Origin of the sequence: Polaribacter ponticola (genome assembly GCF_026191475.2) — a bacterium.
Taxonomy (GTDB): domain Bacteria; phylum Bacteroidota; class Bacteroidia; order Flavobacteriales; family Flavobacteriaceae; genus Polaribacter; species Polaribacter ponticola.
Window position 1 is genome coordinate 812,501 of record NZ_JAOSLC020000002.1, and the last position, 93,697, is coordinate 906,197.

At 28.3% G+C, this 93,697-nt stretch carries 100 protein-coding genes, 1 rRNA gene and 5 pseudogenes (1 of these 106 only partly in view); 79 read left to right on the forward strand and 27 right to left on the reverse strand.

Features of this window, described 5'->3' with window-relative positions; translation table 11 throughout:
• The 3 genes from N5A56_RS04185 to N5A56_RS04195 all read right to left on the reverse strand — a co-directional run.
• Positions 1-1,190, reverse strand: a 16S ribosomal RNA gene (locus N5A56_RS04185); it reaches 328 nt to the left of the window's first position.
• Positions 1,191-1,853: 663 nt separating this feature from the next.
• Positions 1,854-2,627, reverse strand: a complete 774-nt coding sequence (locus tag N5A56_RS04190) for an alpha/beta fold hydrolase (RefSeq protein WP_265726248.1) — start codon at positions 2,625-2,627, stop codon at positions 1,854-1,856.
• Positions 2,628-2,681: 54 nt separating this feature from the next.
• A complete protein-coding gene (locus N5A56_RS04195) occupies positions 2,682-3,395 on the reverse strand; it encodes a pyridoxine 5'-phosphate synthase (protein ID WP_265726247.1) in 714 nt (237 codons plus the stop codon).
• A gap of 60 nt (positions 3,396-3,455) precedes the next feature.
• On the opposite strand from N5A56_RS04195, the gene N5A56_RS04200 reads away from it, so the two are divergent.
• The 9 genes from N5A56_RS04200 (at position 3,456) to murI (ending at position 11,460) form a co-directional block, all read left to right on the forward strand.
• Positions 3,456-4,115, forward strand: coding sequence for a CBS domain-containing protein (locus N5A56_RS04200; RefSeq protein WP_265726246.1), 660 nt, complete (start codon positions 3,456-3,458; stop codon positions 4,113-4,115).
• Positions 4,116-4,183: 68 nt separating this feature from the next.
• A complete protein-coding gene (locus N5A56_RS04205) occupies positions 4,184-5,083 on the forward strand; it encodes an NAD kinase (RefSeq protein WP_265726245.1) in 900 nt (299 codons plus the stop codon).
• Positions 5,084-5,189: 106 nt separating this feature from the next.
• On the forward strand, positions 5,190-5,882 hold the full coding sequence (porG, locus tag N5A56_RS04210; protein ID WP_265726244.1) for a type IX secretion system protein PorG: 693 nt from the start codon (positions 5,190-5,192) through the stop codon (positions 5,880-5,882).
• A gap of 3 nt (positions 5,883-5,885) precedes the next feature.
• Complete coding sequence (locus N5A56_RS04215) at positions 5,886-6,629, forward strand: isoprenyl transferase (RefSeq protein ID WP_274270198.1); 744 nt, start codon at positions 5,886-5,888, stop codon at positions 6,627-6,629.
• A gap of 7 nt (positions 6,630-6,636) precedes the next feature.
• Positions 6,637-9,141: an outer membrane protein assembly factor BamA gene (bamA, locus tag N5A56_RS04220; RefSeq protein WP_265726243.1), complete on the forward strand. Its 2,505-nt coding sequence runs from the start codon at positions 6,637-6,639 to the stop codon at positions 9,139-9,141.
• 65 nt (positions 9,142-9,206) lie between these two features.
• Complete coding sequence (locus N5A56_RS04225) at positions 9,207-9,791, forward strand: OmpH/Skp family outer membrane protein (RefSeq protein WP_265726242.1); 585 nt, start codon at positions 9,207-9,209, stop codon at positions 9,789-9,791.
• Positions 9,785-10,024, forward strand: a complete 240-nt coding sequence (locus tag N5A56_RS04230; RefSeq protein WP_265726241.1) for a hypothetical protein — start codon at positions 9,785-9,787, stop codon at positions 10,022-10,024. Before N5A56_RS04225 ends, N5A56_RS04230 begins: the two co-directional genes overlap by 7 nt.
• 12 nt (positions 10,025-10,036) lie before the next feature.
• Positions 10,037-10,570: an OmpH/Skp family outer membrane protein gene (locus tag N5A56_RS04235; protein ID WP_265726240.1), complete on the forward strand. Its 534-nt coding sequence runs from the start codon at positions 10,037-10,039 to the stop codon at positions 10,568-10,570.
• 71 nt (positions 10,571-10,641) lie between these two features.
• Complete coding sequence (gene murI, locus N5A56_RS04240) at positions 10,642-11,460, forward strand: glutamate racemase (protein WP_265726239.1); 819 nt, start codon at positions 10,642-10,644, stop codon at positions 11,458-11,460.
• On the opposite strand, the gene N5A56_RS04245 is transcribed toward murI, so the two are convergent.
• The 12 genes and pseudogenes from N5A56_RS04245 to N5A56_RS04300 all read right to left on the reverse strand — a co-directional run.
• Entirely contained in the window at positions 11,435-12,418 is a 984-nt protein-coding gene (locus N5A56_RS04245) for a PorP/SprF family type IX secretion system membrane protein (RefSeq protein WP_265726238.1), read from the reverse strand. The two genes, murI and N5A56_RS04245, sit on opposite strands and share 26 nt — an antisense overlap.
• A 237-nt stretch (positions 12,419-12,655) precedes the next feature.
• The gene (locus N5A56_RS04250; RefSeq protein WP_265726237.1) at positions 12,656-13,759 is read right to left on the reverse strand and encodes an MraY family glycosyltransferase; all 1,104 of its coding nucleotides are present in this window, start codon (positions 13,757-13,759) and stop codon (positions 12,656-12,658) included.
• Positions 13,760-14,086: 327 nt separating this feature from the next.
• A pseudogene (locus tag N5A56_RS04255) lies at positions 14,087-14,790 on the reverse strand (sulfite exporter TauE/SafE family protein).
• On the reverse strand, positions 14,790-15,236 hold the full coding sequence (locus N5A56_RS04260) for a FixH family protein (RefSeq protein WP_265726236.1): 447 nt from the start codon (positions 15,234-15,236) through the stop codon (positions 14,790-14,792). Before N5A56_RS04260 ends, N5A56_RS04255 begins: the two are co-directional and overlap by 1 nt.
• A gap of 11 nt (positions 15,237-15,247) precedes the next feature.
• Positions 15,248-16,669 carry a cytochrome c oxidase accessory protein CcoG gene (ccoG, locus tag N5A56_RS04265; RefSeq protein ID WP_274270199.1) on the reverse strand — a complete coding sequence of 474 codons (1,422 nt, stop codon included), beginning with the start codon at positions 16,667-16,669 and terminating at the stop codon, positions 15,248-15,250.
• A gap of 28 nt (positions 16,670-16,697) precedes the next feature.
• Entirely contained in the window at positions 16,698-17,552 is an 855-nt protein-coding gene (locus tag N5A56_RS04270; RefSeq protein ID WP_265726235.1) for a cbb3-type cytochrome c oxidase N-terminal domain-containing protein, read from the reverse strand.
• A 12-nt stretch (positions 17,553-17,564) separates the two neighbouring features.
• Positions 17,565-17,732 carry a CcoQ/FixQ family Cbb3-type cytochrome c oxidase assembly chaperone gene (locus N5A56_RS04275; RefSeq protein ID WP_265726234.1) on the reverse strand — a complete coding sequence of 56 codons (168 nt, stop codon included), beginning with the start codon at positions 17,730-17,732 and terminating at the stop codon, positions 17,565-17,567.
• 4 nt (positions 17,733-17,736) lie between these two features.
• The gene (gene ccoN / locus N5A56_RS04280) at positions 17,737-19,932 is read right to left on the reverse strand and encodes a cytochrome-c oxidase, cbb3-type subunit I (RefSeq protein ID WP_265726233.1); all 2,196 of its coding nucleotides are present in this window, start codon (positions 19,930-19,932) and stop codon (positions 17,737-17,739) included.
• Between the two features lie 18 nt (positions 19,933-19,950).
• Positions 19,951-20,118 (reverse strand): cbb3-type cytochrome oxidase assembly protein CcoS, encoded by a 168-nt coding sequence (gene ccoS / locus N5A56_RS04285; protein ID WP_265726232.1) that lies wholly within the window; start codon positions 20,116-20,118, stop codon positions 19,951-19,953.
• Positions 20,119-20,329: 211 nt separating this feature from the next.
• Positions 20,330-22,003: an LVIVD repeat-containing protein gene (locus N5A56_RS04290; RefSeq protein WP_265726231.1), complete on the reverse strand. Its 1,674-nt coding sequence runs from the start codon at positions 22,001-22,003 to the stop codon at positions 20,330-20,332.
• A 700-nt stretch (positions 22,004-22,703) separates the two neighbouring features.
• Positions 22,704-24,067: pseudogene (hemN, locus tag N5A56_RS04295) on the reverse strand (oxygen-independent coproporphyrinogen III oxidase).
• 9 nt (positions 24,068-24,076) lie between these two features.
• Positions 24,077-26,439: pseudogene (locus N5A56_RS04300) on the reverse strand (heavy metal translocating P-type ATPase); the annotation flags it as partial.
• Between the two features lie 103 nt (positions 26,440-26,542).
• Between N5A56_RS04300 and N5A56_RS04305 the strand changes: the two are divergent.
• Positions 26,543-27,229: a Crp/Fnr family transcriptional regulator gene (locus N5A56_RS04305; RefSeq protein WP_265726230.1), complete on the forward strand. Its 687-nt coding sequence runs from the start codon at positions 26,543-26,545 to the stop codon at positions 27,227-27,229.
• Here the strand turns inward: N5A56_RS04305 and N5A56_RS04310 are convergent.
• The 3 genes from N5A56_RS04310 to N5A56_RS04320 form a co-directional block, all read right to left on the reverse strand.
• Positions 27,226-27,933, reverse strand: a complete 708-nt coding sequence (locus tag N5A56_RS04310; protein ID WP_265726229.1) for a LytR/AlgR family response regulator transcription factor — start codon at positions 27,931-27,933, stop codon at positions 27,226-27,228. The genes N5A56_RS04305 and N5A56_RS04310 overlap by 4 nt on opposite strands.
• On the reverse strand, positions 27,930-28,616 hold the full coding sequence (locus N5A56_RS04315; RefSeq protein WP_274270200.1) for a sensor histidine kinase: 687 nt from the start codon (positions 28,614-28,616) through the stop codon (positions 27,930-27,932). Before N5A56_RS04315 ends, N5A56_RS04310 begins: the two co-directional genes overlap by 4 nt.
• Positions 28,617-28,717: 101 nt before the next feature.
• Positions 28,718-29,053: a hypothetical protein gene (locus tag N5A56_RS04320; protein WP_274270201.1), complete on the reverse strand. Its 336-nt coding sequence runs from the start codon at positions 29,051-29,053 to the stop codon at positions 28,718-28,720.
• 327 nt (positions 29,054-29,380) lie between these two features.
• Here N5A56_RS04320 and N5A56_RS04325 point away from each other — a divergent pair, with 327 nt between their 5' ends.
• From N5A56_RS04325 to N5A56_RS04350, 6 genes are all read left to right on the forward strand, one after another.
• Positions 29,381-30,301, forward strand: coding sequence for a S41 family peptidase (locus tag N5A56_RS04325; protein WP_274270202.1), 921 nt, complete (start codon positions 29,381-29,383; stop codon positions 30,299-30,301).
• A 68-nt stretch (positions 30,302-30,369) separates the two neighbouring features.
• Entirely contained in the window at positions 30,370-30,492 is a 123-nt protein-coding gene (locus N5A56_RS04330) for a hypothetical protein (RefSeq protein ID WP_274270203.1), read from the forward strand.
• A gap of 1 nt (position 30,493) precedes the next feature.
• On the forward strand, positions 30,494-31,537 hold the full coding sequence (locus tag N5A56_RS04335; RefSeq protein ID WP_265726225.1) for a WD40 repeat domain-containing protein: 1,044 nt from the start codon (positions 30,494-30,496) through the stop codon (positions 31,535-31,537).
• A gap of 164 nt (positions 31,538-31,701) precedes the next feature.
• Positions 31,702-32,895, forward strand: coding sequence for an alpha/beta hydrolase (locus N5A56_RS04340; protein ID WP_274270204.1), 1,194 nt, complete (start codon positions 31,702-31,704; stop codon positions 32,893-32,895).
• An 82-nt stretch (positions 32,896-32,977) separates the two neighbouring features.
• Complete coding sequence (locus N5A56_RS04345; RefSeq protein ID WP_274270205.1) at positions 32,978-34,108, forward strand: alpha/beta hydrolase-fold protein; 1,131 nt, start codon at positions 32,978-32,980, stop codon at positions 34,106-34,108.
• A 114-nt stretch (positions 34,109-34,222) separates the two neighbouring features.
• Positions 34,223-35,239, forward strand: coding sequence for an alpha/beta hydrolase (locus N5A56_RS04350; RefSeq protein ID WP_274270232.1), 1,017 nt, complete (start codon positions 34,223-34,225; stop codon positions 35,237-35,239).
• Positions 35,240-35,265: 26 nt separating this feature from the next.
• Here N5A56_RS04350 and N5A56_RS04355 read toward each other — a convergent pair whose 3' ends face one another.
• The 3 genes from N5A56_RS04355 to N5A56_RS04365 all read right to left on the reverse strand — a co-directional run bounded on the left by N5A56_RS04355 (position 35,266) and on the right by N5A56_RS04365 (position 37,089).
• Positions 35,266-35,970, reverse strand: a complete 705-nt coding sequence (locus tag N5A56_RS04355; RefSeq protein ID WP_265726222.1) for a LytR/AlgR family response regulator transcription factor — start codon at positions 35,968-35,970, stop codon at positions 35,266-35,268.
• Positions 35,963-36,523 (reverse strand): sensor histidine kinase, encoded by a 561-nt coding sequence (locus tag N5A56_RS04360; protein ID WP_265726221.1) that lies wholly within the window; start codon positions 36,521-36,523, stop codon positions 35,963-35,965. The genes N5A56_RS04355 and N5A56_RS04360 overlap by 8 nt, the downstream gene beginning before the upstream one ends.
• Before the next feature lie 197 nt (positions 36,524-36,720).
• Complete coding sequence (locus tag N5A56_RS04365) at positions 36,721-37,089, reverse strand: hypothetical protein (RefSeq protein WP_274270206.1); 369 nt, start codon at positions 37,087-37,089, stop codon at positions 36,721-36,723.
• A 209-nt stretch (positions 37,090-37,298) separates the two neighbouring features.
• On the opposite strand from N5A56_RS04365, the gene N5A56_RS04370 reads away from it, so the two are divergent.
• The 14 genes and pseudogenes from N5A56_RS04370 to N5A56_RS04430 all read left to right on the forward strand — a co-directional run bounded on the left by N5A56_RS04370 (position 37,299) and on the right by N5A56_RS04430 (position 53,109).
• Positions 37,299-38,975: a serine hydrolase domain-containing protein gene (locus N5A56_RS04370; RefSeq protein WP_265726219.1), complete on the forward strand. Its 1,677-nt coding sequence runs from the start codon at positions 37,299-37,301 to the stop codon at positions 38,973-38,975.
• A 268-nt stretch (positions 38,976-39,243) separates the two neighbouring features.
• Complete coding sequence (locus N5A56_RS04375; RefSeq protein WP_265726218.1) at positions 39,244-40,131, forward strand: ABC transporter ATP-binding protein; 888 nt, start codon at positions 39,244-39,246, stop codon at positions 40,129-40,131.
• 3 nt (positions 40,132-40,134) lie between these two features.
• Positions 40,135-43,701, forward strand: coding sequence for an ABC transporter permease/M1 family aminopeptidase (locus N5A56_RS04380; RefSeq protein ID WP_274270207.1), 3,567 nt, complete (start codon positions 40,135-40,137; stop codon positions 43,699-43,701).
• A 278-nt stretch (positions 43,702-43,979) separates the two neighbouring features.
• A pseudogene (locus N5A56_RS04385) lies at positions 43,980-44,875 on the forward strand (alpha/beta hydrolase fold domain-containing protein).
• A 171-nt stretch (positions 44,876-45,046) separates the two neighbouring features.
• Complete coding sequence (locus N5A56_RS17805) at positions 45,047-45,208, forward strand: avidin-fold protein (RefSeq protein ID WP_476445305.1); 162 nt, start codon at positions 45,047-45,049, stop codon at positions 45,206-45,208.
• A 13-nt stretch (positions 45,209-45,221) separates the two neighbouring features.
• Positions 45,222-45,983: a type I methionyl aminopeptidase gene (gene map / locus N5A56_RS04390; protein WP_265726213.1), complete on the forward strand. Its 762-nt coding sequence runs from the start codon at positions 45,222-45,224 to the stop codon at positions 45,981-45,983.
• A gap of 3 nt (positions 45,984-45,986) precedes the next feature.
• Positions 45,987-46,793 carry a class D beta-lactamase gene (blaOXA, locus tag N5A56_RS04395; RefSeq protein WP_265726212.1) on the forward strand — a complete coding sequence of 269 codons (807 nt, stop codon included), beginning with the start codon at positions 45,987-45,989 and terminating at the stop codon, positions 46,791-46,793.
• 7 nt (positions 46,794-46,800) lie between these two features.
• On the forward strand, positions 46,801-47,424 hold the full coding sequence (locus tag N5A56_RS04400) for a CatB-related O-acetyltransferase (protein ID WP_265726211.1): 624 nt from the start codon (positions 46,801-46,803) through the stop codon (positions 47,422-47,424).
• Positions 47,424-48,479 carry a S41 family peptidase gene (locus tag N5A56_RS04405; RefSeq protein WP_265726210.1) on the forward strand — a complete coding sequence of 352 codons (1,056 nt, stop codon included), beginning with the start codon at positions 47,424-47,426 and terminating at the stop codon, positions 48,477-48,479. The genes N5A56_RS04400 and N5A56_RS04405 overlap by 1 nt, the downstream gene beginning before the upstream one ends.
• A 717-nt stretch (positions 48,480-49,196) precedes the next feature.
• A complete protein-coding gene (locus N5A56_RS04410) occupies positions 49,197-49,877 on the forward strand; it encodes a hypothetical protein (RefSeq protein ID WP_274270208.1) in 681 nt (226 codons plus the stop codon).
• Between the two features lie 456 nt (positions 49,878-50,333).
• Entirely contained in the window at positions 50,334-50,822 is a 489-nt protein-coding gene (locus N5A56_RS04415; protein WP_265726208.1) for an alpha/beta hydrolase, read from the forward strand.
• 32 nt (positions 50,823-50,854) lie between these two features.
• Positions 50,855-51,208 (forward strand): alpha/beta hydrolase, encoded by a 354-nt coding sequence (locus N5A56_RS04420; protein ID WP_265726207.1) that lies wholly within the window; start codon positions 50,855-50,857, stop codon positions 51,206-51,208.
• Between the two features lie 426 nt (positions 51,209-51,634).
• Positions 51,635-52,387, forward strand: a complete 753-nt coding sequence (locus N5A56_RS04425; RefSeq protein ID WP_274270209.1) for a sensor histidine kinase — start codon at positions 51,635-51,637, stop codon at positions 52,385-52,387.
• A 5-nt stretch (positions 52,388-52,392) separates the two neighbouring features.
• The gene (locus tag N5A56_RS04430) at positions 52,393-53,109 is read left to right on the forward strand and encodes a LytR/AlgR family response regulator transcription factor (protein WP_265726205.1); all 717 of its coding nucleotides are present in this window, start codon (positions 52,393-52,395) and stop codon (positions 53,107-53,109) included.
• A 122-nt stretch (positions 53,110-53,231) separates the two neighbouring features.
• Here the strand turns inward: N5A56_RS04430 and N5A56_RS04435 are convergent, their stop codons facing one another.
• Entirely contained in the window at positions 53,232-54,323 is a 1,092-nt protein-coding gene (locus tag N5A56_RS04435; RefSeq protein WP_274270210.1) for a serine hydrolase domain-containing protein, read from the reverse strand.
• A 223-nt stretch (positions 54,324-54,546) separates the two neighbouring features.
• Here N5A56_RS04435 and N5A56_RS17355 point away from each other — a divergent pair, with 223 nt between their 5' ends.
• The 31 genes and pseudogenes from N5A56_RS17355 (at position 54,547) to N5A56_RS04585 (ending at position 81,655) form a co-directional block, all read left to right on the forward strand.
• Positions 54,547-57,645, forward strand: a complete 3,099-nt coding sequence (locus N5A56_RS17355; RefSeq protein WP_337994748.1) for an ATP-binding cassette domain-containing protein — start codon at positions 54,547-54,549, stop codon at positions 57,643-57,645.
• Between the two features lie 92 nt (positions 57,646-57,737).
• On the forward strand, positions 57,738-58,511 hold the full coding sequence (locus N5A56_RS04445; protein ID WP_274270211.1) for a M1 family aminopeptidase: 774 nt from the start codon (positions 57,738-57,740) through the stop codon (positions 58,509-58,511).
• Positions 58,512-58,585: 74 nt separating this feature from the next.
• On the forward strand, positions 58,586-58,996 hold the full coding sequence (locus N5A56_RS04450) for a hypothetical protein (RefSeq protein ID WP_274270212.1): 411 nt from the start codon (positions 58,586-58,588) through the stop codon (positions 58,994-58,996).
• An 18-nt stretch (positions 58,997-59,014) separates the two neighbouring features.
• Positions 59,015-59,998 carry a sensor histidine kinase gene (locus N5A56_RS04455; RefSeq protein ID WP_265726201.1) on the forward strand — a complete coding sequence of 328 codons (984 nt, stop codon included), beginning with the start codon at positions 59,015-59,017 and terminating at the stop codon, positions 59,996-59,998.
• Positions 59,995-60,693, forward strand: a complete 699-nt coding sequence (locus N5A56_RS04460) for a LytR/AlgR family response regulator transcription factor (protein ID WP_265726200.1) — start codon at positions 59,995-59,997, stop codon at positions 60,691-60,693. The genes N5A56_RS04455 and N5A56_RS04460 overlap by 4 nt, the downstream gene beginning before the upstream one ends.
• Positions 60,694-61,015: 322 nt before the next feature.
• Positions 61,016-61,870 carry an alpha/beta hydrolase gene (locus N5A56_RS04465; protein ID WP_265726199.1) on the forward strand — a complete coding sequence of 285 codons (855 nt, stop codon included), beginning with the start codon at positions 61,016-61,018 and terminating at the stop codon, positions 61,868-61,870.
• Positions 61,871-61,875: 5 nt separating this feature from the next.
• Positions 61,876-62,805 (forward strand): polysaccharide deacetylase family protein, encoded by a 930-nt coding sequence (locus N5A56_RS04470; RefSeq protein WP_265726198.1) that lies wholly within the window; start codon positions 61,876-61,878, stop codon positions 62,803-62,805.
• Between the two features lie 18 nt (positions 62,806-62,823).
• On the forward strand, positions 62,824-63,294 hold the full coding sequence (locus N5A56_RS04475) for a DinB family protein (RefSeq protein ID WP_265726197.1): 471 nt from the start codon (positions 62,824-62,826) through the stop codon (positions 63,292-63,294).
• A gap of 71 nt (positions 63,295-63,365) precedes the next feature.
• Positions 63,366-63,605 (forward strand): annotated as a pseudogene (locus N5A56_RS17690) (toxin-antitoxin system YwqK family antitoxin); the annotation flags it as partial.
• 15 nt (positions 63,606-63,620) lie between these two features.
• Positions 63,621-64,169: a nuclear transport factor 2 family protein gene (locus tag N5A56_RS04480; RefSeq protein WP_274270213.1), complete on the forward strand. Its 549-nt coding sequence runs from the start codon at positions 63,621-63,623 to the stop codon at positions 64,167-64,169.
• Positions 64,170-64,200: 31 nt separating this feature from the next.
• On the forward strand, positions 64,201-64,524 hold the full coding sequence (locus N5A56_RS04485) for a hypothetical protein (protein ID WP_265726195.1): 324 nt from the start codon (positions 64,201-64,203) through the stop codon (positions 64,522-64,524).
• A gap of 9 nt (positions 64,525-64,533) precedes the next feature.
• The gene (locus N5A56_RS04490; RefSeq protein ID WP_265726194.1) at positions 64,534-65,439 is read left to right on the forward strand and encodes a hypothetical protein; all 906 of its coding nucleotides are present in this window, start codon (positions 64,534-64,536) and stop codon (positions 65,437-65,439) included.
• Positions 65,440-65,447: 8 nt separating this feature from the next.
• Positions 65,448-66,275, forward strand: a complete 828-nt coding sequence (locus tag N5A56_RS04495; RefSeq protein WP_265726193.1) for a leucine-rich repeat domain-containing protein — start codon at positions 65,448-65,450, stop codon at positions 66,273-66,275.
• Between the two features lie 141 nt (positions 66,276-66,416).
• Entirely contained in the window at positions 66,417-67,505 is a 1,089-nt protein-coding gene (locus N5A56_RS04500; protein WP_265726192.1) for a sensor histidine kinase, read from the forward strand.
• The gene (locus N5A56_RS04505) at positions 67,492-68,214 is read left to right on the forward strand and encodes a LytR/AlgR family response regulator transcription factor (protein WP_265726191.1); all 723 of its coding nucleotides are present in this window, start codon (positions 67,492-67,494) and stop codon (positions 68,212-68,214) included. Before N5A56_RS04500 ends, N5A56_RS04505 begins: the two co-directional genes overlap by 14 nt.
• 10 nt (positions 68,215-68,224) lie before the next feature.
• A complete protein-coding gene (locus N5A56_RS04510; RefSeq protein WP_265726190.1) occupies positions 68,225-68,704 on the forward strand; it encodes an alpha/beta hydrolase in 480 nt (159 codons plus the stop codon).
• 77 nt (positions 68,705-68,781) lie between these two features.
• Positions 68,782-69,402: a tetratricopeptide repeat protein gene (locus N5A56_RS04515; RefSeq protein WP_265726189.1), complete on the forward strand. Its 621-nt coding sequence runs from the start codon at positions 68,782-68,784 to the stop codon at positions 69,400-69,402.
• Positions 69,403-69,551: 149 nt separating this feature from the next.
• Complete coding sequence (locus tag N5A56_RS04520; protein ID WP_265726188.1) at positions 69,552-70,172, forward strand: hypothetical protein; 621 nt, start codon at positions 69,552-69,554, stop codon at positions 70,170-70,172.
• Positions 70,173-70,205: 33 nt separating this feature from the next.
• Entirely contained in the window at positions 70,206-70,436 is a 231-nt protein-coding gene (locus N5A56_RS04525; protein ID WP_265726187.1) for a hypothetical protein, read from the forward strand.
• A 272-nt stretch (positions 70,437-70,708) separates the two neighbouring features.
• Positions 70,709-72,427 (forward strand): CocE/NonD family hydrolase, encoded by a 1,719-nt coding sequence (locus tag N5A56_RS04530; RefSeq protein WP_265726186.1) that lies wholly within the window; start codon positions 70,709-70,711, stop codon positions 72,425-72,427.
• A 56-nt stretch (positions 72,428-72,483) separates the two neighbouring features.
• Positions 72,484-73,029, forward strand: a complete 546-nt coding sequence (locus N5A56_RS04535; RefSeq protein WP_265726185.1) for a GrpB family protein — start codon at positions 72,484-72,486, stop codon at positions 73,027-73,029.
• 24 nt (positions 73,030-73,053) lie between these two features.
• Positions 73,054-73,872 carry a CPBP family intramembrane glutamic endopeptidase gene (locus N5A56_RS04540; protein ID WP_265726184.1) on the forward strand — a complete coding sequence of 273 codons (819 nt, stop codon included), beginning with the start codon at positions 73,054-73,056 and terminating at the stop codon, positions 73,870-73,872.
• A gap of 178 nt (positions 73,873-74,050) precedes the next feature.
• Positions 74,051-74,452 (forward strand): hypothetical protein, encoded by a 402-nt coding sequence (locus tag N5A56_RS04545; protein ID WP_265726183.1) that lies wholly within the window; start codon positions 74,051-74,053, stop codon positions 74,450-74,452.
• Between the two features lie 94 nt (positions 74,453-74,546).
• Positions 74,547-75,500: a hypothetical protein gene (locus N5A56_RS04550; RefSeq protein WP_476445304.1), complete on the forward strand. Its 954-nt coding sequence runs from the start codon at positions 74,547-74,549 to the stop codon at positions 75,498-75,500.
• Between the two features lie 315 nt (positions 75,501-75,815).
• A complete protein-coding gene (locus N5A56_RS04555; RefSeq protein WP_265726182.1) occupies positions 75,816-76,625 on the forward strand; it encodes a hypothetical protein in 810 nt (269 codons plus the stop codon).
• Between the two features lie 154 nt (positions 76,626-76,779).
• Positions 76,780-77,670, forward strand: coding sequence for a leucine-rich repeat domain-containing protein (locus N5A56_RS04560; RefSeq protein ID WP_265726181.1), 891 nt, complete (start codon positions 76,780-76,782; stop codon positions 77,668-77,670).
• Positions 77,671-77,688: 18 nt separating this feature from the next.
• Positions 77,689-78,003: an NAD(P)H-binding protein gene (locus tag N5A56_RS04565; RefSeq protein ID WP_274270214.1), complete on the forward strand. Its 315-nt coding sequence runs from the start codon at positions 77,689-77,691 to the stop codon at positions 78,001-78,003.
• A gap of 35 nt (positions 78,004-78,038) precedes the next feature.
• Positions 78,039-78,416: an NAD(P)H-binding protein gene (locus N5A56_RS04570; protein ID WP_274270215.1), complete on the forward strand. Its 378-nt coding sequence runs from the start codon at positions 78,039-78,041 to the stop codon at positions 78,414-78,416.
• Positions 78,417-78,604: 188 nt separating this feature from the next.
• Complete coding sequence (locus tag N5A56_RS04575) at positions 78,605-79,864, forward strand: amidohydrolase family protein (RefSeq protein WP_274270216.1); 1,260 nt, start codon at positions 78,605-78,607, stop codon at positions 79,862-79,864.
• Positions 79,865-80,127: 263 nt separating this feature from the next.
• Positions 80,128-80,763: a hypothetical protein gene (locus N5A56_RS04580; protein WP_265726178.1), complete on the forward strand. Its 636-nt coding sequence runs from the start codon at positions 80,128-80,130 to the stop codon at positions 80,761-80,763.
• A 40-nt stretch (positions 80,764-80,803) separates the two neighbouring features.
• Positions 80,804-81,655, forward strand: a complete 852-nt coding sequence (locus N5A56_RS04585; protein ID WP_265726177.1) for an alpha/beta fold hydrolase — start codon at positions 80,804-80,806, stop codon at positions 81,653-81,655.
• A 176-nt stretch (positions 81,656-81,831) separates the two neighbouring features.
• On the opposite strand, the gene N5A56_RS04590 is transcribed toward N5A56_RS04585, so the two are convergent.
• The 5 genes from N5A56_RS04590 to N5A56_RS04610 are packed head-to-tail and all read right to left on the reverse strand — an operon-like array spanning position 81,832 to position 83,191.
• The gene (locus N5A56_RS04590) at positions 81,832-81,969 is read right to left on the reverse strand and encodes a hypothetical protein (RefSeq protein WP_265726176.1); all 138 of its coding nucleotides are present in this window, start codon (positions 81,967-81,969) and stop codon (positions 81,832-81,834) included.
• On the reverse strand, positions 81,969-82,418 hold the full coding sequence (locus N5A56_RS04595; RefSeq protein WP_265726175.1) for a BRCT domain-containing protein: 450 nt from the start codon (positions 82,416-82,418) through the stop codon (positions 81,969-81,971). Before N5A56_RS04595 ends, N5A56_RS04590 begins: the two co-directional genes overlap by 1 nt.
• A 4-nt stretch (positions 82,419-82,422) precedes the next feature.
• Positions 82,423-82,788 carry a hypothetical protein gene (locus N5A56_RS04600; protein WP_265726174.1) on the reverse strand — a complete coding sequence of 122 codons (366 nt, stop codon included), beginning with the start codon at positions 82,786-82,788 and terminating at the stop codon, positions 82,423-82,425.
• Positions 82,789-82,802: 14 nt separating this feature from the next.
• A complete protein-coding gene (locus tag N5A56_RS04605; RefSeq protein ID WP_265726173.1) occupies positions 82,803-82,949 on the reverse strand; it encodes a hypothetical protein in 147 nt (48 codons plus the stop codon).
• The gene (locus N5A56_RS04610) at positions 82,949-83,191 is read right to left on the reverse strand and encodes a hypothetical protein (protein ID WP_265726172.1); all 243 of its coding nucleotides are present in this window, start codon (positions 83,189-83,191) and stop codon (positions 82,949-82,951) included. The genes N5A56_RS04605 and N5A56_RS04610 overlap by 1 nt, the downstream gene beginning before the upstream one ends.
• 95 nt (positions 83,192-83,286) lie before the next feature.
• Between N5A56_RS04610 and N5A56_RS04615 the strand changes: the two genes are divergently transcribed.
• The 18 genes from N5A56_RS04615 to N5A56_RS04700 all read left to right on the forward strand — a co-directional run.
• Positions 83,287-83,499 (forward strand): hypothetical protein, encoded by a 213-nt coding sequence (locus tag N5A56_RS04615; RefSeq protein WP_265726948.1) that lies wholly within the window; start codon positions 83,287-83,289, stop codon positions 83,497-83,499.
• Between the two features lie 260 nt (positions 83,500-83,759).
• On the forward strand, positions 83,760-84,350 hold the full coding sequence (locus N5A56_RS04620; RefSeq protein WP_265726170.1) for a helix-turn-helix transcriptional regulator: 591 nt from the start codon (positions 83,760-83,762) through the stop codon (positions 84,348-84,350).
• A 5-nt stretch (positions 84,351-84,355) separates the two neighbouring features.
• Positions 84,356-84,736: a hypothetical protein gene (locus N5A56_RS04625; protein ID WP_265726169.1), complete on the forward strand. Its 381-nt coding sequence runs from the start codon at positions 84,356-84,358 to the stop codon at positions 84,734-84,736.
• Positions 84,723-84,953 carry a hypothetical protein gene (locus N5A56_RS04630; RefSeq protein ID WP_265726168.1) on the forward strand — a complete coding sequence of 77 codons (231 nt, stop codon included), beginning with the start codon at positions 84,723-84,725 and terminating at the stop codon, positions 84,951-84,953. The genes N5A56_RS04625 and N5A56_RS04630 overlap by 14 nt, the downstream gene beginning before the upstream one ends.
• Positions 84,946-85,167 (forward strand): hypothetical protein, encoded by a 222-nt coding sequence (locus N5A56_RS04635; protein WP_265726167.1) that lies wholly within the window; start codon positions 84,946-84,948, stop codon positions 85,165-85,167. The genes N5A56_RS04630 and N5A56_RS04635 overlap by 8 nt, the downstream gene beginning before the upstream one ends.
• Before the next feature lie 181 nt (positions 85,168-85,348).
• Positions 85,349-87,019: a DNA primase gene (gene dnaG, locus N5A56_RS04640; protein WP_274270217.1), complete on the forward strand. Its 1,671-nt coding sequence runs from the start codon at positions 85,349-85,351 to the stop codon at positions 87,017-87,019.
• Positions 86,928-88,934: a hypothetical protein gene (locus N5A56_RS04645; protein WP_274270218.1), complete on the forward strand. Its 2,007-nt coding sequence runs from the start codon at positions 86,928-86,930 to the stop codon at positions 88,932-88,934. The genes dnaG and N5A56_RS04645 overlap by 92 nt, the downstream gene beginning before the upstream one ends.
• A 12-nt stretch (positions 88,935-88,946) precedes the next feature.
• The gene (locus N5A56_RS04650; protein ID WP_265726164.1) at positions 88,947-89,225 is read left to right on the forward strand and encodes a hypothetical protein; all 279 of its coding nucleotides are present in this window, start codon (positions 88,947-88,949) and stop codon (positions 89,223-89,225) included.
• 153 nt (positions 89,226-89,378) lie between these two features.
• Complete coding sequence (locus N5A56_RS04655) at positions 89,379-89,558, forward strand: hypothetical protein (protein ID WP_265726944.1); 180 nt, start codon at positions 89,379-89,381, stop codon at positions 89,556-89,558.
• A 140-nt stretch (positions 89,559-89,698) separates the two neighbouring features.
• On the forward strand, positions 89,699-89,878 hold the full coding sequence (locus tag N5A56_RS04660) for a hypothetical protein (RefSeq protein WP_265726944.1): 180 nt from the start codon (positions 89,699-89,701) through the stop codon (positions 89,876-89,878).
• 69 nt (positions 89,879-89,947) lie between these two features.
• Positions 89,948-90,190, forward strand: a complete 243-nt coding sequence (locus N5A56_RS04665; protein ID WP_265726942.1) for a hypothetical protein — start codon at positions 89,948-89,950, stop codon at positions 90,188-90,190.
• A 135-nt stretch (positions 90,191-90,325) separates the two neighbouring features.
• Positions 90,326-90,646: a hypothetical protein gene (locus N5A56_RS04670; protein WP_265726941.1), complete on the forward strand. Its 321-nt coding sequence runs from the start codon at positions 90,326-90,328 to the stop codon at positions 90,644-90,646.
• 184 nt (positions 90,647-90,830) lie between these two features.
• Positions 90,831-91,067, forward strand: a complete 237-nt coding sequence (locus tag N5A56_RS04675) for a hypothetical protein (RefSeq protein ID WP_265726940.1) — start codon at positions 90,831-90,833, stop codon at positions 91,065-91,067.
• A 119-nt stretch (positions 91,068-91,186) separates the two neighbouring features.
• Positions 91,187-91,420 carry a hypothetical protein gene (locus tag N5A56_RS04680; RefSeq protein ID WP_265726161.1) on the forward strand — a complete coding sequence of 78 codons (234 nt, stop codon included), beginning with the start codon at positions 91,187-91,189 and terminating at the stop codon, positions 91,418-91,420.
• A 291-nt stretch (positions 91,421-91,711) separates the two neighbouring features.
• Positions 91,712-92,068, forward strand: a complete 357-nt coding sequence (locus N5A56_RS04685; RefSeq protein ID WP_265726985.1) for a YopX family protein — start codon at positions 91,712-91,714, stop codon at positions 92,066-92,068.
• Positions 92,069-92,154: 86 nt separating this feature from the next.
• Complete coding sequence (locus N5A56_RS04690; protein WP_274270112.1) at positions 92,155-92,352, forward strand: hypothetical protein; 198 nt, start codon at positions 92,155-92,157, stop codon at positions 92,350-92,352.
• Between the two features lie 540 nt (positions 92,353-92,892).
• Positions 92,893-93,285, forward strand: coding sequence for a hypothetical protein (locus tag N5A56_RS04695; RefSeq protein WP_265726983.1), 393 nt, complete (start codon positions 92,893-92,895; stop codon positions 93,283-93,285).
• Positions 93,286-93,495: 210 nt separating this feature from the next.
• A partial coding sequence (locus N5A56_RS04700) for a DUF3850 domain-containing protein (RefSeq protein ID WP_274270219.1) occupies positions 93,496-93,697 on the forward strand: 202 nt, incomplete at its 3' end.

Here is a 93,697-nt window from a genome sequence, read left to right on the forward strand (position 1 = left end):
GTGATGATTTGACGTCATCCCCACCTTCCTCTCTACTTGCGTAGGCAGTCTCGTTAGAGTCCCCAACTTTACTTGATGGCAACTAACGACAGGGGTTGCGCTCGTTATAGGACTTAACCTGACACCTCACGGCACGAGCTGACGACAACCATGCAGCACCTTGTAATCTGTCCGAAGAAAACTCTATCTCTAAAGCTGTCAGACTACATTTAAGCCCTGGTAAGGTTCCTCGCGTATCATCGAATTAAACCACATGCTCCACCGCTTGTGCGGGCCCCCGTCAATTCCTTTGAGTTTCAGTCTTGCGACCGTACTCCCCAGGTGGGATACTTATCACTTTCGCTTAGTCACTGAGCTAACGCCCAACAACTAGTATCCATCGTTTACGGCGTGGACTACCAGGGTATCTAATCCTGTTCGCTCCCCACGCTTTCGTCCCTCAGCGTCAGTATATACGTAGTAGACTGCCTTCGCAATCGGTATTCTGTGTAATCTCTATGCATTTCACCGCTACACTACACATTCTATCTACTTCCATATAACTCAAGTCAACCAGTATCAAAGGCAGTTCCATAGTTGAGCTATGGTATTTCACCTCTGACTTAATTGACCGCCTGCGGACCCTTTAAACCCAATGATTCCGGATAACGCTCGGACCCTCCGTATTACCGCGGCTGCTGGCACGGAGTTAGCCGGTCCTTATTCTTACAGTACCGTCAAGCTAGTACACGTACTAGTGTTTCTTCCTGTATAAAAGCAGTTTACAACCCATAGGGCAGTCTTCCTGCACGCGGCATGGCTGGGTCAGAGTTGCCTCCATTGCCCAATATTCCTCACTGCTGCCTCCCGTAGGAGTCTGGTCCGTGTCTCAGTACCAGTGTGGGGGATCTCCCTCTCAGGACCCCTACCTATCGTAGCCATGGTAAGCCGTTACCTTACCATCTAGCTAATAGGACGCATAGCCATCTTTTACCGATAAATCTTTAATTACAACTCGATGCCAAGTCGCAATACTATGAGGTATTAATCTTCATTTCTAAAGGCTATCCCTCTGTAAAAGGTAGGTTCTATACGCGTTACGCACCCGTGCGCCGGTCGTCATCTGTGCAAGCACAATGTTACCCCTCGACTTGCATGTGTTAAGCCTGCCGCTAGCGTTCATCCTGAGCCAGGATCAAACTCTTCATTGTATATTTTAAATAATATGTAATGAATAAGTTTCAAAAGAATTTTGTTTAATAAATTAAACATGGTTATTCTACTCTTTAATTACGCTGTCAATTTCAATATTTTCAATGAACTTTTAAGATATCTCACTCATGGTTTTAAACACTTATGTAAATCCTAATCTGTAGAAATGATAGACTCGAACTACCTAATCTTTTTATCGATTATTCCAAATTTTCTCTGATCGTTTTTGCTGTATTTCTTAGCGGCTGCAAACATACAAACTATTTCTAATCTGACAATAAAAAAATAACTTTTTTTATTTTATTTTTCAACCTTAAAAATCTGAACATTTTTGCCGAAAATTTCGGACTGCAAACATACAAACTCTTTACCTTATCAACCTAATTAAATCTGAAATAATTTTAACTTTATTTTTAACCTAAAAACAAAACTAAAAAACTCAAATCCCTCAACTAACAAAGAAGAAAATCAACAATTTCAAGAAACTAAACTAACAACTTATTGCCGTTAGCGGATGCAAAACTACAACACATTTTTAATCTAACAATGACTTTTTTAATGTTTTTTTGAAAAATATTAATAGAAATAGACTTCATAAGTCTGCTTCATAAAAAAGTATACATATATTAAGGTAACAGGTATTTAAATTTACTTCATAAGAATTAAGCCAAAAAACCACTAACTACACCATAAAACTCTTTTGGATTCTCTGCATGTAACCAATGACCAGAATTTGAGACCTCTACTATACGGTTAACTGGAAAATGAACATTAATCATCATTTCGTCTGACGGCATAATATAATCTGAATTTTGTCCTTTTAAAAACAAAGTTTCGCTCCTATATACTCCATCAACTGGTAAAGGCTTACCAACTTGAAAATTATTAATCATCAGAGACTCTAAATTAAACCTAAAATCTAGCACCCCTTTTTCTTTCCAGTATACATTTTTCAATAAAAACTGCCTAATTCCAACTTCAGAGATAAATTCTGATAATTGAATATCTACCAATTTTCTAGTATTAGAAATAGAAAAATCAATAGAATTCAAACCTGCTAAAATTGCATTGTGATGTGGTTGATATTCCTTCGGAGAAATATCTACAACAACCAACTTATTTACTAATTCGGAATAAGTTACTGCAAACAACATTGCAGTTTTCCCTCCCATAGAGTGACCGATTATATAAACATCTTCTAATTGGTGATAATCAATATATCTTTTTAAATCTTCAACTAAAACCTCATAATTAAACTCACTAGCATGAAAACTTCGCCCATGATTTCTTTGATCTATTAAATGCACTTGATAATTTTCAGAAAATTGATTTCCCAGAGTTTTCCAATTATCACTCATTCCGAAATAACCATGTAAAATTAATAGAGGCTTACCGTCTCCTTTTATCGTTGAATTTAAGATACTTTTTTCTGACATATCATTTTTTTAATACTTACAATTAAAAACCAAAGCTTTAGTGTTTAATAAATATTATTTCAGCTTGTTAATATACATACTAACCACATTTTCTAAACCAAGATATAAACTCTCTGCTATTAATGCATGCCCTATAGAAACCTCTGAGAGATTAGGGATATTCTCCTTAAAAAACCTAATATTCTCTAAGCTTAAGTCATGACCAGCATTTATTCCTAACCCCAACTCATTCGCTAAAATTGCAGCATCTATGTAGGGAACTATAGCGCTTTTATTCCCTAATTGATATTGAGTAGCAAAATCCTCAGTATACAGCTCTATTCTATCTGCTCCAGTTTTAGCTGCAGCTTCAATCAACTTTAAATCTGTATCAATAAAAACTGAAGTTCTAATTCCGTTTTGCTGAAACTCACTTATTACCTCCCTAAGAAAGGATTGATGCTTTATAGTATCCCAACCTGAATTAGATGTAATTGCATCTATCGCATCAGGAACTAAAGTAACTTGCGTAGGTTTGGTTTCTAAGACCAAATTCATAAATGATTGTATCGGGTTCCCCTCAATATTATATTCGGTAGTTACAATCTTTTTTAAATCTCTAGCATCTTGATATCGAATATGTCTTTCATCTGGCCTAGGATGAATAGTAATACCCTCTGCTCCAAAGGACTCAATATCTGAAGCTACTTTTAATAAATTAGGTACATTACCTCCCCTAGAATTACGAAGAGTTGCTATTTTATTAATATTTACACTTAACTTTGTCATTGTCTAAAATTAGACTGTAAAGATAATTTATTAAATCATTTTATCCTATATTCGTACAGAATGAATATTAACGATTACATACTTAAGGAAATTAAAGCCATCAACTTAAATGACTCTGTAAAAAGTGCTCAAAAGTTGTTTAAAAACTACCCTATAACTCATTTTCCTGCTGTAGAAAACAATAGACTTTTAGGGTCTTTTGCAGAAGACGACATCCAAACTATAGAAAATAGAGATGAAGAGTTAATAAAACACTCTCATCTTCTAAATACTTTTTTTGCAAATAAAAAAGATACAGTTTTAGAACTACTTAAAATTTTTGCAGACAACGACACAACTATAATTCCTGTTTTAAATAAGGATAAAAACTACATTGGTTATTATGATTTATGTGATGTGCTCGATGTTTTTTCTACTAGTCCATTTATGTTAAATGAAAGCGAAACATTAATAATTGAAAAACTAGAAGTTGATTACTCTATGGGTGAGGTTTCTCAAATAGTTGAAGCGAATGGAGGAAAACTACTTGGTTTATACTTATCTGAAAAACAAAATAATTTCGTTCAAATTACCTTAAAAATAGTTTCCGATGAAGTAAATGAAATTATACAAACTTTCAGAAGATATGATTACAAAATAATATCCAACCATGAAAACGATATTTATTTAGAAGATTTAAAAAACCGATCTGATTATCTACAAAAATACTTAGAAATGTAATCTACACTAGATATTTCATTCAAAAAAGTTACTAAACCATTTTCAATAAAAAAACGAATTAAAATATAATGAAGAAAGTTGCAATTTATGGTCAATCTTATTCAATCTCTGCAGAGAGAGAAATTCAGATTCTATTAGAAGTTCTTCAAGAAAACAACATTGAATGCTTTATTGAAAAGAAATTTTACGACTTATTAATAAAAGGCAGTATTCTAAATGAAAAATTCTCAACTTTTTCTCATTTTAAAGACTTAGACACATCTTTTACCGCCATGTTTACATTGGGAGGAGATGGTACAATATTAAGAGCAGTTACTCTTATAAGAGATTTAGGAATACCAATTTTAGGAATTAATACTGGAAGATTAGGTTTTCTTGCAACTATTAACAAAAAAACAATAAAAGAAAGTATAAATTTAATTCTTAAAGGAGAATACACAACTCAAGAAAGAACATTGCTTTCTATAGAAACAACGCCAAAAACAGAAGAGTTTTCCGAATTAAACTTTGCGTTAAATGAGGTTACAATTGCCAGAAAAAACACTACTTCTATGATAGGTGTAAGAACTAGTTTAAATAATGAATATCTTACCAACTATTGGGCAGATGGTCTTATTATAGCAACTCCTACAGGTTCCACAGGTTATTCACTTAGCTGTAATGGCCCTGTAATATCTCCAGACTCTAAAAACTTAGTAATTACACCCATTGCTCCACACAACTTAAACGCCAGAACAATGGTTATTTCTGATGAAACTAGCATTCAACTAACCATAGACTCAAGAGAAAAAGATTTTTTAATCTCCTTGGATTCTAGAATAACAACAGTACCAAAAAACACTGAGGTTTTTATTAAAAAAGCAGATTTTACCATAAGAAGTATTATACCTAAAAACCAATCGTTTCTTCGCACTCTTAGAAGTAAATTACTCTGGGGAGAAGACACCAGAAACGAGACAAACCTTTAACAACTAGTTAACAATAAATCTCTAAAATTATAGTTATTCAAAAAAGACTATATATTAACCATATAAAGCAAATTGAAATAACTATATTTGCACGCTATTTTTTAGGATGAAAAAAAGTATATTTATTATTATATTTATTAGTTTTTCTACTCTTGTTTTTGGACAAGTATACGAAATTGGAGCATTTTTAGGTGGTACAAATTACGTAGGAGACATTGGAAGAACGAGTTATGTGCACCCAAACAAAGTTGCCGGAGCTGCTTTTTTTAAGTATAATATAAATCCTAAAATGGCATTTAGAGCAACTTATAGTTACCTACCAATTACAGGTGATGACGCAGATGCTGACACAGATTACAGAAGAACAAGAGGGCCAAATAATATTGGTTATAATTTTTCAAATACAATAAACGAATTGGCAATAGGTTTAGAATATAATTTTTATGACTATGATTTATCTACTCCAGGTAAAACATGGACACCTTATATTTTATTAGAATTGGCAGGCTTTAACTATAAATACATATCTGAAGAAATACAACCTAACGAATATGTTTATAATAGGAAAAATTCTATTGCAGTTCCTATAGGAATTGGGTTTAAGTCTAAACTTTCTGGTGCATTTGCTTTTGCATTAGAAACAAAATTTAGATATACTTTTGAAGATAATTTAGATTACACAACTAGTAAAGTAGAAAGTTTAAATATTGGTAAAACAGGAAAAGATTGGTATATGTTTACAGGTTTTTCTTTAACCTATACTTTTGGAAGACCTGCATGTTATACTAACGGATTATAATTTATGGATAAAAAACTACGTATCGATTTACTTAGAGTTCCAAAACATGTTGCCATTATTATGGATGGTAATGGTCGTTGGGCTAAAGGTCAGGGTATGAATAGAATTTTTGGCCACAGAAATGCCTTAACTGCAGTAAGAGAATCTGTAAAAGCAGCATCTCAATTAAACATAGAAGCTATTACTTTATATGCTTTCTCAACAGAAAATTGGAATCGCCCAAAATTAGAAGTTGATGCTCTGATGAGTTTATTAATTAACTCACTAAAAAAAGAATTACCAGACTTTATGAAAAATGGAGTTAAAGTTAATTCTATTGGGGCAATAGACTCTTTACCTAAAAAAGCACAAAGAGTTTTAAATGATGTAATTTCTCAAACTAAAAAAAATACAGAAATAACATTAACCTTTGCATTAAGTTACGGCTCTAGAGAGGAAATTGTTAACGCAATCAAAAACATTTCTAAAAAAGTTGTTAATAAAGAGCTTGATTTAGAAAAAATAGATGAAAACACTATAAATAACCATTTATATACATTTAATTTGCCCGAGGTTGATTTAATGATAAGAACTAGTGGAGAACAACGCATTAGTAATTTCTTATTATGGCAAATGGCTTATGCCGAATTATATTTTACAGATGTACTTTGGCCAGATTTTAGACAAGAACATTTTTATGATGCCATCATAGAATACCAGAATAGAGAAAGACGATTTGGAAAAACAAGCGAACAAATTACAGAATAAATTTTTTATGAAATTATTTTCTGCTGCATTAGTAATGACTGCGTTATTTTTTAATATTAGCGCTAATGCTCAAATTAAAAAGGACACTATAGCCAACAATAAAAATATCTCTTTCGAAAAAGGGAAAGAATATATATTGGGAGGCATAACTGTAACAGGTTTAAAGAAATTTAGCGAAGAAACTGTAAAAGTTTTTACTGGCTTAAGAGAAGGACAAGTAATAAAATTACCTGGAGATAAACTTACTAGTGCTATAAAAAAGCTTTATGAAAGTAAACAATTTAGTGATGTAGATGTCTATTTAGCTAAAATAGATGGTACTGCTGTTTATCTTCAATTTGATGTACAAGAACTTCCACAATTAAACCAATTTAAAATTAAAGGTGTAAAAAAAGCCAAAGCAAAAGAACTTGTTAAAGAAACTGAGTTAAAAACTGGTATAATGGTTACCGACAATTTAATTGTAACCACAAAAAATTATATTACTAAAAAATACACAGATAAAGGTTTTTTAAAAACGAAAGTAAACTTAAATGTAGTAAAAGATACTTCTGATATAAATACAGTTAACTTGTCTGTTTTTGTCGATAAAGGAAAAAGAATAAAAATAAAAGACATCTTATTTACAGGGAATAAAGCCCTTTCTAAGAAAAAACTTAGAAAAACGATGAAAAACACTAAAGAAAAACTAATAGGACGTTTTTGGAAATCATCAAAATATATTGAAGAAGACTACCAAACAGATCTTGAAAGTATTTTAGATAAATATAGCCGTTTAGGATATAGAGATGCACGTATTTTAAGTGATAATATTACTTGGAATGAGGATAATACGATTAATATAAATATCGATTTAGAAGAAGGAAAACAATATAGATTTGCTGATATATTATTTGTAGGAAATAAAGAATATACTGATGAACAGTTAAAATCTATATTAAAAATTGATAAAGGAGACATATATAATGGTGCAGTTTTAGAAGAAAGGGTAAAAGGAGACGGAACCCCAAATTCTGTAGACATTTCTACTACTTACCAAGATAATGGGTTTTTATTTGCTCAAATTAATGCTGTAGAAACTAAAGTAAAAAAGGATTCTATAACAGTAGAAATTAGAATTAGAGAAGATGAAAAAGCTCGTATTAGAAAAGTAACCGTTTCTGGAAATGATAAAACTAATGATCATGTAATTTTTAGAGAATTAAGGGTTAAACCAGGAGATTTATTTAGCAGAAGCGCAATTATTAGATCTATTAGAGAAATAGGTCAATTAGGTTTCTTTGATCAAAATGTATCACCAGATGTTGTGCCAGATTATCAAAATAAAACAGCAGACATCGATTTTACTGTTATTGAAAAAGGTGGAAGTCAAATTGAACTACAAGGTGGTTATGGTGGAGGTTCTTTTATAGGTACGTTAGGTTTATCTTTTAATAATTTTTCTATAAGAAATATTTTTAACAAAAAAGCTTATACCCCTTTACCAATGGGAGATGGACAAAAACTATCTTTAAGATTACAATCTAGTAGAACTTTTAATACTTATAGTTTTTCTTTTACAGAACCTTGGTTAGGAGGAAGAAAACCTAAATCATTATCTTTTTCTATTTATTCTTCTAATCAATATCAATATAATTTCCAAACTGGAAATGTAGATAGGAACCAAAGTTTAGGTATAATTGGAGCATCTTTAGGATTAGGTCAACGTTTAAAGTGGCCAGATGATTATTTTCAACTATCACAAACAATTAGTTATCAAAGTTTCAATTTAAATAACTACGGATTTAGGGTAGGTTCTGATGTTTTAAGTAACGGAACACTAAATAACTTATCTTATAGTGCTGTTATTAGTAGAAGCTCTGCTGGACCTAGTTTAATATTTCCAACATATGGTTCTGAGTTTTCATTTGCAGTAAAAGCTACATTACCATATTCTTTATTAAACAATAAAGATTATACAAATTTAGAAGCACAAGATAAATATAAGTGGCTAGAATACTACAAACTTACAGCGAAAGGTAAATGGTATACTCCTTTTTCTGATAAATTGGTATTAATGAACAATGCTGAAATGGGATACTTAGGGTTTTATAATGATAAGTTAGGGCAGAATCCATTTGAACGCTATTTTGTAGGTGGTGATGGTATTGCTCAATTTCAACTGGATGGTAGAGAAACTGTAGGCTTAAGAGGTTATGAAAACAGTAGACTATCTTCTGCTGAAGGTGGAACAATTTATAATAAGTTTCAAATGGAATTAAGGTATTCTATTACAGATACTCCATCTGCGTCTATTTATACATTAGGTTTCTTAGAAGCAGGTAACTCTTATGACAATTTTAGTACATTTAATCCGTTTGAATTAAAACGTTCAGCAGGTTTGGGTGTAAGAATTTTTATGCCAGCATTTGGTTTGTTAGGTATAGACTTTGCACATGGATTTGATCCTTTACCAGGACAAGTTGAAAAATCTGGATGGCAAACACATTTTATTATTGGAAGACAATTCTAGGAAAACTGTACATTTGTAATGTCGAAAGTTTTTTTGGCACGGTTTTTTCTAAACACATTATACAAATGAAAAAAATATTTTTATTAGTCGTTCTTTTATTTAGCGTAACAGTATCTTGGTCACAAAGGAATCAAATCATAGCTTATATAGATATGGAATACATTTTAGAAAATGTTCCAGAATATCTTCAGGCTCAAAACACACTTGATTCTAAAGTTGCTAAATGGAGAAAAAAATTAGATAAGCAAGCTCGTCATATCGAAGTACTTAAATCTGATTTAGCCAATGAAAAAGCAATTTTAACTAAAGATTTAATTGAGGAAAAAGAAGAAGAAATAACTTTAAAGCAAGTTGAGTTAAGAAGATTAGAATCTTTATATTTTGGTCCTAAGGGAGATATGTTCTTAGTTAGAAAGCAATTGGTGAAGCCAATTCAAGATCAAGTCTATAATGCAATACAAAGTATCGCTAAGAGAAAAAAATATGATTTCGTATTTGAAAAATCTAGCGACTTAGTTATGCTATATTCAAATAAAAAATATGATATTAGCGACCTTGTTTTATCTACTATTGATAGAACAAGATTATCAGATAAAAAGAAGGAAGAAAGAAAGAAAAAAGTAAGAAAGCAACTACTCCCAAAGTGTTAACAGAAAAGCAAAAAGAAACTGTTGCTAAAAAAGAAGAGATTAAAAACAAAAAAGTAGAAGCAATTGCTAAAAAAGTTGCAGACAAAGAAGCAAAAAAGAAAGCAATAGCAGAGAAAAGAGCAGCTTTAATAAAAAAGAGAGAAGAAAAAAGAAAGTTATTAAGAGATAAAAAAGAAGCGCTAAGAAAAAAGAAAGAAGAAGAACAAAACAAAAAAGACAAGAATAACAATTAAATTAAAACAAGAATGAAAAAATTAAAATCGTTACTATTAATTGCAGTATTTACTTTAGGTATAGCTAGTGTTGCTAATGCTCAAAAAATAGGACATGTAAATTCGACTAGAGTATTTGCTAATATGCCAGAAACGAGAACGGCTCAATTAGAAATTGAAAAAACAGCTAAAACTCACTCTATTGATATACAAGCATTGCAAAAGAAAGGTGAAAATTTAGTTAACAAATATAGAGCTGAATCTCAGCAACAAACTGACGAAACTAATAACAAGAGAGGTGCAGAAGTACAACAAATAGCCGCAAGAGTTCAAAAACTTAAAGAAGCAGCTAACGAGGCAATTAATGAAAAAAGAAATAAGTTATTACCTCCTATTACTATTAAGATTCAGAATGCTATTAATGAAATAGCTAAAGCTAAAGGATTACTTTATATCCTAGATTCTGCTCAAGGTGGTGGTCTTATAGTTGCTAATGGTACAGATATTTACGAAGACCTAAAAGCAAAATTAGGTTTATTAAAAGACTTACAACAGCCTAAACAATAAGTTTGGTAAAGCACATAACTTAAATTAAAAAAACCTACTTTATAAGTAGGTTTTTTTATTTTTACAACAATATGAATTCGAACAATTTTTCTATTGGAATATTTGACTCTGGTGTTGGTGGTACTTCTATTTGGAAAGAAATAAGTACTTTATTACCTAATGAGAATACAATTTATCTTTCCGACAGTAAAAATGCGCCTTATGGTGAAAAAACTAAGGAACAAATTATTCAATTATCAATTAAAAATACTGAATTCTTATTACAACAAAATTGCAAAATAATAGTAGTAGCTTGTAATACGGCAACTACCAACTCAATACAAGTTTTACGAGAAAAATACAATGTTCCTTTTATCGGTATAGAACCAGCTATTAAACCAGCAGCACTTAAAACTATTACAAAAATTATTGGTATTTTGGCCACTAAAGGCACCCTAAATAGCGAATTATTTGAAAAGACATCTAATAGCATTAAAAAACAAATAACAATTAAAGAAACCGTTGGAAAAGGCTTGGTTGAATTGATAGAAAGTGGAAAACTTGACTCTAAAGAAATGACATCGTTATTATCATCATATCTAATTCCTATGATAAATAAAAAAGTAGATTGTTTAGTTTTAGGTTGTACTCACTATCCCTATTTAATTCCACAAATAAGAAAAATAGTTGGCGATAAAATTCAGATTATAGATTCTGGTGAAGCAGTTGCGAAACAAACAAAAACAATTTTAGAAAATAACCAATTGTTGAATTTGAATACAAAAGAAGGTAAACATCAATTTTATATTAATAAAAATAAAAATGTATTAGAACGTCTCCTTTCTTGTAATGCTAATATTAAAATTGAAATTAAAGAAAAAAATTTTAAAAGCCTCCAAAAGCAGTGTTAATGTTAGGACATGCTGCGGCTCTTTGCTCTCTTGTCCATAAATTTACTCCTAAAGAAATTTGATGATAACCTGCACTAGATAAAACTATATCATTCATTTGATTTGTAAACGTGTAAGAAAACATCAAATTTTGGTAGTTTACCCCTAAAATAGGAGACAAAAAATGTGAGTTTTCTATAGCATTAGTATCAAAACTTCTTCTATACGAAATAGCTGCCCAAAGTTGGGTTTTAGAAATATTTTTATAAGCTTTAATATTAAAATCTGCTATTCTCTCTCCGGTTCCTTCTTTAAATTGTAACATCATAGATGGTTCGAATTGAACAAAAAGATCTTGCCCAAAGTAGTAACCTGCTGAAAAAATGTAATTTCTCAAATCTAAAGGCTCTTGTACATTTAAATTATTCTTAGCTGTTAGTAAAAGATTTTTAACTGTAAAATAAGAAGACAATCCTCCTAAATGATAAGCAACACTAAAATCTGCATTATAATAGCTTGTGCTTTCCACAATAGCTGCAACAGCTCTATCTCCTGTAAATGTTCTTTGATCTGATTGATTTTGTACAAACGTAAAAGCTAACCCGAATGAAAGTTGATTAAAAACATTGCTATTTGCTAATGGCAAATGATAAGAATATGACCCTTGAATTCCTTTTTGAGAATGAAAACCATTTTCATCATTAAAAATTACAAATCCGTAACCAGCCCTAGATTCTTCACTTAATCTAGTATGAAAACTTAACGTTTGTAATTCTGGAGCATTTGGTATGCCAGCCCATTGCTGTCTTGCGGTAAACCTTAACTTACTAGAATTACCAATACCGGCAGCAGATGGATGAACTAAATAAACATTGTCTGAAAGATAATCTGTATAGATTGGTAAAGTTTCTTGAGAGTTACTTTTTATTGTAAAAAAGCAGAAAAACAATAAACAAAACTGAATGTAAATTAACTTCATTAAGATTCTAGTATTTTTTGAGAAACCAAATATATCGTTTTTATGAGAATAAATACTTTTCAACTTAAAGATTTAACATTATTATTAAACTAATAATTAGTGTATTTATTATGTTCTTATGTGTTAATTATAAAGTTGTAAATATTCTTAAATAAAAGACCCTAATCTCATCAAATACAATTGTTAATTAAAATATTTGACGAATGAATAAATAAAAATGTTTTTCTAAAAAATAAATTAGTTAAAAGATCTTTTATAGATTTTAAAAGATCTAAAAGGCAAATTCAAATTCTTAACTGTTGTTGCGGCAATTAACCATGCTAAAGCAAGAATTGAAGTCATAATGTTAATTTCAAATTTATTGAATAAAAAAACTAAGAAAACTACACCAATAGTAAAAAATGATGCTATAGCTGAAATTTCCCAGTGTTTAAAACCATTTTTTAAAAGATTGTGATGTATATGATTATTATCTGCAGTAAAAGGACTTTTACCCTCTTTTATTCTCATGAAAAACACACGAATAGTATCAATTAACGGAAAGCTAAATAACGCTATTATATATATAAAATCTTTTGAAAAAATAATAGAAAAATTTTCATTAAGATCTAAAGAAAGTATGTGTAATGCTTGGTAAGATAAAAGGAAACCTAATACCATAGAACCTGTATCTCCCATGAAAATTTTATTCTTATTAGAAAAATTGAAGATTAAAAAAGAAATTAAAGCTCCAATTACACCAATGCTAAGAAAACACATAAAATAATTTGCAGTAAAGTAGAAAAAAACTGCAAAAAATAAGTTTGCAGTAATTGCGAAACTACCAGCTAAACCATCTACACCGTCAATTAAATTATATGCATTAATAATAGTAATAAAAAACATAACAGTTAACCCTACAGATACTGTATATGGTAATTCATAAATACCAATTAAACCATATAAACTAACAATTCTTAAATTGGTTAATAAGATCACAGAAAAGGCAACTACTATTTGTCCAATAAGTTTACTTTTTGGCCTCATGCCCACTAAATCATCAACTAATCCAATAAAAAACATAGCCATAATTGCTCCCAATAAATTAAGTAAAAAGTTGAATTCTAAATAACTTCCTAAAAAAATGATTACTATATAAATAGCTATAAAAAGTCCGATTCCTCCAAGGTTTGGTGTTTTTGTTGAATGAACATCTCTTTGGTTAGGTTCTGCCATTAAGTTTTTTAAATTAGAAACCTTTATTATTATTGGGTAACATTTATAAGAAATTGCTAAAGCAGTTATAAAAGTTAATAATGGTAAAGCAAAACCAAGTTCTATTGAAAAATTAAATAAATTCATTTTAAAAATCTTTTAAACTTCTTGTTGAAGTAATTCTCCTACAAAAGTATTTCTAAAATAAAGGTTTTATTAATCAAATTAGCTTAAGTGCAATTCTCTGTAGACATTTGCCATTCGTCTACAGACTTACTTTTAAACAGTAAACAAAAAAGATTAATTATTTTAATTGAGAAGATATAAATAGTTTTTAAAACATTTTTAAAATCGATTCGGAAAAACAAAATTATGTCTAGCAAATATTAAATCGTTTTAATTATTGTTTAAAGTATAGATATTATGCTTTAATCAAATTTTAATTTTTGACGTTTATTTTTTTCTAATTAAAAATTAGTGACAAGTATTCTTATTGTTAACCAATGTTGTTAAATCTGAATTAACCGGAGAAATGTAAGGAATATCTAATCCTAAGCCTCTTATTATGAATAAAACTCCAATAAAAACTACTAAAATAGGTATTGTTTTTTGTATTTTTTTCTAAAAGTGCCTTTTGCAAAAGCGCCAAAATAAACCACCGCAGTCATTAATGGAATTGTGCCCAAACCAAATAAAAACATATAAATACTACCATAGAATGCATTTGAAGTTGCTAATGCACCAAAAATTGCCATATACACTAATCCGCATGGTAAAAAACCATTTAGAAAACCAATAGTAAAAAAAGTATCATTTCCTTTCTTTTTTAACTCATTCCCTAAATTATTTTTTATTTTTAAAATGACCTTACTTACTCCTTTAGAAAAATTCATTTTTTGAATTAACTTAGGAAACAAAATAATCAAAATCATGCTTACACCTACGATTATAGAAAGTTGTTGTTGAAAGCCAAAGAAATAAAAACCTTTTCCTAAAAAACCGAATAACAAACCAATTAAACTGTAAGTAAGTAATCTGCCAAAATGGTAACTAAGTATCTGAAAAAATCTTTTTAACGGTTTATCTCTATCTACAGGTAACATAAAAGCTATAGGGCCACACATACCAATACAGTGAAAACTCCCTAATAAACCAAATATGATTGCTGAAAGAAACATTAGATATTCAATTCTTTTTTAAATAAATAATCTTTATTATTGTAAGACCAATTAATTATAATGTTCCAGCGACCATCTAACAAACGTTTCTCAGGCACGAGCAAATATTGACTAGAAGTTGAAATAGACATTTCAAAATCTAGTTGTTTATTAGATGGTCTATATAGGAACACTTTTCCTTTAATTTTATCGTAGTCAAATCCTTTAGGGAAAATTACATTTAAACCTTTTTCCGATTTATTAAGTGTAATATTTTCTTTTAATTTAGATGCATTTTTTGTTGCATCTATTTCCTGTTGATATTTTAATTCTTGCTGATAATATTTATCTGTAACTAAGTCGTAGCTATACATTTTATTAGTACTCATTGTTATTACAAAGTATAATATAAAACCTATAAAAGCAACAATTGCAATAACAATACCTGTACCCCAATTTATTTTCATAACTTATTTTTTTATCTATAACTCCTTGGCCCTAAAGAATTTGTAATTGTAGTTTCAATTAATTTCTCTCCACTAAAAACGCCAATTTCAATTTTAATTTTATCTTTTTCTAAAGCAGATTCATTTATTTCAATAAACAAAGTTCCTTCTGCTAAACCCTGTTTAGGAACGATAAAACTATGATTAGAAACTAGCTTTATTTTTCCTTTATGTGACAAAATTTTATAGCTAACATCAGTTATATCTTTTGTTGTTTTATTGATTATTTTATAGGTGTATACGTTACTTATAATATTATTTTCTTTATGCTCATATAATTGCCCTGGTAATCTCAAAACAGTAGCTTCAACTTCATTCCTTAAAAATAACATTCCAATTAAAATACCAACTAAAATAAATAACACAGCAGAATACCCTTTTATCCTTGCAGAAAACTCAAAAGGTTTCTTCATTGCAATATTATTTTCACTTGCATACCTAATTAATCCTTTAGGATAACCAACACTTTCCATTATATGATCGCATTCATCTATACAAGCTGTACAATTTACACATTCTAATTGCGTACCATTTCTAATATCTATTCCTGTAGGACAAACTACAACACACTGTTTACAATCTATGCAATCTCCTTTACCAACTTCTTTTCTGTCTTCGTTTTTTCTGAATTTTGCTCTTCCCTTCTCTCCTTCTCCTCGTTTATAATCATAGGCAACATTAATTGTTTTATTATCTAACAAAACACCTTGCAACCTTCCGTAAGGACAAGCAATAATACAAACCTGCTCTCTAAACCAAGCAAATATAAAATAGAAAACACATGTAAAAATAGTAAGAGAAATAAGTGTTCTAATATTATCTAAAGGATTACCAGTGATATAACTTATAACAGTATCACCACCTATTAAATATGCTAAAAACACATTAGCAATAATAAAAGAAATGATGAAGAAAATAGTCCATTTTAAAACACGCTTTCTAATCTTATCTGCATTCCAAGGTTGTTTTTCTAATCGTATTTGCTTTCCTCTATCACCATCAATCCAATACTCTATTTTTCTAAAAACCATTTCTAAAAAAATAGTTTGTGGACAAATCCATCCGCAGAAAATACGTCCAAAAACAACTGTAAAAAGGATAACAAAAACAACACCAACTATCATTGAAATTACTAATAAATGAAAGTCTTGGGGCCAAAATGGAAATCCGAAAATATTAAACTTACGCTCTAATACATTAAAAAGTAAAAACTGATTTCCTTTAATCTTAACAAAAGGAGCAGAAATTAAAAAAAGTAACAAAAAATAACTAACGTAACTTCTATACTTATAATATTTTCCACTTGGCTTTTTAGGATACACCCAAGAACGTTTACCTTCTGTATTTATAGTACCAATACTATCTCTAAATTTTTCGCTCTTAGGTGTTTCCATACTAACTATTAAAACTCTCTTTTTCTAACTATTCTTCCCACTTTTCACCTTCAGCAACTTTTGCTTTTGCCGGTGTAGTTCCCTGAAGAGAAATTACATAACTAGCTACTTTTGCAATATCTGCTGCCTTTAATGTTTTATTCCAAGCAATCATTCCTTTACCGTCTCTACCTCCATTAGAAATAGTGGTGAAAACATTTTTAACTCCACCTCCAAGAATCCAAAATTCATCTGTTAAATTTGGTCCTATAGAACCTCCACCATCACCTAAATGACAAGAAGCACAATTTAAATTAAAAACTGCCTTACCTCTTTTTAAACTCTTAGCATCTGTTAATAGCGTTAAACTTTCTGCGGTAATTAAATCTGTTGCTGTAGATTTATATTTATTAATTTCCATTCTTGCTTCTGCAACAGCTTTCTCATATTCCATTACTTGCGTATCTCCATCTAATACTTCAAATCTTACTAAGTAAACAACTGCAAAAACAATGGATGCATAAAACATATACTTCCACCAAGGCGGAAGAGAATTATCTAATTCTTTAATTCCGTCGTAATTATGATCTAATATTATTTCTTGCTCCTCTTCAATAGCTTTTGCTTTTGTCCAAGATTTTATTAGATTCTGCAACCATGGCTTTGGTTCTTCTGGTACAATACCATCTTTTTCGTTTTGTAATTCTCTAGCTTTTGTTGTAGCAATAATGTTTACCATCTCTTTAAATACAACAACTAAAACAAAACCTATTAAAGCTAACCACACCAAAGGGTTTTCGTAAATATTAAATGGATTTTCATAAACCATAAAAGATTTTGCAAGTGCTATAAACGTAACTATAACAAAAATTACATATACTGTAGATTGAAAATATTTTTTCATTTCGATTTATTTTTAATGATCTAATGGCAAATTACTTACCTTATTTATATATTCTTTTTTTGCTGTAAAAACCCACCAAAATAAGGTAACAAAAAAGGTGAAAAATATGATTAATGAAATCATTGGATATATTTCTATACCAGTAATACTTTCTAAATGCCCTTTTATAAACTTAAACATGGTATTATTTTTTAGAGATTTTTTGTTCGTCTTTAACTTTAATATCTGTACCCAATCTTTGAATGTAAGCTATGATAGCAACTATTTCCCTATCTTTCATTTCTACAAATTCTTGTTTATTTTCTTTTGCGTACTTTTTATCTGCTTCATAATTTTTTGCAAAATCTGGATCTTGATATAAGTTATCTTCAATTTTTTGTCCTTGAGTATCCATTAATGCTTGTGCATTTGCAATTTCTTCCTCAGAATATGGTACTCCTAAAGTTACCATAGTTTTCATCTTGTTTTCAGTATCAGATTTATCAAGTTTATTTCTTAATAACCATTTATATGAAGGCATTATAGAACCAGGAGATGTACTTTGTGGATCGTACATATGATTTAAGTGCCAACTATCTGAATATTTTGCACCAATTCTATGTAAATCTGGCCCTGTACGTTTTGATCCCCATAAGAAAGGATGATCGTATACAAACTCACCTGCTTTAGAGTACTCTCCATATCTTTCTACCTCACTTCTAAATGGTCTTACCATTTGAGAATGACAACCCACACAACCTTCTCTTATGTATAAATCTCTACCTTCTAATTCTAAAGGAGTATAAGGTTTTACACTTGTTATTGTTGGTATATTAGATTTTACTAATAACGTTGGTATAATTTGCACAGCACCTCCAATTAAGATAGCAATAGTTGCATAAATAGTTAACTTTATTGGCTTTCTTTCTAACCAAGTATGCCATCCTTCTCCTTTAGTTCTATATTTAGAAACCTTAGTTAATGCTGCTGCTTCTGCTAACTCATCTTCTACTCCACTTCCTTGTTTTACAGTTCTTACTACATTGTACAACATTACAATTGCACCTATAATAAACATGGTTCCACCAATAGCTCGCATCCAATACATTGGTATAATTTCATTAACCGTTTCTAAAAAATTACCGTAGGTTAAAGAACCGTCTGGATTAAATTGTTTCCACATTGAAGCTTGTACAAAACCTGCAACATACATTGGTAATGTATATAAAATGATACCTAAAGTTCCTATCCAAAAATGGAAATTTGCTAATGATTTAGAGTATAATGTAGTTTTAAACATTCTTGGAATCATCCAATACAACATACCAAATGTGAAGAAACCGTTCCAAGCTAATGCACCAACGTGAACGTGAGCAATAATCCAATCAGAAAAATGGGCAATTGCATTTACATTTTTAAGTGATAACATTGGCCCTTCAAAAGTTGCCATACCATAACCGGTAATTGCAACAACCATAAATTTTAAAACAGGATCTGTTCTTACTTTATCCCAAGCACCGCGAAGAGTTAATAATCCGTTTATCATTCCACCCCAAGAAGGAGCTAATAACATAATAGAAAATGCTACCCCTAAATTTTGAGCCCAATCTGGTAATGAAGTATATAATAAATGGTGAGGTCCTGCCCATATATAAATAAAAATTAATGACCAAAAGTGTACAATTGATAAACGGTATGAATATACCGGTCTGTTTGCAGCTTTAGGTACAAAATAATACATTAAACCTAAAAATGGAGTTGTTAAGAAAAATGCAACGGCATTATGACCATACCACCATTGCACCAATGCATCTTGTACTCCAGCATACACAGAATAAGATTTTAAAAAGCTTACAGGTAGTGCTAAACTATTAAAAATATGAAGTACAGCTACGGTTACAAAAGTTCCTAAATAAAACCAAATTGCTACATATAAGTGACGTTGCCTTCTTTGTAAGATAGTCCATATCATATTTACACCAAAAGCTACCCAAACTAAAGCAATTGCTATATCTATTGGCCATTCTAACTCTGCGTATTCTTTAGAACTGGTATAGCCTAAAGGAAGTGTTATTGCAGCTGCAACTATAATTAATTGCCATCCCCAAAAATTAAAATTACTTAAAAAGTTACTCGCCATTCTTGCTTTTAACAACCTTTGTAACGAGTAATAAACACCTGCATAAATTGCATTTCCTACAAATGCAAAAATTACAGCATTTGTATGTAAAGGTCTTAATCGACCAAAACTTAACCAAGAAATTCCGTCTGTAACATTTGGGAATAAAAACATAAAAGCAAGTAATAATCCTACAGAGAATCCCACAATTCCCCATAGTAATGTTGCATAGATGAATTTTTTCACGATTTTATTATCGTAATAAAATTGTTGCATTTCCATAATTTAATATTTAAAAGTCTAATTAATTTTCTTATTCTCTTTTACAAGTTCATCATCAAACAGCATTCTAACAGAAGGTGTATATGAATCATCATACTGTCCTTTCTTTACTGAATAAATAAATGCGATAAAGAATACAATTGCCACTAAAATACTTAGTGTTAGTAGTAGGTATATTACGCTCATATCTTGCCTGATAATTTGATAGGTCAAAAATAATTATGATGCACTTCTTAAAATATGACTTTTATCATGTTTCTAAGACTTTTAAAAAATAGTGTTAAATTAAACCCAATTCGTTTTATTTTTTAAAAAGTTTAAAAAACAAAAAAAGGATTAAACTCTTAGAGTTTAATCCTTTTTTAACTTCTAATTAAATAGAAGTTTATATACTTATTTATAACTTATTAAATGTATCTGTATAGTCTCCTTTAATTGTTACATTACCATTTTTAATTACATCACCATAAATAGTTACACTAGAACCAGAGCCTAAAAACTCAATTGTTGCACCGTCATTAAGAATCATGTTTCCATAAATAACCATACTACCTTCTATATAAAAAGTTGCATTGTTATTAATATTGAAAGAATTCCATTTGTTATGCACACTTCCTTGTACTATAGAACCACTCATATAAAAGTTACCTCCACTATTAATATTTAAACCATTTCTAACTGCTAAAGAACCACAAAAAGTTAAATCATCATTTACATTTAAACCATTTAAACTTGCAGAACCGCTATATGATTGAGGATTGTTGGAATTAACATTTAACCAAGAAGTACCTGTATAGATAGGCAAACCTGTACAAATAATATCGGTTCCAGAAGAATTCGAATCATCTTCAACAACTTTTAAAATTTTAAACCCTCCATTTCCGCTAGCTACAAAAACGTAACCATCTTTACTTTTCACATAATTACTAGAGCCATTTATATCTAAAGTTCCTGTTTTAGAAATATTTGAAATTCCATCTTTTAAATCATGAACTGCAATTCCTGCGGCACCATTTGCCAAAAATATATGGTCATTAGTAACTGTAACTGCATTAGTTACAACTTCGTTTTGATCTATATTTACATCTGTAACTTCTGGTAAATCTATAGTTGCAGAATTATTACCACTATCTAAATTATAAAATTCTAATCCCTTTTTTCCTTCAGCAACTAATACGTTATTATCATAGAAATCAATAGTTCTTTTAGATTCAACTATATCTTGACTTGTTGAAAAACTTTTAACTGCATTTAAGTTATTAGAATCATACACATGAATACCTTCTGTACCACTTAAAACAATTATTTTATTATTATATTCTCCTATAGCTCTTAAATCGTTTAATGGTATACTTTTAATTATATTATTTGAGTTTAAATCGTATTTAGATAAATCTCCATTGTCTCCAGAAACACTATATATACCATTTGAGTTTGCAATTACATCTGTAGCTACATAACTAGAAACATCTATTAAACTTATATTTTCGGTAGGTAAACCTCCTTGTAATTCCATTTTTATAACAACAGCCGGATTACTTTCATCTACATCATTAGAATTTGTAGCTCCAGCAATAAATAGAGAATTATTATAGTAACTTATAGAACTTATATCTGTATTTGGTAAAATAGCTTGCAATTCTATTACAGGTGCTGTAGGATCTGCAATATTGATAATATCTATTCCTCCAAGATAAGTACTCCCTTCAACATTATAAGAAACATAAGCATAATCACCATTTATAGCAACATGCGTAGCTCTAAGGGTAACACCTTCATGCACAGGCGCAGAAACTTCTGCAATTAATACCATAGGGATATTACTTGCTACATCAGTAACAGCATTTTTAGACATTACAGCTGTATTTGCACTGCCTGGATCTTCTTTTGGAGCTTCTTTAATTCCTATAACACCTAAGTTACCTTCGTTAAGTCTATGTGATAGATTAGAATTATTTAAAATTACTTTTGATTCTTGAACTTGTTCTTCAATATCACTAGTTTTTGGAGAACTACAACTAATTACAAAAACAAATAGTGATAAAAGAGAAATTGATATATTTTTTTTCATGGCTAGATAAATTTAAATTGCACTCCTTTACATTTCTAAAATAGATTATTTTAAAAAGTTAATAAGGAACAGTATTAAAGCACGGTTTTTTGTTTTATTTACTAAATCAAAATATAAGTGCTTCTATAAAAAAACAAAACTTATAAGTAGAATTATAAATATTAGAAAAGGACCATAGGGATTGGTATTTTCTTCTTCGTTTAGTTCTGTATTTGTGTTATGTGTTTGGGGGAAATTCATTTTTAAATTGATTTTTTAATAATTTCGACAAGATTTCTTTTTATTTACACTTCACTAAATTAATAGTATAAAAACGAATCGAATAAAGTGATTGTGATACTAAAGAATATGAAATCTTGTTGAAAAAGTTAAATGTTTAGTTACATTTTGGCCATGCCAGAAAAACAATAGACTAAAGTAGCCAATGATGTTTTAAATACCCAGAAAAGGGTTTTTACTAATTTAACAGATAAATTGCTTTTTACTCTTTTTAAATCGAAGTTGATGCTCTTAAATTTCATAATGGGGGGTGTATAAAATTAAATATTAAAATGTTTGCTATTAAATAGCGCTGTAATTATATGACTAATATATGAATTCTTTTTTAAATAACAAGTACCTATTTATTATTTAACCCAATAATTAAGTCAATTTTAACAATTTCGCAACAAAAACACCAAAACACTAACATTAACGCAACCTAAATTGTCATTGAAAACAATTTTTTATCATTATTTTTTTTAATCAACTTCTTATCAAAAGCCATACATATATTTCTAACAAAAGGTCTCGCTTTTTCTGGCACTGATAATGAGTTTTCATCAATAATTACCAAGCCATCATTTTTTAATTCTTCTAATAACAATAAATGATGTTCAATATTTTTAATTTTTGTTCCTTCTTTATCCCATGACGTATAAAAGTTACACATAATGTTTAAAATATGTTTTCTGATAATTTTATCTTCTCCGGATAAAATATGTCCTCTAAAAACAGGAATTACCCCAGAATTTACAATCTTTTGATATTCTTTTACCGTTTTTACATTTTGAGCAAATCCGTACCAAGAATCTGAAATTGCAGACATTCCTAAGCCAATCATTAATTGAGTTTTGTTAGAAGTGTAGCCCATAAAATTTCTATGTAAAGTTTTATCTACAGTAGCTTTATATAAACTATCTGTTTTTAATGCAAAATGATCCATACCAATTTCTTCGTAACCCAACTCTGAAAAAAGGTCTTTCCCTATTTCATATAATTCTCTTTTTTCATCATTTTTTGGCAAATTTTTTTCATTAAAGCCTCTTTGACCCACACCTTTAATCCAAGGAACATGCGCATAACTATAAAAAGAAATTCTGTCTGGCTGTAATTCTTTTGTTTTATTAATACTATAAATTACATTCTCTTTTGTTTGAAATGGCAATCCAAAAATTAAATCGTGACTAATAGATGTATAACCAATTTCTCTAGCCCAATTAGTTACATTCCTTACAGCTTCAAAAGGCTGAATTCTATGTATCGCTTCTTGAACTTTCTGATTATAATCTTGTACACCAAAACTAACTCTAGTAAAACCTACATTATATAAAGTCTGTAATTGTTCTTTTGTGGTGTTATTTGGATGCCCTTCGAAACTAAATTCTGATTCTGTGTGTTTAATTGCTTTTTCTAATAATCCATCAATTAGAAATTTTAAATTTTCTTTAGAAAAAAAGTAGGAGTTCCGCCTCCTAAATGCAGTTCTTTAATTATTGGTTTCTCGCCTATTAAATTTGTATATAAATTCCACTCTTTTAATACCGTTTTTATATACTCCTCCTCTACTTCATGGCGTTTAGTTATATGTTTATGGCAAGCACAAAACGTGCATAAACTCTCGCAAAAAGGTAAATGAATATATAAACTAATCCCTTCTGAATAGTTACTTTCTATAAACGAATCTTTAAAAGTTTGAATCCATTTTTCTCTTGTAAAAGTATCTGTATCCCAAAAAGGAACAGTAGGATAACTTGTATATCTTGGTCCTGGAATATTATATTTTGTGATTAAAGACTTCATAATTAGTTTAATTTTTTCTAATAAATTAGTTGAAATAGTTGTAAAAACAACAATACTGATAGAACTTAACGGCATTAAAATTGCAGCTATAACAGGCATTAACTGACCTGATATAGCAAAATATAATCCAATAGCATTATAACAGATTGATAATAAAAAAGCTTGCTTTATTATATTAATTCCTTTTTTAGATATTATTAAGTAGTCTTCAATTTTATGAAATTGAGAAGCATCTAAAATAGCATCACAAGCAGGCGAAAAAACATTAATGTTTTCTGACAAAGCAACACCAACATCACTTTTTGCTAATGCGCCTGCATCATTTAAACCATCACCAATCATCATTACTTTTTTACTATCTTTTTGAAAACTAGCTACAACATCCAATTTATCTTCTGGTTTTTTACGGAATAACAGTTTGGTTTCTCTTGGTAAATTTTCTAGTAAGTATTTTTTTCTCCTTCATTATCTCCAGACACAACAGCTAAATCATAATTACTTTTTAAGGAATTAAAAAGCGATTTAACTGCTTTTCTATATGAATTCTTAAAAGTAAATTTTCCTTTATAAACATTATTAAAACTAATATGCACAGCTGTATCTAAAGAAACTAATTCATCATCTTTTTTTACAAAATTTGCTGCTCCTAATTTTAAATAATTTCCATTATATTCTACCTCAATCCCTTTACCTATTACTTCGTTATAATTAGAAACAGTAAGTACATCAGCATCTAAAAAAAGATTATACAATGTTCTACTTAAAGGATGATTAGAAGCTCTTAACGCGCTTTTTAAAATACTTTCTTCAAGTTTATTTAAAGCAGCACCTTTATAGGAAATTGTACTTTCTTTATTGGTAGTTAATGTACCCGTTTTATCAAAAATTATAGAATCTATACTTGCCATTTGCTCAATAACCGTGGCATTTTTTAAATAGAATTTTTTCTTACCAAAAATGCGCAATAGGTTTCCTAAAGTAAAAGGAGCTGCCAATGCAATAGCACAAGGACAAGCGATAATTAATACCGCAGTAAAAACATTTAAAGCTTTAGTTGCATCATAAAAAAACCAAAATACTGTAGATAGAATAGCAATTGATAAAACTAAAATTGTAAAATTCTTACTTATTTTATCTGTTAGCGTTTTAAAAGATGAAGATTTGTCTTTTTTAAAAACATCATTACTCCAAAGTTGCGTTAAATAACTTTGAGAAACCGAAGACAATACTTCCATTTCTAAAATACCAGCAAGTTGCTTTCCTCCTGCAAATAATTTATCTCCAGATTTTTTAGAAACCGGTTCTGCTTCCCCCGTAACAAAACTATAATCTATTTGTGCATTTCCGTTAATAAGTATACCATCTACAGGTATTAATTCTTCATTTCTAATTAATAATCTATCTCCTTTTTTAACATCATATATTTCTACATTTTCTTCTTTTTGATCAGTAGTTATTCTGGTTACCGCAATTGGAAAATAAGATTTATAATCTCGCTCAAAAGACAAAAAATTATAGGTCTTTTGCTGAAAAAACTTACCTAAGAGAAGAAAGAAAACCAAACCAGTTAAACTATCAAAAAAACCGGTGCCTAAATCAAACAAAACCTCTACAGTACTTCTTATAAATAAAACAGAAATTCCTAATGCAATAGGCACATCAATATTTAAAATTTTAGAACGAAAACCTTTAAAAGCTGATATAAAATAATCTTTAGCCGAATAAAAAACGACTGGTAATGAGAAGAAAAGCATTAACCATCTAAAAATGTTTTTATATTGATCTAACCAAAATCCAGAAACCTCAAAATATTCTGGAAATGATAAAAACATTACGTTTCCGAAAGCAAAACCAGCTATACCTAACTTATAAATTAAACTTCTATCTACTTTCTTTTTTCCGCTAGAATAATCTTCTAAACTAATATAAGGTTCGTAACCAATTGAACTTAATAAAAGTACAATTTCTTTAAGCGTAATAATTTCAGAATTATAAGAAATTCTTACTGTTTTCTTAGGAAAATCTACTTGCGAACTAACAATTTTGGTATTTAGTTTGTGTAAATTTTCTAAAACCCAAATACAAGAACTACAGTGAATATGCGGAATATATAATGTAATTATTTGTGTATTACCATCGTTAAAATCTAACAACTTTTCTATGATATCTTTATGCTCTAAAAAATCATATTTACCTTGTATTTCAGTTGGTATTGCTCCAGGATTTTCTTGAAAATCGTAATAACATGTTAAATCATTTTCAGAGAAAATTTCATATACAGTTTTACATCCATTACAACAGAAAGATTTTTCATCAACCTGAATTACAGAATCGTTACAAGAATCTCCACAGTGATAACATTGTGTAGTTTTCATATTTACTCGTTTGCCTACTGCAAATTAAAAACATTAGTTCTCTTTAAAATATGATATTTGTCAGCTTTTCAATATATTTGAACTACCCAAACAAATCAGAAATATGAACAAATGTTCTCAATGCATTGTACGTCAATTTAGTTCTTTAAAGCATCTTACTAAGGAAGAATTGCTACGCGTTTCTGCTTGTAAAACCTCTAAAATTATTAAAAAAGGAGAATTTTTGTTTGAAGAAGGAGAACATATTAATGGGGTTTTTTGCATTAAAGATGGGGTTTGTAAAGTTTCTAAGATGAGTGAAAATGGTAAAAATCAGATTATTAATTTAATTAACCATGGAAATATAATTGGTGAAAGAAGTTTAATTTCTAACGAAGTATCTAACTTAAGTGCAATTGCATTAAATGATATGACGGTCTGTTTTATTCCAAAAGATGAAATTATGAGAGATTTACAAATGAATGCAGCTTTTTCTTTAGATGTTTTAAAAACAATGGCTACCTCTTTAAAAAGTGCTGATAATTTAATTGTAGATATGGCACAGAAAAGTGTTAAACAACGTTTGGCAGAATCTCTTTTAAATTTAAAAGAAAAATTTGGTACTTCGAGCCAAGGTGTTATAGATATTCATCTTTCTAGAGAAGATATTGCTAACATTATTGGAACAGCAACAGAATCTGCAATTCGTTTACTTTCTGAACTTAAAAAGAAAGGTATTATTGAGTTTAAAGGTAAAGATATTGCTATTTTAAATGATCAGGAATTAGAAAAAATAGCACACGGTTTTTAACGTAACAACTTATTTACTTTTGTTTTATACGTTTGTCCAATAGGAATTTTATGTTCGTTGATATGAATTCTATTCCCTTCTATCTGCTGAATTTTATTCTTTGAAACTATAAACGATTTGTGAGTTCGTATAAAAGTATTTGGCAAAGAGGCCTCAAAAGAGGATATTTTATCATTAGATAAAATCATTTTGTCTTTTAAATAAACTTTACAATAATGACCATAAGCTTCTATAAACAAAATGTTACTAAAATGAACTTGATGGTGTTTTTTATCACTCTTAATATAAATACTATCGGCTTCTATAATAGAATCTGTGATTGCTATATTTTGAGTTAATGTTTGCTTGTTATTTAAATTTACAATAGTCTTATTTATTGCTTTTACAAAACGTTGAAAACTAAAAGGCTTTAAGAGGTAGTCAGAAATATCTAGTTCATACCCTTCTAAAGCAAACTCTTTATATGCAGTAGTTACAATGATTTTTGGTGGATTAGTAAGAGTTTTTAAAAAATCGAAACCCGATAATTTTGGCATGTTTATATCTAAAAACAGTAAATCTACTTTTTCTTCATTTAAAAACTGCATTGCTTCAAAAGCATTAAAACAATTTCCACTTTTTATTAAGTGTGGTAAATCATCACAATATTTTTCAATAATTCTATGTGCTATTGGTTCGTCATCAATAATTAAATAATGTGTCATTTTGTGTCAATTTTTATAGTTAATCTATATACAGATTCACTTTTATTTATTTTAATTTGATGCTTCTTTGGATACAATAACTTTAAACGTTGTTTTAAGTTTTCTAAACCGATTCCTATTTTAGGGTTTGTTTCTAACTGTTCGTAATTGTTTTCTATTTCGAAAAGAATAATTTCATTTTCTGTTGAAATATGTACATGTATAAATGCATTTTCAGTTAGTTTTTCTACACCATGTTTAAAAGCGTTTTCTAATGCTATTATATATAACAATGGAGCTATTTTATATTCTGAAACATTATTAAAATGAAATTGAATGTCTACCTTTTTTTGATATCTAATTTTATGCAGTTCTATATAATTTTGCAAATATTCAATTTCATCCTTTAAAGAAACAAAATCTTCTTTTCCCATGTATATGGTATAACGCATCATGTCTGATAATTTTAAAACAACATTTGGTGCATCGTCTGATTTTTCTACAGTTAAACCATATAAGTTGTTTAAAGTGTTAAAGAAAAAATGTGGATTTATCTGACTTTTTAAGAGTGATAATTCAGCCTTCGTTTTTTTAGATTCTATGGTCTTTAACCATTTCCATTGCTGAAAAAACCAACCAAGAATTAACACTAAAAAAGGAACCGTTAGAATTATTTTTATCTCTTTTTCTTGTTGTAAATACACATTTAAATCATCTATATATACTCTTATATATAAGAAATAACCAATACTTAAAGCATAAAATACAATAACAAAAAGCGCATATTTTTTAAAGAATCTTGTTGCTATAATAGAAAAAAAGCTAAACCCGTTGTAATAATTCCGATAAATGTAATTGGGTTATCTACTACACCTTCATTAATATCATTAATAATAACTAGAATAAAAAGCAGTATAATAGTTCCTAGTTTTAAAGTAATAGAAAGATGTTTTTTAAAGAAAGGAAAATAAAAAATTGGTAATGAAAATAACATCCAATAAAAGAAAAAACTTAATGTATTAGATAAATACTCAGAATTATCAATATAAATAAAATCGAAACTGGTTAATACAATAACTATAACCCTAAAGATTATTAATCCGTAAATGAATGCGCTGTATTTTTTAAAAAATAATTTCACTTGGTAAAGCTAATCATAATCGAATAATTATAAAACCATTTTACATCAACAAATAAAAACCACTCATAAACTGGTAAAAATTACACTTAAACTAGTTTATACTTAAAGAAATATTGTTTAAGTATAGAATAAGACACTACATGAATTATAATTTATTTAAGATTGAATAGATTTTAAGTTTGCATAGAATTTAAAATTAATACAAAATGAAAAAATATGTTTTAGCCATTGCTTTTGCAATTACAACGGTGATAAATGTAACATCACAAAACAAAGAAATAACTAAAAAAGAAAAAAGTTATTCTTAAACTCGTCTCAGAAAAATTAATGGACTCTTATATAAATTTAGATTTAGCAAAGAAGATGTCTTCAGAAATAAACTCTAATTCAAAAAAATATAAATCTATTACCAATCCAAAAGAGTTCTCTAAAGTACTTACTAAAGACTTACAAAAAATAAGTAAAGACTTACATTTAAAAGTAAATTTTGAACCTAAAAGAATTGCGCAAAACAAACGCGTAATGCCAAAAAAAGTGAAACTAAAAAGAGAACAGATGATGGCTATGAAAATGGCAGAAATCAATTATGGTTTTACAGAAACAAAAGTATTAAATGGTAATATTGGTTATATAAATTTACGCATGTTTGCAGATACTAAATACGCAAAAGAAACTGCTACTGCTGCAATGAATTTTTTAAGCAACACCAATGCAATTATAATTGATTTAAGAACAAACGGTGGTGGAGTTCCTAACATGATGCAATTATTATCTAGTTATTTCACAGATAAAAAACCTGTTCTGCTTAGCAACTTTTATGAGCGTAAAACAAAAAACAAAACGCAATTATTTACTTTAGAAAACATAAACGGAAAAAGAAGAACAAATACACCTTTATATATTTTAACTAGTAAAAGAACCTTTTCTGCAGCTGAAGCTTTTACATATACATTAAAGCATTTAGACAAAGCAATTGTAGTTGGAGAAAAAACAAGAGGTGGGGCAAATAGAACTAAAAGAGTAAACATAAACGATAATTTTACTATTTCTGTTCCATATATAGAAGCAACACATCCTGTTACTAAAACAAATTGGGAAGGAATAGGCGTTCAACCAGATATTAGTACAAGTAAGAACGACGCCTTTATTATTGCGTATATTGATGCAATCAAAAAAACAGTAAAACGAAATAAAGGTAAAGTTTTAAATGGAATTGGATATTCATTTTTACAAGAAAAAAATAAATAATGCTCTAAAAGTGTTTCAAGAAAACGCAAAATTATTTCCTAATGACGCTAATTCTTGGGATAGCTTAGGTGAAGCTTTTTTATAAAAAAGATAAAGAAAATGCATTAAAAGCATACAAAAAAGCATTAGAATTAGATGATTCATCAAAATCAGCAAAAAAGATGATTCAAAAATTAGAAAGTATTAAATAGTATGAAAAATAAGTTTTTAATAATTGGGATTGTAATTATTATAAGTCTTTTGGTTTTAATGTCTTTACAGCTTTTTGTTCAGCCAAAGATCGTTGAAGGAAATCATATAGAATTAAAAGATACATTTACACATCATACCAATGAGGTTTGGGAAGTAAAATTTAGTCCAAACGATTCTTTAATGATAAGTGGCGGAATTGAACCAAACGCTAAAATTTGGTCTAGAGTTACAGGTGAAGTTCTACATCAATTACCTCACGAAATAGGAACTCCTGCCGTAGATTTTAGTTCAACAGGAAAAGTAGTAGCAACAGGTGCATATGATGGAAACGTTAGAATTTGGGACGTTAAAACAGGAGTTTTATTAAAAAAGTTAACCAGAAATGAAGGCACAATTTGGTCTGTAAATTTTAGTCCCGATGGAAAGTTAATTGCTGCTGGTGGAAATGATGATAAAGTTTCTATCTGGAATGTAAATACAGGGAAACTGATTTATGAATTTAACGATTCTCAGGAAAATATTTGGGAAGTTGTTTTTAATCCAACAGGAGAATTATTATTATCATCTGGAAGTGATAATGCAATTAGAGTTTACGATGTACATTCTGGAAAATTGCTTCAAACGATTTTAGGACATTCTATGGTGCCATTGTCAATGAGTTTTAGTCCAAACGGAAAATTATTAGCAAGTGCAGGAGATGACAAAACAGTTAAAATTTGGGATACTTCTAATTGGAAATTACTACATACTTTAAAAGGAGATAATCAGGCAATTCATTCGGTTTTGTTTGTTGATAATGAGAGAGTAATAGCAGGCGGAACAGACAAATCGATGATTGGAGAATTGTTAGAATATCATTTCAAATTTAATGGTATTGTAAAACCAATTGTAGCAACTTTATGGGATGTTAAAAATGAAAAAATTCTACAAACTATTTCTAATCATACGAATGATATTGGTTTAGGAATGGACATCAGTTCTGACGGAAAACTAATAGCAACTCCGAGTAAAGACAAAACTGTTAAAATTTGGAATATTAAATAATTACCTGTTTAATTCTTACTAAATAACTATCTATAGACTTTTAACAGTTCTTTATCTAAGTTTATGAGCATGCATGTGTTTTTTAATTCATATTTGCACAACAAATTAAATTATAAATTGATGATTAAAAAAATTGCTCTCAACTTATTTTTTTAAGTTATGTTGTGTCAATAAATGCGCAAACAAAAGGAGCTCCAGTTACAATTGGTGACAACTATGTAATTAATTCTAAAGTATTAAATCAAGAAAGAGAAATTCAGGTTCATTTACCTAGTAATTATAAAGATTCAATAACAAAACAATACCCCGTTTTATATGTAGTTGACGGTCAAGATTACTTTAACCCAGCAGTATCTTTTCAACAAATGATTGCTAAAAGAGGCATTGTTCCTCAGATGATAATTATAGGTATAAAAACAGATATTGTTAAAAGAAGAATTTTATTTGATAAAAACAAAGGAGCAACAAATTTTATAAATTTCTTAGAGAATGAGTTAATTCCATTTATCGATAAGAACTACAGAACAAGTAAAGAAAAAGAGCGTTTGTTTTTTGGGTGGGAAATGGCTGGTGGAATAGGAATAGAAACTATTGCTGAAAAACCAAGCTTATTTAGTGGTTATATTATTCCTAGTGCCACAAATATTAGAGGATCAAGAGTTGATTCTGTTGAAAAATACCTTAAAAACCTAAAGAAAGCAAAAACTCCATTTTTATTGATGACGTCAGCACCAGATGAAAGTTGGTTAAATGATAATCAAAAACTACAAGGATTCTTTAATAAGGAAACTTATCATAATTTAAACTGGAGGTTTTCAATTTTAAACAGAGAAAAACATCATACAACTCCTTTTAAGACGATTAACGAAGGAATCATTGATTATTTTCATAATTACACACCTGTTACTTTTAGAACTTTAAAAGAGTATGAAAATTTTGGTGGCGTAGAAGGATTAAAATCATTTTATAAAAAAAGAGGAGAACGTTTTGGTATTTCGACAGACATTGATGAAGTTTCTAAAATGTTTATACTTTACAATGCAGTTGTAGAAAACAATTACGAAAGATTTATTTATTACGAAAAAGCTTTTGAAGGACATATTGAAAAAAGCTTGAATGCCAGTTGGTTTCACAGATATGGAGGTTTTTACCTAAAGCATAAAAACTTGAAAGAAGCATTATATGTATACAAATATGGACTTCAAAAACTTGGCGATTCAAAACTATTATATAGAGGTTTAGGGGATGTGTATTCTAGAATGAATAAAAAAAGCAAAGCGAAAAAAGCCTACAAAAAAGCACTGAAGATAGATCCAAAATATAAACAAGCTATAGAAGGGTTGAATAGATTACAGTAATTGATTTATAGCTTTGTCTATTGTTATCGGATTTCAATATGCTGTAAATAACTGTAAGTCGAAATTATAGAATAATATTAAAATGCAAAAAAAACAAATAATTCTAAGCATACTTTTTTTAAGCCTGTTTCTTTCTATTACTGCGCAAGTAAAAGAAGCCGGAAATATTATTATAGGTAAAAAGTTTACAATTCAATCTAAAATATTGAATACAACGAATGATATTCAAGTTTACCTACCAAATAGTTACTCAACTTCTAAAGAAAAATACCCCGTTTTATATCTTCTAGACGGACAACGATTTTTTACAAATGCGGTTGCCATACAAAAATCATTGAGAAGCCCAATTGCGCTTCCAGAAATGATCGTTGTAGGTATTAACAGTAAAAGAACTACAAGAAGACCTTTGTTTGGTGATAGAAAAAAGTATACTTCTTTCTTAAAAAATGATATAATTCAATTTATCGATTCAAACTATAGAACCAATAAAGAACGTGTTATTTTTGGGTGGGAAGCAGCAGCGTATTATATAAGCAAAATGATATTGCAAGAGCAAAACTTATTTTCTGGTGCAATAGTTTCTGATGGTGGATTAGCTTCGGAAAAAATTATCAAAGAATTTCAATCTGATAAAGAGATTTATCTATACATAGCCAACTCTAAAAAGGATATTTATTACGTAAAATCAACAGAAAAATTTAGTGAGAGGCTAAAACAAATCAATCCTAAAAATTTACGTTGGAAATACGAATTATTTAATGATGAAGTTCATCAATCATTACCACAATTATCTCTTTACAAAGGACTTAGATATTACTATCATAATTATGACGCATTAGTTTTTGAAAACATTTCTGCTTATGAAAAAGCTGGAGGAATTACCTATTTAAAATCGTTTTATAAAGAAAGAGCAAAACGTTTTGGTGGAGATGAAAAAATTGCTGAGAGTACAAAAAACTCTTTAATTTGGTTAGCAAGAGATCATGATAACTTTAAATATTTCAGTTTTTTTATGGAAGAATTTAAAGACGTTTTAAAAACCAAAAGATATGCATCTGCATCTTGGCAATATAGATTAGGGCAATTTTATTTAAAACATAAAAATTATAAGAATGCCATTAAGTTTTTTGAAGCTGGACTTTCAAAATACCCAAATACTAATTTTGAAATACGAATGAAAAAAGGATTAAAAGAAGCAAAAAGTAAAATATAATGAAGCAAAAAACAGTCATTTTCATATTCTTTTTTTGCATCTCAATTCAGTTATTTTTCGCAGAATAAAGCTTCTAATTTTGTTGTTGGAGAAACAATTAATTTAAGTTCACAAATCTTAAATCAAGAAAGAGAAATACAAATTTATTTACCAGAAGGTTACAAAACATCTAAAGAAAAATGCCCAGTGATTTATGTTTTTGATAGTCAGAAGTATTTTTTAAATGCGATTGCTTATCAACAAAACTTAAGGTTTCAAAAAGAAACACCTGGATTTATAGTTGTAGGAATTAAAACTAACAACGCCGAAAGAAGAAAAATATACAATTCAGAATCTACAAAATTTAGCAATTATTTAGAGAAAGAGTTAATTCCGTTTATCGATTCAAAATATAGAACATTACCAACTGAACGTGTCTTTTTTGGTTGGCAAAGAGCTGCTGCTTTTGGTATAGAAATACTGGCTTCTAAACCAAATTTATTTAAAGGATACTTTATAGCAAGTCCAACTTTTTTAACAGCTAAACGAGTTGCTAATATTGAAAACCTTTTAGACAGATCTTCTAAATTAGACAATTACCTATATTTTACACTTGGAGATGTTGAAGCATGGTCTTTAGACAATACAAATGCATTGGCTGAAATATTAAAAAAGAAAGCGAACAAAAAAATGAATTGGAAATACGAGTTATTTACTAATGAAAACCATTATTCAACAACTATTGTAACAATGAATAATGGACTGAAAACCTTTTTTAAAGATTATGCGCCTATAAGATATTATAGTTTAAAAAATTATACAAAAGATGGTGGCATTGAAGGATTAAAGCAATTATTTAAATCAAGAGGAAAACGTTATCAAATCTCAACAAGCATTCATGAAAATACAAAAAGATATTTATTCTTATTAGCAGTTAAAGAAAATGATTTCAAAATATTTACTGAATTAGATACTGCCTTTCCAGGCTTTCTAACTTCATTTTCTAGAGATAATATGCTTGAACGATTTGGTCAATTTTATGTAAAACATAAAGCATATAAAAAAGCGATTGACTATTATAAAACAGGTATTCAAAAATTTCCTTCATCAAAAATATTAAAAGAAAAACTAAAAGAAATTCAAGGTTTTTAGTTTGTTCTAAATAAAAAGAAATCTAATTAAGAATTCAAAAGCTCATTTACACGGCTTTTATAGGTTTGTCCAATAGAAATTTTATGCTCATTTATTAAAATACGATTCCCTTCAATAAACTTAATTTTATCAATAGCAACAATAAAAGATTTATGAACTCTTAAGAAGTTTCCATCCGTTAAAATAGCTTCATAATGTGATATTTTTTCGTGACTTACAATCATTTCATCATTTAAAAACAGCTTAGTGTAATTTCCGTAAGCTTCGATGTACAATAAATCATTTAAGTCTATTTGATGGTGCTTTTTATCTCCTTTTACAAAAAACCTAGTTGAGGTTTCTTCTGAATTTGAAACCTCTTTTATAATTGTTTTTGAAGATTCTTTTTCTGAAACTTTGTTTACTGCTTTTACTAAACGATTAAAACTAAATGGTTTTAAAATATAATCTACAACATTTAATTCAAAACCTTCTAAAGCGTGTTCTTTATAGGCTGTGGTAATAATTGTTTTTGGCGGATTGGTTAATGTTTTTAAAAAATCTAGACCTCGTAATTTTGGCATATTGATGTCTAAAAACATAAAATCGATTGTGTTTTCATTTAAAAATTGCATAGCTTCCATAGCGTTGTAGCAATTTTTTTCTAATTGAACGTGTGGTAACATATTACAGAACTCTTCAATAATTTCGTGCGCTAAAGGCTCATCATCTATAATTATATATTTAAGCATTTTTTGAAATTTTTAACGTTGTTTTATAGATGTTTTGTGTAATGTTCGTTTTTATCTCGTGGTTGTTTTTATATAATAAAGATAATCTTTTCTTTAGGTTTTTTAAGCCAATTCCGCTTAACTCACTTTTTTCTTTAGCATCAAAATTGTTTTCTATATCAAAATAAATAGCATTGTCTTTTTCATACAAATTTATGTGAATATAAGCGTTTTCTGAAAGCGAATCGATACCGTGTTTAAAAGCATTTTCTAAAAGATTTATATATAATAATGGTGCAATAGTTAAATTGGTATCTATTGTGTGATTAAATATAATTTCTACTGATTTTTTATAACGTATTTTGTGTAATTCTATATAGTTTTTTAAATATTCAATTTCATCAGCAATTTTCACCTTCTCTTTTTCACCTTCATAAATAGTATAACGCATCATATCCGATAATTTTAAAATAACCTCTGGCGCTTGCTTAGAGTTTTTAATGGTTAAAGCGTATAAATTATTGAGTGTGTTGAAGAAAAAATGCGGATTTATTTGCGCTCTTAACAAAGACAATTCAGCATTCGACTTTTCAGCTTTTAAGTTTTGTAACCATTTCCATTGTTCAAAAAGCCATAAGGCGAATAAGATAGGTATTGATATAAAGAAAACGGCAAAAGGAATTTTTTTGATTTCTAAGTAGGATTCTAAATCACCAGAAAAAAGCCTTAAATAGATGAAATAAATGAATAATGGAACATAAAAAACAGCGATTAACTTCCAATATTTTTAAAAAATTTGGGAGAAAGTAAATAAGCGGTTCCAACCCAAAAACCAATCAATAAAATAAAAGTAATTGGGTTATCTGGTAGTTGCATAAAAGTATCAATCGCTAATGCTACAAAAAATAAGACAAATAAAACTAGTACACTAAGTGCTGTTTTCTTATTTCTTTTTAAATACTTGTAATTATGTATAGGCAAAGCAATTACCAATCCCCAAATAAAGGCAAAAATGTATATACCAGATGCTTCTTTATCTGGTATAATAATTAACCCTAAATAGTCTAATAAATAGAATATTGGTATAATAATAGAAAATCCAAAAATAAAGGCTTTGTACTTTTTTAAAAACTGAATCATAGGTCAAAATTACTATTGTTAAAGCGTTTACACAACAAAATTGATATACACTATTCATTTTATGTCCAACTAGACACTTTTTTAGTCATACACGATTCAGTGTGTTTTTTTGACCATATAACTTCATAAATACTATGTATAACATATAAGTTTTAAAGTGTTTTATATCTCATTTATGTTTGCCTCAAGTTAATCTTAAATCAATAAAAATGAAAAATTTAAAAATATTATTACTTATGGCAATGAGCGTATTCTCAATGTATGCTCAAGATAAAATTCCACAACAATCTAAAATAGATGCCATTTTTTCTAAATGGAATAAACCAAACTCTCCTGGTGGTTCGGTAGGAGTTATTAAAGATGGTAAGTTAATTTTTACAAAAGGATACGGAATGGCAAACTTGGATTATAATATTCCTAATGGACCAGAAACTGTATTTACTATAGCTTCAACCTCAAAACAATTTACAGCAGCGAGTATTATTTTGTTATCACAACAAGGAAAACTTTCTTTAGATGATAAGTTGAGTACATTTTTTCCTAAGTTTCCTTCGTATGCTAATGATATTACCATTCAAAATTTATTAAATCATACAAGTGGTATTAGAGATTATATTATTCTTGCTAGACTTTCTGGTTTAGGGGCAAATGATAACTATACTGATAAAACGGTTGGTAAGTTATTAATGAATCAGCAAGAATTAAATTTTAATCCAGGAGAAGAGTTTGTGTATAGTAATTCTGGTTATTGGTTGTTGGGTCAAATTGTCGAAAAAGTAAGTGGTGAAAGTTTGGCTGTTTTTGCAAAGAAAAATATTTTTGACCCTTTAGAAATGAAAAATTCTCGTTTTCATGATAATTTTGTTGAGGTTGTAAAAAACAGAGCAACTGGCTATAGATCAAATGGGAAAGATGGGTTTTACGAACACATGACCACGCTTAATATGGTTGGCGATGGTGGATTATTAACTACTATTAATGATCTTGCTAAATGGGATGCTTCATTTTATGATACTTCAGTTTTTAATAAAGATTTTTGGAATCAAATGTTACAATTAGGAACTTTAAATAATGGAAAAAAAATACCCTATGCTTCTGGTTTAGCATTTAGGAACTATAAAGGATTAAAAGTAATTCACCATAGTGGATCTTTTGTTGGATATAGAACGCAGTTTATTCGATTCCCAAAAGCAAAGTTTTCTGTGATTGTTTTAGCCAACAGAACTGATACTGATCCGTCAAAATTGGCTTACCAAACTGCTGGTTTGTTTTTAAAGAATCAGTTCAAATCAAATAACACGATTAAAACAGAAAAACCTGCATCAAAAAAGAGCAACGAAAAAGCAGTATTTGTTACGTTATCAGAAAAAGAATTGAAGGTTTTTGAGGGAGATTATTGGGATAATAAAAGCAAATCTAGTCGTAAACTTGTTGTACGTGATGGTATGTTAAATTATGTAAGAAGCAATGGAAGAGCTACTAAAATGCGCCCAATTGCTAAAAATAAATTTCAAATGATTGGACCACGTGTACCTGTAATATTAACGGTTAACACTAAAGCGAAAAATTTTAGCATTAAACTTCCGAATGCAGCGCCAACAAAATTTGTTGCTTATCAACCAGAAACAATTTATAGTAAAGAAGATTTAAAAACATATGCTGGCGAATATTATAGTGTTGAATTAGACGTTGTTTATTCGCTAAAAATGAAAAAAAATAGTATTGTCCTCTTTGTAAAAGGTAATTCAGTTGGAGAAGTAACACCTATCAAAAAGAATTTATTAAACATAAACGGAAGACAAATGTTTGAGTTTAATAAAGAAAGAAATGAATTTAGATTGTCTATGTTAGGAAGAGTTAAAAATATAAAATTTGTAAAGAAATAGAATTTTTAAAATACAATCTAGTTACTTAAAAGTCCCTTAATTGGGACTTTTATTATTTCATAAACATATACAAAATAACTTAATCATCTTTTAAAGGTTAAAACTGACAAACAACGCTAAATTTTATACAAACAAACCATTTTTTTAGTTGAATTTAAGATAGCTCAAAATTCAAGTTATCTGAATTGAAAAAAGCCTTGTTTATCATCTTTAATTTAAGAAAGAGTTATAATATTTCATATTTGTGTATAATTTAAAACATCAGACAATGAATACTTTAAGAATAAATAACTTAACAAAAACATATCCTAATGGTGTGAAAGCATTAAACGGAATTAGCTTAGAAATAACTAACGGAATGTTTGGTTTACTAGGGGCAAATGGTGCCGGAAAATCATCATTAATGAGAACTATTGCTACTTTGCAAGAACCTACTTCTGGAAGTATTTCATTTAATAATGTAAACATTATTGAAAAGCCAAATAACGTTAGAAAACATTTAGGATATTTACCGCAAGAATTTGGTGTGTATCCAAAAATATCAGCAGAAAAATTGCTAGATCATTTGGCTGTTTTAAAAGGAGTTTTAAATAAAAAAGAACGCAAAGAACAAGTTACAGCTTTATTGCAGCAGGTAAATTTATATCAGCATCGTAAAAAATCGGTATTTACTTTTTCTGGCGGAATGCGTCAGCGTTTTGGTATTGCACAAGCTTTGTTAGGAAATCCACAAATTATTATTGTAGATGAACCAACTGCTGGTTTAGACCCAGAAGAAAGCAATCGTTTTTTGAACTTATTAAGTGAAATTGGTGAAAATGTCATCGTAATTCTTTCAACTCATATTGTTGAAGATGTAAGGAATTTATGTCCCAAAATGGCAATTTTATCAAACGGAGAAATTATTTCAGTTGGAAATCCAAAAGAGCTGGTAGCAAGTATTGATGGTAAAATTTGGACGAAAATCATTCCTAAAAAAGACATTACAATTTACAAAAAAGCATTTGACATTATCTCAACAAAATTAGTTGCAGGAGAAACTCAAATTAGAGTTTTATCAGATCAAAAACCTGAAGAAGGTTTTGAGAAAATAAGACCGAATTTAGAAGATTTTTACTTTACAACAGTATTTCAACAAGAATCAAAAAACCAATAAGCTATGTTTAATAAATTATTACAATTCGAAGTTTTTTATCAAAAAAAGCAACGTGCATTTCCTTTGTTAGCTCTATTGTTTTTAGCTTTAGGTATTTTTGTGGGTAGGCAAGGTTATGCTCCTCAAGGAATAAATTTTAATGCGCCATTTCAAGTTTTTTATCATACTAGCATATTTACTTTAGGAAGTTTATTTGTGATTATGTTTTTTACAATAAGTACAATGCTTAGAGATAAGCAACATAAAATGGAAGGTTTAATTTATAGCTCTTCAATAAAAAAAGGACAGTATTTTTGGAGTCGTTTTTTAGGAGCGTTTATTTTTAGTTTATTAGCATTTTCTCCTTTTTTAATTGGACATATTTTTGGGGTTTATACTGCCGATTTAGAGCCTGAGCGTATTGCTAACTTTCAAATAATGAATTACTTACAGCCTTGGCTATATATTGTTGTACCCAATGTTTTTGTTTGTACATCAATTGTTTTTTCTGTAAGTACTTTAACAAAAAACAGTACGGCAACCTATGTAAGTGCTGTGTTTGTATATATTATATATTTTGTGAGTTCTATTTTTTTTAATTCACCTTTGTTAGCTCAAGCTACTCCATCTTCACCAGAAAGTATGGTTATGGCTGCGATTGCAGATCCATTTGGAATAATTGCTTACATTGAGCAAACACAATTTTGGACTCCTTATCAAAAAAACACACAACTGTTATCTTTTTCTGGGCTGTTTTTCTGGAACAGATTAATTTGGGTAGGAATTGCTTTTGGAATTTTACTAGGAACCTTTAAACTATTTTCTTTTAGAAAAATGACTAAAAAGGTGAAGAAAGAGAAAAAAATAGCAGTATCAAAATCTCCTTTATTCAGTTACAAACCCCTAGAGGTTGCATCAAATTTTGAAGCACAAAAAGCAGCATTTTTATCTTTAGTAAAAGTAGAATTAAAAAGTGTTTTTAAAAGCTTACCATTTATAGCCGTTTTATTGATGTGGGTTTTTATAGTTTTTTCTGAATTGTATTCAACACTAATTAATGGTGGCGAATATGGTGTAAGCATATATCCGTTTACAAATCAATTAATCAGTTTAATCGTAGATCCGTTAACCATTTTCAGTTTAATCTTAATTATTTTTTATAGTTCTGAAATTGTTTGGAAAGAGCGTAGTTTAAACTTTAATTTAATTATTGATGCGACTCCAGTTAAAAACAGTATTTTCTTTTTGTCAAAATTTAGTGCTTTAATATTGCTTCCAATTATTTTAATAACCGTGGGAATTTTAATGTGTATAATGTTTCAAATAGCTTTAGGATACTCAAATTTCGAATTCGATTTATATGCATCGTTTTATTATCATTATGGATTACAATTAATCATTTTTTGTATGATTGCGTTGTTTGTAAACAGCTTAGCAAAAACAAAATATCTTGGTATGGGAATTTTTGGATTGTTAGTTGTTGTAATCTTTAAATCTGACGTACTGCTTGGTTTACAACACCCTTTAACTAGCCTAGGTTTTTTACCAAGAATAAGATCTAATAATATGGATGGCTTTAACGGTGTTTCAAACTTATATAATCATTTAGCAATGTATTGGTTGGCTTTTGGTTTGTTATTAACAGTGTTTTCATTTAAAATTTGGAATCGTGGAATTGTAGCTAGTTTTTCTGTGAAAATAAAGCAACTTTTAACAAATTGGAGCAAAGTTCAAAAGATGAGTTTGTCTTTTTTAACGATACTTTTTATCGGCTTCGGAAGCTTGGTTTTTTACAATGTCAACGTGGTTTCAGAATATAATACGATAAACGATCATTTAGAGTTTAGCGAAAATTACGAACGTAAATTTAAACAATATGAAAGTATAGAAAGATTATATCCAAGTTCAAAAAAGACAGAAGTATCTATTTTTCCTGAAGAAAGAAGTTATACTGTAAACGCAAAATATGTAATGGTAAATCGTAGCGAAAAACCAATGAAACAAGTGTTTATTACCGAACGAAAAGCGTTGGATACAGTTTTTATCGAGAATGCTGATTTAATAAAACAAGATACTGATTTCGGAATCTACCTTTTCAAATTTAAAAAGGCATTGCAACCTCAAGATTCTGTGATGTTTAATTTTAAATTAACCAATAAAGTAAAAGGTTATGAAAACGATAAGTCAATCATAAATAATGGAACATACCTTAACCGTTTTAGCAATTTTGATCCCATTTTAGGATATAGTACAAGTTTTGAAATTTCAAATCAAAGAGAACGCAAAAAAAGAAATTTACCAAAGCGAATAAAAGAAAATGAAAGTACGGATGCTCACATTGCTTTTGAAGATGTTAAATATGAAAAAATAAATTTTGAAACTATTATTTCTACATCAAACGATCAAACAGCCATTAGTTCTGGTAAGTTATTAAAGCATTGGATAGCAAATAATAGAAACTATTTTCATTATAAATCTAGCAAGAAAATTTCACCTTCTGTGGGATATTTCTCAGCAAAATATGCAACTAAGAAAACAAATTATAAGGGAGTTGCAATTGAGCAATATTATGACGAAAATCACAATTTTAATATTGGTGATATAGAACAAAGCATTAAAGAAACATTAGATTATTGTCAAGAAAATTTTGGAAGATATCAATTCGATTATTTAAGAATAGCTGAAGTACCAGCACATTGGCCTTTTGGAGGTTTTGCACATCCTGGAGTTATTAGTATGGTTGAAGATAGATTGTATTTATCTGATGTTAGCGACGAAGATACTTTTAATGTCGTTGCAAAAAGAACTATTCATGAAGTGGCACATCAATGGTGGGGACACACCTTATCTGCAAAACCGGTTGCAGGAGGTTCTTTTCTTGTTGAAGGACTCGCAAAATATACCGAAGCTGTAGTTATGGAAAAAATGTACGGAAAAAGCGCATTATATACGTTAGCAGAAAATGCAAGAAGTCGTTATTTTTCGGGAAGATCTTTTGCTTCTAAAATTGAACCAGCCGTTTATAAAGTAGATGGACAAAGTTTTATTTCTTACGGAAAAGCATTAAATGTATTGTTAGCTTTAAGAGATTTAGTAGGCGAAAAGCAAGTGAATCTAGTCTTAAAAACATTAACAGATAACCATAGAAATAGCACCAAATTAGAAGCTACAACTTTAGATTTATTAAAAGAAGTTTATAAAATTACTCCAAAAAATCAACACGGTTTAATAAACGATTGGTTTAAAAAAGTAATTACGTATGATGTAGGTATTGAAAATGCTAGAACAAAAGCATTAGCAAACGGAACTTATGAGGTTACAGTAAAAGTAAAATCAAAACGTTTTGAAACTTTAAAAAACGGAGAAATCAAACAAATATCAATAGATGAACATATTAAAATTGGACTGTTTACAGCACATCCATCAAATGTAAAAGATGATAGTTCAGTATTGTATTATGAGTCAAATCAAATCAATAAAGAAATAACAGAAATTAAAATAATCGTAAAAGAAAAACCTAATTACATTGCTATAGATCCTTATGGAACGCGAAGTGATGAAAATCTGGTAGATAATATTTTTCAATTATAAGAATTGATTTTTCTTTATAATTTTATTAATAGTACTTCATTATAACTATTAATAGTTATGTAATCAAAAAAAGTGTAAAGAAGTTTCCGAAATTTTTTCGATTACAAAATAGATTAGAAGAAGTTAACAAATTGTTTAAAACAGATGATAAAATGAGTTTATCATCTGTTTTTATCTGTTTATTATACTTAAACACCAATTCGTCATTAAATTTTATCCATACGTGTAATAATTAGTAACTTTATGTTACTAATTGCAAACAAACTCCTAATAACAAAATGAAAAAAAGTATCACATATTATTTAACATTATTGGTTATAAAACTAAAGGGAGTAAAAAAAGAATTCAATAAAGACCCTATAGATTATTTAAAAATTAGGAAAGAAAACGTAATCCATCCTAAAAATAATTTATTTAAAAACAGAAAAACACGAAACTTTAAAGTAGATAAAACATCAATTACAGAAATTAAACCAGCACATTCATCAGATAAATTATTGCTATTTATTCACGGAGGTGCTTTTATTTCTGGACCAGCAAAACATCATTGGGATTCTTTACAAGAAATATCTAAACAAACAAACTTAACAATTTGGATGTGTAATTACCCAAAAGCTCCAGAGCATAAGATTTTAGAAATTTCAAAAAACATTGATGCTGTATATGAACATGCATTAAAAACGTATAGTGAAGATCAAATAACATTAATTGGCGATTCTGTTGGTGGAACTTTAGTTGCGGCTTTAACGCAAAGATTGATTCGATATAAAAAAATAGTGCCAAAAAAATCATTCTTATTTCTCCAGTAATGGACGCAACAATGTCTAATAAACAAATTGATATTGTGGATAAAAAAGATCCGATGTTATCAAAAAAAGGAGTACTAAGTGCTAAGAAAATGTGCGCAGGAGATATTGATTTAAAAAATGAGTTAATTTCTCCTCTTTACGGCAGTTTTAATGAGTTTCCGAAAACAATTCTGTTTTTAGCAGAGCATGATATTACGTATCCAGATCAACAATTAGCGGTTCAAAAAATGAAGAAAGCTAATGTTGAGGTTGAGGTTATTTTTGGAGAAAAGATGCCACACATTTGGCCGTTATTACCTGTTATGCAAGAAGCTAAAAACGCCTTAAAATTAATTATTAGCGTAATAAATAATAAAGAAAAATGAATTTAAATAATAAGAAATTTATAACTGTTGAAAATAAAAAGGGACTGTCTTCTAATGAAACCGTTTTTTACTATTCACAATATCAAAAATACCATAAGAGGAACTTATAAAGGTGGTGAAATAGTAGAAGGTTTTATAGTTGGTAAGTAAGTTGACAATTCGAGAATAGAACTGTTATTTCAATGTTTAACTAAAGATGGTAATCTTAAGGCTGGTAAATCAAAAGGAATTATTTCAAAGAATACATCAGATAAATTAGAGTTAAAATTTGAATGGAATTGGTTGAATGGAGATTTATCTGGAGGAACATCAGCATATATTGAACTAATTTAAAAAAAGCAAAAAAATGTCGATAACAAAAGAAGAAGAATTAGTAGGAATGCAAAAAGTTAGCGAAGCTGTAGGTACAACGTTAAAAAAAATGAAAGATTTTGCAAAAGTAGGAATGTCAACAAAAGAATTAGACGATTATGGAGCAGAATTATTAAAAAATTACGGTGCAAAATCGGCTCCTTTTGAAACCTACGGATTTCCAGGATACACGTGTATTAGTGTAAATGAAGTTGCAGCACACGGAATTCCAGCAAAAAATAAAGTATTAAAAGAAGGCGACATAATAAATATTGATGTTTCTGCAGAGTTAAACGGTTTCTGGTCAGATAACGGAAGCTCTTTTGTGCTTGGAAAAGATATTTATAAACATCAACCTTTAGTAAACGCATCTAAAGAAATTTTAATGGATGCAATTAAGAATACAAAAGAAGGTGTAAAAATTGCAGATATTGGTCATATAATAGAAACTGAAGCACTAAAAAGAGGATTTAAAGTTATTGAAAACTTAGCAGGTCATGGCGTTGGAAGAAGCTTACATGAAAAACCAGAAAACATTTTAAATTACCGAGTTAGAAGTAATAAAGAACGCTTTAAAAAAAATACTACAGTAGCAATAGAAACCTTTATTTCTACAAAATCGTCTATTGCAATAGAGCTTAATGATGGTTGGACTTTGGTTGGCGATAAAGGTGGTTATGTTGCGCAGCATGAACATACTATTTTAATTACAGATAAAAAACCTATCATTTTAACTGCTGCAAATGGGTGTATTTAAAAAATGAAAAAAACTCTATATTTCTTTATCCTAGTTTTTACCTTTTTTTCTTGTAAAAAGAAAGAGAGAGAAAACAAAAAAGTAATACAATCTGAATTTCAAAATATTTTAAATGCTAAAAACGTCAAAGGATCGGTATTAATTTATGATTTTAAAAAAGAAACATATTATTCTAATGATTTTGATTGGGCAACAATTGGTTTTTTACCTGCTTCTACATTTAAAATTCCGAACTCTATAATTGCTTTAGAACTTGGTGTTGTTAAAAATGATAGCACCTTATTTACTTGGAATGGAGAAAAAAGAGCTTATAAAGTTTGGGAACAAGATTTAGTTTTAAAACAAGCGTTTCATTATTCTTGTGTGCCCTGTTATCAAGAAATAGCAAGAGCAGTTGGAGTAAATAAAATGAAAACTCTATTAGAAAAATTACAATTTGGAAACATGAAATTCGATGTATCTACAATTGATAATTTTTGGTTAGAAGGCAACTCTAAAATCAACCAATTTGAACAAATCGATTTCTTAAAACGACTTTATGAATCGAAGCTTCCTATTTCTAAGCGAACAGAAGTTATTATGAAAAAAATGATGCTTGTAAATGGACAAGAAAATTTTAAACTAAGAGGAAAAACAGGATTATCTGTTAGAAGTAATAAAAGAAACGGATGGTTTGTTGGTTATCTCGAAAAAAATAAAAACATCTATTTTTTCGCAACAAATATAGAACCTAATAAAGACACAGATATAAATTTATTTGTAAAAGCTCGAAAGGAAATTACTTTTGAAGCACTGCAATTAATTAAATAAAATAATAATGAACGGACCAGATACAAATCAAAAATTTCCACTTGCTAATTACGATAGACTTTGTTTTTTAAAAAACATCATTAAAAATCCGAATATCATTGTGGGTGATTATACCTATTATGATGATTTTGAAAACGTAGAAAATTTTGAGAAAAATGTAAAATATCATTTCGATTTTACTGGCGATAAATTAATTATTGGTAAGTTTTGTATGATAGCTTCTGATGTTAAATTTATTATGAATGGAGCAAATCATTTAACTGATAGTATTTCTACTTATCCGTTTGCTATTTTTGGAAACGGTTGGGAAAATGCGATGGAAGGAAAAACCTATCCGCAAAAAGGAAATATTAACATTGGTAACGATGTTTGGATTGGTTACAATGCAACAATTATGGCTGGTGTAACTATTGGCGATGGTGCTATCATCGCTACTAATGCAACTGTTGTAAAAGACGTTCCTCCGTATACAATTGTTGGAGGAAATCCAGCAAAAGAGATTAAAAAACGCTTTTCTGATGAAAAAATAGCACAACTTTTAAAACTAAAATGGTGGAATTGGGATATTGAAAAAATCACAAAAAATGTTCAGCATTTAACAGATAAAGAAATTCATAAAATAGTATCGTAATGAAAAAAACAGTTTTAATATTACTCTTTTGCTTACCAACATTACTCTTTTCTCAAAATTGTAATTGTACATCTAATTTTAATTGGTTAAAAACAACTTTTGAAAAAAATGATGCCGGTTTTTCATATGCAATTAGCAAAAAAGGAGAACAAGCTTACGAAATGCATAATAAAGTTTTTATCAAAAAAACTGCAAGTGTTACAAATATTAATGATTGCCAAAAATTAATGGCAGAATGGCTTGCTTTTTTCCGCTCAGGGCATTTAAAAATAAAAAATATAAATAAGTCAAAACTTAACACTAAGAAAGAAAACAGAAAACTACCAGAAATTTATTTTAAAACTATTAATAAACAAACTGTATATCTAAGGATTTCAACATTTAGTGGTTCTGTAAGAAAAACGATAGATAGTGTTATTTTAAAACATAAAAAAACAATATTAAAAACACCAAACTTAATTATTGATATTAGAAATAATGGTGGAGGAAGTGATAGTAGCTATAGTAAATTATTACCTCTTTTATATACCAATCCTATAAGATCGATAGGTATAGAATTTTTATCAACAACATTAAACAATCAGCGAATGCTTGATTTTATTAATAACCCAAAATGGGGTTTTGATCAGGATGGCAAAAAATGGGCTAAACAATCATTTGATAAACTAGAAAAGCAAAAAGGAAGTTTTGTTAATTTAAGCTCAACCATGGTTGATGAAATAAAATATGATACTATTTATAAATTTCCTAAAAGAGTTGGTATCATTATTAATGGTAAAAACGGAAGTACAGCAGAACAATTTTTATTAGATGCTAAACAAAGTAAAAAAGTTAAACTATTTGGTTCAACAACAAAAGGTGTACTAGATATTTCTAATATGCATTTTGTAACATTTCCGAGTGGAAAATTTGAATTAGGATATGGTTTATCAAGAAGTATGAGGATTCCAGAAATGGCAATTGATGAAAAAGGGATACAACCTGATTATTTTTTAGATGAAGAAATTAAAAAAGAAGATTGGATTGAGTTTGTAGCTAAATCATTAGAAAAATAGATTCGTAAATATGAAGATTTTAGTTGTAATTGACTGAAGAGTAGTTTTTAATTAAAAAATGGAGCATAAAAATTATAATTAGGTTTCCAAAAAAACATCAAAATCGAGGAAATACAACCCATATTTAGAAATTATAAGGGCAAGTATTTTACAGTTAAAAAATAACTAAAAAGCAGCAGATTATTTAAGTACACAAATAGTGAAAAAAATATTAAATCAGGATAAAAGTTAATACAAGCAATATTTTTAGGATATTATCACTTAAATTAAATTTACAATTACTTCAAATTAATGGCCGAGTTATTTAAGAACATTTTTAATCAAAAATTTTTTAATCAATTTACTAAGATTATTGAACAGGTAATTCCTGAATTTGATACGCAATCATTTCTACAACATATTTTTGATACTGATTGGGAAAACAAAGAGTTAAAACAACGAATGCGACATATTACCGTTGTTTTAAAAAATCATTTATCTGAAGATTATGAGAAAAATGTAAATCTTATTTTTAAAATAATTGATCAATTAAAAAAAATAATATCAGCGAAAAAAGTATTGAATATATGTTTTTTCCTGATTTTATTGAAGTTTACGGATTGGATAATTATACAATTTCAGTAAAAGCATTTGAGCGAATAACACAATTTACAAGTTGTGAGTTTGCAGTAAGACCGTTTATAATTAATTATTCGGCAGCTATGATTCCGAAATTATTTGAGTGGTCTAATCATAAGCACGCTATGGTTAGAAAGACTTGCTACTGAAGGCTGTAGACCAAGATTGCCTTGGGGGATTGGGATTCCTGATTTAAAAAACAATCCGTCAGAAATTCTTCCAATTCTTGAGAATTTAAAAAACGATGTTTCAGAATCTGTTCGCAGAAGTGTGGCGAATAATTTGAATGATATTTCAAAAGATAATCCAGCAGTTGTAATTGATATTGTTAAAAACTGGCGAGGAAAAACGGTTAAGGTTGACAAACTTTTAAAACACGCCAGCAGAACTTTGTTAAAACAAGGAAATCAAGAAATAATGACTTTATTTGGTTTTGGTGCTGTTGATAAGATAAAGATTAACAGTTTTAAAATTCAAACTCCAGATGTAAAAATTGGAGAAGCTTTAGCGTTTTCATTTGATCTTTTAAATACCGATATTATTGCTGCTAAAATTCGTTTAGAATATGGTTTGTATTATCAAAAATCAAACGGAACCTTAGCAAAAAAAGTGTTTAAAATTAGTGAAAAGGTATATGATAAAAATTCTACAACATCAATTAAAAGAAAACAATCTTTTAAAATAATTACTACGCGTAAATTTCATATTGGTGAGCATCAAATATCAATTATTATAAACGGAATTGAATTTGGTGCTTTGAGTTTTAATTTGAATAATTAAGTTCTTTGTTTTAAATAGATAGTCAATAAAAAAGGACTGTATTAATTATACAGTCCTTTTTTTATAAATTCAGATAATCCTATTTATTTTTTGAATGCCATTTTGCCCAATTTTGCAAACTACCAAATAAAACATTTCTTCCAGCATTTTCGTCTTAGCATGATGGTTTTTGCGCCTGCATTAATACACTGCCAAATGCTATTACTTAGAGAATTAAGATTCATACATTCACTTTTATCTGTATTTATTATATGAAACGAAAAAGATTAAAAGTTAGACAGATCTATTTTACGATCGATTGTTTATAGTAAAATTAATAACAAAAAATATTCATCATCAAAAACAACATATTTATCTATTTTTTAAGCGGTTTTGTCGACGGCATATTTAAACTTTTAATAGTTTAATACTTTTGGGGTCAATTATATTTATTGAAATTAATAAAATCAAATAACCATGTTTATACGTAAAATTATTTTAGCTGTTCTTTTTATAAGTATTGGAGTCGGTTCTTTCAAAAGTTTTGGACAGGAAGTAGAAAAAATCGAAATAGGAATTAAGTTTAAAATGCATTCTAAATTTTTAAATGAAGAAAGAATGTATACAGTTGGTTTACCTAAATCGTATCACACGAGTTTAAAAGAGTATCCAATTTTAGTTGTATTAGATGGTGATGAGCATTTTAAAGGGGTTTCTGGAATTGTTGATCAAATGAATCAAGGTAGGTATAATGGTCATATTCCAGAAATGATTATTGTAGCAATTAGCAACACAGATAGAACACGTGATTTTACACCTACTAATTCTATTACTTTTCTTGATGGTTCTCAAAAACCTCAATACCAAAAAACAAGTGGGGGAAGCACTGCTTTTCTAAAATTTTTAGAGAAAGAACTATTGGTAACTATTGAAAAAAATACAGAACAAATTCTTACAAAACGCTAATAGGGCATTCTTACGGAGGCTTGCTTGCAGGCTTGTCGTATTTATCAAAAGAAAGTACTTTTGATAGTTACCTAGCAATAGATCCTAGCTTCTGGTGGGACAATCAAATTATTATAAAGAAAATGGATGCTGTAAAGACCGAAGCCTTAAAGAGTAAGAAAATGTATATATCATCAGCATATAGCCATAAAACATGGGATAAGTTTGTGTTGAATAGAAAACCTCAAGATTTATTCTTTGCAAAGCTACAAAACAGAAGTCTTACTTCTCCAAATTTAAAAATACAATATTTCGAGGAAGAAGATCATTGGACAGTTCCAGCAATAAGCATTTATCATGGGTTGAAATTTATTTATCAAGATTCTTATGCAATAGAAAAGGAGTAAAGTATTGAAACAATTAGCTTAATACCGGAAAGAAGAGTGTACATTTTTTAATTTAGTATTTTTATTTTTAAAGACCTCAGAAGTTTCTTTACTATTAGGTCAATTATACAATTATGAGTTATATAAAAAAAGTTGCTGATTCTATACAGCATAAAGGAGTTAAAAGACACTTTTTGTTTTGGATTGCAATCATTTTATTAACCATTCCTCAAAATGTTCTTGAGAGTGAGCAACCCTATATAAGCACGTTGGTCTATAAAATTTGTGTATTAATCCCTCAAATTTTATTTACATATTTTGTTACGTATTTTGTAATTCAAAAATTTTTATCTAAAAAAAGTATACCATTTCATTGTTTTTAATGGTTTTTAGTACTTATTTTTTTCAGTATTAGCCAGAGTATTAACTATTCATATTGGTGAAAATTTGGTAAGAACTCCACCATTTGAACAGGAAACATTATTAGAAATAATAATTCAATTAAAATTTTTGTTTTTATACTATGTACCAGCGCTTTATTCAATTATATTTATATTTCTTGCTGTCAAGTATTTTATAAATTTCAAGGTAGTCCAAGAAAAAGAACTGTTATCTAGAACAGAAAAAATTGCTTCAGAATTAAAGACTTTAAAGGCGCAATTAAATCCACATTTTTTATTCAATACACTAAATAATATTTATGTATTATCTATAGAGAATTCTCCAAAAACGCCTAAATCAATTGAAAAGTTATCTAAAATATTAGATTATGTTTTATATCGTTGTAATACAAAATATGTGTCTTTAACATCAGAAATTGAGTTGTTAGAAAATTATATTGAATTAGAGAAGTTACGTTATGACGATCGTTTAGAAATTAATTTCAATAACTATATTGAACAAGATGGAGAAATTGCACCGTTAATATTACTATCACTAGTAGAAAATGCTTTTAAACATGGAGCAGGCGAGGACAGTAGTTCTCCAAAAATAGACATTGACTTGTACAATACAAGTACTCAATTTAAGCTTGTTATTTCTAATACGGTTGCAACAAAACCTGAACTAACAAAAAGAACTTCAATTGGATTGGAGAATATAAAAAAACAATTAAATTTGATTTATCCAAATAGGTTTGAATTATTAATTGATAATTCACAAAAAGTATTTACAGTAACTGTTAAGCTAATCAATAAATAAAATTTATGAAAACTCGCTGTTTAATAGTTGATGATGAGCCTTTAGCAATTAGATTAATAGAAAAACACATTTCTCAAATTGATTCATTAGAAGTTGTGGCAACTTGTAATAGTGCATTAAAAGCTTTTGAAATTGTAAACACTCAAGAAATCGATTTGATGTTTTTAGATATTAAAATGCCAAACTTAACAGGAATTGATTTTTTAAAATCGTTAAAGAATCCACCAAAAACAATATTTACAACTGCATACAGAGATTACGCTTTAGAAAGTTACGAATTGGAAACAGTAGATTATTTATTAAAACCAGTCACTTTTGAACGTTTTGTAAAAGCAATAGATAAATTTTTCTGGCAAAATACAAGTAAAGTTGCACCAGTACAAAGAGAAACAATTACTACTGATTATATTTTAATCAAATCTGGAAATAAACATCATAAAGTAAATTTAGCAGATATCGTTTATATAGAAAGTTTTAAAGATTATATCAAAGTTCATTTAGAAAATAATACTTCTATTGTTTCTAAATATAAACTAGGTGAAATGGAACTAGAACTATCAACCTACCAATTTTTAAGAATCCATCGTTCTTATATTATAAATACTTCAAAAATAACTGCATTTTCTTCTAATGATATAGATGTAAACTCTCTAGAAATTCCAATTGGTGCTAGCTATAAAGAAAAAGTTATTCTTCATTTAGAAAAGATAAAACATATTTAATTTATTAAAATAATAAATGTTTACTTAATGTTTGTAGGTCTTCTCCAAATAACTAAGATTATTTTTTGAAATAAACAAGGACTATATTAATTATATAATCCTTGTATTAAATTCAGATAATTTTATTTATTATTAGAATGCCATTTCGCCCAATTTTGCAAACTACCAAATAGAACATTTCTTCCAGCATCTCCGTTTGTAAGTATAATAATTCCAGATTTTGATGCAAAATCAAGCATAAAACCAGAATGCCAACCTTCATTAGAACCACCATGACCGTTTAAAGTAAAATCTCCAAAACGATTCATAGCCATATAACCCATTCCGTAATTACCTTTAGATAATTTTGTTGGAGTAATTAAAAGGTTGATGCTTTTTTGTGATAAAACTTTATTCTTGCTAAAAGAAGCATTTGCAAAAAGTATAAGATCATTTAAGGTTGTATGCAAACCTGCTGCTGCTTGTGCATTGAATAATCTTAACGGAATTTCTTTTGCATTTTCATCATACGCTTTTGCAGATTTTTTTAGAATACGTTTATTAATTATAAAACTTGTCTGTTTCATTTTTAAAGGTTTAAAAATGTTTTTTTGCATATAATTTGCAAATGTTTTACCACTCACCTCTTCTATTACTAATTGTAAAATAGTGTAACCTCCACCAGAATATTTAAACTTACTTTCTGGTTCCATAATTAACTTTACAGCTTCATCTGGATTTGTAATACCTGATAAAGATTTTACAGTTGATGTTAATTCATTTTTAGCTTCATATCCATTATAACCATGTACAGATAAACCTGCAGTATGCTGTAATAAATTTCTAATAGTTACTTTATTTGAATTAAACTCACTAGAAGGCAATTTCCAATTTGAAATATAATTTGAAGCAGGAGCATCTAAATTAAGTTTACCTTCTTCTACTAATTTCATAACTCCCCAAGCTGTAAACATCTTTGATATAGAACCGATATTGAAACCTGTTTTAGAATTTACTTCAAGTTTCTTATCAACATTGGCATAACCATATCCTTTTTTAAGAATTACTTTACCTTCTTTAAGTATTGCAACTGCAATTCCAGGAACATTATTTTTTTCTATAGATTTAGGAGTACTCTCATCAAAAGACTTTTGTAAATTTTTAATTGAACTAGTTTGAGCATTTGTAAAAAATATTGACAATGCCATTAAGATAATTGTAATAGGTGTTTTCATTTTTATTTGTTTTATAATTTTACACAAACCTAAAACCCTAATCTTACTTCTTATAAATAATTTGACGAACCTCGTTTTGTGTATGACATTCAATTGTTTATGATTTGTAAAGTTACTTTACCATTTAACTAAGGACGTTTGCAATATGAAAATAGACGTTGATAAAAATAAATAGCAACTCTTTAAAACTCAAAGTAAGTTCGCACTATATAAAAATAATAGTATGAATACACTCATAATTAAAAACGTAAGTAAAACATACCCAAACGGAGTTAATGCACTTAAAAACATCAACTTAACTATTACAAATGGAATGTTTGGTTTATTGGGTCCTAATGGAGCTGGAAAATCGTCTTTAATGCGAACTTTGGCAACTTTACAAGAATCTACACAAGGTAATATTCGCTTTAATGATATAAATAGTACTGATAATCCACAGAACATAAGAAAACAAATTGGGTATTTACCACAAGAATTTGGTGTTTATCCTAAAATATCTGCACTTCAATTATTAGATCATTTAGCAATTTTAAAAGGTGTTTTAAACACCAAAAAACGCAAAGAACAAATTGAAGCGCTTCTTCATCAAACCAACTTATATGCAGTTAGAAAAAAAGCAGTTAGCACTTTTTCTGGAGGTATGCGTCAGCGTTTTGGTATTGCTCAAGCATTACTTGGTAATCCTAAATTAATAATTGTTGATGAACCTACTGCTGGATTAGATCCTGAAGAACGAAATAGGTTTCATAATTTATTAAGTGATATTGGAGAACAAGTAATTGTTATTCTCTCTACTCACATCGTTGAAGATGTAAAAAACTTATGCAGCAAAATGGCAATTTTAGGAAAAGGCGAATTACTAGCACAAGGTGAACCTTCTGAACTAATATCAAATCTTAATGGAAAAGTTTGGTCTAAAACTATTTTGAAAGAAAATTTAGATTCTTATAAATCTAAATTTAATGTTTTGTCTTCTCGTTTGTCTTCGGGTAAACTAGAGCTTAGAGTATTAGCAAACACACAACCAGAAAATGGATTTGTAGCTACCAAAGCAGATTTAGAAGATGTTTATTTTGCTACACTTAATCAAAAAATCTTTAATATTATGATTAAGAAATTATTACAATTCGAATTAAAATTTCATAGTAAGCAAATATCTTTTATCGTTTTATTTATTCTATTTACTGCTTATGGTTTTTTAGCAATCAATCAAGGTTTTAAATATTTAGAATTCAGTTCTATGTATAATGATGCTTTTAATCTAAATTTTTTATCAGGCATTGTAAGTATTATATCAACATTTGCTACTGTGTTTCTCTGTATAAACGCAGCACTTCGTGATAAATTATTCAATTTTGAAGGTCTAATTTTTAGCACAGGTATTAAAAAAATAAATTTCTTTTTAAGTCGGTTTTTAGGAGTTTTTTTAATCATACTTTTATTAAACACAGTTGCTATGTTGGGTGTATTTATTGGTACTTGTATTAATAATTTAGATCCTGAAACTTTACATCAATTTAATTTTACGCATTATTTTTGGCCTTGGTTATTACTTATTTTACCAAATGTATTTGTAACTACAGCTATCATATTTTCTATAACCTTACTATCCAAAAAATCTATAGTTACTTATATTACAGCTTTGGTTTTTATAGCTCTTAATTGGATTTGTGGCTTCTATATTAACTCCCCTTTATTTGGTGGTTCATCTTTAGCATCAAAAGAAATACTAGACATAGCATCGCTCATAGATCCTGTTGGATTGGCTGCATTTTTTGAGCAAACACAATTCTTAACTCCGCTTGAAAAAAATGAGATGGTATTGTCTTTATCAAATAATTTTCTTTGGAATAGAATTATCTGGTTAAGTTTTAGCATCGTTTTATTACTGATCACCTACAAAAAATATTCTTTTAGAACGGTTCAGAAAAAGGTAAAAAAACAAATTTTATCTAAAGAAAATATAAGTAGTAATACAACATATAAGGCTACGGAAATATCAATAAATTCATTTAAATCAATGTTGATAAATCTTAAATCGGTTGTTAAGCTTGATGCACAAATAATTCTTAGTGGAATCCCTTTTAAATTAATTATGATGTTATGGTGCATTATACTTTCATTGGTATTTAACTATAGTATATCTAGTAAGGAAATATACGGAAGTCGCTACCCAACAACAGATTTATTTATTGGGCAAGCTATTGAAGTATTGCCAATTCTTGGATTATTATTAATCGTTTTTTACAGTAGCGAATTGATTTGGAAATCTAGACAACATCGTTTTTCTGGAATTATTGAAGCAACACCAGCTAGAAATAGTATGTTTTATGTTTCAAAAATCGTATCAATTACAATAATTCCTATTGTTTTAATCTTGTTGACTATTGGAATATCAATAATTTTTCAAGTAACAAATAATTACTACGATTTTCAGTTAGAGCAATACTTTTCGTTATTCTATTTTGCTGGAATTCAAATTTTATTATACGCTGTTTTTGCTTTATTTATTCAAACCTTAGTATCTAATAAATATTTAGGAATGATTATTTCTGCTATTATTTTAATACTATTCAGTACTTCTAGAAGTGTCTTTGGTTTAGAACATCCACTATTCTTTTTTAACAAATTACCAAGTATGGCAAGAGCGTATTCAGATTTTGTTGGTTATGGTCAATATGTTTCAAAATTTAGCACACTAGCATTGTATTGGTTAACCTTTTCTGGGATACTTATCGTATTGAGTAATAAGTTTTGGAAACGAGGTACATCTGTTGGATTTAAGAAAATTATTAAGACAGTATTCAATAAAAAAGAGAAACTACAATTACTAAGTTTAGTGCTTGTTTTCGTTACAATTGGTAGTTATGCATATTACAACTTAAATGTAGTAAACGAATTTGTAACGAGTAACGAAAGACTTGATTTTAACGAACAATATGAACGAAAGTATAAAAAATACGATGACCTTGCTGTTCCTCAATTAGTCTCTTTAAAAACGAATATTGATATTTATCCGGATTCGGAAAAATACCTTGTACAATCAAATACAATTATAGCAAACAAGACCAAAAAGCCTATGAAAAGTATTTTTGTTACGGCTCCTCAACCTTTAAAATCAATTAATATTGAAGGCAGTAAACAAGTGTTTCATGATTCTGATTTAGGTACTTATTTGTTTGAATTGAATACGCCACTTCTTCCTGAAGGATCTCTTAAAATGACTTACAATATGGAAAAAAAGTTAAAGGATTTGAAACGAACAAAACAATTAATACCAATGGAACTTACATTAAAAATCAAAATTTTAATCCGATTTTAGGATATGTAAACAATTATGAAATTGAATATAATTATGAACGTATACAACGAGGATTACCAAAAAAAGATAGTGTAAAAGTAAATGACAGCTATTTGCAATTAGATAGTAAATTTAATTTTGAGAATGTAAAATTTGAAACCCTTATTTCTACTTCTAAAAATCAAACAGCAATTTCATCGGGAAGTTTAATAAAACAGTGGCAAAAAGATGATAGAAATTATTATCACTACAAAGCTTCTGATACCATTAATAGTATGATCGCTTATTTATCAGCTCGTTATACCGTAAAAAAAGAAATCTATAAAGGAATTCAATTAGAACTATTTCATCATCCTAATCATACACAAAATGTAGATAAAATGATTAGAGTTGCAAAAGCTACAATTGATTATTGTTCTGATAATTTCGGAAAATATCCGCATGATTATTTACGTATTGTAGAAACATCAAACCACGAGAGTTCTAATGGTCAAGCAATGCCAGGAGTTATCACCATCAATGAAAAAATATTTAAACGTAATGTAGAAAATCCTGATTCGTTTAATGTTGTTGCAAGAGTTTTAATCCACGAAATATCTCATCAATGGTGGGGATTTTTATTAACTCCAAAACGTGTTGAAGGTTATATGGTTTTGTCTGAATCTCTGGCAAAGTATACAGAAAGTGTTATTCTTGAAAAAATGTACGGTAAAGCGATGGTAAACAAATTATCTGCAAGTACAATAAGCAAATATTTTAGTGGACGATCTTATGCCTCAGAAACAGAACCTTCTTTATACTTAAGTAATCATCAAGCTTATTTAGGATATAGTAAAGGCGCTATTATCATGTCTGCTATTAAAGAATTAATTGGTGAAAAAAGTTAAATAATGTATTAAAAAAACTTGTTAATACTTACAAAAACAAGCCAATTTCAACTACATTAAACTTAATAGAAGAATTGTATAAAGTAATACCAAAAGAACATCACAAATTATTAAATGATTGGATGAAACATGTTGTAACTTACGATTTAAAAATTACTAATGCTACCTATAAAAAGAAGTTAGACGGTAAATTTGAGCTTAAAGTTACTGTAAATTCGAAACGTTTTGAAACCAATTCTTTAGGTGAAGAAATTGAAATTAATATTAATGAACCAATACAAATAGGTATCTTTAAAAAACATCCAAATGCATTAGATAGTGAAAAAGATATTATTTATTTAAAACCACATCAAATTAATAATAATGAAATGAAAATTAAAATTATTACAGATTTTGAACCCATTTATGTAGGAATTGATCCTAACAACACTAGGTTAGATAAAAATCTAGAGGATAATTTGATTTCATCACAACAAATTAATTAATCTTTAATATTTTTGAATATGACATTAAAAAGAAGATTTTACATCACATCTTTTGTTGCCGCTATTTTTGCAGTATTAAGTTTCGTTTTTAAAGACTTACAGAACGAAATTCCAATAATTATAAATATGTTATTGGGCGGTACAATTCTATATATATTGTTCTTCTATTTATTAGAAACTGGTAAACTAAAAACGAATTGGACAAAACCTGTTTATAAGAATATTTTTTATGGATTAACCATAATTGTTCTAATTGTTAGTATTACTCTGGCAAGTAAAATTGATGAAAACGGAGATAGTTTCTGGGTAATAAATTATAATATATGGTTAGTAGATTTGTTAGTTTTTCTTTTAATTTCATTTATTTTTTATATTGTTTTTTCATGGTTTTTTGAAAGATGGAAAGCTGTTAGAACATTAAAAAATGAAAAATCGAAAGCAGAATTGTCTTTATTAAAAGAACAGATAAATCCTCATTTTTTTAACACATTAAATAATTTATACTCATTAATTAAAAAAGATCCAGATGCAGCGCAAAATTACGTCTTAAAACTATCTGATTTAATGCGATTTACTATTTACGATAGCGGAAAAGAAAATGTAATTTTAGGAGAAGAAATTAATTATTTAACTAATTTTATAGATTTACAAACCTCTAGATATCATAAAGAAATTAAAATTAGCTTTGTAAAAAATGTTGAAAATTTAAATACTAAAATTGCGCCTTTATTATTTATAATTTTATTAGAAAACGCCTTTAAACATGGTGTAGAAAAATTAACAGAAGACACTTTTGTACAAGTAGAGTTAAAAGAGAATAACGAAATAATTCATTTTTCGGTTGTAAATAATTTTGATAAAAATGAGTCTTCAAAATCAAGAGGAATTGGATTAAAAAATTTAAAAGAACGTTTAGAATTAGTGTATCCTAACAAATACAACTTATCACACAAAATAGAAAACAATATCTATTCTGCAACACTAGAAATACTTAAAAAATGATAAAATATATAATTGTAGATGATGAAACAGCATCGCATGATATTATAAAAGATTATGCTAATAATCTTTCTTATTTATCGTTTCAAAAAAGTTGTTTTAATGCATTTGAAGCTATAGAATATTTAAATAACAATTTGGTTGAGCTTATTTTTTTAGACATTAATATGCCTAAACTTTCAGGATTAGATTTTTTAAAAACGTTATCTAATCCTCCTAAAATTATTATAACAACGGCTTATAAAGAGTATGCTTTAGAAGGTTATGAACTAAACATTTCTGATTACCTATTAAAACCTTTTAACTTTTTACGTTTTGTAAAAGCAGTAAATAAAGTGTACGATTTATCTGCAGTATCGTCAGACTCTTTTCAAGTAAAAGATTCTTTAAAGGATGCAAAAATTTTTATAAAAGATGATAAAAAGCATCGCCAAATAACTTTAAATAATATTCTTTTTATTGAAGGTTATGGGAATTATGTAAAAATTCATATGATCGATAAGATGATTGTTTCTCATCAAACTTTATCATCATTTACAAACATTTTACCCGAAAATCAATTTATGCAAGTTCATAAATCGTTTATTATTTCTAAAGATAAAATCGATTTAATTGAAGGTAATAGAATAAGTATTCGAGAACACAACATTCCTATTGGCAAAGTGTATAAAATGAATGTAAATAAAATGATTAAATAAGTCTTAAAACACAGTGTTTTTTAATCATCTAACTTCTTTTCTTACTCTTTAATAAAATCAGGTTTAAAAAATAATTCTACTTAATAACATTTTTTATTTTTTAAAAAAATTAACATTTTTACCTGTAATATTTCTTCTAACAAAGTACTAATTACAATAATATTTAAAGTTGTTAATAGACGTTTAGTGTCTTAAAACGGCTGTTTATGTTCGTTAATTAATAGTTTGTCATTTATAATTTTTGGAAGTAACTATAAATTATAAGTTTGTGCATAAAAGTAAGAGATATTCACAAAAATGTGAGGTTAGTAAAATTGAATTTATGTATACATCTGAAAAAGGAAAAAAAGAAATATTAGGTCTTTACAATCAAAAAATAGAAGAATTAAACATTAACTATAAATACAAGTTAATAGACACTTCCTTTGGTGTAACAAATCTTATAATTACAGGTAATGCATCAAAACCGCCAATTATATTAGTACATGGTTCTAATGGTTGTGCACCAATTGCTTTAGAAACTTATAAGGGTTTAGAAAATGATTTTCAAATTTTTGCCATTGATGTTTTAGCACAACCCAATAAAAGTGCTGATACAAGAATGTCTATGAAAAATGATGATTATGGTAAATGGATGCATGAAGTAATAGATGCTCTAAAACTTAAAAACGTTACGCTTGCTGGCTTCTCATTTGGCGGCTTAATTATTTTAAAAACGCTTGAATACAAAGAAAAAAACATAAAAGAAGTTTTTTTATCTGCACCTGCTTACATTGTAAATGGAAATCCATTAAAAGCTTTATTTAAAGTTTTTATACCCATGAAATTTTACATGAAAACAAAAAAAACAAAATATGTAGAATGCTTTTTAAAAGAAGTATTTACTAAACAAGACGATTTTGCTTTACAGTTTTTATCTAAAGTTTTTTTACATTTTAAAATGGATTTTACTCCTGTTCCTGTTATTAAAACTGCTGCTGCAAAATTAATAAAAACACCAATAACAATATTTGCCGCAAAAAACGATTTAATGTTTCCTGGAGAAAAAATGATACATCGCTGTCGTGAAATTTTCCCATCTTCTTTACAAACAATTTTACTTAGCGAATCTAAACATGTACAGAATAGTTTTGATAATAGATACATTGTAGAAATTATAAAAAAAGCACAGAAATAATTGTAATGAGGCATTTAAAATTACTCTTTTCTCTAATTGCTTTAGTTACTCTTTTTAGCTGTAAAACTAATTCTCAAATAGAAAAACCAAAAATTTCCTTTTCTTTTGATGACGGTTCTACACAAGATTTTCCTGGTTATGAAAACTCTAATTGGAACCAATTATTGTTAAACAAGTTAGCAGCAGAAAATGTAAAAACTGTTTTATTTGTAAAAGGAAAAAACTTAGACAATGAAGAAGGAAAATCTATTATTAAAAGTTGGGATAATTCTGGGCATTTAATTGCAAATCATACGTATTCACATCTTTATTTTAATAGTAAAAAAGTAAGTTTAAATAAATTTAAACAAGAATTATTAAAGAACGATTCATTAATTAACACCTATTCTAATTATACAAAATTATTCAGATTTCCGTATTTGAAAGAAGGGAATACAATTGAGAAAAGAGATGATTTTAGAAATTTTTTAAAAGAACAAAACTATAAAATAGGTCATGTAACAATTGATGCATCTGACTGGTACATAAACCAAAGACTTATAAAACGATTAAAAGAAAATAATAAAGCAGACATTTCTGGTTTTAGAGATTATTATTTAGACCATCTTTTTAATCGTGCAGAATATTACAATTCGCTTGGGAAAAAATTAACGGGACGACAAATTCATCACAATATATTATTACATCATAACTTAACATCTGCCCTATTTATAGATGATTTAATAAATCGTTTTAAAAAGAATGGTTGGGAAATTGTTGATGCAAAAAAAGCATATAAAGATGCTATTTATAATAAAGTTTCGAATACAGTTCCTGCTGGAGAAAGTCTTTTGTGGGCATTAGCTAAACAAACAAAAAAATACGATTCCATTTTACGTTATCCGGCAGAAGATAGTCGTTACGAAAAAGAAGCAATGGATCGTTTAGGATTGTAGTATAAAAACAAAAAAATAATGAATTCAATAAAAATAATCTTATTAAATTTTCATGAAATAAGAAGACGAAGCTTAAAATTATGGAACGGAATTCCTAATGAATATTTGAATTGGAAACCAGACGAAAATGCCTTTACTATTATAGAAATGATAAGACACATTTTAGAAGGCGAGCATCTTTTTCATCAGATAATAGAAAATCGAGGAGATTTGGGAGATTATCAATCGCCTTGGAAAGAGTTAACATATACAGATTTGGAAAATGAAATAACATTTTCTAAAAAATATAGAGCAGAGTTTCTAAATATGATAAATGATTTAAACGAATCTGATTTAAAAAACATAAAAATTGAAAGAAAAGAAGTTGGGCAGAATAAAATACTTGGTGATTACTTAAACAGAATTGCTTACCACGAAGCTGTTCATACAGGGCAATTGTTAGACTACTTAAGAACAATAGGAATTAACAGACCTCAAATTTGGGATTAAATATAATTGGTAAAACAACAACAATTTCACAATAATAATTCACCTAAAAAAATGAAAAAAACATATTATTTATTGCATTAACCCTACTCGTATTATCAAGTAAAGCCCAAGAATATAAAGAATATTATAAAAATGGCGCTTTAAAAGTATTTGGAGTTAAGAAGAATAATTTAAAAACTGGAGAATGGAAATACTATTTTGAGAATGGTAAGATAAGTAAAACAGGTAATTATTTAGAAGGAAAACTAAATGAGGAATGGAAATATTATTACGATAATGGTGTTTTAAGAATTATTGGAAAATACAAAAAAGGAAAAGATAAAGGCTTGTGGAAATACTTTTACGAAAATAGTGCTTTAAGAGCTATCGGAAAATATAAAAATGGAAAACAAACTGGCAAATGGAAATACTTTTATAAAAATTCTATCTTAAAAAAAGTTGGTAAAAAAGAAAAAGGTGAAGACATAGGTGAATGGAAATATTTTAATGAAGACGGAACCTTAAATAAAATTGAAAAGATAGAAACCGATAAAGCACAAATTGAAAGAATATTAAGTTATTATTTTGAAGGCTCTAAAACGGATAATCCAGATCTACTTAAGAAAGCATTTCATTCTGATGCTACTTTAAAGTTCATCAATAAAAAAGGCGCTTACACAAAAATACCTATTCAAACGTTTTTCACGTATTTCAAAAACACGAAGACTAGGTCATTTAAAACTAAAATTTATTACATAAATATTTCTGAAACTACCGCAAATGTAAAACTCTCTACAGAATATAAAACCTATAAATATATAGATTATATGAATATGCTAAAAACAAAAAAAGGCTGGAAAATTGTGAGTAAAATTTCTCATCAAGAGTTTTTTTAGAAATAACTAGAATTTTTAAAATTTAGAATTAATGCAATACGATAAAGACTTACAATCCATACACAAAGCTCTTTTTTTAAAAGCACGAGAATTTCTTTTGTCTTTCGATGGGATAGTAGAAACAAAAAAAGAACGAATTACAACTTATTCAAATAAAAATGGCGGGATTTGCCATTTAAGAACAATGTCTTATGGTGTTGATTTTGGATTTTTAAAAGGCGCAAAAATGAAAGATGAATTAGGATTTCTTACAGGAAAAGGAAAAGCGATTCGGGTTTTAGCCATAAAAGAATTAGATAAAAAAACGATTACGTATTATTTAAAACAAGCTTTAGAATTAAACGAAAAAAAATAATTAAAAAAAATGAAAAAACTAAATTTATCTATTAAAGCTATGTTCATAGCATCTGTATTATTTATTTCATGTACAGAAAACGATCCAATTATCGAAGAAGAAACTTGTATTGGAGATAACTATACAATTGAAATTGATCGATTATTAACAAAATTAACAAATACGCATCCTGGTAATTTACCAACAATTCGTAATTATGAATATACTTATAATTCTTATAATTTATTAGCAGAATCTAAAGAATATACTTTTGATTATGATGAGTATCGAATTTTCAATTATCCATGCAACAACAATTTAAGTTCAGTAACCAATGAAAACGAAAGTTTAAAGTATACTTTAAAGTATGATGAGTTAAATAGGTTAGTTTCATATAAAACAACAAATTCTTATTTACACGATTACGAGTTAACCTATAGTGGTAATACAATTACTGTTTCAGGTTTAATTAATAAAAAACCAAATACTACAATAACTATAGAAACTACTAATAACCTAGTAACAAGAATTATTAGAAGTGATAACTATTCTACTTTTGAGTATGATACTAATGGAAATTTAATAAAAGCAAGAGATTACGATAATGATAACACATTGTTAAAAGATTATAAAGTTTCTTATGATTCAAATCCTAATCCGTTTTATGGTCAATTTAAATCAAGTTATTTAGAGCGTTTTATTGATTATTTTTCTAAATCTGCGTTTTATGGAATTGATAATTTTTTCAGATTCAATCAATCTAAATTCCCTTATTTAAAGAACAATCCTGTTTTATTAGAAGATTTAGAGTGTACAAATTGCTATAAAGATTTATTAAAAAGAACCTATGAATACGATTCACAGAATTATCCTTTAAAAATGGAAGAAAGTCATGTTGGTGCTCCAGCAGTTATTTATGAATATCAATACAATTAAAAACGAAAATGAAAAACACTGTTTTATTTATAGCCTTTGGAATTTTTGTATTTGCTTCTTGCTCAAAAGATACTGAAATTGAAATACCAGAACCTGTAAACGATTTTGTAGAAATACCAGATATTGAATTCGAAAAAGAATTAATTAGAGTTGGTATAGATTCAGATGGAGAAATCAATCAAAAATTATTAAAAACCGATGCTGAAAAAGTTACAAAACTATCTCTTTATCGTGCAGATATAACTACTTTAAAAGGTATTGAAGCATTTGTGAATTTAAAAAATCTAAATGCCGAGGCAAATAAATTAACATCTATAGATTTAAGTAATAATGTATTGTTAGACACTATTCATTTAGGGTTTAATAACTTAACCTCTATTAAAGGTTTAAATAATGCATTAAACTTAAAGTGGTTAAGTTTAAGTGGTAATCTATTTACAGAATTTACAATAAAAAACCCAAGTATAGAAAATATATTAATGAGTCATAACGAGTTAACATCTTTTAATGCAAACCAATGCCCAAAATTAACTGGAGTATTATTGCACATAAACAAGCTAGAAGCTTTAGACTTTAGTAATAACCCTTTACTTGAAACCTTAATTTTTTCAGATAATAAAGTAAAAACAATAAATTTAGATAACAATGTTAATTTAGAATACATTTATTGTTCAAGTAATTTATTTACAAGCTTTGATGTAAGTAAACTTAACAAACTAGTAGACTTAAGAGTTGACAGAAACCCAACTTTAACATGTATAAAAATTGCTGAAGATCAGGAAATTTTAACTTTAAGTTTATCAGATTACCAAGAAACAAATATTAATTGTAATTAATATTTGAGTACAAATACCTATCTTTAAAGCCCATTTTTTATAAAAATGGGCTTTTTCTTTTATTCGTTCATCCTTAAAATACGACGCTAATGTACTCTTGCTTTCCTATTTAAATAGTATTTTGTTGCTTTGTATCAAATTATGAATACACAAATTAACAAACAAAATAAAAAAAGTACTTTTCCACTATATTGGAAATGTCAACTTTCTGGCTGGAGCTTAGTTTCTATTTATTGGGCGTACACAGTATATACGAGAGATAATTATGGTGTATGGTATACAATTTTAAATTATGTTTTGGATGCATCCATAGGAATATTTCTAACGCACATGTATAGAGAACTTGCTTTAAAGGCAGGTTGGAAACAATTATCAATTAAAAAACTTTTAATTCGTATTGTTCCTATAATAATTATTTTTGCTGTTTTATACACTCTTATTAATAATTTAAAATGGCATTTCTTCTGGACAATACTTATTGGTGAAGATAAAAATATTCTAGAATCTCTAGTCTTTTGGGATCCGATATTTATTACAGGCTTGCGTTTAATGTCTATTTGGATATTGGCATATCATTTATATCATTATTATCAGAAAGAAGTAGTTACAGCAAAAGAAAATGCTCAATTAACTATCATAGCAAAACAAGCACAATTAGATAATTTATCAGCACAATTAAATCCACATTTTTTATTTAACTCCTTAAACTCAATTAAATCTTTAGTAATTGAAAATCCATATACAGCAAGGAGATCTATCGATTTACTGTCTGATTTATTACGGTCATCTTTATACGAAAAAGACAAAGATTTCATCTCTATTAAAGAAGAATTATCTTTAGTAAAAGATTATATCGAATTAGAAAAAATGCGTTTCGAAGAGCGTTTACAATTAGATATATCGATTGATAAAACGTTGAACAAATTCAAAATTCCAACTTTAAGTATTCAGTTATTGGTTGAAAATGCCATTAAACACGGAATCGATTTAATTGTTAAAGGAGGAATTATTAACCTTACTATTAAAAAAGAACACAATCTTGTAGAAATTATAGTTGTAAATCCAGGAAAGATAAAGAGTAAAAAAACAACAGGATTAGGCATAAAAAATTTACAAGAACGATTAGCTATTCAATATAAAAACAAAGCAACTTTTAGTTTAGTAGCGTTAAATACTAATGAAGTTGAAGCAAAAATAACAATACCATTTACAGCTGATGAAAACATTTAAAACCATCATTATTGATGATGAACGTTTGGCAAGAGAAGAAGTAAAACGTGCATTAAAAAATTACCCAGAGTTTGAAATAGTTGGTGAAGCCAATAATGTAGATGCTGCTTTAATTTTAATTGACGAACTAAACCCAGATATTCTTTTTTTAGACATTCATATGCCAGAAAAATCTGGTTTTGATTTGTTAGAAGAATTAACAACCGTACCAGAAGTTGTTTTTACAACAGCTTACGATCAATATGCTGTAAAAGCTTTTGAGTTAAACGCTTTAGATTATTTAGTAAAACCATTAAGAGACGAACGTTTTTCTAAAACAATAGAAAAAGTAAAAGCAGAATTGGCTAAAAAAGAAGAAATAAAAGTTGATGTTTTACCAATGCATCGAAAAATATTTATCAAAGATGGAGAGAAATGTTTTTTTATTCCTTTATCAGAAATTTATTTTATTGAATCTATTGGCAATTATGTTCGCTTATATTTTGGTAGTGAAAAAGCAATGATAAAACGTTCTTTAAAATTATTGGAAGAAAAATTAGATGCCACTGTTTTTTTTAGAATAAACAGAAGTCAAATCATAAATACACACTTTATAAAAGAAATTCACCCATATTTTAACAATAAACTTCAAATTAAATTAATAACAGGCGAAAAGTTGGAAGCTTCAAGTAGACAATCAATAAAGTTTAAAAACTGGAATAGCCTTTAAATTCAAAAAAATGACTCACAAAAATAATGTTACAAAAATGCTTATTGTGTTTTTGGTGTTCTTGCAATACACAGTAGTTTCGCAAAATGCAACTTCTTATTCAATAGGAAAAACCTATAAAATTAAGTCCAAAGTTTTAAATGAAGAACGTACTTATATTCTAGAGTTACCAAGTTCTTATAAAACTGGTGAAACAAAGTATCCTATTTTAGTTTTATTAGATGGTGAAATGAGTTATCACTCTCATTCAGGAATATTAAACCATATGACACAAGGACGTCAAATTCCTGAAATGATTATTGTTGCCATTACAAATGTGGATAGAAACAGAGATTATACACCAACAAAATATTTAACCAATTTAAATGGATCTAGTGCTATAGAAAATCATAAAACTACAGGAGGAAGCGCAAAATTTTTACAATTTATTGAACAAGAATTATTACCTAAAGTTGAAAAAAATATAGAACTAATGGGTTTAAAACTTTAGTAGGAATTTCACATGGTGGTTTACTTGTAGGATCTGCTTTTTTATCAAAAGAGACTACATTTAATGGGTTTGTTTCTATGGATCCAAGTTTTTGGTGGGACAATCAACAAGTAGTAAAACAATTGGAGAAAACGGATTTGAATCAAATAAAAAACAAAAGATTTTACTTGTCTACTGCTGATAAATTTGAAAACTTTGATAGAATTCCACATGTATTTACTGCAAACATTAATAGCCATGAAAAATTTAATACAACTTTAAAAAACAAAGGGTTTTCACCATCAAATATTGCATTAGACTATTTTAAAGAAGAAAACCATTGGACGGTTGCACTAATGAGTTTGTACAACGGAATGCAATTCATCTACAAAGGGTTAAAAATGAAAAATATGGATAGTAGTTCTATTAATGAAATAGAACTTTATTATAAAGACAATTATAATGGAAGTTTTTTACCTCCAGAAAACGATATAAATTCTTTAGGCTATAGTTTTTTAATGAATAACCCAAAAAAAGCATTAACGTACTTTAAATTAAATGTGAAAAATTACCCAAAGTCATCTAATGCTTTTGATAGTTTAGGAGAAGTGTATTTTAATTTAGATGATAAGGTGAATGCTTTAAAAAGCTATAAAAAATCTTTTGATTTAGATTCGAATAATAAAAATGCCTTAAAAATGATAAATAAATTAAACTAACTGTTTTTCAAACAAGTACAATCATTTTTACTTTCAAAACTTAATTTTTTAACGTTTGTAAGCGTATTTCTACGTTGCTGTACTTTCTCTTTTAAGCTACTCTTATAATTCATTTCTTTGTACTATAAATGAATAAAAACAAAAATATTATGACACATTTTAAAAATAAATTACCATTTTCAAAAGTATTGTTTTTCTTGACAATACTAATAATGAGCTCTTGCTTTAAACAGTATGAAAAGATAACTAATCAGCCAAAATTAAAGGATTACACTGTTGGAGAAAATTGGGTTTGGAAATACAAAGGGGTAACTGATAAAGGAGAAGTTCGTTCTAATGGAGAAGATGCTAGAAGAATAGTTAGTATTGATGGTGTTTTATCAATTTTAGTTGGAAAAGATACTGTACCTGTTTCAGACCTTGTAAAGCCTGAAATAAGTAAAACACCAAGATATAAATGGCCTTTAGAAGTTGGCAAAAAGTGGAAATACGAGAAAAACTGGACAAGTCAAGATGGTACAACAGGAAAGCAAAGTCAAGAAGCTGAAGTTTTATCTTTTAAAGAAGAAACTGTAGGAGCTGGTACATTTATGGCTTACACTATTCAATACTTAGGTAAAACTACAAATTCTAGAGGTTATAATGCAAGAACGGATGAAGTTTGGTTATATGCTCCTAAAGTTAAAAATTTTATTAAATTAACGCAAACTCAAGATGATTTTGTGTACAATGAAGAGTTAATAAAGTATTCAAATCCGAATAAAAAATAACATTGTTTACTAACAACTTTTAATAAAAAAACAATGAAAAAATCAATATTTTTATTTGCACTCTTAGTTAATAGTATTTATTCTTTTGGGCAAGAATTACCCTTTAAAAAGGTGGATTTATCAAATGCTGTAGCACTTGAAAATCAAATGCAACAGTTGGCCGCATTATGTGATACTCAAAATTTATCTGAATTAGACTTATTTAAGTTTCAGTTAATTAAAGAAAACTACACAGATGCATTAAGTACTATAAAAAAAGAATAAAAGATACTCCAAAAGAAGAACGTGTTTATTTAGACCTGTATCTGCAATACGTAGAAGCTAAATTAGCTAAGAATTTTATAAAAACATTTAAAAATTCTTATAAAAACTACTTAATTAAATCGGATGATATCTTTGTTATTAATTTAGATAAAACACTAATACTTAGAGATGGTACGGATTATTTTATTTCTAATTTTAAAAATATTTATAATAATATTAAATCTAACAAAATTTCTAATGCTACTGCTCAAAACTTAATCAAAAAATATTTTTTGAATAAAGTTTATGCAGCAACTAGAGACATTTTCTTTGAGGAAATAGAACAAGACCACAAACGAAGATATAGTATAAATGACAGTATTGTAATTCCGATGAAAGATGGTGCAGAAGTTTCAGTTGTTGTCGTAAAACGAAAAGGAACTTTATCAACAAAAAAAGCTGCAATATTAGCATCGTCAATATATACAGGAACTAATGAGCCTTCTGCAATGTTAGCAGCATCCAAAGGATATATTGGAGTTATTGCTAACACAAGAGGAAAAAGATTGAGTAAAAGTGAAATAAAACCTCTTGAATATGAACATACAGATGTATATGAAGTTATTGATTGGATAAGTAAACAAACTTGGTCTAATAAAAAAGTAGCAATGGTTGGCGGAAGTTATAATGGATTTACGCAATGGGCTTCGATGAAGCACAAAGTACATCCTGCATTAAAAACTATTGTACCAATGGTGGCAGTTGCTCCTGGAATTGATTATCCGATGGAAAATAACATCCTACATAATTATTCATATTCTTGGAATTTTTATGTAACCAATAATAAATTTTTAGATTTTAAAGCTTCAAATGATTATAATCGTTGGAATACTTTAAAAAACACTTGGTACAAAACAGGAGTTGCATTTAACAAACTAGATAGTTTAGATGGTAAAGTAAATAAACTGTGGAATACCTATATGCAGCATCCTAGTTATGATAATTTTTGGAAAAAAATGATTCCGTATAAACAAGAGTTTTCAAAAATTGACATTCCAATTTTAACAATTACTGGTTATTATGATGACTCACAAAGAGGAGCAATGTATTATTTTAATGAGCATCATAAATATGCAAAAAATCCAAACCATTATTTAGTAGTTGGGCCTTATGATCATTGGACGGCGCAAACAAAGCCTTTAGAAAATTTCAGAAACTATAAATTAGACAAATCTGCTTTGATAAATATTGATGAAGATCTTATTTATCAATGGTTTGATTACATTTTAAAAGGAAAAGAAAAACCAAGTATTTTAAAAGACAAAGTGAATTTTCAGGTAATGGATACAGACAAGTGGATGCATAAACCTAGTTTAAATGCCATGACAAATGACACGTTGAAGTTTCATTTAAACGCAACCAAAAAAGATAACTTTTTCTCTTTAAAACCGAAAGCGAATACTACAAAGGTTGATTTAATTATTGACTTTAAAGATAGAAAAAGCATGAGTAATACTGATTATTATCCTTGGCCTTTAGAAAAAGACAACATCAACTTAAAAGATGGATTAATTTTTAAATCTGAAGGCTTACAAGAAGATGTAATTATGAACGGTTCATTTCTAGGAGACCTAGAATTTATTGTCAATAAAAAAGATGTAGACTATTCTGTTACTGTTTATCAACTAACTCCAGAAAACAAATATTTTCACTTAAGTTATTATATTGGTAGAGCTAGTTTTGCTAAAGATAGAGAGCATAGAAATTTATTAATTCCAAATGAAAAAACGAGTATTTCTTTTGATAACTCGAAATTGGTTAGTAAAAAAATACAAAAAGGGAGCAAGATTGTAATTGTTGTAAATGTAAATAAAAACAACAATTCTCAAATCAACTATGGTTCTGGAAAGGATGTAAACGTAGAAGATATAAAAGATGCTAACATACCTTTAAAAATAACTTTTACTGGAAACAGTAGTATTTCTTTACCAATTTGGAATTCTAAAAAATAAAGCAAACTCCTATTTTAAAATTTTGACGAACAATTTTGCGTCATTTACCAAAACCTATGTTAATAAAAAAATATACTCCAAATTGGATTTCAGATTTTATGCATTTGAAGCTTGAAATTGAAAACGGTTTAAATGGAATTGAATATCAGATTGAACATGTTGGAAGTACATCTATACCTAATTTAGATTCTAAAGCAATTATAGACATTGATATTATTTACGAAAACGAATCAGAATTTGAAAAAATTAAATCTGGACTAATTAAAATAGGGTATTATCATAACGGAAATCAAGGAATTGAAATGCGAGAGGTTTTTAAAAGAAATGCTGAATCATCTCATGGTGTTTTAGACACAATTACACATCATCTGTATGTTTGTATTAAAAATTGCGAACCTCTTCAAAGACACATTTTGATGCGTGATTTTTTACGTAAAAATGATTGGGCTAGATTGAAATATCAAGAAATGAAATATCAATTAGCGGAAAAAGCAAATCAGAATAAAAAACTGTATGATGGATTGAAAGAATTAAATGTGAATGAATTTATTGACGAAATTATAGCAATGGAAAAAACAAATTTAAGAAGTTCATACTCTTAAGTAGGGCTACAATAAATTATATTTATGAAAAATATATTTACACCATCAATCACACAAAACAAAGCAGAAAAGAAAAGATATCGTTGGCAAACTGCTATAAGTGTGTTATTACTTTTTGTAGTAGGTTCGTTAATAAACATTCCTTTTAGTAGAGAGGTAAAACGATTAAATATTGAAGCAGGATCTCCCAACGTTCGTTTAAGTGATTCTGTTTTCGATGACGTGATAACTATTGGAGTTAGTAGTTTTATTTTAGGTGCAATTTTGGTGTTTATTGGGCTATGGGTTTCTGCTAAAACGAATCTTGGCACACCTATAATCGCTAGATGTTTTTCAAAGCATCGAGTTGCTAAATTAATTGATTTTAAGGCACTTTTATCTAGTGTTATTTTAGCTATAGTAGTTGCTATAATTCTATTAGGTTTATTTGAATTACAGAAAGAATTATATCCTGTAGTTGGGAAAATGTCTAGACCATCAAAACCTTTTTATGCGCTTGTTGCTTTTTCGGCAGGTATTAGTGAAGAAATAATGTTTCGATTAGGATTAATGTCATTAATAATAGCGATTATACAATTCATAAAAAATGCAGATATCCCAACAAATAAAATGGTTTGGGCAGGAATTATTATTTCAGCAATGGTTTTTGGATTAATGCATCTTCCATTATCAAAGAATTTTGTTGAATTAACACCTTTTTCAATAGCTGTAACTATGGTTGGAAATTTAATTACAGGATCTACTTTTGGATGGATATTTTGGAAAAGAGGTCTTTTAGTTGCAATTGTATCTCATATAGTATTTGATTTGGTTTTTCATGTTATTGGTACACCATTTACTTAGGATAGATATAATTAAAACTATAATTATTGCTTTTAAAACTAACAGCTCTCAATGCAGCTGCATTTCAAGACAAAAAGACTCTAAACTTAGAATCTAAGACAATGTATAAAACAAGAGATTTCATGATTCATCTTCCTGAAAGCTATTCAAAGAATAAATTCAAATAAATAGAACAATAATGAAATACAAATTAACTAAGAATATATTGGGAATTGCTTTTATCATGTTTTTTATTTCATGTAATAAAAACAAAAAAATTATCTTAAAGTCTAATAAAAAAATTGTTCAAGTAAAAGTTAGTAATGAAAATAGATCATATAATTGGAATCTTAATAAGGCGTTAAACCCAGATGAGAATGAAATAACCCTTAGGAATAATGACAGTGTAAACGTTATGTATGTTTCAGATATAGATTCTATTAAGTTTAATGTGAAAAATGGGACTAAAATAAATTTTGATATTGTTGTATCAAAAGACACATTTAGTCAGCAAATACTAGGTATTCCATATATTCCAAAAGCAAATTATTCTAACAAGTTTCAATCCAAAAAAAGGAAGAATAGATTTTTCTGTTCCTGAGCTCTATGAACTTGTTAATGTTGTTGTTGCTTTAACTAATAAAGGAATTGAAGATAAGGAAAGGGTAAATAAAAATACAGCGTATTATAAATCTGTGTTAGGTAATTTTTCAAGTTATAGAGATCATGATATTGTAGAGAGATTTAATAAATTTATTAATCAAAAACATGATTACTTTTTACGAACAAATGGTATTACTTATAATTTAGAATATAATAATAAAATTACAAAGAGTAATCAATATAATAGAGCCGTTTATAACGATAAAAACCCTAATTATCTTTATCCATATTTAGAAGGGTTACAAGATTTTGCTGTAAAAACCAACTTCAAAAAATTTTATAATAGTAATAAAGAGTATTACAGAAGCGTAGTTACAGAAATTAAAAGTGAAATTGACATTCCTAACATGTTAATATGGTTACAGGAAAATTTTCCTGATATAAAATATGAGTATCATAATATTATTGTATCACCATTAACAGGAAATACGCAGGGAATAATAATGTATGACAACAACAACTTTAAAGAATTACAAATTCATATTGGTTTACCTCATGTTAATAATACTAAAGTTAGTAGGCAAAGTGAGCTTATTGTAAAAGGAGATATTATATTCTCAGAATTAAACCATGGATATTTAAATAAAGAAGCAGATAAATATTTAAAAGAAATTAATAAAGCTCTCAACTCAAAAAGAAATTTACTAGTTACAAACAAATATGGTGTAGGCTATTATGGCAGATCTTCTGAACTATTTAAAGAGTATATGAATTGGGGTTTAGTAGCACTAAGATATATAGACAATTGCCCAAAAGAAGATTTAGAGTTATTGATGGAAAAAAATATAGCTTATATGAAAGAAAAAAGAGGTTTTAAAGTATACGATAAGTTCCAAAAAAATCTAGTTTCTCTTTATTTAAAACTTGATAAAAAAGAAACAGTTGCAGATTTATATCCACAAATAATTGAATGGTTTAGTAAATTGAAATCATTGGAAACTTCTGAACAATACTTAATTTTAGAAAAACAAAACAACAAAAAATAGTAGCATTTCTCTACCTGTTTAAAGACTTTAATCTCTTTTTAAAAAAATATTATTAGTACCTGTAATATTTGTAAAAAAAGGTTACTAAATAATAAAAGGAGCAATATCCTTAATCATTTTAAGTGCATAAAAACAACGATTCTAACACTTTAACTAACAAAACGAAACAGAAAACTTTATAAATAGGTTATAAATTAAACTTAAAAAATGCGTTTGTATACGTTTTTAACCTCTTTGTAATTACTAATCACTCGTTTGTCAATTAAATTTTAGAGATACTAATAGATATTATAATTTTGAACCATAATTAAATATATGAAAACTTACAAGTTATTAATCCCCATTGTAATTTTATGCTCACTATTCAATTCTTCCTGCACTACAGAAAACACAGAAAGCATTGAAAACAAAACATTTAACTTTAAAGGGAAAATTTTAGATGTACATAACATGCCTATTGAAAATGCTTCGATAGTTATTGGAGAAACTGAAGTATTTTCAGACGTAAATGGAAACTTCTACTTGAATGAGTTAGAAATATCTACAGACATAACAAAAGTAAAAGTTAAAAAAGAAGGATACATTAATGGCTTAAGACTATTAAGTGAATTAGAAGAAGAAAATAATATTGAATTATCTTTACTTAATAAACTAACAACAAGTATTATAAATCCTTTTGGAGATACAATAATTCATCTTCTTGGGCATTTTAGTCTATTAATTTATGACGGCCATTTTATAAAAGAGGATGGTAGTATTGTTTCAGAATTAATATTCCCTATAACTCATCACATATTCCCTTCTAATCCAATTTTAAATACCGTAATACCAGGTAACTACGAAAACAACGAAGAGATATTTGGTTTAGCATATGTTAGTTTAGAAAGAGAAGAACAGATTTTTGATCTTGCAGAGGGTAATTCTATTACTCTGCAATTTACAATAGAAGATTCAATGGTTTCAAATGCACCAGAAACTATAAATATATGGAACTTTAATGAAGAAACCGGAGACTGGTTAGTTTTGGGGGAAGCAACCAAAGAATATATCCTTAGTGGAGATAAATGGATATATAGAGCTCAGGTTTCTTCATTTTTAAATCCTTGGTTTAAAATTAAAATATAGCATTAAAAATTTCTTTTTAAGTTTTTAGATAAAATATAACTACTAGAAATAAAGAAAATAGCATACCAAAAAATAAATGGATAGAATTCATATACAATATCTTAAAAAAATTAATATAAAGTAAACATATTTCACAACTCAAAAAAAAAAAAAAATGAAAAAAAGATTTATTTATTTCGCATTTATAATTATCGGATTATCAATTACTTCATGTACAAAAGATAAAGTAGATGAAATTCCAACTATAGATTATGTATTAATTCCAGATAATAAATTTGAAAAAATATTAATTGAAACAGGAATAGATTCTGATAATACTTTAAACGGAAAAGTATTAAACTCAGATGTAGAATTCGTTGAAAAATTAGAACTTAATAGTTCTCAAATTGATAATTTAACAGGAATAGAAGCATTTATCAATTTAAAGAGATTACACGCTGCTGGAAATAATATTGAATCAATCGATTTAAGCGGAAATACTTTACTGGATACACTCGATTTAGCTGGTAATGCTTTAGAAACTATAGACGTTTCTTTAAATACAAAATTAGTTTATGCTAATGTTTACGCTAATTTATTAACCTCAACTTCTGGTTTTTCTAACGCAACTAATTTAGATTATTTAAGCTTATCTTTTAATTATTTAACAGAATTTACAATCGAAAACCCAAGTTTAAAAAGTTTATTAATTGACAACAACGACATTACAAGTTTCGATGCTTCATTAGCAACAAATTTAGAAGGCTTGTTAATTACTTCTAATAAACTAGAAACTTTAGATTTATCAAATAATTTAAAGCTAAAAACATTACAAATTGCAGATAATAAGCTTACTGATTTAAGTTTAGAGTATAATAATAATTTAACCTACTTAAGTTGCTCATCGAACTTTTTAACTTCTTTAAATATTGATAATCTTATAAATTTAAACTTTTTATACGCACAGAACAATCCAGATTTAACTTGTATTAAAATTTCTAATACTCAGAATATACCAACTATAAGTTTGTCCGATTATCAAGAAGTAAATGCTAATTGTAACTAATCATCAAAATAATTTGTAATGAAAATTTTAGTAGTTGGAGCGAGCGGAGCAACAGGAATGCATGTAGTAGAGCAGCTTTTAAAGAAGGGACATAAAATTAAAATCGTTGTTAGGTCTATAAGTAAACTCCCAGAAAATTGGATTTACAATTGTGATATTAGAATTACTATTGCAAGTATTTTAGAATTAAGTAAAGAAGAAATAAATTTACTAGTAAAAGATTGTGATGCTGTTGTTTCTTGTTTAGGTCATAACTTAACCTGGAAAGGTGTTTATGGCCAACCAAGAATGTTAGTAAAAGATGCTGTAAAAAAATATGCAATGCTATTATAGAAAACAAGCCTTTAAAGCAAGTTAAATTTGTATTAATGAATACGTCTGGCAATAGCAATAGAGACTTAAACGAGCCTATTTCATTTGCTCAAAAATGTGTAATATCTATACTCCGTTTACTGTTACCACCACATGTAGATAATGAAAAAGCAGCAGATTATTTAAGAGTAAAAATTGGTCAAAATCATAAATTTATTAATTGGTCTGTTGTAAGGCCAGATGGTTTAATAAACCAAGATATAGTTACCAAGTATGAGACATTCCCTTCTCCTACTCGAAGTGCCATTTTTAATGCAGGTAAAATAAGTCGTATTAATGTTGCTCATTTTATGGTAAATTTAATTCATAATGATATTTTATGGTATAATTGGAAAGGTCAAATGCCAGTTATTTATAACAAAGATTCTGAGTAGTTTAAAAAAGTATTTATGAAATATATTAAAAAGAGTATAAAAATATTTTTTTGCTTGCTTTCATTAATCGTTTTTACAATAATCATTTTTCTTGCACTTGATGCAAAAAACACTTCCTACTTAAAAATTAAAAAAATTCTAAGTTAAATGTAAATACTTATTTGATTAAGAATATTAATGTGATACCGATGCATAAAGATACTGTTTTGGCAAATAAAACAATATTTGTACACAATGGTATTATTAAAAATATTGAGAGCAAAATTATAGTGGATGATATTGAAATAATTGATGGAAAGAATCAATTTATATCACCAGGATTAATAGATATGCATACACATTTATGGGACAAACAAGAACTAGGATTATACCTTGCAAATGGAGTTACTACTATTAGAAATCTTTGGGGATACTCTATGCATTTAAGGTTGAAGGATAAATTACAAAAAAATAAAATTATTGGGCCAATGTTATTTACTTCTAGTCCAAAACTTACTAGTAAAGATGACTTCGGAGATGATAAAGTACAAATAGAAACTAAAGAGGAAGCAAAAAAGTTAGTTATTGATTATAAACAAAGAGGTTTTGATTTTATTAAAATTTACGCTGGCATAAATGAAGATATTTATAAAACTATAATCAATCAATCTAAAAAATCTGGTATTTCTATAATTGCTCATCCTAGTAGAGAAATACCTTATTTAGATCAATTTAATTCTCAGGTTGCTAGTTTAGAACATGCCGAAGAAATTGTTCAACAAGCTCTTAACTACGAAATTGATAGTTTAAAATTACCCCAAATAATTCAGAAATTTGTAGATTCAAAAAAATCTTTTTGTCCAACAATAACAGGCTTTTATAAAATCTATGAAATGTTAGATAAAGGAGAAGAAGTTATAAATAATGGCGATATAAATTACATGAACCCTTTAATAAAAACTGTAGACAGTAAAGTACAATATAATAGATGGGCAAATGAAAAAACAAATAACAGTTCTATTACAGAAACTATTTATAAACAGCATTTATTTCATTTATATATCTTAAAAAAGATGAATGAAAAAGGCGTAAATATTATAAGTGGTACTGATTCCGGAATTGGAATTACAGTTCCTGGAGCTTCTATACACCAAGAACTTTCATTTTATAAAGAAGCAGGTTTAAGTAATTATGATGCTCTTAAAACCGCAACTATAAATCCTACTAAAACACACAAAGAGTTCGAGCAAATGGGATCTATACAAAAAGGTAAATTCGCTAACTTTATTGTGACTAAGAAAAATCCTTTAGTAAATTTGAACGAGCTAAAAAAACCAGAATGGATAATGGTAAATGGTAGAAAAGTTGATAAAATAACTCTAAATAAATATTCTCAGAATGCAAAAAACAGAAACAATATGGTTGTTACTGCATTAAGATATCTTGAGTATTTATTGGTAGAAAGATAGTAAGATAAACTGTGTATTAAATTTATTCTATTTCGAAAATTTACTGAACGAAAATTTTGAAATTGACTTAATCTCTCTTCCTGCAACTGAAAACCTTAAAAACATTCGAAAAAAAATCATGTTTTTGAACACCAAATTCCGTATGCTTTAATTACCACATATCTAGGTATAACTAATAGTTCTACAAATAATTTATCATTTTATCATTTGTTAATGCAAACTTTATTCTAATAAAATAATTTTGCTTCATAAATATAAAAAAAATGATAAAAAAAATTTATGCTATAGTTTTTGCTTTTACAAGCCTTACTCTATATAGTCAAAAAAGTAAACATTTAAGATTGTATGCAGATTTTGGTGTTCAATTTAACAATTCAGAATCTAGTTTTAATTCAAGTTTACCATCCAATTACTCACCGTTTCAAATTGGTGCTGGTAGTAGTTATAAACTTGGTTTTTTTTTAATAGGAACTGAATTTTATACATCTAAAAACAAATTAAATGACGAAATCTACAAATCAGATTATCGTGAATTTACCTCAACAATATTTCTAGGTTTCGACTTATTAAGATCAACTAATTTTGCTATTGAACCTAGTATTGGTTTATCTATGACAAACAAAAGCCTCATCCTTTATAATTTCCAAGACATTAGCACACAATCTTTTAATACAGAGCAACTTGGTATTTCTCCCCGTATTTCATTCACAAAATTTAGCAGTAAAAATACTAGTATTGGACTTAAATTAGGATTCAATTATGCATTAAATAATTATGATTGGAACAATGGAATAGATAAATCAAAAACAAATTATTCAGTAAATAGACTAACCCCATTTTTACAATTAAGTTTTGGTGGTAAAATTAATTTATCAAAAAAACTAAAAGCTAAAAACTAATCATAGTAACAATTTAAAAATAATCCAAAAACCACATAAAATGAATTTACTTTTAGATAATAACGGAGATAAGTTATACACAACAATTTATCCAAATAAAGGTAAAGAAACTGTTATTTTATTACATGGTGGACCAGGTGTACCAGACAATTTGTTAGCTGTTGCCAAACTTTTAACAAAACGTTTTCAAGTAATTTCATTTCATCAAAGAGGTACTAAACTTTCCCCAAACAAGAGTAATAATTATTCAATAGATAAATATTTAAGCGACATAGAAACTATAAAAAATCATTTTAGTTTATCGAAAATTCATTTATTGGGGCATTCTTGGGGAGGTTTGTATGCGCAAATTTATTCAGAAAAATATCCAAAGAACCTATTAAGCCTAGTATTATGTTCGTCAGGCTCAGGTACAAATATTGAGTGGAAACAAACTGAAAAAGAAGCAATGCAATTTAATAAATCTAAATCTAGTTTTGGCCAATGGTCTAAAATGGGCTGGAATAGTTTTGTTGGAGCAATGGGAAATGATAAAGCTTATCAAAACCTATTTAAACAAGTTATTAAAAACTATAACGTTGATTTTAATTCTAGTAATAAAGAAATTAGTGGTTTTTCTTTAGAAAATGTAAAAGCAAAGCCAATAAATAAAACTAGAAAAGAAATAATAAAATACCCTCTTTTACAGAAACAGATACACATTAAATATCCTATTTTAATTATGTATGGAGAAAACGACATTTATAGGAAAAGTAAAAAATTTGTAACTAATCGTTTTCCAACAGCTAAGGTGAAATATATTAATAAGAGTGGACATTTACCGTGGTTGCATAATCCTAATGAGTTTAAAACAATATTAAATAGTTTTTATAATTCTATAAAGATTGAATAACTTTAAATTGAATTCAAATAAAAAGCCTCATTAACAAATTTGTTAATGAGGCTTACTTTGTAGCGGGAACTGGACTTTATATCCTGCCCAATTACTCCTTACATCGCTGTTTTTCAATTAATTACAATTGGCTAATTTTATTATTTTTAGGTTTTTTGAGCCGAATATGAGACGTTTTAAAAACTACTTTCTCCTTTGTTATTAGAGGTTTGCGGCTTATCTATTTTTTTTGAAACCTCATTTTTTAGCACTTTTTCAATATCTTTTGATAAATTCCCTTCTTTATTTTCGGTAAGTTTAAATGTGATTTTCATTATTCAAATAATTCAATAAATTCTTGTTCGCTTAAAACCTTTACTCCAAAATCTTTAGCTTGTTCCAGTTTTTTCCACCCTGCTCCTTCCCCAGCAATAATAAAATCAGTCTTTTTTGTTACATGAGTATCATTATCTCCTCCTACATCTTTAATCATTTGCGCTATAGTTTTACGCATTCCAAAGTTTTCAAACACACCTGTTACAACTACTTTTTTATTATAAAATAGATGCGACTTATCTTCAATATCAAGATTTGGTTTCTTTAAGTCAGTAGAGTATTTTTTAGTTACGCCTTGGGCAACTATCTCCCAACTAAAGCTGCTAACTTTCTTTTTTGTTCTTTCTGGACTATTTATTAAACCTTCTTCATACCAATAATCTAAAATATCATCTACACCAACATCATATTGTTTAATAAAATCATCCAATTTGTTTTTCCATTTCATTATTTTAATTTTTAAGTTTTTCTAAATCCATAGTAAAAATTACTTCAATACCTGTTTTAGTACAGGTTAAAACAACTTCTTTTTCTAAATATATATTTAAATCTTCTCCACGTAAAGCTTGCCATTGAGCTAAATAGTTTAATGCTCCATACTTAGATTTTAATTTTAATTGTTTATCAGAACCTCCTTTATAACTCAATGTAGGTAACTCTCCTCTTTTGGCTTTTTCTGCTAATTCTGGTTGCTTCATAGCTAAATTTCTACCAATCTCATAGTTTTTTATTAAACCTTTATCTTCTTGCATCCAAGTTTGATTCCAAGTAAGATTTTCTCTTTCTGGTGTAGTAAATTTCCAATTAATTTCACTCATTTTTTCAATTCAAATTAATAAGAAACGTGTTTATTATCTTTTTTTAAATTGTTATTAGATTCTAATAAACCAATAACTTTTTTACTTAAATCTCTATTTTCTTCAAGCACTTTTAAATACTTGTCCTTATAACTATTTTCGTAATTATGGGGTTCTTCCATTACTCTTTTTTCTTTTTCTTTTTCTTTTTTTCCTCACCAGTGATTAACCAATGTAAATTAACATCTGGAAAATTGGTATAAAATTTTACTATTGCATCAGAATTTAAAGAACGATTGATAGCATTTCCCTTAAAACTACCATCAGTCATTTCAATTATTTTATATAATTTTTCATAACTAACTCCTTGTTTTTTAGCAAATTGCCTTAACCTTTCCTTTATAGATGTATAATTTTTTACCATTTATTTTGTTTTATAGTATAATTTTATACTATATTTGCGTAACAATACCGTAACAAGGTAATTAATTTAATTAATAAAACAAATAGGGTTTTTCTATGATTACAGAAGGTGAAAATAAAGAGATTAGAGCTGTTTTAGACTTTAGATATACGCTAGATGTGCAAAAAAAGTTGATTGAAAAAGGCAAATTCAATAAAAACGGCAAACCTTACTCTAGGGTACAAATAAGAAATACAATGTCTGGTATTCCGCATGCAATTATAGAAGATGCAATTTGGGAGTTATATGCAGAAAAAAAGCAATTATAACAGCGCGAGAAAAACTCTTAACTGCTTAAAAATACGTTCAATGGTTTTATAAAAGTTTCCATTACCCTAAAAAACTTTTTCTTTTTCATAGCTGGAAACAGCTTTTTTTCCACACTCTATTAATTTGGGGGAATTCTATTAGAGTGTGGTTTTAATAAAAATTAAATAAAGTGCAAAACAATATAAAAATAGTATTCACAAAAAAAGCCGATTGCTAGAACAATCGACTTTATAAACATTAATCACAAAATCTTAAACCTATGATTAACGCAGCAAATTTACAAAAACCCTTTAGAACTCACAAAAGAGTTGCAGGCACAATGCCGTTTGATTCTAATATAGAATTTATTGGCATACCATCTACACAAGAAGTTATTTGGTTTCAGTATGGCAACCAGCATTCATTTAATACAGTACCTAAAATTGTTTTAAAACAATTACAAACTAAATTTTTTAGCGACTCTCCTGCGGTTAGAGATTTAGCAAAAATAGATGCTACTCTAGAACGAAAGATAGAAATATATACCTACTTCTGTTTTGGTGATGCAGATTTTACTCCAGATGTTATAGATGGCATTTTACAACCATCAGAAAACTTTAGACACAGTGTAGATTGTATTTCTTTAAAATGGAAAACCAAAGACATAACAATAGGTAAAACAGTTTTAAATAGTAGAGACATAAAAATTACAGACTTAATATGGAATGGTTACCCAGATAAGTACATAGCCAATGTGTTAAACATTACTATGTCTACTTATGACTATCATAGAAGAAATCTTTACAGAAAAGCAGGGGTAACCAACAAAGCAGATTTTATTAATAAAGTAACTGAAGAACGCATAAACTAAAAACAATGGAAAAATCAACCAATCAAATACAAGCAGAATTAATAAGATACTATCAGCAAAAAGACGCTTTAACACCTCAAAAAGAATCTTACCTCCAGTTAAATAATGTTGAAGGATACAATATAACAATGTTGCATTATGAAGAAACCATTACAACCTTACGTAACCAACTCAAAAAAGAAATCCCTTTAGACTCCAAGAAATTGACACCAAAAGAGCAAATGACATCACAGTTAAAGGTGCAATTGAAATCGGAAAAGCAAGCAAAAAAGCTTGTTGATGAAATTTTTAGCAATCAGAAATTTATTTTCATAGAAAGCCAAAAACCAAAAACGGTTGGCGATTATTATAACAAATATTTAGCAAGAAACGATGCAAGAAGTTAACAAATATCTAAAAGTAAAATACACTTGTAAAGGCTGTAAAAAGGAGGTTACAAAGCGTTTAATTGTTACTGTAAAAAAGCCTTTAAACACTACTGATTTAAATTTTAGTGTACTTAATAATCCAGATAAACTAACCCATTGCAGCAAGTGTACAGAAAAGAGTTTTGATGTAGCATATTCATTTTATCACGTAGAAAAACTTATAACTAATGGTTAAAGAAATTAAAATAGAAGTAAATCCGAATTTAGCAAACGGTCAAATAGGAATTAAATGTACTGCAGATAAAAAACTAACGGTTGCAGATGCAATTAGGGTATTAGAATCTTTACACATGCAATATATAGAGCGTTTAAAAACGTATTGCCAAACAAATAAGATAGAGGAAACTGCAGAAATGGAAACTATAACAATTAATCATTTAACACCATGAGCAGAAAACCAAACTTAGTTAAGAATCTGCAAATTGTTAAGATTCATTTTACAATACCGAAAAAAGAAAAAAGGGTTTTGTTGCCAGATAAATTTTGTTTTGATAATTACCCAAAAAGAACACAAAAAGGTTTAAAAAACCTAAAGAAACTAGGTTATCATCTACAAATTATAATAGCATAATGAGATATACAAAAACATCAATAGAACGTGTACAAGAAGCAGATATTCATAAAACTATAGAAAATTTTGTTGCCTTAGAAAAAAGCGGTTCTGGTTACCAATGTTGTTCTCCTTTTACAAATGAAAAATCACCTTCTTTTAAAGTGAAACCAAGCGACCAAATGTTTAAATGCTTCTCTTCGGGTATTGGTGGCGATGGGATAAAATTTGTAATGCAGCATGAAAATGTAGAATTTATAGAAGCAATAGAAATTATTGCTAAAATTCATAATATATTTTTAGAAAAAGAAGAAGTAACTCCAGAAGTACAAAGGCAAATAGACCAAAAAAGCCTAATGTACTCACTTACTCAAAAAGTTGCCAGAAGTTATGCCAATGCTTACAAACAATTAGCACCAGATCATTGGGCAAAAGAAAATCTAAAAGAACGTCAATTTGATACTGACTGTATAATGGATTTTGAAATTGGTTATGCAGCAGCAGATAATAAACTTTCTAATTGGGTAATTGATAACGGAACTGTAAACACCGCTAAAGAATTAGGTTTATGTAAAACGGACAATAACCAAACTAGAGATTTTTTTAGAAACCGAATTATTTTTCCTATTCATAATGAAAAAGGAAGTGTTATTGGTTTTGGTGGACGACAATCTAACGACCCAAATTTAAACAAGTCTTACAAATATTTAAACTCTACAAAGAGTTTAATTTATGATAAATCTGCCGTTTTATACGGTCTATTTCAAGCCAAACAAACAATTAGTAAAATAGGTTCGGCAATTTTAACAGAAGGTTATACAGACGTTATTGCAATGCATAAAAACGGATGTAAAAACACTGTTGCATCTTGCGGAACGGCTTTAACAGACAGACACGCACAACTCTTAAAAAAATATGCAGACGAAGTAGTTTTATTAAGAGACGGAGATGAAGCTGGTTTAAGAACTATGCTTAAAAAAGATGGCGATATAGATATTTGTTTAGCACATGGCTTAAAAGTATCTATTTGTTTGTTGCCAGATGGAGAAGATCCAGATACGTTTTCTAGAGCACAAGAAAATATGCAAGATTGGATAAACAGCAATAAGTTAGACGCTGTTTATTATAAAGTGTCTCAATACGATTTAATTAGAGATAGATACGAAGCAGATGTAACTGCTATGAAAGAATCGTATCAGCTTTTAATTGCAGACGAATTATCTAATAAAATTGATTTAAAACAATTAGAAAAAGACTTTACAGTTAATTTAGTTTCTTTAAAAGATTTAGATAAAGAAGCATTTGCTAAAGCTAAAGAAAGCAACAAAACTTTAGAAAGTGTATATAAAGATGAATTAAAAGAAGCAAAAGCAACTAATAAAGAAGTTGCCAAAAATATAGCCACTTTAAAAGCAGAACAAACCAAGGAATTAAAAGGAATTCAGAAAACGGACACTTATAAAAAGTCTTTTGCAGTAACAGATATTGCAAACACACTTTTTAAAATAAAGCACGAAATAAACCGTGCAGACTACGTTAAGCAAATTGCCAAAACGTTAAAAATTGCAACTACAGCGTTAAAAGCAGAAATAGGAAAGTTTGAAATTGCAGCTGCAGAAGAAGAAAAAAGCAAAAGAAAAAGACGGAACACTTTATTCTACCAGAAACTTAAAATTACCAAAAGGTGGTAATATGGAAGAGTATTTAGAACACGGATTTTTAACTATTGGTAACCAATTTCATTTTCCTATTAACGGGCAATTTATAGAAGGTACAGATTGGAAGTTTGAGCCATTATTCCAAATAATGGGAGACAAAGAAAACAAACGTTTAGCCGAAATAACCAACACTGCCAATCAGAAAAAGATTATAGAATTCGATTCTGAAATACTATCAAGTTTTGGCGAGTTTAGAAGATTCCTTTTTAAATTAAACGGTTTCCTTTTTTATACGGATAACGGAATTAAAACTGAACATTTCGACAGATTTGTAAGAAGATATAACAGACAGTTTCAACCAGCATCAGAATTACTAACAATGGGTCAAAACCCTAAAAACTTCTATGCGTTTGCAAACGGAGTTTATTGGCAAGATAAATTTAGACCGGTTAATAAATTCGGAATAATGAATTTAAAAGGCATTGATACTTCAGACGGAGAATACAACGAGAAAATAGATAACTATTATTCTCCTGCCTTTTCTGTAATGCATAAAGACAACCAAGTTGGTGATGATAAGTATGAGAATGACAGATACTTTGTATATAAAGAATCTCCAATTACTTTAAACGATTGGATGGATAAAATGCAATTGGTTTTTGATGAAAAAGGCATCTTTGGAATCCTTTTTAATTTTGGAGCCTTATTTAGAGATTTATTTATAACACACTATTCTTCTTTTCCGTTATTAGGTGGTTTTGGAGAAACTGGTTCTGGTAAATCTGCCTTTGGCGAAATAATTCAGAACTTCTTTTATTACAGAATGGCAGGTGTAGATTTAACACAAGCAACATCTTCTGGACTTTCTAAAACGTTAACCAGGACCACAAATACAGTTGTTTTTTGTGATGAATTTCAAGACAAAACCATAAAACCAGATTTAGCCAATTTAGTAATGGGAGGTTGGAACGGAAACGGACGTGTAAAATCTAAAGACGTTGGAAGTACAAGAACAACTGTAGAAAAGATTATGACAGCCATTTATTATTGCGGTCAGTTTTTACCAACTTATATGGATGGTGGTTTAGCAAACAGAACTATGAGTCTGTATTTTCAGAAAACAGAAAAAAGAACATCAGAAGAGAAAGAAAACTTTACAGATTTATTAAATGTTACCAACGAAGGTATTAGCAGTTTAACATCAGAAATATTACAATACAGAGCTTATTTTTCTAAAAACCTACCAAGAACTTTTGCAGAAAGTGAACGTAGCTTAAAAGCATTATTAAAAGAAGAACAATATGATGACCGTGTGTTTAAAAACACCACAATGATACATACAACGTACATGATTTTAAAGGAAAAAATAAAGTTTCCTTTTACAGAAGAAACGTTAAACAAACTTTGTGCTAACTTAATTATTGAGAATTCAGAACAAATTAGAGATACTTCTGCCTTAACAGAATTCTGGAGTATTTTAACCTTCCTTTTTGAAAGCAATAAAATTAAGGACCACTTACATTTTAGAATAGACAAAAACACAGATTTTAAAGTTCAAGGAGAAAAACGCACACAATTTACTCACAAAAACGAAAATAACGATCAGATTTTATATTTAAGATTAAACGCTGTTTATCAATTATATAATAAAGAAGCAACCACAAGAGAAGGTGTAGACGTAATAGGTATTTCTACCATTAGAAACTACCTACACTCTACCAAAGAATTTATTGGTTTAATAAAAGGAAAACGATTTGGAAAAGCAGGGAGCCCAAGTTGTTATGCTATAAACTACACAGCTTTAAAATCAAAAGGTTTACTAAATTTAATTGAAGATAATTCGCTCTACGAAAAAGAAAAAGGAGAAGCAGTTGCTGCAGAACCACAATTAGCTGCACAATCAGCAAATAAACCACAAGGAGAAGAACCAGACGATTTACCTTTTTAAAAACTGAATATTATGCCAACATTAACAGCAATGCAACCACGTCCATATATTTTTCCACGAGCAATAGCTAAAGTGGAATTAGTTCAGGCGCTACCAGAAGATTTACAAGTGTATGATCCAGTATGGGGGAAATACATTTTAAGAATCGGTTTAATTTATTGGCATCGCTCTGAAGTTTCTGGAAAACTAGAAGGCACACCGTTTGTTATTACAAAAGACACAGATGTAACAGAATTAAAGAATATGTTAGATAGACAAATGATATGGATTTCTAAAAATGCTTTTAATTAAAGTAAAAATATAACGGTTTTGTATAAAAATTGAAGCCGTAAATAGGTAGTAAGATTGAATTAAAAAATAATATTAATAAACGAGCATAAGCCACTAATAAGACACTACAACAGGCTTTTGTTTTTATACTTTGTTGTAGTGCGTTTTTAAATTATGATAGAAGTTATTGAGATAAGTTTTAAAGAAATGGAAACTCTAATTTTATTACCTAACCAATTTAAAAATATGCTACAAGCCTCACAAGATTACGGGTTTTCATTATTAGGAGGATGGAAATGTAGAAGAAAGAAAATAAAAATAGAAGACTTCCCTAAAAATGAATGGTGTTGTTAACGGTTTTGTATAAAAATTGAAGCCGTAAATAGGTAGTAAGATTGAATTAAAAAATAATATTAATAAACGAGCATAAGCCACTAATAAGACACTACAACAGGCTTTTGTTTTTATACTTTGTTGTAGTGCGTTTTTAAATTATGATAGAAGTTATTGAGATAAGTTTTAAAGAAATGGAAACTCTAATTTTATTACCTAACCAATTTAAAAATATGCTACAAGCCTCACAAGATTACGGGTTTTCATTATTAGGAGGATGGAAATGTAGAAGAAAGAAAATAAAAATAGAAGACTTCCCTAAAAATGAATGGTGTTGTTAATGCACTACAACGTAACGCAGATAAGCATAGTTTTTTAATGATTAAACAATAAATAAAGTAAATTATATTATGAGTAATAAAGCAAAAATACAAGGAATCTTAATGAACTGTAGCCAAAAAAGTGTAATTGGTTGGAGTGTAGAAGAAAGTGATTTTGAAGCAGTAGCCGAAGAAATAATTAAAAAATTAGGTTTATGTGATGTTGTGGTTAGTGATGCCGACATATACTTAGCTTCGTCTGAGGATAATGTTGATTTGTTAGACAGTAGGGGATTTAGACAAGGCGCAAAATGGTGTAGGAGGCAATATTAACTACAACGTTAAATCTATGAATAGTAGCGATTAGATAAGCACAGAATTAAGGATAAAAACAAAACAATATAAACCAACACTAAATAAGCGATAAACTCGCTATTATTTATAGATAGTGTTATAAGCAGTTTTTTTATGATATACATAACTTACAGAAATTCAAATTTTGACGACAGTAGAACAGTACATAATGTATGGTCTGTAAAATGTGATAACGTTGAAGAAAAGTATATTGAATTTATGCACGAAAAGGCAAAAGAAATTAACGTAATAATAAACCCTCATTGGCTTAATATTATGAATTGGCAAGACCATAATAATCATTTAAGCATTGGTGAGTATGGAAACAAAGAAAAGCAATGGAACAAGATTAAAAGACAATGGAACATAGATAAGTTCATTTCTGAAATATTGAAAGGATATAAAGAATATTATCGAAATGTTATACGGTTCTGAAATTGCTTATAACGTGTTGTATAAATAACGTTGCGTTTAGAAAAACAAAAATTAACGATTATAAATAAAGTAAATTAATATTAACAGACCTTTGAAATAAGCCAAAATAGCAATGTTTTTTATACAGTGTTACCCACTTTTTAAAAAGCCGTGCGTGAGGTACGAGGGCAAATACATACAGATTATGATAACAACAGAACAATTTTATGTTAATTACGAATTTTCAGATGAAAAAGTAAATGATATCGGAGAATTAACAGAAGATAGAGTAATTGAATTATTAAATGCTTTTTATGAATTTAAAATAAAAGAAGAAAATGTTTTAGTAATTAAAAAATTTGAATGCGAAAAACAAGGTTCGATGCGAGTTCCTCCTTGTATAGACCAATGTAATTATTGTAAAATGGCTAACGATTATTAAGCAGTAAGAGTGATTCGGCTTTTTACATTGTGGGTAACGTTACACATATATGAAACGTAGCCTTAATAAACCGAAACTTTGAATTAAAAACAACATTAATAATTAAACATTTTTAAGCGATGGCAAAAACAAATAGTTACTCTTATAAAGTAAAAGACGGAAGAATGCACGGAATATTTAATATCTATCAAGATAGAAAAGGTGCTTTAAGAATTGTAATGGGAAATAGTCATACTGAATTAACTTTCCAGCAAATAGTTGATTTAGGAATTAATGTTCATGCCTTAATTGACTTTGAGTACAATGATTTTATGAATTTCTATAACCAAAAAGCGGTGGCAGAAAATGTTTAATTATGAGCAAACAGACACGAACAATCGAATTAAGCACAAGCCTAAAAGCTATGTTTTATATATGGTGTTGTAGTGTCGTTTGCCAACTAAAGCATTTGAGTGAGTTTCCATAAAGGCAAATGCACTACAACGTTTCATTTATAAGATTAGTGGCGTAAATGAAGCGGTAACACAGTAAATAAGCTACTAATAAACAATTAAAAACAGAATATTAATAAAAAACAGAAAGCTAGCCATTAATTTTATAAGGTGTTAGGGCAAGTACGGTAATTAAACTAAAATATATTTAAAATGAAAAATAGAAAAATAGAATTTAGAGCTTTCTCTAAAAATAAGATGTATTATTTACCCGTAATTAACGGGGAAAACAAGAATTGGTTACAAATTGATAAAACAGGAGTTAGTGTTGGCACTGAAAATGGATTAATTCTTGATTTTCAACTTATGCAATTTACAGGTTCTTTTGATAAGAATGGAAAAAAAATATTTGAGGGTGATATTTTAAAGGAGGTTAATTTTGGATATACATATGAGGTTATTTACAAAGATAATTCTTTTGTATGTAATTCAGATATTGGTATTTCTCCTCTGTTTGAAACAGAAAATTTTGAGGTCGTAGGGAATATTTTTGAAAACGCACTTACTTAGTATTTGCCCTAACGGATAGTAATATGAAAAGTTGCTGATTTAGCACAAAAATTAATAAACAAACAAAAATAAAAAACGATTAAATTATGACAGTAAAAGAATTAAAAGCGGAATTAAATAAATACCCTGAAAATATGGATGTATTTATAGCTGAAAGAAAAACAGATTATACTTTTGGATTATTAAATAGTGTTACTAAACGAGAGGTTACTTTTAGCGAAGACCCAGATTATGTAACCGAATTAAATGCAAAAGACGATGTTTTGATTTTAGACGAAGAGTAGTTTTTTAGTTGCTTCGGAATAAGTAATAAACTTAATTAAAATGAACTGACCCCAAGCAATTTTTTATATTACGTGTTAAGTACTGGTTGCCTAACACGTAATGCTTGGTTTTTGAAATGGCAACTTGTACTTAACGGATTACGGCTATGAGTAGTGCCGATAAACTACTTTAATTTAATAAATAAGCACTTATGAAAGATGTTATTTGGAGAAATGGAACTAATTGGGATAGCTTAATTAATTCTAAAAAAGACCAAGAACTATGGAATGACCTTAGTTGGTAAGACTTAACTAAGGCATTACTTATAGCCTTTGTTATTGTTAGTGTTTGGCTTGATTTACTTAGGTGAACTTTACAAAAGTTACGGTATTACTGCTAATTAGCACACGCTCTATGACTTTTGAGCCAAATATTAACTCTAACGGTTAGCTATATGGCACGTAATTTAAAAAATAGCGGTTGATTATGCATCGTAGCAAGGGTTGCTTTTCGCAACTGTTGCGGCAACTTTAATTATTAACTTTACAAAAAACAACATAATGGAAATACAAGATTTTAAAGATAAGTTAGACAATAGAGATTTTTGGGGTGTAAATTCTAAAGAGGTTTTTGATGTTGCTCATAAATGGGCAGAAGAATCAAACAATGCTTCATTAAATAACTGCAAATGGTCTTGGGATTGTGGTTTGAAGTTAGATTATGATGGGGATATTTGTTCTATAAGTTCAAGATTTTACCCACCACATAAATCTTCTGCTGAATATGGTTTATATAGCGGAACATTATCTGTTTATGTTTTTGAAACAGAGGTTTTTGAGAAAAAGTTTGAGGAAAAAACATTAGATAGCTTAAAAACGACTGTCGAGTATTATGTTTCTGGATTAGAGGATAAACTAAAAGCTAATTTAATAGCAATGTTTAAAGAGGCTTAAAACTAAGTTAGTAAAGCGGTAGGCGGACAAAAGGCAATGTGCTACTTTTCGTAGCTCTTTGACTTAGCGTTGGAAAAGAGCGCAAAGGCTTTTTGAATTATGGGCTATATAGCGTGTTGTGGTGTCGTTTGCCATACACGTACAGCTTGGTTTTTAAAAAGGCAAATGCACTACAACGAATAGTAATAAGAACTTTAATTAATACGGAATATGGAACACAAAATTAAAATATTAGAAAAATACGCAAGTGAACACCTTAAAGGTATAAAGCCTTGGGAATTGCGAAAAAACGATAGAAACTATAAAGTTGGAGATACAATTGAATTTGAAATAGTGGACGAAGCAGGGAAAAGGAACGGAATTAAATATCTCAGGCTAATCACAAATATACTACACGGTGGTGTTTACGGAT

Coding starts and splice junctions, on each gene's coding strand:
- N5A56_RS04190 (WP_265726248.1), bottom strand. CDS start 2,627: ATGTCAGAAAAAAGTATCTTAAATTCAACGATAAAAGGAGACGGTAAG.
- N5A56_RS04195 (WP_265726247.1), bottom strand. CDS start 3,395: ATGACAAAGTTAAGTGTAAATATTAATAAAATAGCAACTCTTCGTAAT.
- N5A56_RS04200 (WP_265726246.1), top strand. CDS start 3,456: ATGAATATTAACGATTACATACTTAAGGAAATTAAAGCCATCAACTTA.
- N5A56_RS04205 (WP_265726245.1), top strand. CDS start 4,184: ATGAAGAAAGTTGCAATTTATGGTCAATCTTATTCAATCTCTGCAGAG.
- porG (WP_265726244.1), top strand. CDS start 5,190: ATGAAAAAAAGTATATTTATTATTATATTTATTAGTTTTTCTACTCTT.
- N5A56_RS04215 (WP_274270198.1), top strand. CDS start 5,886: ATGGATAAAAAACTACGTATCGATTTACTTAGAGTTCCAAAACATGTT.
- bamA (WP_265726243.1), top strand. CDS start 6,637: ATGAAATTATTTTCTGCTGCATTAGTAATGACTGCGTTATTTTTTAAT.
- N5A56_RS04225 (WP_265726242.1), top strand. CDS start 9,207: ATGAAAAAAATATTTTTATTAGTCGTTCTTTTATTTAGCGTAACAGTA.
- N5A56_RS04235 (WP_265726240.1), top strand. CDS start 10,037: ATGAAAAAATTAAAATCGTTACTATTAATTGCAGTATTTACTTTAGGT.
- murI (WP_265726239.1), top strand. CDS start 10,642: ATGAATTCGAACAATTTTTCTATTGGAATATTTGACTCTGGTGTTGGT.
- N5A56_RS04245 (WP_265726238.1), bottom strand. CDS start 12,418: ATGAAGTTAATTTACATTCAGTTTTGTTTATTGTTTTTCTGCTTTTTT.
- N5A56_RS04250 (WP_265726237.1), bottom strand. CDS start 13,759: ATGAATTTATTTAATTTTTCAATAGAACTTGGTTTTGCTTTACCATTA.
- N5A56_RS04260 (WP_265726236.1), bottom strand. CDS start 15,236: ATGAAAATAAATTGGGGTACAGGTATTGTTATTGCAATTGTTGCTTTT.
- ccoG (WP_274270199.1), bottom strand. CDS start 16,669: ATGGAAACACCTAAGAGCGAAAAATTTAGAGATAGTATTGGTACTATA.
- N5A56_RS04270 (WP_265726235.1), bottom strand. CDS start 17,552: ATGAAAAAATATTTTCAATCTACAGTATATGTAATTTTTGTTATAGTT.
- N5A56_RS04275 (WP_265726234.1), bottom strand. CDS start 17,732: ATGTTTAAGTTTATAAAAGGGCATTTAGAAAGTATTACTGGTATAGAA.
- ccoN (WP_265726233.1), bottom strand. CDS start 19,932: ATGGAAATGCAACAATTTTATTACGATAATAAAATCGTGAAAAAATTC.
- ccoS (WP_265726232.1), bottom strand. CDS start 20,118: ATGAGCGTAATATACCTACTACTAACACTAAGTATTTTAGTGGCAATT.
- N5A56_RS04290 (WP_265726231.1), bottom strand. CDS start 22,003: ATGAAAAAAAATATATCAATTTCTCTTTTATCACTATTTGTTTTTGTA.
- N5A56_RS04305 (WP_265726230.1), top strand. CDS start 26,543: ATGAACAAATGTTCTCAATGCATTGTACGTCAATTTAGTTCTTTAAAG.
- N5A56_RS04310 (WP_265726229.1), bottom strand. CDS start 27,933: ATGACACATTATTTAATTATTGATGACGAACCAATAGCACATAGAATT.
- N5A56_RS04325 (WP_274270202.1), top strand. CDS start 29,381: ATGGACTCTTATATAAATTTAGATTTAGCAAAGAAGATGTCTTCAGAA.
- N5A56_RS04335 (WP_265726225.1), top strand. CDS start 30,494: ATGAAAAATAAGTTTTTAATAATTGGGATTGTAATTATTATAAGTCTT.
- N5A56_RS04345 (WP_274270205.1), top strand. CDS start 32,978: ATGCAAAAAAAACAAATAATTCTAAGCATACTTTTTTTAAGCCTGTTT.
- N5A56_RS04355 (WP_265726222.1), bottom strand. CDS start 35,970: ATGCTTAAATATATAATTATAGATGATGAGCCTTTAGCGCACGAAATT.
- N5A56_RS04365 (WP_274270206.1), bottom strand. CDS start 37,089: ATGATTCAGTTTTTAAAAAAGTACAAAGCCTTTATTTTTGGATTTTCT.
- N5A56_RS04370 (WP_265726219.1), top strand. CDS start 37,299: ATGAAAAATTTAAAAATATTATTACTTATGGCAATGAGCGTATTCTCA.
- N5A56_RS04375 (WP_265726218.1), top strand. CDS start 39,244: ATGAATACTTTAAGAATAAATAACTTAACAAAAACATATCCTAATGGT.
- N5A56_RS04380 (WP_274270207.1), top strand. CDS start 40,135: ATGTTTAATAAATTATTACAATTCGAAGTTTTTTATCAAAAAAAGCAA.
- map (WP_265726213.1), top strand. CDS start 45,222: ATGTCGATAACAAAAGAAGAAGAATTAGTAGGAATGCAAAAAGTTAGC.
- blaOXA (WP_265726212.1), top strand. CDS start 45,987: ATGAAAAAAACTCTATATTTCTTTATCCTAGTTTTTACCTTTTTTTCT.
- N5A56_RS04400 (WP_265726211.1), top strand. CDS start 46,801: ATGAACGGACCAGATACAAATCAAAAATTTCCACTTGCTAATTACGAT.
- N5A56_RS04405 (WP_265726210.1), top strand. CDS start 47,424: ATGAAAAAAACAGTTTTAATATTACTCTTTTGCTTACCAACATTACTC.
- N5A56_RS04415 (WP_265726208.1), top strand. CDS start 50,334: ATGTTTATACGTAAAATTATTTTAGCTGTTCTTTTTATAAGTATTGGA.
- N5A56_RS04430 (WP_265726205.1), top strand. CDS start 52,393: ATGAAAACTCGCTGTTTAATAGTTGATGATGAGCCTTTAGCAATTAGA.
- N5A56_RS04435 (WP_274270210.1), bottom strand. CDS start 54,323: ATGAAAACACCTATTACAATTATCTTAATGGCATTGTCAATATTTTTT.
- N5A56_RS17355 (WP_337994748.1), top strand. CDS start 54,547: ATGAATACACTCATAATTAAAAACGTAAGTAAAACATACCCAAACGGA.
- N5A56_RS04455 (WP_265726201.1), top strand. CDS start 59,015: ATGACATTAAAAAGAAGATTTTACATCACATCTTTTGTTGCCGCTATT.
- N5A56_RS04460 (WP_265726200.1), top strand. CDS start 59,995: ATGATAAAATATATAATTGTAGATGATGAAACAGCATCGCATGATATT.
- N5A56_RS04465 (WP_265726199.1), top strand. CDS start 61,016: ATGTATACATCTGAAAAAGGAAAAAAAGAAATATTAGGTCTTTACAAT.
- N5A56_RS04470 (WP_265726198.1), top strand. CDS start 61,876: ATGAGGCATTTAAAATTACTCTTTTCTCTAATTGCTTTAGTTACTCTT.
- N5A56_RS04475 (WP_265726197.1), top strand. CDS start 62,824: ATGAATTCAATAAAAATAATCTTATTAAATTTTCATGAAATAAGAAGA.
- N5A56_RS04485 (WP_265726195.1), top strand. CDS start 64,201: ATGCAATACGATAAAGACTTACAATCCATACACAAAGCTCTTTTTTTA.
- N5A56_RS04490 (WP_265726194.1), top strand. CDS start 64,534: ATGAAAAAACTAAATTTATCTATTAAAGCTATGTTCATAGCATCTGTA.
- N5A56_RS04495 (WP_265726193.1), top strand. CDS start 65,448: ATGAAAAACACTGTTTTATTTATAGCCTTTGGAATTTTTGTATTTGCT.
- N5A56_RS04500 (WP_265726192.1), top strand. CDS start 66,417: ATGAATACACAAATTAACAAACAAAATAAAAAAAGTACTTTTCCACTA.
- N5A56_RS04505 (WP_265726191.1), top strand. CDS start 67,492: ATGAAAACATTTAAAACCATCATTATTGATGATGAACGTTTGGCAAGA.
- N5A56_RS04510 (WP_265726190.1), top strand. CDS start 68,225: ATGACTCACAAAAATAATGTTACAAAAATGCTTATTGTGTTTTTGGTG.
- N5A56_RS04515 (WP_265726189.1), top strand. CDS start 68,782: ATGGATCCAAGTTTTTGGTGGGACAATCAACAAGTAGTAAAACAATTG.
- N5A56_RS04520 (WP_265726188.1), top strand. CDS start 69,552: ATGACACATTTTAAAAATAAATTACCATTTTCAAAAGTATTGTTTTTC.
- N5A56_RS04525 (WP_265726187.1), top strand. CDS start 70,206: ATGAAAAAATCAATATTTTTATTTGCACTCTTAGTTAATAGTATTTAT.
- N5A56_RS04535 (WP_265726185.1), top strand. CDS start 72,484: ATGTTAATAAAAAAATATACTCCAAATTGGATTTCAGATTTTATGCAT.
- N5A56_RS04540 (WP_265726184.1), top strand. CDS start 73,054: ATGAAAAATATATTTACACCATCAATCACACAAAACAAAGCAGAAAAG.
- N5A56_RS04545 (WP_265726183.1), top strand. CDS start 74,051: ATGAAATACAAATTAACTAAGAATATATTGGGAATTGCTTTTATCATG.
- N5A56_RS04555 (WP_265726182.1), top strand. CDS start 75,816: ATGAAAACTTACAAGTTATTAATCCCCATTGTAATTTTATGCTCACTA.
- N5A56_RS04560 (WP_265726181.1), top strand. CDS start 76,780: ATGAAAAAAAGATTTATTTATTTCGCATTTATAATTATCGGATTATCA.
- N5A56_RS04565 (WP_274270214.1), top strand. CDS start 77,689: ATGAAAATTTTAGTAGTTGGAGCGAGCGGAGCAACAGGAATGCATGTA.
- N5A56_RS04570 (WP_274270215.1), top strand. CDS start 78,039: ATGAATACGTCTGGCAATAGCAATAGAGACTTAAACGAGCCTATTTCA.
- N5A56_RS04575 (WP_274270216.1), top strand. CDS start 78,605: ATGCATAAAGATACTGTTTTGGCAAATAAAACAATATTTGTACACAAT.
- N5A56_RS04580 (WP_265726178.1), top strand. CDS start 80,128: ATGATAAAAAAAATTTATGCTATAGTTTTTGCTTTTACAAGCCTTACT.
- N5A56_RS04585 (WP_265726177.1), top strand. CDS start 80,804: ATGAATTTACTTTTAGATAATAACGGAGATAAGTTATACACAACAATT.
- N5A56_RS04590 (WP_265726176.1), bottom strand. CDS start 81,969: ATGAAAATCACATTTAAACTTACCGAAAATAAAGAAGGGAATTTATCA.
- N5A56_RS04595 (WP_265726175.1), bottom strand. CDS start 82,418: ATGAAATGGAAAAACAAATTGGATGATTTTATTAAACAATATGATGTT.
- N5A56_RS04600 (WP_265726174.1), bottom strand. CDS start 82,788: ATGAGTGAAATTAATTGGAAATTTACTACACCAGAAAGAGAAAATCTT.
- N5A56_RS04605 (WP_265726173.1), bottom strand. CDS start 82,949: ATGGAAGAACCCCATAATTACGAAAATAGTTATAAGGACAAGTATTTA.
- N5A56_RS04610 (WP_265726172.1), bottom strand. CDS start 83,191: ATGGTAAAAAATTATACATCTATAAAGGAAAGGTTAAGGCAATTTGCT.
- N5A56_RS04615 (WP_265726948.1), top strand. CDS start 83,287: ATGATTACAGAAGGTGAAAATAAAGAGATTAGAGCTGTTTTAGACTTT.
- N5A56_RS04620 (WP_265726170.1), top strand. CDS start 83,760: ATGATTAACGCAGCAAATTTACAAAAACCCTTTAGAACTCACAAAAGA.
- N5A56_RS04625 (WP_265726169.1), top strand. CDS start 84,356: ATGGAAAAATCAACCAATCAAATACAAGCAGAATTAATAAGATACTAT.
- N5A56_RS04630 (WP_265726168.1), top strand. CDS start 84,723: ATGCAAGAAGTTAACAAATATCTAAAAGTAAAATACACTTGTAAAGGC.
- N5A56_RS04635 (WP_265726167.1), top strand. CDS start 84,946: ATGGTTAAAGAAATTAAAATAGAAGTAAATCCGAATTTAGCAAACGGT.
- dnaG (WP_274270217.1), top strand. CDS start 85,349: ATGAGATATACAAAAACATCAATAGAACGTGTACAAGAAGCAGATATT.
- N5A56_RS04650 (WP_265726164.1), top strand. CDS start 88,947: ATGCCAACATTAACAGCAATGCAACCACGTCCATATATTTTTCCACGA.
- N5A56_RS04655 (WP_265726944.1), top strand. CDS start 89,379: ATGATAGAAGTTATTGAGATAAGTTTTAAAGAAATGGAAACTCTAATT.
- N5A56_RS04660 (WP_265726944.1), top strand. CDS start 89,699: ATGATAGAAGTTATTGAGATAAGTTTTAAAGAAATGGAAACTCTAATT.
- N5A56_RS04665 (WP_265726942.1), top strand. CDS start 89,948: ATGAGTAATAAAGCAAAAATACAAGGAATCTTAATGAACTGTAGCCAA.
- N5A56_RS04670 (WP_265726941.1), top strand. CDS start 90,326: ATGATATACATAACTTACAGAAATTCAAATTTTGACGACAGTAGAACA.
- N5A56_RS04675 (WP_265726940.1), top strand. CDS start 90,831: ATGATAACAACAGAACAATTTTATGTTAATTACGAATTTTCAGATGAA.
- N5A56_RS04680 (WP_265726161.1), top strand. CDS start 91,187: ATGGCAAAAACAAATAGTTACTCTTATAAAGTAAAAGACGGAAGAATG.
- N5A56_RS04685 (WP_265726985.1), top strand. CDS start 91,712: ATGAAAAATAGAAAAATAGAATTTAGAGCTTTCTCTAAAAATAAGATG.
- N5A56_RS04690 (WP_274270112.1), top strand. CDS start 92,155: ATGACAGTAAAAGAATTAAAAGCGGAATTAAATAAATACCCTGAAAAT.
- N5A56_RS04695 (WP_265726983.1), top strand. CDS start 92,893: ATGGAAATACAAGATTTTAAAGATAAGTTAGACAATAGAGATTTTTGG.